The organism is Serratia sp. SM04, from assembly GCF_040280225.1.
In the GTDB taxonomy this organism is placed as follows: domain Bacteria; phylum Pseudomonadota; class Gammaproteobacteria; order Enterobacterales; family Enterobacteriaceae; genus Serratia; species Serratia sarumanii.
Genome location: NZ_JBEOQT010000022.1, coordinates 560539 through 675881, shown reverse-complemented (window position 1 = coordinate 675881; position 115343 = coordinate 560539). Strand labels below are relative to the sequence as shown.

At 60.3% G+C, this 115343-nt stretch carries 98 protein-coding genes and 2 pseudogenes (1 of these 100 running past the window's edge); 44 read left to right on the top strand and 56 right to left on the bottom strand.

Annotation, left to right across the window (positions count from 1 at the left end):
* Positions 1–1070: the 5' portion of a Glu/Leu/Phe/Val dehydrogenase gene (locus tag ABTW55_RS23885; protein WP_033653137.1), read on the bottom strand. It extends 205 nt beyond the left edge of the window; the window shows 1070 of its 1275 coding nt (coding positions 1–1070); its start codon is at positions 1068–1070; the stop codon falls past the left edge of the window.
* Positions 1071–1674: 604 nt separating this feature from the next.
* Here ABTW55_RS23885 and ABTW55_RS23880 point away from each other — a divergent pair.
* Positions 1675–2295 (top strand): transcriptional regulator, encoded by a 621-nt coding sequence (locus ABTW55_RS23880; protein WP_033648347.1) that lies wholly within the window; start codon positions 1675–1677, stop codon positions 2293–2295.
* A 48-nt stretch (positions 2296–2343) separates the two neighbouring features.
* Here the strand turns inward: ABTW55_RS23880 and ABTW55_RS23875 are convergent, their stop codons facing one another.
* Positions 2344–4533, bottom strand: coding sequence for a TonB-dependent siderophore receptor (locus ABTW55_RS23875; RefSeq protein ID WP_060418687.1), 2190 nt, complete (start codon positions 4531–4533; stop codon positions 2344–2346).
* Between the two features lie 200 nt (positions 4534–4733).
* On the opposite strand from ABTW55_RS23875, the gene fes reads away from it, so the two are divergent.
* The 4 genes from fes to entS are packed head-to-tail and all read left to right on the top strand — an operon-like array spanning position 4734 to position 16202.
* On the top strand, positions 4734–6041 hold the full coding sequence (gene fes, locus ABTW55_RS23870; RefSeq protein WP_230199934.1) for an enterochelin esterase: 1308 nt from the start codon (positions 4734–4736) through the stop codon (positions 6039–6041).
* 30 nt (positions 6042–6071) lie between these two features.
* Entirely contained in the window at positions 6072–6296 is a 225-nt protein-coding gene (locus tag ABTW55_RS23865) for an MbtH family protein (RefSeq protein WP_033648496.1), read from the top strand.
* A gap of 51 nt (positions 6297–6347) precedes the next feature.
* Positions 6348–14858, top strand: coding sequence for a non-ribosomal peptide synthetase (locus tag ABTW55_RS23860; protein ID WP_060421096.1), 8511 nt, complete (start codon positions 6348–6350; stop codon positions 14856–14858).
* Between the two features lie 60 nt (positions 14859–14918).
* Positions 14919–16202, top strand: coding sequence for an enterobactin transporter EntS (gene entS / locus ABTW55_RS23855; RefSeq protein ID WP_033648343.1), 1284 nt, complete (start codon positions 14919–14921; stop codon positions 16200–16202).
* Positions 16203–16206: 4 nt separating this feature from the next.
* Here entS and ABTW55_RS23850 read toward each other — a convergent pair whose 3' ends face one another.
* Positions 16207–16566 carry a helix-turn-helix domain-containing protein gene (locus ABTW55_RS23850; protein ID WP_025302868.1) on the bottom strand — a complete coding sequence of 120 codons (360 nt, stop codon included), beginning with the start codon at positions 16564–16566 and terminating at the stop codon, positions 16207–16209.
* A 104-nt stretch (positions 16567–16670) separates the two neighbouring features.
* On the opposite strand from ABTW55_RS23850, the gene ABTW55_RS23845 reads away from it, so the two are divergent.
* Positions 16671–17225, top strand: a complete 555-nt coding sequence (locus tag ABTW55_RS23845) for an NAD(P)H-dependent oxidoreductase (protein ID WP_060421093.1) — start codon at positions 16671–16673, stop codon at positions 17223–17225.
* A gap of 118 nt (positions 17226–17343) precedes the next feature.
* Here the strand turns inward: ABTW55_RS23845 and ABTW55_RS23840 are convergent, their stop codons facing one another.
* The 3 genes from ABTW55_RS23840 to ABTW55_RS23830 form a co-directional block, all read right to left on the bottom strand.
* Positions 17344–17505 (bottom strand): hypothetical protein, encoded by a 162-nt coding sequence (locus tag ABTW55_RS23840; protein WP_016927696.1) that lies wholly within the window; start codon positions 17503–17505, stop codon positions 17344–17346.
* 141 nt (positions 17506–17646) lie between these two features.
* Complete coding sequence (locus ABTW55_RS23835; RefSeq protein ID WP_326753491.1) at positions 17647–19665, bottom strand: TonB-dependent copper receptor; 2019 nt, start codon at positions 19663–19665, stop codon at positions 17647–17649.
* Between the two features lie 279 nt (positions 19666–19944).
* On the bottom strand, positions 19945–20331 hold the full coding sequence (locus ABTW55_RS23830; RefSeq protein WP_230199944.1) for a DUF2946 domain-containing protein: 387 nt from the start codon (positions 20329–20331) through the stop codon (positions 19945–19947).
* 337 nt (positions 20332–20668) lie between these two features.
* Between ABTW55_RS23830 and ABTW55_RS23825 the strand changes: the two genes are divergently transcribed.
* Complete coding sequence (locus ABTW55_RS23825; protein ID WP_200761760.1) at positions 20669–20902, top strand: hypothetical protein; 234 nt, start codon at positions 20669–20671, stop codon at positions 20900–20902.
* A 45-nt stretch (positions 20903–20947) separates the two neighbouring features.
* Here ABTW55_RS23825 and ABTW55_RS23820 read toward each other — a convergent pair whose 3' ends face one another.
* A complete protein-coding gene (locus ABTW55_RS23820) occupies positions 20948–22249 on the bottom strand; it encodes a sorbosone dehydrogenase family protein (RefSeq protein ID WP_060421084.1) in 1302 nt (433 codons plus the stop codon).
* 13 nt (positions 22250–22262) lie between these two features.
* A complete protein-coding gene (locus ABTW55_RS23815) occupies positions 22263–22688 on the bottom strand; it encodes a DUF2231 domain-containing protein (RefSeq protein WP_033648337.1) in 426 nt (141 codons plus the stop codon).
* 168 nt (positions 22689–22856) lie between these two features.
* Here ABTW55_RS23815 and ABTW55_RS23810 point away from each other — a divergent pair, with 168 nt between their 5' ends.
* Positions 22857–23315, top strand: a complete 459-nt coding sequence (locus ABTW55_RS23810; protein WP_033653150.1) for a YbaK/EbsC family protein — start codon at positions 22857–22859, stop codon at positions 23313–23315.
* Between the two features lie 85 nt (positions 23316–23400).
* On the opposite strand, the gene ABTW55_RS23805 is transcribed toward ABTW55_RS23810, so the two are convergent.
* Positions 23401–23778: a VOC family protein gene (locus ABTW55_RS23805; RefSeq protein ID WP_033648335.1), complete on the bottom strand. Its 378-nt coding sequence runs from the start codon at positions 23776–23778 to the stop codon at positions 23401–23403.
* Between the two features lie 263 nt (positions 23779–24041).
* Here ABTW55_RS23805 and ABTW55_RS23800 point away from each other — a divergent pair.
* Positions 24042–24499: pseudogene (locus ABTW55_RS23800) on the top strand (GrpB family protein).
* A 198-nt stretch (positions 24500–24697) separates the two neighbouring features.
* Here ABTW55_RS23800 and ABTW55_RS23795 read toward each other — a convergent pair.
* Complete coding sequence (locus ABTW55_RS23795; RefSeq protein WP_060421078.1) at positions 24698–25078, bottom strand: DUF4440 domain-containing protein; 381 nt, start codon at positions 25076–25078, stop codon at positions 24698–24700.
* Between the two features lie 175 nt (positions 25079–25253).
* Here ABTW55_RS23795 and ABTW55_RS23790 point away from each other — a divergent pair, with 175 nt between their 5' ends.
* Positions 25254–25916, top strand: coding sequence for a hypothetical protein (locus ABTW55_RS23790; RefSeq protein WP_060421076.1), 663 nt, complete (start codon positions 25254–25256; stop codon positions 25914–25916).
* 52 nt (positions 25917–25968) lie between these two features.
* Here ABTW55_RS23790 and ABTW55_RS23785 read toward each other — a convergent pair whose 3' ends face one another.
* Positions 25969–26991, bottom strand: coding sequence for a LacI family DNA-binding transcriptional regulator (locus ABTW55_RS23785; protein ID WP_060421074.1), 1023 nt, complete (start codon positions 26989–26991; stop codon positions 25969–25971).
* 317 nt (positions 26992–27308) lie between these two features.
* Here ABTW55_RS23785 and ABTW55_RS23780 point away from each other — a divergent pair, with 317 nt between their 5' ends.
* From ABTW55_RS23780 to ABTW55_RS23770, 3 genes are all read left to right on the top strand, one after another.
* Complete coding sequence (locus ABTW55_RS23780; RefSeq protein WP_049235084.1) at positions 27309–28232, top strand: substrate-binding domain-containing protein; 924 nt, start codon at positions 27309–27311, stop codon at positions 28230–28232.
* 67 nt (positions 28233–28299) lie between these two features.
* Complete coding sequence (locus ABTW55_RS23775; RefSeq protein WP_060420754.1) at positions 28300–29475, top strand: Gfo/Idh/MocA family protein; 1176 nt, start codon at positions 28300–28302, stop codon at positions 29473–29475.
* A 10-nt stretch (positions 29476–29485) separates the two neighbouring features.
* A complete protein-coding gene (locus ABTW55_RS23770) occupies positions 29486–30427 on the top strand; it encodes a sugar phosphate isomerase/epimerase (protein ID WP_060421073.1) in 942 nt (313 codons plus the stop codon).
* A gap of 90 nt (positions 30428–30517) precedes the next feature.
* Here the strand turns inward: ABTW55_RS23770 and cobA are convergent, their stop codons facing one another.
* The 14 genes from cobA to ABTW55_RS23700 form a co-directional block, all read right to left on the bottom strand.
* On the bottom strand, positions 30518–31447 hold the full coding sequence (cobA, locus tag ABTW55_RS23765; protein ID WP_080431138.1) for a uroporphyrinogen-III C-methyltransferase: 930 nt from the start codon (positions 31445–31447) through the stop codon (positions 30518–30520).
* A gap of 11 nt (positions 31448–31458) precedes the next feature.
* The gene (locus ABTW55_RS23760) at positions 31459–34125 is read right to left on the bottom strand and encodes a nitrate reductase (RefSeq protein ID WP_060421070.1); all 2667 of its coding nucleotides are present in this window, start codon (positions 34123–34125) and stop codon (positions 31459–31461) included.
* The gene (nirB, locus tag ABTW55_RS23755; RefSeq protein WP_072265008.1) at positions 34122–38321 is read right to left on the bottom strand and encodes a nitrite reductase large subunit NirB; all 4200 of its coding nucleotides are present in this window, start codon (positions 38319–38321) and stop codon (positions 34122–34124) included. Before nirB ends, ABTW55_RS23760 begins: the two co-directional genes overlap by 4 nt.
* A 21-nt stretch (positions 38322–38342) precedes the next feature.
* Positions 38343–39140: an ABC transporter ATP-binding protein gene (locus tag ABTW55_RS23750; protein WP_033653153.1), complete on the bottom strand. Its 798-nt coding sequence runs from the start codon at positions 39138–39140 to the stop codon at positions 38343–38345.
* A 9-nt stretch (positions 39141–39149) separates the two neighbouring features.
* Complete coding sequence (gene ntrB / locus ABTW55_RS23745) at positions 39150–40070, bottom strand: nitrate ABC transporter permease (RefSeq protein ID WP_060421068.1); 921 nt, start codon at positions 40068–40070, stop codon at positions 39150–39152.
* A 12-nt stretch (positions 40071–40082) separates the two neighbouring features.
* A complete protein-coding gene (locus ABTW55_RS23740) occupies positions 40083–41345 on the bottom strand; it encodes a CmpA/NrtA family ABC transporter substrate-binding protein (RefSeq protein WP_060421065.1) in 1263 nt (420 codons plus the stop codon).
* Between the two features lie 268 nt (positions 41346–41613).
* Positions 41614–42843 (bottom strand): nitrate regulatory protein, encoded by a 1230-nt coding sequence (locus ABTW55_RS23735; RefSeq protein WP_060421061.1) that lies wholly within the window; start codon positions 42841–42843, stop codon positions 41614–41616.
* 85 nt (positions 42844–42928) lie between these two features.
* On the bottom strand, positions 42929–44464 hold the full coding sequence (locus tag ABTW55_RS23730) for a phospholipase D family protein (protein WP_060421058.1): 1536 nt from the start codon (positions 44462–44464) through the stop codon (positions 42929–42931).
* A gap of 86 nt (positions 44465–44550) precedes the next feature.
* Positions 44551–45342 carry a helix-turn-helix domain-containing protein gene (locus ABTW55_RS23725; protein ID WP_060421055.1) on the bottom strand — a complete coding sequence of 264 codons (792 nt, stop codon included), beginning with the start codon at positions 45340–45342 and terminating at the stop codon, positions 44551–44553.
* A 350-nt stretch (positions 45343–45692) separates the two neighbouring features.
* Entirely contained in the window at positions 45693–46010 is a 318-nt protein-coding gene (locus ABTW55_RS23720; RefSeq protein ID WP_015377878.1) for a cupin domain-containing protein, read from the bottom strand.
* A gap of 342 nt (positions 46011–46352) precedes the next feature.
* Complete coding sequence (locus ABTW55_RS23715) at positions 46353–46760, bottom strand: DUF2000 domain-containing protein (RefSeq protein WP_060421053.1); 408 nt, start codon at positions 46758–46760, stop codon at positions 46353–46355.
* Between the two features lie 52 nt (positions 46761–46812).
* On the bottom strand, positions 46813–47661 hold the full coding sequence (locus tag ABTW55_RS23710; RefSeq protein WP_033648316.1) for an AraC family transcriptional regulator: 849 nt from the start codon (positions 47659–47661) through the stop codon (positions 46813–46815).
* A gap of 71 nt (positions 47662–47732) precedes the next feature.
* Positions 47733–49613 (bottom strand): diguanylate cyclase domain-containing protein, encoded by a 1881-nt coding sequence (locus ABTW55_RS23705; protein WP_049196972.1) that lies wholly within the window; start codon positions 49611–49613, stop codon positions 47733–47735.
* A 102-nt stretch (positions 49614–49715) separates the two neighbouring features.
* Complete coding sequence (locus tag ABTW55_RS23700) at positions 49716–50159, bottom strand: MerR family transcriptional regulator (RefSeq protein ID WP_060421049.1); 444 nt, start codon at positions 50157–50159, stop codon at positions 49716–49718.
* 71 nt (positions 50160–50230) lie between these two features.
* Here ABTW55_RS23700 and ABTW55_RS23695 point away from each other — a divergent pair, with 71 nt between their 5' ends.
* The 11 genes from ABTW55_RS23695 (at position 50231) to pqqF (ending at position 62731) form a co-directional block, all read left to right on the top strand.
* Positions 50231–51451 (top strand): NADH:flavin oxidoreductase/NADH oxidase family protein, encoded by a 1221-nt coding sequence (locus tag ABTW55_RS23695; RefSeq protein ID WP_047567488.1) that lies wholly within the window; start codon positions 50231–50233, stop codon positions 51449–51451.
* Between the two features lie 506 nt (positions 51452–51957).
* Entirely contained in the window at positions 51958–53340 is a 1383-nt protein-coding gene (locus ABTW55_RS23690) for a diaminobutyrate--2-oxoglutarate transaminase (RefSeq protein WP_072265007.1), read from the top strand.
* An 18-nt stretch (positions 53341–53358) separates the two neighbouring features.
* On the top strand, positions 53359–54828 hold the full coding sequence (locus tag ABTW55_RS23685) for an aspartate aminotransferase family protein (RefSeq protein WP_033638493.1): 1470 nt from the start codon (positions 53359–53361) through the stop codon (positions 54826–54828).
* A 140-nt stretch (positions 54829–54968) separates the two neighbouring features.
* A complete protein-coding gene (locus tag ABTW55_RS23680; protein WP_060421042.1) occupies positions 54969–55892 on the top strand; it encodes a LysR family transcriptional regulator in 924 nt (307 codons plus the stop codon).
* A 135-nt stretch (positions 55893–56027) separates the two neighbouring features.
* Complete coding sequence (locus tag ABTW55_RS23675) at positions 56028–57077, top strand: dipeptidase (RefSeq protein WP_033653175.1); 1050 nt, start codon at positions 56028–56030, stop codon at positions 57075–57077.
* Positions 57078–57194: 117 nt separating this feature from the next.
* On the top strand, positions 57195–57272 hold the full coding sequence (gene pqqA / locus ABTW55_RS23670) for a pyrroloquinoline quinone precursor peptide PqqA (protein WP_004937827.1): 78 nt from the start codon (positions 57195–57197) through the stop codon (positions 57270–57272).
* Positions 57273–57329: 57 nt separating this feature from the next.
* The gene (pqqB, locus tag ABTW55_RS23665; RefSeq protein WP_033653177.1) at positions 57330–58241 is read left to right on the top strand and encodes a pyrroloquinoline quinone biosynthesis protein PqqB; all 912 of its coding nucleotides are present in this window, start codon (positions 57330–57332) and stop codon (positions 58239–58241) included.
* Between the two features lie 9 nt (positions 58242–58250).
* Positions 58251–59006 carry a pyrroloquinoline-quinone synthase PqqC gene (gene pqqC / locus ABTW55_RS23660; RefSeq protein ID WP_060421039.1) on the top strand — a complete coding sequence of 252 codons (756 nt, stop codon included), beginning with the start codon at positions 58251–58253 and terminating at the stop codon, positions 59004–59006.
* On the top strand, positions 59006–59284 hold the full coding sequence (gene pqqD / locus ABTW55_RS23655) for a pyrroloquinoline quinone biosynthesis peptide chaperone PqqD (protein WP_033653178.1): 279 nt from the start codon (positions 59006–59008) through the stop codon (positions 59282–59284). The genes pqqC and pqqD overlap by 1 nt, the downstream gene beginning before the upstream one ends.
* Positions 59277–60413: a pyrroloquinoline quinone biosynthesis protein PqqE gene (pqqE, locus tag ABTW55_RS23650; protein WP_060421037.1), complete on the top strand. Its 1137-nt coding sequence runs from the start codon at positions 59277–59279 to the stop codon at positions 60411–60413. The genes pqqD and pqqE overlap by 8 nt, the downstream gene beginning before the upstream one ends.
* Before the next feature lie 2 nt (positions 60414–60415).
* On the top strand, positions 60416–62731 hold the full coding sequence (gene pqqF, locus ABTW55_RS23645) for a pyrroloquinoline quinone biosynthesis protein PqqF (RefSeq protein WP_060421035.1): 2316 nt from the start codon (positions 60416–60418) through the stop codon (positions 62729–62731).
* 448 nt (positions 62732–63179) lie between these two features.
* Here pqqF and ABTW55_RS23640 read toward each other — a convergent pair whose 3' ends face one another.
* From ABTW55_RS23640 to ABTW55_RS23615, 6 genes are all read right to left on the bottom strand, one after another.
* Positions 63180–64565, bottom strand: a complete 1386-nt coding sequence (locus ABTW55_RS23640) for a cytosine permease (RefSeq protein ID WP_047567500.1) — start codon at positions 64563–64565, stop codon at positions 63180–63182.
* Between the two features lie 162 nt (positions 64566–64727).
* Entirely contained in the window at positions 64728–66194 is a 1467-nt protein-coding gene (locus tag ABTW55_RS23635; RefSeq protein ID WP_033655043.1) for an aldehyde dehydrogenase, read from the bottom strand.
* Positions 66195–66205: 11 nt separating this feature from the next.
* Positions 66206–67243, bottom strand: coding sequence for an LLM class flavin-dependent oxidoreductase (locus ABTW55_RS23630; protein WP_033648300.1), 1038 nt, complete (start codon positions 67241–67243; stop codon positions 66206–66208).
* A gap of 19 nt (positions 67244–67262) precedes the next feature.
* Positions 67263–68192 carry a flavin reductase family protein gene (locus ABTW55_RS23625; RefSeq protein WP_060421033.1) on the bottom strand — a complete coding sequence of 310 codons (930 nt, stop codon included), beginning with the start codon at positions 68190–68192 and terminating at the stop codon, positions 67263–67265.
* Positions 68179–69006, bottom strand: coding sequence for an alpha/beta fold hydrolase (locus tag ABTW55_RS23620; RefSeq protein ID WP_060421030.1), 828 nt, complete (start codon positions 69004–69006; stop codon positions 68179–68181). Before ABTW55_RS23620 ends, ABTW55_RS23625 begins: the two co-directional genes overlap by 14 nt.
* Positions 68978–69580, bottom strand: coding sequence for an amino acid synthesis family protein (locus ABTW55_RS23615; protein WP_041035081.1), 603 nt, complete (start codon positions 69578–69580; stop codon positions 68978–68980). Before ABTW55_RS23615 ends, ABTW55_RS23620 begins: the two co-directional genes overlap by 29 nt.
* A 338-nt stretch (positions 69581–69918) precedes the next feature.
* Between ABTW55_RS23615 and ABTW55_RS23610 the strand changes: the two genes are divergently transcribed.
* Complete coding sequence (locus tag ABTW55_RS23610) at positions 69919–70713, top strand: GntR family transcriptional regulator (RefSeq protein ID WP_230199938.1); 795 nt, start codon at positions 69919–69921, stop codon at positions 70711–70713.
* A 1-nt stretch (position 70714) separates the two neighbouring features.
* Positions 70715–71011, top strand: coding sequence for a DUF1330 domain-containing protein (locus tag ABTW55_RS23605; RefSeq protein WP_033655039.1), 297 nt, complete (start codon positions 70715–70717; stop codon positions 71009–71011).
* 86 nt (positions 71012–71097) lie between these two features.
* On the opposite strand, the gene ABTW55_RS23600 is transcribed toward ABTW55_RS23605, so the two are convergent.
* Complete coding sequence (locus ABTW55_RS23600) at positions 71098–71412, bottom strand: AprI/Inh family metalloprotease inhibitor (RefSeq protein ID WP_060421027.1); 315 nt, start codon at positions 71410–71412, stop codon at positions 71098–71100.
* A gap of 98 nt (positions 71413–71510) precedes the next feature.
* A complete protein-coding gene (locus tag ABTW55_RS23595; RefSeq protein WP_033648293.1) occupies positions 71511–72950 on the bottom strand; it encodes a serralysin family metalloprotease in 1440 nt (479 codons plus the stop codon).
* 933 nt (positions 72951–73883) lie between these two features.
* On the opposite strand from ABTW55_RS23595, the gene ABTW55_RS23590 reads away from it, so the two are divergent.
* Positions 73884–75977, top strand: a complete 2094-nt coding sequence (locus tag ABTW55_RS23590; RefSeq protein WP_060421024.1) for a bifunctional diguanylate cyclase/phosphodiesterase — start codon at positions 73884–73886, stop codon at positions 75975–75977.
* Here the strand turns inward: ABTW55_RS23590 and ABTW55_RS23585 are convergent.
* Positions 75974–77170 (bottom strand): MFS transporter, encoded by a 1197-nt coding sequence (locus tag ABTW55_RS23585; protein WP_060421021.1) that lies wholly within the window; start codon positions 77168–77170, stop codon positions 75974–75976. The genes ABTW55_RS23590 and ABTW55_RS23585 overlap by 4 nt on opposite strands.
* 149 nt (positions 77171–77319) lie before the next feature.
* Between ABTW55_RS23585 and ABTW55_RS23580 the strand changes: the two genes are divergently transcribed.
* Positions 77320–78237, top strand: coding sequence for an ABC transporter substrate-binding protein (locus ABTW55_RS23580; protein ID WP_086556917.1), 918 nt, complete (start codon positions 77320–77322; stop codon positions 78235–78237).
* 53 nt (positions 78238–78290) lie between these two features.
* Here ABTW55_RS23580 and ABTW55_RS23575 read toward each other — a convergent pair whose 3' ends face one another.
* Positions 78291–80054: a sigma-54-dependent Fis family transcriptional regulator gene (locus tag ABTW55_RS23575; protein WP_060421019.1), complete on the bottom strand. Its 1764-nt coding sequence runs from the start codon at positions 80052–80054 to the stop codon at positions 78291–78293.
* A gap of 275 nt (positions 80055–80329) precedes the next feature.
* On the opposite strand from ABTW55_RS23575, the gene ABTW55_RS23570 reads away from it, so the two are divergent.
* On the top strand, positions 80330–81850 hold the full coding sequence (locus tag ABTW55_RS23570) for an aldehyde dehydrogenase family protein (protein WP_060421016.1): 1521 nt from the start codon (positions 80330–80332) through the stop codon (positions 81848–81850).
* 60 nt (positions 81851–81910) lie between these two features.
* Here ABTW55_RS23570 and adhP read toward each other — a convergent pair whose 3' ends face one another.
* The 3 genes from adhP to ABTW55_RS23555 all read right to left on the bottom strand — a co-directional run bounded on the left by adhP (position 81911) and on the right by ABTW55_RS23555 (position 85223).
* Complete coding sequence (gene adhP, locus ABTW55_RS23565; protein ID WP_033634519.1) at positions 81911–82927, bottom strand: alcohol dehydrogenase AdhP; 1017 nt, start codon at positions 82925–82927, stop codon at positions 81911–81913.
* Between the two features lie 203 nt (positions 82928–83130).
* A complete protein-coding gene (blh, locus tag ABTW55_RS23560; RefSeq protein ID WP_043147891.1) occupies positions 83131–84420 on the bottom strand; it encodes a bifunctional sulfur transferase/dioxygenase Blh in 1290 nt (429 codons plus the stop codon).
* A gap of 17 nt (positions 84421–84437) precedes the next feature.
* Complete coding sequence (locus tag ABTW55_RS23555) at positions 84438–85223, bottom strand: sulfite exporter TauE/SafE family protein (RefSeq protein WP_077791463.1); 786 nt, start codon at positions 85221–85223, stop codon at positions 84438–84440.
* Positions 85224–85414: 191 nt separating this feature from the next.
* On the opposite strand from ABTW55_RS23555, the gene ABTW55_RS23550 reads away from it, so the two are divergent.
* Entirely contained in the window at positions 85415–86653 is a 1239-nt protein-coding gene (locus ABTW55_RS23550) for an FAD/NAD(P)-binding oxidoreductase (RefSeq protein WP_060421014.1), read from the top strand.
* A 126-nt stretch (positions 86654–86779) separates the two neighbouring features.
* Positions 86780–87073, top strand: a complete 294-nt coding sequence (locus ABTW55_RS23545) for a SelT/SelW/SelH family protein (RefSeq protein WP_060421012.1) — start codon at positions 86780–86782, stop codon at positions 87071–87073.
* 22 nt (positions 87074–87095) lie between these two features.
* Here the strand turns inward: ABTW55_RS23545 and ABTW55_RS23540 are convergent, their stop codons facing one another.
* Positions 87096–87758, bottom strand: coding sequence for a CPBP family intramembrane glutamic endopeptidase (locus ABTW55_RS23540; protein ID WP_060421009.1), 663 nt, complete (start codon positions 87756–87758; stop codon positions 87096–87098).
* A 215-nt stretch (positions 87759–87973) separates the two neighbouring features.
* Here ABTW55_RS23540 and ABTW55_RS23535 point away from each other — a divergent pair, with 215 nt between their 5' ends.
* From ABTW55_RS23535 to ABTW55_RS23515, 5 genes are all read left to right on the top strand, one after another.
* The gene (locus tag ABTW55_RS23535) at positions 87974–88468 is read left to right on the top strand and encodes a TIGR00645 family protein (protein WP_033655048.1); all 495 of its coding nucleotides are present in this window, start codon (positions 87974–87976) and stop codon (positions 88466–88468) included.
* 188 nt (positions 88469–88656) lie between these two features.
* Positions 88657–89112, top strand: a complete 456-nt coding sequence (gene fabZ / locus ABTW55_RS23530) for a 3-hydroxyacyl-ACP dehydratase FabZ (protein WP_033648284.1) — start codon at positions 88657–88659, stop codon at positions 89110–89112.
* 30 nt (positions 89113–89142) lie between these two features.
* Positions 89143–89931 carry a spermidine synthase gene (locus ABTW55_RS23525; protein ID WP_060421006.1) on the top strand — a complete coding sequence of 263 codons (789 nt, stop codon included), beginning with the start codon at positions 89143–89145 and terminating at the stop codon, positions 89929–89931.
* 80 nt (positions 89932–90011) lie between these two features.
* Positions 90012–90206 carry a ribbon-helix-helix protein, CopG family gene (locus ABTW55_RS23520; protein ID WP_004928567.1) on the top strand — a complete coding sequence of 65 codons (195 nt, stop codon included), beginning with the start codon at positions 90012–90014 and terminating at the stop codon, positions 90204–90206.
* A gap of 144 nt (positions 90207–90350) precedes the next feature.
* On the top strand, positions 90351–90752 hold the full coding sequence (locus ABTW55_RS23515; protein ID WP_060421003.1) for a VOC family protein: 402 nt from the start codon (positions 90351–90353) through the stop codon (positions 90750–90752).
* A gap of 39 nt (positions 90753–90791) precedes the next feature.
* Here the strand turns inward: ABTW55_RS23515 and ABTW55_RS23510 are convergent, their stop codons facing one another.
* The 3 genes from ABTW55_RS23510 to ABTW55_RS23500 form a co-directional block, all read right to left on the bottom strand.
* Complete coding sequence (locus ABTW55_RS23510) at positions 90792–92174, bottom strand: MFS transporter (RefSeq protein ID WP_060421000.1); 1383 nt, start codon at positions 92172–92174, stop codon at positions 90792–90794.
* Between the two features lie 113 nt (positions 92175–92287).
* On the bottom strand, positions 92288–93355 hold the full coding sequence (locus ABTW55_RS23505; protein WP_060420997.1) for an oxidoreductase: 1068 nt from the start codon (positions 93353–93355) through the stop codon (positions 92288–92290).
* Positions 93356–93367: 12 nt separating this feature from the next.
* The gene (locus ABTW55_RS23500; RefSeq protein WP_033655028.1) at positions 93368–94117 is read right to left on the bottom strand and encodes a DeoR/GlpR family DNA-binding transcription regulator; all 750 of its coding nucleotides are present in this window, start codon (positions 94115–94117) and stop codon (positions 93368–93370) included.
* Between the two features lie 148 nt (positions 94118–94265).
* On the opposite strand from ABTW55_RS23500, the gene ABTW55_RS23495 reads away from it, so the two are divergent.
* Positions 94266–95141, top strand: a complete 876-nt coding sequence (locus tag ABTW55_RS23495) for an alpha/beta hydrolase (protein ID WP_060420652.1) — start codon at positions 94266–94268, stop codon at positions 95139–95141.
* Here ABTW55_RS23495 and ABTW55_RS23490 read toward each other — a convergent pair.
* Positions 95068–96285, bottom strand: coding sequence for an MFS transporter (locus tag ABTW55_RS23490; protein WP_060420994.1), 1218 nt, complete (start codon positions 96283–96285; stop codon positions 95068–95070). The genes ABTW55_RS23495 and ABTW55_RS23490 overlap by 74 nt on opposite strands.
* Positions 96285–97442 (bottom strand): serine hydrolase, encoded by a 1158-nt coding sequence (locus tag ABTW55_RS23485; RefSeq protein ID WP_033634507.1) that lies wholly within the window; start codon positions 97440–97442, stop codon positions 96285–96287. Before ABTW55_RS23485 ends, ABTW55_RS23490 begins: the two co-directional genes overlap by 1 nt.
* A gap of 121 nt (positions 97443–97563) precedes the next feature.
* On the opposite strand from ABTW55_RS23485, the gene ABTW55_RS23480 reads away from it, so the two are divergent.
* Positions 97564–98451, top strand: coding sequence for a LysR family transcriptional regulator (locus ABTW55_RS23480; RefSeq protein ID WP_060420991.1), 888 nt, complete (start codon positions 97564–97566; stop codon positions 98449–98451).
* A 79-nt stretch (positions 98452–98530) separates the two neighbouring features.
* Here the strand turns inward: ABTW55_RS23480 and ABTW55_RS23475 are convergent, their stop codons facing one another.
* The 3 genes from ABTW55_RS23475 to ABTW55_RS23465 form a co-directional block, all read right to left on the bottom strand.
* A complete protein-coding gene (locus tag ABTW55_RS23475) occupies positions 98531–98665 on the bottom strand; it encodes an AcrZ family multidrug efflux pump-associated protein (protein ID WP_033634505.1) in 135 nt (44 codons plus the stop codon).
* A 193-nt stretch (positions 98666–98858) separates the two neighbouring features.
* Positions 98859–99329 carry an Rrf2 family transcriptional regulator gene (locus ABTW55_RS23470; protein ID WP_033648278.1) on the bottom strand — a complete coding sequence of 157 codons (471 nt, stop codon included), beginning with the start codon at positions 99327–99329 and terminating at the stop codon, positions 98859–98861.
* Positions 99330–99459: 130 nt separating this feature from the next.
* The gene (locus tag ABTW55_RS23465; RefSeq protein WP_060422305.1) at positions 99460–99855 is read right to left on the bottom strand and encodes a DUF427 domain-containing protein; all 396 of its coding nucleotides are present in this window, start codon (positions 99853–99855) and stop codon (positions 99460–99462) included.
* A 227-nt stretch (positions 99856–100082) separates the two neighbouring features.
* Between ABTW55_RS23465 and osmB the strand changes: the two genes are divergently transcribed.
* Positions 100083–100295 carry an osmotically-inducible lipoprotein OsmB gene (osmB, locus tag ABTW55_RS23460; RefSeq protein WP_004940700.1) on the top strand — a complete coding sequence of 71 codons (213 nt, stop codon included), beginning with the start codon at positions 100083–100085 and terminating at the stop codon, positions 100293–100295.
* Positions 100296–100449: 154 nt separating this feature from the next.
* On the opposite strand, the gene ABTW55_RS23455 is transcribed toward osmB, so the two are convergent.
* Positions 100450–101994, bottom strand: a complete 1545-nt coding sequence (locus ABTW55_RS23455; protein ID WP_110620764.1) for a methyl-accepting chemotaxis protein — start codon at positions 101992–101994, stop codon at positions 100450–100452.
* A gap of 414 nt (positions 101995–102408) precedes the next feature.
* On the opposite strand from ABTW55_RS23455, the gene ABTW55_RS23450 reads away from it, so the two are divergent.
* Complete coding sequence (locus ABTW55_RS23450) at positions 102409–103647, top strand: hypothetical protein (protein WP_060420984.1); 1239 nt, start codon at positions 102409–102411, stop codon at positions 103645–103647.
* A gap of 118 nt (positions 103648–103765) precedes the next feature.
* On the opposite strand, the gene ABTW55_RS23445 is transcribed toward ABTW55_RS23450, so the two are convergent.
* Entirely contained in the window at positions 103766–105484 is a 1719-nt protein-coding gene (locus ABTW55_RS23445; RefSeq protein WP_350429309.1) for a penicillin-binding transpeptidase domain-containing protein, read from the bottom strand.
* A gap of 107 nt (positions 105485–105591) precedes the next feature.
* On the bottom strand, positions 105592–107517 hold the full coding sequence (gene mrdA, locus ABTW55_RS23440; RefSeq protein WP_060420981.1) for a penicillin-binding protein 2: 1926 nt from the start codon (positions 107515–107517) through the stop codon (positions 105592–105594).
* 294 nt (positions 107518–107811) lie between these two features.
* On the opposite strand from mrdA, the gene ABTW55_RS23435 reads away from it, so the two are divergent.
* Entirely contained in the window at positions 107812–108093 is a 282-nt protein-coding gene (locus ABTW55_RS23435) for a YjcB family protein (protein ID WP_033634498.1), read from the top strand.
* Between the two features lie 37 nt (positions 108094–108130).
* Here ABTW55_RS23435 and ABTW55_RS23430 read toward each other — a convergent pair whose 3' ends face one another.
* A complete protein-coding gene (locus tag ABTW55_RS23430; protein ID WP_033634497.1) occupies positions 108131–108580 on the bottom strand; it encodes a MarR family winged helix-turn-helix transcriptional regulator in 450 nt (149 codons plus the stop codon).
* 226 nt (positions 108581–108806) lie between these two features.
* Between ABTW55_RS23430 and ABTW55_RS23425 the strand changes: the two genes are divergently transcribed.
* Positions 108807–110006: a multidrug efflux MFS transporter gene (locus ABTW55_RS23425; RefSeq protein ID WP_039566203.1), complete on the top strand. Its 1200-nt coding sequence runs from the start codon at positions 108807–108809 to the stop codon at positions 110004–110006.
* Between the two features lie 171 nt (positions 110007–110177).
* Here the strand turns inward: ABTW55_RS23425 and ABTW55_RS23420 are convergent, their stop codons facing one another.
* The 4 genes and pseudogenes from ABTW55_RS23420 to ABTW55_RS23405 form a co-directional block, all read right to left on the bottom strand.
* A complete protein-coding gene (locus tag ABTW55_RS23420) occupies positions 110178–110669 on the bottom strand; it encodes an ester cyclase (RefSeq protein WP_033648272.1) in 492 nt (163 codons plus the stop codon).
* A 9-nt stretch (positions 110670–110678) separates the two neighbouring features.
* On the bottom strand, positions 110679–111017 hold the full coding sequence (locus ABTW55_RS23415; protein ID WP_060420978.1) for a MoaF N-terminal domain-containing protein: 339 nt from the start codon (positions 111015–111017) through the stop codon (positions 110679–110681).
* A gap of 424 nt (positions 111018–111441) precedes the next feature.
* On the bottom strand, positions 111442–111876 hold the full coding sequence (locus tag ABTW55_RS23410; protein WP_060420975.1) for a glyoxalase/bleomycin resistance/dioxygenase family protein: 435 nt from the start codon (positions 111874–111876) through the stop codon (positions 111442–111444).
* A gap of 17 nt (positions 111877–111893) precedes the next feature.
* Positions 111894–112763: pseudogene (locus ABTW55_RS23405) on the bottom strand (helix-turn-helix domain-containing protein).
* Positions 112764–112944: 181 nt separating this feature from the next.
* Here ABTW55_RS23405 and ABTW55_RS23400 point away from each other — a divergent pair.
* Positions 112945–113862, top strand: a complete 918-nt coding sequence (locus tag ABTW55_RS23400; protein ID WP_060420972.1) for a DMT family transporter — start codon at positions 112945–112947, stop codon at positions 113860–113862.
* A 54-nt stretch (positions 113863–113916) separates the two neighbouring features.
* A complete protein-coding gene (locus ABTW55_RS23395) occupies positions 113917–114813 on the top strand; it encodes a PhzF family phenazine biosynthesis protein (protein WP_060420969.1) in 897 nt (298 codons plus the stop codon).
* 66 nt (positions 114814–114879) lie between these two features.
* On the opposite strand, the gene ABTW55_RS23390 is transcribed toward ABTW55_RS23395, so the two are convergent.
* Entirely contained in the window at positions 114880–115260 is a 381-nt protein-coding gene (locus ABTW55_RS23390; RefSeq protein ID WP_033655011.1) for a hypothetical protein, read from the bottom strand.
* Positions 115261–115343: the final 83 nt, after the last annotated feature.

The window sequence follows — 115343 nt, the reverse complement described above, 5'->3', positions numbered from 1 at the left end:
TAACTGACCGTTACGCCGCCGGCGTTACAGATAACGTCCGGAACCACGGTGATGTTACGGGAGCGCAGAATGTCGTCCGCCTCTGGGAAGGTCGGGCCGTTAGCGCCTTCCAGCACCAGTTTGGCGCTGAGGATTTCGGCACGCTCACGGGTGATTTGGCCTTCCAGCGCCGCAGGGATCAGGATGTCCATGTCGACCGACCAGAACGCTTCGCTTTCGATCTCGCTGGCGCCAGGGAAGCCGGCGATCTGCTTGTGCTTGGCCTGGTATTCGGTCAGCGCGGCCAGGTCGATGCCGTCGGCGTTAAACAGGGTGGCGGAGTGGTCCTGGATGGTGACGACGCGCGCGCCGACGCCAACGAACAGGCGAGCCGCTTCGCTGCCCACGTTACCGAAGCCTTGCACCGCCACTTTGGCGCCTTCGATCTGCACGCCCAGACGCTTGGCCACTTCACTGCCGGTGACGAACACGCCGCGGCCGGTCGCTTTCTCACGGCCCAAGGAGCCGCCGAGGTGGATTGGCTTGCCGGTGACCACGCCGGTGATGGTGGTGCCGTGGTTCATGGAGTAGGTGTCCATCATCCAGGCCATCACTTTGGCGTTGGTGCCGACGTCCGGCGCAGGGATGTCTTTCTGTGGCCCGATGATGAAGCCGATTTCGCTGGTATAGCGGCGGGTCAGTCGCTCCAGTTCGCCTTCAGACAGTTTGAACGGGTCGACGCGGATGCCGCCCTTGGCGCCGCCGTACGGCAGGTTGACCGCGGCACACTTGATGGTCATCCAGGCGGACAGGGCCATCACTTCGTTCAGATCGACGTCAGGGTGGAAGCGGATACCGCCTTTGCCCGGCCCACGCGACAGGTTGTGCTGTACGCGGAAACCTTCGAAGTGACGGATGGTGCCATCGTCCATCTGCAGCGGGATATCGACAATCAAAGCGCGCTTAGGGTGACGCAGCGTATCAACCCAGCGTGACAGCTCGCCGAGGTAAGGGGCGACGCGATCGATTTGTTGCAGATATGTAGCCCAAGCGGTGGTGCTGCTGTCTGAAGCGTAGGATAGCTTTTCCATAACCAACCTTTATATATTAGAGGTATTTATTTCGTTTAACCGTGGATTAGCAAGCGCATAACACTTTGCGACGCTAAATTTACCACTAATTATGCCGGTTGTTAGCCCCCCGCTCATCGGGCCAGCGGGCGGTTTTTCGCCGCCTGCAGGGCGATAAATGAATAGTTAATTACTTTTTGTCGGCAGTGAGCGAGCACATGCATAATTTATGCATGTAAAGCGCATAAAAACCCTTTTTATCTATTTTTCAGAAGCTTGAATGTGATCAAAAAGTTTCATTTTATTTAACAGCCATGTTGACAATGGCGTTTCCCCTCGGCAGCGTTAAAATCCTGTTAAAACGCCGTCTGCCGCCGTGTTTTACCTGGCAAAGAGGAGCATGATTCGAGGCTGTTTTAATGTGTTGCGGCAGAAGAGTGGGCTGAAAAGCTTATTCACCAGAAACGGACGGGTTACCGATCCCCGGCAAGGACAATAAAGGCGCTTGCGGCGCAGCCGTCGGTGAAGGAGACGCCAACGCCATCCACTCGGCAAGCGGCGGCAACTGCGGTATGCTAAGCGGCTGAACCGCAAACCAAACCGGGCTATACGGAGACCCCCCAGCGTGCCGAACTCTTCTTCTCAACTCGAACTTTTGCGCTCGGTCGCCGACGGCATCGCGGCGCTGTTTTTCCCGAATGCGGAAGTGGTGATCCACGATCTGGCCACCAACAAGATTGCCTATCTGGCCAACAACCTGTCGAAGCGCAAACCGGGCGATGACGCCGGGCTGGAGGACTTCGAGCTTGATGGCGGCGCCGGCGTGACCGGCCCCTATGAGAAGCTGAACTGGGACGGCAAAAAGATGCGTTCGGTGAGCATCGCCGCGCGCGACGAGCAGGGCAAGCCCAGCTATCTGCTGTGCATCAACCTGAGCACCGCGATGTTCGAGGACGCCCGCAACGCGCTGGACATGTTCCTGTCGGTCACGCGGCTGCAGCCACAGCCGCAACAACTGTTCAAAGATGACTGGCAGGAGAAGATCAACACCTTCCTGCACGACTGGCTGCGGCGCGAAAACGCCGCGCTCGGCGCGCTGAGCCGCGAACAAAAACGGCGGCTGGTCAGCGATCTCTATCATCAGGGGGCGTTCAAGGCCAAAAGCGCCGCGGACTACATCGCCAACGTGCTGTCGATGGGGCGCGCCACGGTGTACAAGCACTTGCGAGAATTGAAGCAGGAGTAAAGGCGGCGGGAAAGGTGGAAAATGGGCGGCGCTGGCCGCCCATTTTGGTTACCAGCGGTAGTTGACCGAAGCGATGATGCTGCGGCCGCTGCCGTAGAAGCAGGCATACTCGCCGCTGCAGGATGAAACGTATTTCTTGTCCGTCAGGTTCTGTACGTTGAGCTGGAGAGCCGCACCGCGCAGCGCAGACGAGGCCTGGCCAAGGTCATATTTCACCATGGCGTCGTACAGCGTGTAGTGCGGCACATCGTACTGGCCGATGGCGTCGGCCGGCGCATCGCCGATGTAACGCACGCCGCTGCCGACGGTCAGGCCGTTCAGCGCGCCGCTCAGGAAGCTGTAGCTGCCCCAGGCGGAAGCCGCGTGACGCGGGATGCCCGCCGGGCTGTGGCCGATTTCGTCCGCCGAGTTGGAGTCTTTGGTCACCACGTCGGTGTAGGTATAGGCGGCGGTCAGCTTGATCTCCGGCGTCGGCTGGGCATGTACTTCCGCCTCAATCCCTTTGGATTTCACCTCACCGATCTGCTCGTAGGCGGAGGTGAGACGGTTGTAAGACGCCACATTACGCTGGGTAATGTCGAACCAGGAGAGGGTCAGCAGGGTGTTGCCGCCCGGGATCTGGTACTTCACGCCCACCTCGGTTTGTTTGCCGGTGGTCGGCTTGAGCGGATCGGCGCCCGGCGCGCTCGGATACAGGTTAGGATCGAACGAAGTGCTGTAGCTGACATACGGCGAAATGCCGTTGTCGAAGGCGTAAAGCAGGCCCGCACGGCCGGTGAACTGGGCATCGTTGTAGGTCTGCTCCTTACCGCCGCTGGTGCGATCGCGGGTGTTGACCTGCGACCAGTCCTGACGGCCGGACAGCAGCAGGTTCCAGTTATTCCACTCCAGCTGGTCCTGCAGATACACCCCGACCTGATTCAGCGTCTTCAAATCGCTGGAAGCCAGCGCCAGCGTGCTGCCATCGATGCTGGGGCGAACCGGGTTTGCCCAGTCGATCGGGTAGTCGTTGCCGCGATCGCGATACATCTTCGAATCGATATGGCTGTAGCGGTAATCCAACCCGCCCAGCACCGTGTGCTTCACCTCGCCGGTGTCGAACAGCCCCTTCAGCTGGTTATCCACGCCAAACTCGTTGGTCATCTGCGTTTCATGCTGCGCCATGCGGGTGACGGTGTGGTCGTTGACCTTCGAGTTTACGTTATAAACCAGATATTTATAGTCTTCATCGCGGTGGGTGAAGCGCAGGTTCTGGGTAAACGACAGCGCATCGCTGAAGTTATGCTCGAGGCTGTAGCCGATCGACGCCTGCTCGCGCCGCGATCTGTTGAAGCTGGGTTCGCTGATGTTGAAGTCATAGGGCACATAGCCCGCGCTGGTCGAGAACAGCGTGCCGGCGCGCGGCAGGAAGTTGCGCGACCCGGCTTTCGGATCGTTCTGGTAGCTGGTCAGCAACGTAAAGCTGGTGTCTTCGTTCGGCAGCCAGGTGAAGGCCGGCGCGATGGCCACCCGTTGCTGCTTGCTGTCTTTGACAAACTCATGCTCGGTTCTGGCGATACCGTTCAGGCGATAAAACAGGGTGTTGTCGTCGTTGAGTTTGCCGCCGAAATCGAACGCCGTTTCCGCCAGATGGCGGTTGCCGGTGCTGAATTTGACTTCGTGAATGCTCTGGGCGGTAGGGCGCTTGCTGGTCATCACCACCACGCCGCCGGGGCTGACCTGGCCGTACAGCACGCCGGCCGGGCCGTGCACCATCTCCACGCGCTCCAGCAGCCAGGGATCGATCTGCCCGGCGCCGCCGTTTTGGCTCGAGAGGCCAAAGTGCAGGCCGTCGAGCAGCTTGGGCGCATAGCGGAAGCCGCGGCTGATCACTTCGTCATTGCGGTTGGAGTTACCGCGGTAGGTGGTGATCACTCCGCTGGTGTAGTTCAGCGCGTCGGCGACCGACGCCGGTTCCTGGTCGTTCATTTGCTCGCGCGTGACCACCGAGATGGACTGCGGCGTTTTGCGCAGAGCGGCGGCGGTCTTGGTGCCGGCGGCGCTCTCTTTGGCGACGATCCCTTTGACCGGCGCGGTCACGCTGTTTTGCGCGTCGGCGGTCACCAAAATCGTCTCATCCGCCGCGGCGGACGCGTGTGGCGCGAAGGGCAGTAAGGCCAGCGCCGAGCCCAGCAACAACCGCTTGGCGGCCGTCGCTTCCGCATTCGAATTGTCTATCCCTTTGTTTTTAATCTTCATTCTCTCTCCTGCATACCTGCGTTGTGTGTCATGCAACCCTGATAAACCCCGAAATATCGGCGAGCGGTCTTTACCCGTCGATACGGAAACGCCGTGTGCGCACGACGGTAAAAATCCGACAAATAGTATTGAAAACGATAATGAGTATCAATACGATTGTCAGGTTTTGTAAAAATCACTCATGTTATGTAAGGGGCGCTATGGAGTTTTTGCCGGAAAAGAGGCCAGGCAACGGTCATGAGGGATTGGCGGCGCAGTGGCTGCGTGAAGAGGCGGCGGGGCAGCCCGAGTGGTGGCAGAAGGTGGCCTCTCACGGCACGCCCATCGTCGAGCCGCACGATGACCGCCACGTCAAAATGACCTGGCTATGGCGCGATCCTGCCGGCGATGAGCGGTGCTCGCCGATTCGCCGCGTTTATGCCGATATCAACGGCATAACCGATCACCACAGCACGTCCCCCAGCAGCCTGACCAGGCTGCCCGGCACCGACGTTTGGTACGGCGCGGCCGTTATCGATCGCCGCTGGCGCGGCAGCTACAGCCTGATCCCCGTCACAGACCGGGATCTTCCTCCCGTCTTCAGCGACGACGAAACGCTGCGCGATCGCCAGCAGCGCGCCTGGTGGATTTCGCTGTTTCCACTGGCGATCGCCGATCCGTTGAATCGCCTCTCGCTGGGGCCTTCGCATCGTCCGCGCCCGGTTTCCCTGGCCCAGGGGCCGGATGCCGACGACCAAAGCGCCTGGCAGGCCGCCGATCGGCCGCTGGACGAGGCGCGGCTACAGCGTTTTCAGTGGCACAGCGAACGGCTCGGCACACAGCGGCGCGTCTGGCTGTATGCCAGCGGCGACGCGGCGGTGAAAGCGAATCGCCCGCTGGTGTTATTGCTCGACGGCCAAAACTGGATCGAAAGGCACGCGCTGCTGCCGGTGATCGAGAACGAAACCGCAACAGGGCGGCTGCCGCCCGCATGCTGGCTACTGATCGATGCGATCGACGGCGAACACCGGGAAAACGAGCTGCCCTGCAACGCCGCCTTCTGGCAGGCAATCATCGATGAGCTGCTGCCGCAGGCGCAGAAGCGCGAAGCGTTCAGCGAGGAAGGGGCGCGCACCGTCGTCGCCGGCCAGAGCTACGGCGGGCTGGCGGCGTTATATGCCGGCCTGCATTGGCCGGCGCGCTTCGGCCACGTGCTGAGCCAGTCCGGCTCCTTCTGGTGGCCTACGGTGCAATTCGTTACCCAGTTCGAAAAACGCCACGAACTGGAGGAAGGCTGGCTGATACGCCAGGTTCGGCAACGCGATGCGGCGGCGCCAGCGCTCAACGTGATCCAACAGGCCGGCGATCGGGAGGCGGATATCGAATTCGTCAATCGCCAGATGCACGAGGCCCTGACGGCGGCGGGGCACCGCGCCGACTACCGCGTGTTTTCCGGCGGACATGACGCGCTCTGCTGGCGCGGCGGCCTGGTGGACGGCGTACGCCAGCTGCTTTCCGGGATGGAATAACCCACACATTTTGACAGACAGGTAATGAAAATGACTCAGGAACAACAAAACCCGTTCGATGACGAAAGCCTCCGTTTCTCCGTTTTGGTCAACGCACAGCAGCAATATTCGCTGTGGCCGCAGTTTGCCGACGCGCCGCAAGGGTGGCGCGTGCTGATGGGGCCGGCGTCGCGCGGCGAATGCATCGACTACATCGAAACGCACTGGCAGGACATGCGGCCGGCGGCCTTGAAAGCGGCGGATGCGGCGCGTTAAGCGCCAGACAGCCACATCGATACATTCCGTTTGAGGAAAAGGACAGACACCATGTCAGAAACGCTTTCTTTGCCGGATACTCAGGTCGAGTATCGGGATTATCCGCTGGTTGCGGCGCAACCGGGGATCTGGATCGCCGACCAAATCGCGCTGCGGCGCAACGGCTTCGCGGTGGCGCACTACACCGAACTGCACGGCGCTATCGACCGCTCGGCGCTGGAGCGCGCGATCCGTCAGGGGCTGGCCGAAGCGGATACGGTTCAGGCGCAGTTCTTTGAGGCGCAGGACGGCCAGCCGGTGCAGCGTTTGCCGCTGAACGCCGATCCTGCGCGCGTGCAGGCGCCGGAGTGGTTCGATTTCAGCGCGCGGCCGGACGCCGAACAGGCGGCGCTGGCGCTGATGAACGACGATCTGGCGCAGGATCTGCCGGCGGACGGCGAGCGGCCGCTCTATCGCCATGCGGTGATCCGCGTCAGCGCCGATCGCTGGTTCTGGTATCAGCGCTTTCATCATTTGACCCTGGACGGCTTCAGCTTCGAAGCCATCACCCGTCGGATCGCCGATATTTATCGCGCGCTGCGCCACGGGCTGGCGCCGGCGGCCTCGCCGTTTACCCCGTTCGGCAAGGTGGTGGAAGAGTTTCAGCAATGGCAAACCTCGCCCGCACGTGAGCGGGCGGCCGAATTCTGGCGCCAGCATCTGCGCGATTTGCCGTCGCCGCTGTCATTATCGACGGAGAGTCGGGAGGTTGAGGCGGGCGCCCGGCCGCTCAAACAGGCGCTGGTGCTGCCTGAATCGCTGTTTGACGAAGCGCTGCGCGATGGCGCGCTGCAGTCGCTGCAGCCGGCCGATATCGTCACGGCGGCGCTGGCGCTGTATCTGGCGCGCATGAGCGGCGAAACCCGCTTCTCAGTCGGTTTTCCTTTCATGCGCCGGATGGGATCGCAGGCGCTGGCGGCGGTCGGCCCGGTGGTCAACGTGCTGCCGCTGCTGCTGAACGTGACGCCGGAGATGTCGCTGGCGGATGTCTGCCTGGCCACTGTGGCACAGATCAAGCAGGCGCGCCGCCATCAACGCTATGAGGCGGAGCAGATCAAACGCGATCTCGGCCTGGTCGGCGGCCATCAGGAACTGTACGGGCCGGTGGTCAACGTCAAGGTCTACCACAGCGCCTTGTCGTTCGACGGTCAGGCGGCCACCACCCATACGCTGGCGATGGGGCCGGTCGACGACCTGGAGTTCGAGATCGGTTTTCGAAGCGGCGTATTGACGCTGTCTTTGGTCGCCAACCCGGCCAAATACTCGCCGCGCACCTTGCAGCACCACGCCGAGCGCATCGGCCATTGGCTGCAGCAGTTGGCGCGGCAGCCGCACCAGCCGAACGGTCAACTGGCGTTGATCGGCGAGGGGGAACTCAGACAACTCGCGGCCTGGGGGCGCGGCGCTGAGCTGACACCGCCGGCGGGCATGGTTTCGATCATGGATGCGTTCCAGCGCCAGGTTGAGCGTCAGCCCGAGGCGTTGGCGGTGTCCTGCGGCGACGTGCGCCTCAGCTACCGGCAGCTCTCCGAACGGGTGATGCAGCTGGGGCGAGTGCTGATCGAAAGCGGCATCGGCGCCGAAGACGTGGTCGCCATCGGCATTCCGCGCTCGGTGGACACGCTGGTCGCGCTGTTCGGCGTGCTGGCCAGCGGCGCGGCCTATATGCCGCTCGATCTGGACTATCCGCGTGAGCGCCTGGCGCTGATGTGCGACGACGCGCGGCCGGTGATGTTGCTGACCCACAGTGACACGCAGGCCAACATGCCGGATCTGCCGCAGGTATTGTGCCTGGACGACGCCCCGTGCCTGGCGCGCTGCGCGGCCGCCGCGGCCACGCCGATAACGGACGACGAACGGCGTGTGCCGCTGAACGAGGCGCATCTCGCCTACATGATTTACACCTCCGGTTCGACCGGCAAACCCAAGGGCGTGATGTCCACGCACCGCGGGCTGCTGAACCTGTTCCTGTCGCACCAGGCTTCTCTGTTCGGCCCGGCGATCGAAAAATTCGAGGCTCGCCACGCGCGCCGCTTGCGCGCCGGCCATACCGCCTCGTTCTCTTTCGACTCCTCCTGGGAACCGCTGTTCTGCATGATGATGGGCAGCGAACTGGTTATCTTCGATGAAGAGCTGCGCCGCGACCCCTGGGCGCTGCTGGAACAGACCCAGCAGACGCCGATCGATCTGCTGGACATCACGCCGTCGTTCTTCTCGCAACTGGTGGACTGCGGTCTGCTGAAAGGGCAGTTCCCGCTGCCGTCGTTCGTGATGATCGGCGGCGAGGCGGCGACGCCGACGCTGTGGAACCTGATGCAGCAGCATCCGGAGGTGGAGATCCACAACTATTACGGCCCGTCCGAATACACCGTCGATACCCTCGGCGCGCCGGTCACGGCCGCAGACCAGCCGGTGATCGGCCGTCCCCTCGCCAATACCTCAGTCTGGCTGCTCGACAGCCGCCTGCAGCCGGTGCCGATCGGCGCGGCGGGCGAGCTGTACATTTCCGGCAAGGGCATCGCGCGCGGTTACCTGCGGCGCCCGGATCTGACGGCGGCGCGCTTTGTCGCCAACCCGTTCGCCGAAGGCGAGGTGATGTACCGCAGCGGCGACCTGATGCGCTGGAGCGCGGAGGGCCAGCTGGTATTCATTGGCCGGACCGATCACCAAATCAAGGTGCGCGGCTTCCGCGTCGAGCTGGGTGAGGTGGAAAGCGCCTTGGCCGCCTTGCCGGACGTGGGGCGGGCGGTGGTGATCGCCGAACCGATCGGCGCCACCTATCGCCTGATTGGCTACTGCTCGGTGCAGGATGACGCGCGTCGCGCCTCGCCGGCGCTGCAAAGCGAGCTGCTGGGGCAGTTGGCGCAGCGTCTGCCGGATTATATGGTGCCGGCGATCCTGGTGGTAATGCCGGAGCTGCCGCTGAACGTCAACGGCAAGATTGACCGCCAGGCGCTGCCCAAACCGCAGGAAACGCTGGCGCAAAGCATTCGCGAACCGGCCACCGAGCAGGAGAGGCTGATTTGCCGCGCGATGGCCCAACTGTTGGGAATGGAGCGCGTCGGCGCAGACGACGATTTCTTCGCGCTCGGCGGCGACAGCATCTCGGCGATGGGGCTGGGCACCGCCCTGCGGCGCAAAGGCTATCTGCTGCGGCCGCGCGAGATCTTCGCGCTGCACACCCCCGCGCGCATGGCGCAGGCGATGCAGCCGCTGGCCGTTAGCTCTCAGACCGCACGCAGCGTGCGACAAGGCCCGATCGACGGGCTGCCGATCCTGCACTGGTTCGCCGAGACGGGCGATATGCATCGCCGCTTCGCGCACGGCGTTTTCCTGCGTGTGCCCGCCGAACTGCAACCGGAACAGCTGCGTTATGCGTTGGCACAGCTGCGTGCGGCGCACCCGGCGCTGAGCGCCAGGATCCGCGACGGCCAGTTGGTGGTCGAGGAAGCCGCTACCGCTGAGTTCATGCAGGTTCAGACCGTATCCGGCGAACTGGAGCTAGCGGCGGAACAGGCGTTTGATGCCGCACTCGAGCAGCTCGATCCGGCGGCCGGCGCCATGATGCAGGCGATCCTGTTGCAGCGTGACGGGCAGAGCCTGGGGCTGGTGCTGGCGATCCACCACCTGGTGGTTGACGGCGTTTCCTGGCGCATCCTGCTCGACGAGCTGCGGCAAGTGGCCGACAGCGCCATGCAGGGGCAGCCGATCACGCTGCCGCCGGAGGAAACCTCGCTCTATGAATGGTCCGCGCGTTTACGGGCCGACGTCGAACGCCGCGAAGCCGAGCTGCCGTTCTGGCGGCAGATGCTGGCGGACGGCGTGCCGCGTTTGGGGCGGCGCGCGCTGGAACCGCAGACCGATCGCATCGCCTCGGTGAGCGAACGGCGCACGCTGCTCGACAGCCGGCTGACCGCCGCGCTGCTCGGCACATTGCCGCAGAGCTATCGCGCCCAGGTTGAAGAGATCATGCTGTGCGCGCTGGCTCAGGCCTGCCGCCGCCGTTTCCAGGCCGCTTCGCTGCGTTTCTCTCTGGAGTCGCACGGCCGCGCCGAACTGGATGACGGCCTCGATCTGGCCCGCACCGTCGGTTGGCTGACGGCGGAGTACCCGCTGCGTATCGAACTGCATGACGCCGAGCATAATGAGGCGGTGCGCGCGGTGAAACGGGCGACGCGCGCGGTGGCCGATCGCGGCGTCGGCTATGGCCAGCTGCGTTATCTGCATCCGCAGCGTGACGATCTGGCGGCGCTGGCGCAGCGCAACGCCCCGGAGATTTTATTCAACTACCTTGGGCGTTTCAGCCAGGATGAGGCGCACTGGACGCCGCAGCGCAGCCAGACCCGCTTCCGCGACGCCTTCGCCGTGGCGCAGGATGCGCAGCAGGCGCCGTCTTACGGGCTGGAAGTGAATATCTTTGTCGAGGAGCGGCGCGACGGCGCCTGCCTGGCGATTAACTGGAGCTGGCTGGAGGGAATTTTCAGCGAGAGCGACATTGCGCAGCTGCACAGCGGCATCGAGCACGCCGTGCGTTCACTGTGCGAGTTTGCCGAACGGCATCCCGAACGCGCGGCGGCGACGTTGGTGGCGGCCGAAATCGCCCAGCCGGGCGTCGATGATGAAGCGGTGCGCGCCTGGGAACGGGAGTGCGGGCCGTTAGCCGCGGCGCTGCCGCTGTTGCCGCTGCAACACGGCCTGCTGTTCCATGCGCAGACAGCGCAGCAGGGCGGCAGCTACAACTCGCTGACGCGCCTGAGCCTCTGCGGCGAACTGGACGCGCATCAACTTCAGCAGGCGCTGAATGCGGTGATCCGCCGCCATCCGCAGCTGGCCGCCCGATTCAACCGCGAGGGCGAGCCGCTGCAGCTGATCCCGCAGGAAAGCCATTGGCCGCAGGACAGCCACGCGCTGCCGCCGCTGGCCGAAGAACAGGAGGCGCAGGCACTGCACCGGCTGGAGCAGCAGGAGCTGCAGCGCGATCTGTTCAACCAGCCGGGCGCGATGCTGCATGCATTGCTGGTCAAACACGGGGATAGCGAACGCTACACGCTGTTCCTTAACGCGCATCACCTGATCGTCGACGGCTGGTCGACGCCGGTGGTGCTCAACGATCTGATGCTGGCCCTGCGTGAAGGCGAGCAGGCGTTGCCGCCGCTGCGTTCGAACTATGCCGATATCGTGCGCCGCCTGACCGCGCGGGATGCCGAAGCTTCGCGCCGCCTCTGGCGCCAGACGCTGCAGGACGTGCGGCCGACGTTGCTGTTCGGTGAGGCGCAGGACGATCGCGTGCACGAGCTGGAAATGACGCTGCCGCCGGCCGAGGAAAGGCGCTTGCTGACCCTGTGTCGCGAACGCGGGTTGACGCTCAATACCGTGATGCAGGGCATTTGGGCATTGCAGTTGGCCAGCTGTTGCGGCCAGCAGGACGTGGTGTTCGGCTCGCCGGTTTCCGGCCGCTTTGGCCAGATAGAAGGGGTCGAGGAACACGTTGGCCTGTTCAGCAACACGCTGCCGGTGCGGGTGCGTCTGCAGCATGACCGCTCGTTGACGGAACAGCTGACTGAGCTGCAGCACCGGCAAATTGAACTGCTGGAGCACGACGATTTGGGGTTGGGGGAAATTCAGCACCTGGCCGGGGCGGGCACGCTGTTCGATACGCTGTTGGTGGTGGAGAACTACCCGGACAACGACGCTCTGCTGGGCGGCACAGGATCGCTGCGCTGCGACGCCATCCGTAACAAAGGTTATACCCACTATCCGTTGACGCTGCTGGTGCTGCCGGGCGAACGTCTGCGCCTGCTGATGGAATACCGCGCCTCGGTGCCGCAGCCTGAGCGCTTCGCCGCGCGGCTGATGGCGCTGCTGCAACAGTGGATCGCCCAGCCGGATCTGCCGCTGCCGCGCTGGCAGTTGCAAACCCCACAGGAAGAGGCGCTGATCGCGGCGGTCAACCGCACCGGTCAGGCGGTGGCGGACACCACCTTGCATCAGGCGATCGCCAATCAAGCGCGGCGCACGCCGGATCGCATCGCGCTGCAGGATGCCGGGCACAGCCTCAGCTACCGCGACATGCAGCGCCAGGCCGCGCTGTTGGCCGAGCGGCTGACGGCGGCCGGCATTCAGCCGGGGGATATCGTGGCGGTGGCGTTGCCGCGTTCCGTGCGCCTCAGCCTGGCGTTGACGGCGATTGTGCAGACCGGCGCCGCCTGGCTGCCGCTGGACACCGGCTACCCGGACGAACGTCTGGCCTACATGGTGGAGGACGCCAAGCCGCGGCTGATTATCACCGAGAGCGCGTTGGATGCCCGCTTTGCCGCGCTGGCGCCGACGCTGCTGTTCGATGCGCTGGACGACAGCGGGCGCGAACCGCCTGCGCGCCTGCCGGCGGGGAACGGCGATTATCCCGCCTACGTGCTGTATACCTCCGGCTCTACCGGGCGGCCGAAAGGCGTGGTGGTAAACCACCGGGCGATCGTCAACCGCCTGTTCTGGATGCAGCACGAGTATGCGCTCGATGCGCAGGACGTGGTATTGCAGAAAACACCGTGCAGCTTCGACGTTTCCGTCTGGGAATTCTTCTGGCCGCTGATGGTCGGCGCGCGCCTGGTGATGGCACCGCCGGAGGCGCATCGCGATCCGCAGGCGCTGACGACGTTGATCGACGACTATGGCGTGACCACGCTGCATTTCGTTCCGTCCATGTTGGCTATCTGGGTGGAGGCGCTGAACGAGCGGGCGCCACAGCGCGCCGCCGCCAGCCTGAAACGCGTGTTCTGCAGCGGTGAGGCGCTGTCGTGTGAACTGGCTTCCCGCTATCAGGCGTTGGTTACCGCGCCGCTGCACAACCTGTATGGCCCGACGGAGGCGGCGGTCGATGTCACCTACCAACCGGCGTCCGGCGCGGCATTGGCGGCGGTGAGCGGCGCCGGCGTGCCGATCGGCAAACCGGTCTGGAACACCCAGCTGAGCATTCTCGACGCCATGCTGCGGCCGGTGCCCGTCGGCTGCGCCGGCGATCTCTATCTGCGCGGCATTCAGCTGGCCGATGGCTATCTGCATCGGCCGGGGCTGACGGCGCAGCGGTTTGTCGCCGATCCTGCCGGCAACGGCGCGCGCATGTATCGCACCGGCGATATCGCCCGCTGGCTGGAAGACGGCAGCGTCGAGTATTTAGGGCGCAGCGACGATCAGCTGAAGATCCGCGGCCAGCGCATCGAGCTGGGGGAAATCGAGCAGGCGCTGCTGGCGCAGCCGGGGGTAGCGCAAGCGGCGGTGCACGCCATCGAGCTGGGCGAGGGCGCGACGGGGCTTGGCGGCGCCGATATGCGCCAGCTGGTCGCCTGGCTGATCGCCCAACCGGGCGTGACGCTGGATACCGCCGTGCTGCATCAGGCGCTGGAGCAGCGTTTGCCGGCGCACATGATGCCGGTCAGCTATGTCATGACCGACAGCTTCCCGCTCAGCGCCAGCGGCAAGCTGGATCGCAAGGCGTTGCCACGGCCGCAGCTGAGCCACCAAAGTGGCCGCATGCCGCAGAGCGACAGCGAACGCCTGCTGGCGGCGCTGTTCGGGGAACTGTTGGGGCGCGAGACGGTGTATGCCGACGACGACTTCTTCGCGCTGGGCGGCCATTCGCTGCTGGCGATGCGTCTGACGGCGGAGCTGCGTCGCCGCGTGCCTCGGCCATTGAGCGTCGGGCAGATCATGTTCGCCCGCAGCCTGGAGAAGATGGCGCACCTGCTCGATGACGCGCAGGCGGCCAACTCGGCCGAGAGCCGCGGCGTCGGCGAATGCCTGCAGCTGCGGGCCGGCCAAGGCCCGGCGCTGTTCTGCCTGCATCCGGCTTCCGGTTTCGCCTGGCAGTACTCGGGGCTGAGCCGTTATCTGCCGGGCAGCTACCCCATCATCGGCCTGCAGTCGCCAAGACCGGACGGCGCCATCGCCACCTGTGAGGATATCGAGCAGATGGTCGATCGTCATCTCGCCAATCTGCGCCGCCTGCAGCCGCAGGGGCCTTACTACCTGCTGGGCTATTCGCTCGGCGGCACGCTGGCGCACTCGATGGCCGCGCGCCTGCAGCAGCAGGGCGAAGAGGTGGCGTTCCTCGGCATGCTGGATACCTATCCGCCGGAAGGCCAGGATTGGACCGGCCCCAGCGAGGAGGACGCGCAGAAAGAGGTGGCGCAGGAGCAGGCCGAGTTTATGGCGGAAGATCATGGCGATCCGGCGCTGATGGCGGAGAAGGCGGCAATGTTCGACAGCATCGTCGCCAACTACCGCGACGCGGTGCGCATTCTGTCCCAGGCGCGCAGCCGGCGTTTCCACGGCACGGCGACGCTGTTTGTCGCCGACCAGACGCTGCCGCCGGAGATGGATATCGACGCCGTGTGGGCACCGTATCTGGATGGGCTGATCTGCCATCACCAGCGCTGCGAACACGCGGACATTCTGTCGCCGGCTTCGCTGGAGACGCTCGGGCCGCTGTTGCATTCGTTGCTGACGCGGCAATACGGGTTGGTATAACGCAACCGGGCCGGGGGGCGTGCGTCCCGGCCCGTACTAAAACATGATATGCAGGACACTATGGCCAGACCTTCTTTTTTTCTTGATTTCAGTTTGCTGAGAAGCAATGCGCATTTCCGCGCGATTTTCTGCGCCCGCATGCTGTCGGTGTTTTCCCTCGGCATGTTGGCGGTGGGGGTGCCGATTCAGATCCAGGCGATGACCGGCTCCACGTTGCAGGTGGGCGTGGCGGTGGCGCTGGACGGGGTGGGCATGTTTATCGGCCTGATGCTGGGCGGCGTGCTCGCCGATCGCTACGATCGCCGCAAGTTGATCCTGTTCGCGCGCGGCACCTGCGGGCTGGGCTTTGTCGCCCTGAGTCTGAACGCCTTCGCCCCGGCGCCTTCGCTGTGGGCACTCTACCTGCTGGCGGCCTGGGACGGCTTCTTCGGGGCGCTGGGCATGACGGCGCTGATGGCGGTGATCCCGCTGCTGGTCGGGCGCGAAAACCTGGCGGCGGCGGGGGCCTTGAGCATGGTGACGGTGCGCATCGGCGCGATCCTGGCGCCGGCGCTGGGCGGGATTATCATCGTGTTCGGCGGCGTGGGGCTGGCGTTCGCCGTGGCCGCCGCCGGGACGCTGGGCACCCTTGTCCCACTGGTGCGCCTGCCGACGCTGTTGCCGCAGCAGCAGGAGCCGGAACACCCGCTGCGCGCGCTCGCCAGCGGCTTCCAGTTTGTCTGGCGCAATAAGGTGGTGGGGTCGGTGGTGCTGCTGGGAATGCTGATGAGCATCGTCGGCGCCGTCCGGGTGCTGTTCCCGGCGCTGGCGCAGGACGCTTACCACGTCGGCGCGTCCTCAATTGGCCTGATGTATTCCGCGGTGCCGCTCGGCGCGATGCTGGGCGCGCTGACCAGCGGCTGGGTGGGGCGTTTCTCTCGGCCCGGCGTGCTGATCCTGGTTGCCGCCATCGTCGCGTTTACCGCTATCGCTTCGCTGGGGCTGTTCAGCCACCTGGCGCCGGCGCTGTTGGCGCTGGTGTGCTACGGCTACGCCAACGCCATCGCTTCGCTCCTGCAGTTCATGCTGATCCAGAGCAATACGCCGGATCATCTGCTGGGGCGGGTGAACAGCCTCGGCACCGCGCAGGACGTAACCGGCGATTCGATCGGCGCGCTGGGGCTCGGCGTACTGGGCAGGGTGTTTACCCCGCTAATGAGCGTGCTGTCGTTTGGCGCATTCGCCGCTGTGCTCGGCGTGCTGGTGGCCTTCAGCGTGCGCACGCTGCGCCAGTGCCGGCCGGCGGACGCGTTGGTCGAGCACGATGAGCCCGCGCCGGCAACCTCGGCGGCAGCGGACAACTAACCCCTCACGGCACCGGCTGTTCCGGCCGGTGCTGTTCCCCCCAGTTGCACATCATGTCGATCACCGGGATCAGCGAACGCCCGCGTTCGGACAGGCTGTACTCCACCTTGGGCGGGATCTGCGGATACTCCTTTCTCACCACCAACCGATCTTTTTCCAGCTCTTTCAGCGTCGAACTCAGCGTTTTGTAGGAAATGGTGCCGATGCAGCGCTGCAGCTCGTTGAACCGCAATACCGGCTTATACAACGCCAGCCAGTAGAGAATAATCATTTTATATTTGCCGTTAATCACCGACAGCGTATAGCCATAGCCGGTGTCTTCGAGGCTGATGCCCGTTGGGCTGCAGTGGGATTCGGCGGTCATTGAGTGCTTTCTCCAGGGTAAGTATGTGTCGTGAGTGTGCGTATTTTACATTGTTCCAGCATAACCTATGATGCGCCGGTAGACACTTGACTGGAGAAATCGATATGAAAACCCTGGTGGTGGTGACCCATCCCGATATGGCGAACTCGGTGGTCAATAAACGCTGGCTGGAGGAGCTGCGGCGCTATCCGGAGCGGTATACCGTGCACGAACTGCATCAGGCCTACCCGGACTGGCAGATCGACGTCGTCCACGAGCAGCGGCTGATCGAAGCCCATGACAACATCGTGCTGCAGTTCCCGATTTTCTGGTTCAGCAGCCCGCCGCTGCTGAAAAAATGGCTGGACGACGTGCTGACCTACGGCTGGGCCTACGGTTCGCGCAGCGGCTACAAGATGCAAAACAAGAAGCTGGCGTTGGCGGTCACGGCGGGGGTGCGCGCAGAGGATTATGCGCGCGACGGGCGCTATCGCTACTCGCTGGAGGAAATCTTCCGGCCGTTTGAAGTCACCGCCGGTTACGTGCGGGCCGACTATGCCTCGTTCTTCGCCTTTTACGGTAGGGAGGCCGCTTCGGACGGCACGGTGGAACCGCTGCAATCCCACGAATTGGATCGCAGCGCGCAAGGCTATCAGGCATTTCTCGCCGCCCTGAATTAACGGCACGCCCCGGATGCGCCAGGGCGTGCGCGTCCGGCTACTTGCCGGCGGTGATTGTCAGCATCTATCGTGCGTGCTGTGTGAACGAGCGTGCCGGACAAAAAGACAGTGAGGGGAATTACATGAACAGGAAGCGGTCGGCCAGCGGAACCCCACGTTCGAGACGCGGTGGCAACGCGTCGTCGCGATCGTCAGGCTGAGCAGCCTGCGGCGCGGCATCTTCGGCTTTTTCGATCATCAGCTCGCCGAGCAGGGCCAGAAAACGAGTGATCTTTTGCATATTCCCTCCGGGGCAATGATTAACCTGAAGATGATAGTAATCGCCGCCTAACCGAATGGGAAAAACTTAAAACTCATATCCTAAGAACCGGATCGCATATCGCCTGACCGGGCGACGGTGGCCCATCGCCCGGTGAACCGCTTAGAAGGTGATGTTAACCTTGGCCCACAGGGTGCGGCCCGGTTCATTCACCGCGCTGTTGGCCGAGTACCCGAAGGCGCTGTTGCCCGCCAGGTTGAGGTGCTCGCTGTAGGTCTTGTTCAGGATGTTATCCAGACCGGCGCTCAGCTTGACGTTTTTATTCACCTTGTAGGCGGCGTTGGCGGAAAGCACGCCGAAGCCGGCGCTTTCGGCAAAGTCTTTGCCCACCACGTTGCCTTCGTTGATCGCCACGCGGTGTTGGCTGCTGACCAGACGCCACAGGCCGGTGCCGCTCCAGTCGCCGTACTCATAGGTGAGCCCCAGGCGCGCCTCCAGCGGCGGGATCTGCGGCAGCGGGCGGCCGTCGCTGGTGTTTTTGCCCCAGGAGTAGGCCAGGCTGGCGTCGGTTTTCCAGTGCTCGCTCAGCTGATAACCCATGCCCATTTCGCCGCCCATGATGTTGGCGTTGACGTTATCGGCCTGGCTGAGGCGCGCGTTGTGCGGATCGTATTTGAACAGGATGAAATCATCGACGCGGCCTACATAAGCGGAGACCCAGCCGTTGAAGCGTTTGCCGTTGTACTGCGCGCCGATGTCGAGCTGCGTGGTTTTCTCGCTCTTGACGCTGGAGAACGGATCCTTGCTGCCGTACGGGCCAAGCTTCGGCGAGAACAGCTCCCAGTAATCCGGGAAGCGCTCGGTATAACCGACGCCGGCATACAGCATCAGCGGCAGGTCGGCCAGCGTATGCTCCAGGCGCATAAAGCCGCTCGGCAGGGTGTCCGAACGTTTCCCAGCGCTGGCGCTGCGGAAATTCTCCACCAGGGTGCGGTCGAGGCGCGCGCCGCCGATCAGTTTATCCTGTTCGCTGGTGGACCAGGTCAGTTCACTGAAGGCGCCGTAGCTGTTGAACTGGGCGTCTTTTTCCCAGCTGCCGCGGTTCATGCTGCGGTGGGTGTTGGTTTGGGTGTCCAGGCCGCTTTCAAGCTTCACGTCCTGCCAATGCCAGGTCCCCATCACGCGGCCGCCGACGGTGCGGCGATCGAGCTGCATCGTCATGCCGGAGGACATCATGTGCCCGCCGTGGCCGCCCATCCCCATGCTCATGCCGCCATGCCCCCCGTGCCCAGCCATGCCACCGCTGCCCGGCGATCGCAGGGTGACGTTATCCATTACGTGGTTGGCGTAGTTGTAGTAGACCTGCGCTTCCAGCTTATCCAGCACGTCGCCGATGTTGGATTTCTCCACCCGCATGCCCAGGCTTTCGCGTTTGAACTGCGAACCGTCCATGCTGCGGCCGGCATAGCGCGCTTCGCCGTTGCCGCGGCCCATAGTTACTTCCAGCAGCGTGTCGGCGTCCGGCGTCCAGCCGAGCGCCAGATCGCCGTTCCACTTGTCCCAGCGCGATGGCACGCGCGTATTCGTGCCGTCCTGATAGTCGTTGGAACGGGATTTGTTGGCCATCACCCGCAGGTAGCCTTGTTCGGCGCCGAGGCTGGCGTCGATGTTCTCGTCCCAGCGGCCGTTGGAGCCGGTCAGCACGCTGGCGTTGCCCTTGATACCCGGCTTGTCGAAGCGCGGGCGCTCACGCTCGAAACGCACCGTGCCCGCCGACGATCCCGGCCCCCACAGCACCGTCTGCGGCCCCTTGGTAATGGTCAACAGATCGAAGCTTTCCGGCGAGATGTAAGAGGTCGGTGCATCCATCCGCGCTGGGCAGGCGCCCAGCATTTCCGAACCGTCGGTGAGGATCTTCAACCGAGAGCCGAACATGCCGCGGAACACCGGGTCGCCGTTGGTGCCGCCGTTGCGGATCTGCGAAAAGCCGGGAATGGTTTTCAGGTAATCCGAACCGTCGCTGGCCGGCACCGGCTGGCGTGGGGTTTTCGGCGAGGTGACGATGGTCAGCGGGGAGTAGAGCGGCGCGGTGACGGTGATCACGTCGCCATCATTAACCTGTGCGCCGGCAGGGTGTTGATGCGCCTGCGCCGCGTGGCCGGCCAGCAGAAACAGCGGCATGGCGGTGGTAATGGCGCGGTTGACGGCGTTCTTTTTATAAGTCGGTTTAAACATCATCTTTCCTTAAGCTAACTTTTTCCGTGCTTGGCCGAGGGATTATTCAGGCGTGGGGGCGGCCTGGCGAAAATCACCATCGGAAAATACGGGGGTTAATTCCATCAACCTGGAAATAACCGGATTAATAATGTCGTCTCGATGATTAACCGTTGGGCGAATTAATTCCGCCGGGTTGAAACGATCAACGGCAATACAGAGAACGGCAATGGGCTTATTGTTAAATCAGAGGAAAGAGATGGGGGGCGCGCGCGGCTGTAATTCGGTGTGAACAACGTGGGCAAACAGAGGGACGAGATAGTGGATCGGCGGCGGGCGCGAAGCCAGCGACTGGGACCAGAACAGCGGGCCGTGGCTCACGTCCAGCAGCGGCGCGTGCAGCAACAGCACGCAATAGCCGCAGGCGCTGTCGTCCATCATCATCGCCATGTTGTGGTGGCCGCCGCCGTGCTGCATCAGCGGCTGTGAGGCTTTCTCAGACTCAGGTGGCGGCGAGTGCATCCCGTGATGCATCGGCATATCCATGCCGCAATCCGCCATGACGGTCGCTCCAGCACTTCCGGCGCGCACATGCTCCAGGGATCGCGAGACCACCGGCGCAATGAACAACATCAGAATGGCAAACACCCCTAACCAGGCGGCGGCCCGATTTCGCGATGCAGAGCGCTGAATTAACGACACAATCAACCTAAAAAAAGGGTTAACACAGGGTAGGGAATTGTACTGGTTTATGTCGAAATGTTAAAACCTTTTATTTCTGGCCAACGATCTGTTGATGAAAATGAGATCAAAACAGTGATTCAAATTTAAGCGAAATTATATGCAGAGCGGCCAAGGGATACGCAGCCAGTTATAAATTCCAAAGATATGTCGAAAATGGAACCCGCAAAAATATACTCAATAACAAGGGCGTGCTAGGCTTTTATTTTTCGCTTGATAAGGGGAAGCAATGATGGATTTGACCACTCAGGACGCACTGGACTGGCTTAATGACGGTATTGAAACGCTCAAAACCGGTGAGATCAACCGTTACAGTGCAGAGGGCTACGCGCGGGGGTATGAGCTCGGTTTTCTGTACGGAACCTTGCGCACCTTACTGGCCACGCAAAAAATTACCCGTGAAGAGTACGATAAGTTACACAGTACACTGAGCCATACCCGCCACGCTTGCATGCGAGAATGACAAGCTGGCTTTCACGCGGCGTTGCCTGCCGACAACGCCTTGAGCTTATTTCGATTTAACGCGCCAAACGGTGTTGCCGACGTCATCAGCAATCAGCAGGGCGCCGGTCTTGTCGACCGCCAATCCTACCGGTGCGCCATAGAGTTCCTTCTCGTCGTCGGAGACAAAGCCGGTGACCACCGCTTTGAGTTTGCCGACCGGCTTGCCTTGCTCAAACGCCACGTAGCTGACCCGGTAGCCGTTCAGCGGCGAGCGATCCCAGCTGCCGTGTTCGCTGACGAAGGCGCCGCCGCGATACTCGGCCGGCAGAGCGTTCGCCGTGTAGAACAGCAGCCCCAGCGGCGCGACGTGAGAGCTGAGGGCGTAGTCCGGCTTGATGGCTTTCGCCACCAGATCCGGCCGCGCCGGCTGCACCCGCCGATCGACGTGCTGGCCGAAATAGCTGTAAGGCCAGCCGTAGAAGCCGCCGTCCTGCACCGAGGTCAGGTAGTCCGGCACCAGATCGGCGCCGATCTCGTCACGCTCGTTGACGATGGCCCATAGCTTGCCGCTGTGCGGTTCCCACTGCAGCCCGGTCGGGTTGCGCAGGCCGCTGGCGAAGATGCGGCTGGCACCGGAGGCGGTGTCCACTTCCAGCACGGCGGCGCGGCGGTACTCTACGGCCAGGCCGTTTTCGGTGATGTTGCTGTTTGAACCGACGCCGACATACAGCTTTTTACCGTCCGGGCTGGCCAGCAGGGCCTTGGTCCAATGATGGTTGATGGTGTCCGGCAGATCGGCCAGCTCTTTACCCGCATCGCTGATGCGCGTTTCGCCCGGCTGATAGGCGTACTGCATGATGTTGCCGGTGTTGGCCACATACAGGGTGTTGCCAATCAGCTGCACGCCGAACGGCGAATCGAGCCCTTCGAGGAAGACATGCTTTTCCCAGCTGCCATCGGCGGTTGGGCGCAGCAGGGTAATCCGGTTGCCCCCTTTGCCGCCTTTACCGGACTGGCCCTTCACCAAACCGGCGATCAGCTGCTTGGGCGTGCTCACCGCTTCCGTGCCCGGCCCGTTGGCTTCCACCACCAAAACATCGCCGTTGGGCAGGGTAAGCAGCTGGCGCGGGTGCAGCAAACCGTCCGCCACCTTATCGATTTTCAAGCCTTCGGCCACTTTCGGCATCTGATTTTGCTGCCAGCCGACGCCCTTTGGCACCTGCATCGGCGGCATCAGGAAGTCTTGCGCCGCCGGCAACGTCGGATCCGGCCCCATTTGTTGTTCCGGTGAAATGACGGCGCTGTTATCGCAGCCGGCCAGCGCCAACACGGCCGAAAGCGCAATCGCGATGGATGATAGCTTCATGAAAACCTCCTTATTATTTTGCGCGGGCGCCCACGGCCAGCAGAATGTTGGCGAGGCTCAGCAGCGCGACCACGATCGCAGACAGCACCAGACCTTGCGGCACCACGGCATACGCATCCCGGCTATGCACGAAAGCGTTGATGATGGCGAGAACGATGGCCAGCAAGTTCAGCCAGAAATGGAGCTTGACCGATGGCCCCTGCAGCCGGCCGCTGCCGAACCACACCTGCACCAGGTTAATCAGACGGGGAATAATGGCAAAAATCAGGCCGATGGCGATCAGCCAGCTGGCACCGTTGACCCACTGAATATTCGCCGTGCAGGCATAGATAATGTCGAAAATCAGCGCAGCGGTGAAAAATCCGTAGGGTATCGGATTGAGCCATTCATAGACGGCCACCGCGACCGCTGAAGGCCTTGCTGTCGTTTGCGTGGTCATGCAGGTATCTCCATGAAAAATGATAGGTAAAAAAGGGCGTTGGCCCCTTAAAGCTTTGTTCAGATTCACCGATTTGAACAATTTTGATTCTCATTTTTAGCATGCGATGTTAAAACCGAAACCCTCACTGCGGCATTATCAATGGCTTACAACATCGGGAGGAAGGGCATGAGTATAGAGCGCGTTCAGCGATTTCTGGCCGAGCACGCGCCGGAAACGGCGGTGACGGTGCTGGCAAAGAATACCGCTACGGTGGCGCTGGCGGCGGAAGCCTTTGGCGTGGAGAGCGGGCAGATCGCCAAGACGCTGTCGTTTCGCGTGAACGACGGCGTAGTGCTGTTGGTGATGGCGGGAACCGCCAGAATCGATAACAAGAAGTACAAACAATTCTTCGGCGTAAAGGCGCGCATGCTGCCGGCGGAGGAGGTGGAGGCGCTGACCGGCTATCCACCGGGCGGCGTTTGCCCCTTTGCCGCACCGGCAGCGGTAAGAATTTACTGCGATCGCAGCCTGTGCCGCTACGGTGAAGTGCTTCCGGCAGGCGGCAGCGATAACTCAGGCGTGAGAATTGCGCCACAACGCCTGGCCAGCATCACCGGAGCAGAGTGGATTGACGTGACGGGGTAACGTTAAGTGACCACGTCACAATTGCATTATGTTAAATGACGTGCATCATCTCGTGATTAATATGCTGTTTTAGCTGGAAAAATTACTAGCTCATCGGGTTATGGCATACCGCTTCGATATTGTGGCCATCCGGGCCGATCACAAATGCCGCATAGTAGTGGGCATGGTAATTGGGCCGTAAACCGGGTGCGCCATTGTCTTTGCCGCCGGCATTTAGCGCGGCGTGGTAGAACGCATCGACCTGTTCACGGCTGCTTGCGGCAAATGCCAGGTGCAGATGCGCCGGTTTTTCATCGGTTTGAAACAGGCACAATGACACGTTACCCCGATCGTGACAAAGTTCGACGCCATAGCCGGGTTCGCCTTCGGCAACGATCTTTACGCCCAGCGGCGCGAGTGCATTGAGGAAAAACGCTTTACTAAGGGCAAAGTCGCTGACGCCAAATTTCACATGGTCAAACATGGGGAGGCTCCTGGAATGTGTCCCCATTCAGTATAGCCAACGCCGTGGTGGGCGCCGAAAACGATGAAAACGGACGCCAATGCGCATTTAGCGTACAAATAGTACCTGTTGAAATGACGCGTTTTGGAGAAATCTGCAGTATCGTAGCAGCCACGTTTTGCCAGATTTTACGTAGCGAGATCAAAAAAGCAGGGGATTTTTACTCCTTATCGGCGGAGATGCGCCATTGAAATCATGTCCGGTCATCATTATTGGAGCGGAAAATGACAGAGCGCATCATCACGGCCGAGCCTTATGATCCGCGTTATAAAGATGCAGCGCTGAAACTACGCGAGATATTGGCTGGCGTATTAACGGCAATTCATCATATCGGCAGTACAGCAGTGCCAAACCAACGATTGATATCTTGCTGAAGATTGAAAGGCTGGCGGCGTTGGATGGTGTGAATGACAAGATGCATGACATGAGACCTACGCCGCGTGGCGAGAACGGCATTACCGGCAGGCGTTACTACAAGGGAAACGTCAATCATATGTATCACGCGCAGGCATTTACTGCAGGAAGTGAACAGGCGATCAGACAGTTGGCGTTCAGACATTCTCTGCGCAAGCATCATGGTGTTGCTGAGCAACACAAACACCAGACAGCAGAAGACCGCCGGGCTTATGGCCGGTTGAAAAACGAATTAGTTCAGCGGCATGAGCAGCCGGCGCTGGCATGATTGGCCGCAGGAGAAAGCCATAAATCAGGCCTGGACGGCAGAATCCACATATCATTACCTAGGTGCGCATAATGTATATTATGTTAAATTTAGTTGCTGGATACGCACCGGGCCATCCCTGAGCATCTTCTCTCCTCACCTGCAGCTTTATCCCTCTGACATCTGTCTTCTGCCTGGCTTGTTGTCATTCTATCTGGCTCAATTATCAGTCGGCGTGCCTTGATGAAACCGCATCTGCCAACCCGCCTTGGCTGTCAGAAGCCAAATCGACGAACGCTCTGTGCAACGCACGGCGTGGCCCTGCGCGTCACGCTGAAAACTTTTATACGTCAGTAATACGGCGCTATCACTGATTTGCGCCAGCTTAAAACCTTCGGCGAAAATCTGCGGATAATCCGTTTCCATCTCCAGCGCCGTAACGGTCTGGCGTTTGTCATAACGTAGGCCTGAGCGGCCAATCTCTTCAAAGTCTTCATGCAGCAATGCCGCGACACGCTTCGGATCGCAGCGCGTTGTTGGCTGGTGCAGTTCAACCTCAAGCGCCTGGATGTGGCTAAGCCACTCTGCAAAATGGGTCAAAATGCCCTCCTTTTTGATCGCGCTACGTGAAATCTGGAGGCAAGAAACTCACACAGTGTTCAGATTTAAGCTGATGTGATTCCTGCCGTAACGGTTGAAAATCAAACCTGATATTGCTTATTTTAAACCATTACTATAAATTAAACGCAATATCAATTTTTTGGCGAATGGAATCATGCCCGATCGGTCATTACTCTTTTTTTATAGTTTAGCCTTTGCTGCAGTAATTTATTTTATTGTTAAATTCAGGAAGGACATCACAAAAAAAGATGGGTTGATACATATAGCTTCATATCTAGTTATCGCCATTGCAATAATACTCTTACTCAATTCAGATCTTTCTGTTACTGGCATCCTGATTGCCATGTTTTCTTTTCTTGCAGCAGGTTTTATTTTTTTATGCGTTGCCATTTTCCTCAAAGATGTATACTCAACGAAAAAGTATACATTAACTGCCATAAAGCGAATAAAAACGGAAAATTCAATTGATTTCAAAGGAATGCCAGAATTCAAAAGCGGCATTTTTTGCTATAAAAAAACATGGTATGCTATCTATTCACCCTCTTTGAATTTACTTGAAATAGGCGTTAATGCGTTTGATAGCCAACCTGAGTTTGGCAAAAAATTCACCGTGCGAACGTTGTCTAAACGCGCTATTACATTCGTTCCGGAAGTAATTCCTGATGAAATCAATGATGACACTGAACTATTCGGCCAACTGGTAATATTTTGTGAAATATCTGAAAAAAATCAGATTATGGTGGAAAATTATATTGAAGCCATAAAAAATGGCTCTGCTACACCCTGGCTTATCTCTGTGCCAGATAAAACGCCATAATTTTAGCATGGCGGACATGGCGGACATGGCGGAAATGTTATCCGCCATGCACTCAATCAGCGATCTGAATTTCGTCTTGCTTCACATGCGACCGCCGAACCCGCAATTCCCCGTGCCGCCAGGCGCCGTCTGCCGTGGCGCGATTGTCGATCAGGCGATTCAAGGCCTCTTCGACCAGCCGGTCGATGCGTTGGCTGTAGCTGGTCAGCGCCCAGTTGGGTGAACCGGCCTCGTCGATATCGTCGAAACCTACCACGGCCATTGCAGACGACGGCGCCGTTTGTCTGAGCGCTTCGAGCGCCCCCAGCGCCAACACGTCGTTCTCGCAGAACAGCGCCTCAACCCGCTCGCTTTCCGGCGTTGCCTGCAGGTATTCGCTCATCAGCTGGAAACCGCGTTGGCGATCGTAGTGGCCGGCGGTGAGCACTCGATCCAACTGAAAGCCGGCGGCCATCAGTTTGTCGCGGTAGCCTTCCATGCGCAGCAAATGGCTGCTTTGCGTGTCCGGCCCCTTCATGTAACCAAAGCGCCGATGCCCTTGCTCTATCAGCAGCGCGGCGATCTCTTCGCCGGCGCGGTAGCCGTCGATATTGACCACATCAATGTGTTCGCTTTCCGTATTGCGGCATACCTGCACCAGCGGTATCTGATGCAGATCTTGCGCGATCGCTGCCCACTCCTTGGTTAACACCGTCGCCAGGAACAAAATGCCGTCGACCTGCAGCTGATCGGCCATCGCCATCACCGCCCGGTAGTTTTCCCCGGCGGTGATGTTCAGCAACAGCGCCATATAACCGCGGGTTTGCAGCTGTTTGGTCACCATATCGAGCATCATCATTGAATGCGGGTTCTTCATCTCGTCGATGGCCACGCCAATGATGTGCGTGCGTTTTTGCGACAGGCTGCGCGCCAGCAGATTTGGCCGATAGCCCAGCTCGGCCGCCGCCGCCAGCACGCTTTCACGCGCGCTGGCCGAGATCGAGGCGCCGGGCGTAAAGGCACGCGATACCGTCCATTTAGAGACGCCGGCCTTTTCGGCGACGTCGCTGGCGGTGGCTTTGTGGTGTTTCATCATGGTTGCGTCGATCCCTGCTTTGGTGAAGTCAAACTATACCCCGCTCGCTCAGATCCCCTAAGCGCCCGCCGGCATTTCTGCTGCAATTATGTCCCGTTTTTGCACCCGATTGCAAATCGTTATGCAACCGGGTGCAAAACGTAAACAATTTGTGATCGTCAGCGCTGTTTTCACCTTTCCCCTGTTGACCAAATTTTATTCATGGCCGACATTCACGGTGGCATTCAGAGACGCATCGCCGTTTTGCCTCCTGATTTGCACCCGGTTGCAAATACACTGTTTTTACACAACGCCTCTCTTCTCAACAGGAGACCGTAATGAAAAAAACCAGACTGTTGTTGATGTTAGCCTGCTCGCTGTTTGTGGTGACCGCCCAGGCCAAGACCTACCAGGTCGGCGTGGCGCTGGCCAACTTCGATCTCAACTTCGTCTCTATCCTGCGCAGCCAAATGGCGCGGGAACTGGCTGCGCAGCAACTGCAAGGCCAGTTCGTCGATGCCAAAGGCGATGTCGCCCTGCAGGTGCAGCAGGTGGACGATCTGATTAATCAGGGCGTGGACGCCATTATCCTCAACCCGGTTGATACGCAAGGCGTCCAGCCGATGATAGCGGCCGCCAAACGCGCCGCGATCCCCCTGATCTTCGTCAACCGCAAACCCGAAGTGCCGCTGAGCGGCGCGACGGCCTACGTCGGCTCCGATTCGGCGCTCAGCGGCCGCCTGCAGATGGAGGCTCTGGCGAAAAAAATGAATTACCGCGGCAACGTGGCGATCCTGATGGGCGCCCTCTCCAACGAAGAAACCCGCGAACGCACCCGCGCGGTTGAAGCGGTGATCGCCAAACACAAGGACCTGAAAGTGGTAGAGAAACAGACCGCAAAATGGCAGCGCAATGAAGCGGTCGATGTGGTTTCCGGCTGGTTGCTGAACGGCGTAGCGATCGATGCGATCGCCGCCAACAACGATGAGATGGCTATCGGTGCGATCATGGCGCTGAAGCAGGCCAAAAAGAGCGGTGTGCTGGTTGCCGGTATCGACGGCACGCCCGACGGCCTGCAATTTATCAAAAACGGCGACCTGGCGGTGACCATTTTCCAGGATGCCAAAGCCCAGGCGATCGGCGCGGTGCAAGTGACTCGCGCCCTGTTGGATCACGCCAAAACCGAGCCTTACAACTGGGTGCCTTACGCCACCGTGACGCGAGAAAACTACCCGGAATTTGCGCAGATGAATCAGAAATAAACCGTTGCCACTCTCTTTTTCAACCTCTTTTGCACCCGAGTGCAAAGCCACAATATCAGGAGTCAGCATGTTAAATGGTGAAAGAAGCATCCCTCGCCCGCTGCGTTGGGCGATGATCGGCGGCGGCCGCCTCAGCCAGGTGGGCTACAAGCACCGTTCCGGCGCACTGCGCGACAACACCGCCTATCGGTTGGTTGCCGGCGCCTTTGATATCGACGCGGCGCGCGGACGCGAGTTTGGCGTTAATCTCGGCGTGCCCGCCGAACGCTGCTATGACAGCTATCAACAGCTGCTGGAGCAAGAAGCCAACCGCGGAGATGGCGTTGAGGTGGTGACCATCGCCACCCCTAACGGCACCCACTATGAAATTACGCGCGCCGCGCTGAATGCCGGCCTGCATGTCATCTGCGAAAAGCCGCTGTTCTTCACCACGGCGGAGGCGAGAGAAATCAAGGCGTTGGCGGCGGAGAAAGGCCTGATCGTCGGCGTAACCTACGGCTTCTCCGGCCATCCGCTGCTGATGCAGATGCGCGCCATGATCGCGAACGGCGACATCGGCGAAATACGCATGGTCGAATTGCAATACACCCACGGCTTCAATGCCAACGAAAGCGCAGACAAGTTCGAGGCGCAAAAGTGGCGCGTCGATCCGAAAATCGCCGGCCCCTCTTTTGTGCTGGGCGACATCTCCACCCACACCTTCTACATCTCGCAGCTGGTGATGCCCGATATGAAGATTGCCTCCCTGCTGTGCGATCGCCAGAGTTTTATTCCTTCCCGCGCCCCGCTGGAAGACAACGCCATGGTGCTGATGCACTACGAAAACGGCGCCGTCGGCCGCATGTGGGCCTCCGCCGTCAACGCCGGCGCGATGGACAGCCAAAGCATCCGCGTGGTCGGCTCGCTCGCCAGCCTGCAGTGGAGCGACGCTGCGCCCGGCGAATTGCGCTATGAGATCCAGGGGCGGCCCAACCAGATCCTGCACCACGGCATGCCCTATCTTGACGACAGCGCCCTAGCCGAAGAGCGGCTCGGTGCGCTGCACACCGAAGGCCTGGCCGAATCCTGGGCCAATATCTACCTCAAGTTCGCCATCGCCATCAGCGCCAGCCAGCGCGGCGATCGGCAGACGCTGGCCACGCTGATCTACCCAGATATCGACGCCGGGCTGGAAGGCGTACGCTGGATTGAAAACTGCGTTCGTTCCGCCGACAACGGCGCCACCTGGGTTAATTACCAATAAGGAAAGCCTCATGAGACTCTCATTCTGTACCGATAGCCTGGGCCATTTACCCTTCGAGCAGATGCTGGACCGGCTGCTGGAGCTGGGGGTGCGCGGCGTGGAAATGACCACCGGCGGCTGGTCTCCGGCGCCCCATCTGGATGCCGACGATCTACTGGCCAACCCCGCCAAACGCCGGCAGCTGCTGCAGGCGCTGGCCAGCCGCGGCATGGAGATCGCCGCGCTCAACGTCTCCGGCAATCCGCTCGATCCCGGCGAGCTGGGGCAACGCCATCAGCGCCAAACCGACAATACGCTGGAGCTGGCCGGGCTGCTGGGAGTGAAAAAGATCGTCATGATGAGCGGCCTGCCGCCGGCCAGCCCGCATGACACCATCCCCAACTGGATCACCTATACCGTCAGCTGGCCGCCCACGGTGAAAAACTGCCTGGACTATCAATGGAATGAAGTGGCGATCCCCTATTGGCAGGCGCTGGTCGCCCGAGCCAAAGCGTGCGGCGTCGAGCGCTTTGCGCTGGAAAACTTCAGCGCCATGCTGGTGTGGAACCCGGAAACGCTGTTCCGGCTGCGCGAGGCCGTTGGCCCGATGGTGGGCCTGAACCTCGATCCCAGTCACTTGCTCTGGATGGGGGCAGATCCCATCGCGGTGGCCCGCGCCCTTGGCCCCGCCATTCACCATGTGCATGGCAAAGACGTGCGCCTTGAGCGCGGCGTCGTCGAGGTTAACGGGCTGCTGGAGACCAAACCGATAGATGACGTGGCCGGCCGCGCCTGGAACTATGTCGCCGTCGGCTGCGGGCGGGATCTGCAGTGGTGGAAGGAGTTCTTCTCGGTGGTGCGCATGATGGGCTACAACGACTGGGTGTCGCTGGAAATGGAAGACCTGACCATGTCGGTTGATGCCGGCATCGTTTCTTCCGTTCAGGCGCTGCAGCAATCGATTAGCCAATAACACCCTGCGCGGCGGCCATGACCGCTGCGCCTCTTTCTCACCACAAACACGGGATTAACCATCCCCGTGTCCTTGGTTCGATTAGATGTTTTAGCTATTGTGACCGTCTCTTGCGTGCCAGATATGGTCATAGGATGATTCCAGAATAACGCTTATGCTGTCCATTTTCGCCGGCCACTTCAGACTGGCTGGTAAAGCCGGTTCAGAACGGCCCATCTGCGGAAAAATCTTCTCAGGCAGTTCGGCAATCGGCCGGTACATTCCCACCACCTCACCAATAATTACCAGGGCTGGTGATTCGACCTGCTCCTCCGCAACGATCTTTCCTAATGCATCCAGAGTGCCCACCAGCACGCGCTGCTGAGGCTGAGTGCCGCGTTCAATCACCGCCACGGGCGTTGAGCCGGGTAAGCCATGGGCAATCAAGCGCTGGCTGATAACAGGGCTGTTGGCAATCCCCATATAGAAGACCAGCGTCTGGCGCACGGCGGCCAGTACGGACCAGTCAACGTCCGGTTCCCCTTCCGGGCCATGTCCGGTGACAAACCTGACGGACTGTGCCAGGTTTCGGTGCGTCAGCGGGATCCCGCTGGCTGCGGCACAGCCCATTGCCGCCGTGATACCGGGCACAACATTGCACACAATCCCCTTCTGCTGGCAGCAGGCCATTTCTTCCCCACCCCGGCCAAAGATGAACGGGTCGCCGCCCTTCAGGCGCACTACACGGTGCCCCGCCAGCGCCAGATCAACCAGCAACATATTGATTTCATGCTGTTCAAGGCGATGATTGCGCGGGGATTTGCCGACATCGATCCGCAGTGCAGTGTCCGGCGTCAGCGCCAGCACCGCATCGGACACCAGCCGGTCAAAGACCACGACATCGGCCTGCAGGATAACGCGCAGCGCTTTCAGGGTCAGCAGTTCAGTATCACCCGGCCCTGCGCCCACCAGCCAGACGTCACCCCGGCGCACCGGGCTGCGTTGGTCTGCCAGGGCCATAATCTGCGCTATCGGCAACATGTTGCTAGTTTTCATGGGCGTTCTTCCATCGTCAGGGCGGCCAGCTGGCCGGCAATAAACGTTTTCAGCTCCGGCACGCAGGAGCCGCAGTTAGTGCCACATTTCAGCTTTGAGCCGAGCTGTTGCACGCTGTGGCATCCCTGCCGCACGGCGTCGACAATCTGCGCTTCGCCAACAGAAAAACAGCTGCAAATCATTTTGCCGGTGGCGGCCTTATGGCTGCCGGCCTGGCCCGCCAGTAACGCCAGCCGCTGCGGTGCCGTGTCCGGCGGGGTGATAAAGGCAGACAGTATCGCTTGCCTGTCCGGCAGCAGTGGGCTTCGGCGCGCGTAAAATGCCAGCTGCAGTTCGCCCTGCGCCCACACCAGCAGGTTGAAGCCCTCATCCCCCATCCGGGCGCTCTGGCAGGTTTTCCCCTCCAGCGGATAATGTTCATTCAGCCACGCCATCCACTCCTCCTGGAGCGAAGAATCCGCTAACGTAAAATGCGTGACGCCCGGTTGGGTGATGCGGCTCCAGTAGGCGGTGGCAGGCGCGGCGATCCCCTCTCCCCGAATAAACAGCTCTGCATACCAAGCCGCTTTCCATTTCGTCAGATTGACCGGCATATGCTTACTTTCCGGTTGCCCGGAAAGAGGATCGGTAACGGGAGCTATCAGCGCATCGACCCGGGCCTGCCGGCTAAAATGGCTGTTCCAATGGATCGGCACGAAAATACTGCCGCGAGGCTGAAGATGATCGGGTTGCGCGCGTAACAGCAGCCAGCCATGGGATGAGGTTACACGCAGCAACTCACCCGCCTGAATGCCCGGCGCATCATCTGGATGAAACTGACAGTACGGCTCGCTGATATGCTGCATCAGGCGAGCAGACTTGCCGGTTCGCGTCATGGTGTGCCACTGGTCGCGCACCCTTCCGGTGTTCATGATCAGCGGATAAGCCGCAGTGGGCTGGCTGGCGGGCAGCGCCGGGGTGACGGCGATCAACCGCGCTTTACCGTCAGGGTGAAAAAAGGTTTTATCTGTAAATAGTCGCGGCGTACCCTGCGGCCGTGCGGCATTAACCGGCCACTGGATCGGCTGCAGGGTATCCCATTCTTCATTGGACAACTGCGCCAGCCCGCTGATGTCAAACGCCCGAGTGCCTGCATTTTCAAAGCCGGACAAGGCCGCATGTTCGCGGAAAATATCTGCCGGATGCTGCCAGGCAAAGGCCTCCGCAAACCCCAGCCGCTGCGCAACCTGGCTGAGGATCCACCAGTCAGGTTTGGCCTCCCCAGGTGCAGCCAGAAACGCGCGTTGCCGGGAGATACAGCGTTCCGAATTGGTCACCGTGCCATTTTTCTCCCCCCAGCCCAGGGCGGGCAGCAGGATATGCGCGGCGCGGGTGGTGTCCGTGTCACGCAGAATGTCGGACACAATAACCAGAGGACAGCGCGCCAGACCGGCCCGCACGCGATCGGCATCCGGAAGTGACACCAGCGGATTGGTGCCCATGATCCAGACGGCTTTTATCTCTCCCTTCTCGATAGCGCGGAAGAGATCGATGGCATTGAGTCCAGGGCTCTGCGCGACGTTATCGCTGTGCCAGAAACGCCCGACCCGTGTAATCTCTTCGGCGGTAAATCCCATATGGCAGGCCAGCTGGTTTGCCAGCCCGCCGACTTCACGTCCGCCCATCGCATTCGGCTGGCCCGTTATCGAAAATGGCCCGCTGCCAGCGTGTCCAATCTGGCCGGTTGCCAGATGCAGGTTAATTATCGCGTTGCATTTGTCGACGCCCGAACTGGACTGGTTGATCCCCATCGAATACAGCGTGACCAGCCGCTGGCTCCGGGCTATCCGTTGATAAAACGCCTGTAATTGCGAGGAGGCGATCCCGCAATAGTCCGCCGTCTTCTCCAGGCTCCACGCTTTTGCTGTCTGTAAGGTTTCTTCTGCCCCGTTCGTGTGGTGCTGCAGAAAAGCGGTATCCAGTTTTCCGCGCGCTGCCATCTCGTTCAGTGCGCCGCAGAACAGCGCCGCATCGCTGCTCGGACGCAGTGCCAGATGCAGATCGGCAATATCACAGGTGGCGGTCTTACGCGGATCAACGACGATAATCTGCATCTCCGGCCTCTCCGCTTTGGCTTTCGCCAGCCGCTGATACACCACCGGATGCGCCCAGGCGGTGTTCGAACCTACCAGAATAACGCAGTCTGCCTGCTCCAGATCATCATAATTGCAGGGGACGGCATCGGCGCCGAACGCCCGCTTGTAACCCACCACGGCGGAGGCCATGCACAACCTGGAGTTGGTATCCATGTTGCCCGCCCCGATAAACCCTTTCATCAGCTTGTTGGCGACGTAGTAATCCTCCGTTAGCAGCTGGCCCGAGCCATAAAACGCGACCGACTGCGGTCCATGCTCGTCAATCGTCGCCTGTAGCCCTTGTGCGACAGCGTCTAACGCCTGCGGCCAGCTCACGGGTTGATGATGGATTTCAGGCTGGAGCAGACGCCCCTGTAAGCCCAGCGTTTCACCCAGCGCGCTGCCCTTCACGCACAGCCTTCCGCGATTCGCCGGATGTGCCGGGTCGCCGCTGGCGGCGAAGCCATCAGCCTGTGGCTGCATACTGACGCCGCACCCCACGCCGCAATAGGCGCAGGTGGTTTTCACGACCGGAGACGCTGTTTTCATAGGTTGACCGTTTCAATGATTTTGGCGGACGCAACGCCCTGCATTTGTGCCTGAACCCAGACGCGGCCATCTTCCACTTTCACCGCCCAGCTTCGCAGCGCATGCGGCGAATTGTCCAGGCTGCGGCCGTCCCGTAAGCTGAAGCGCTGTTTATAGAGCGGGGAAATCACCACCGGTTCGCCTTTGACATCCCCCACGAGCCCGCGCGCCAGCACATTGGCGTCGCTGTCTGGTTCATGATTGCTCAGCGCAAAAACCTGCTGTGGATGACCGGGCAGATAGAACAGCGCAATCTGCTGGCTCGCCAAGCGCGCCGCCATTCCCGCATTCGCCGGGATGGCGCTCAGGCTGCACACTTCCACCCAGCCCGGTGCGGGCTCCTGCGTATTTTCTGCGGCAGGCACGGCGAGCATGCTGCGCTCCTCATGCGTTGCAGGCCGCAGTTGTTGACGTTCGCTCACCATCACGACCCCTTCGTCAGGGACCTCGCTGTTTACAAACGGTCTGAACAGCGCCAGGCGATCCGGCGAGGCCAGAGTGGTCTGCCATTCACACTGGTACGTCGCCACCACCGCAGACATTTCACGATCCAGTTCATCCGCAATTTGCAGGCTGTCGTCCAGAATCACCTGGCGCAGGTAGTCGATGCCCCCTTCGAGGTTATCCATCCAGGTGCTGGTGCGCTGCAGCCGGTCAGCGGTGCGGATGTAGAACATCAGTAAGCGGTCAACGGTACGAATGAGCTGCTCTGTGCTCATGTCCTGCGCCAGCAAATCAGCATGGCGGGGCTTCATTCCCCCGTTGCCGCAGACATACAGGTTCCAGCCCTTATCCGTGGCAATTACCCCCACATCTTTACTTTGGGCTTCGGCACACTCGCGGGTACAACCCGAGACGGCCATTTTGATTTTGTGAGGCGAACGCAGCCCTTTGTAGCGGTGCTCTAATTGCAGCGCGAGCGAGGTGGAGTCCTGTACGCCGTAGCGACACCAGCTCGACCCGACGCAGGATTTCACCGTACGCAGAGATTTGCCGTAGGCATGACCGGTTTCAAAACCGGCATCAACCAGCTGCTGCCAGATCTCCGGCAGTTGCTCCAGGCGCGCGCCGAACAGGTCGATTCGCTGCCCTCCGGTAATTTTGGTGTAGAGCTTGTAACGCCTGGCGACTTCGCCGATGGCGATAAGCCCTTCGGGGGTTATCTCTCCCGCCGGAACGCGCGGCACGACGGAATAGGTCCCGTCCTTCTGGATATTGGCGAAATAACGATCGTTGGTGTCCTGCAGTGGCAAATGCTGCGGTTTCAACAGGTAGTCGTTCCAGCATGATGCCAGTATCGATCCGACCAGCGGCTTGCAGATTTCACACCCGCTGCCGTGGCCGTGCTTTTCAATCAGTTCCCCGAACGTGCGGATATTGCCTACCCGAACCAGGTGATAAATCTCCTGGCGCGAATACGCGAAATGCTCACAGATGTCTTTTTTCACCTCGACGCCCATGTCGGACAGCGCATATTCCATCACCTGCTTGGTGAGTGCGGCGCAGCCCCCACAGCCCGTCGCCGCTTTGGTGCAGGCTTTTATCGCCGCCATATCGTGGCAGCCGTTCTTCACGGCGTTACGGACATCGCCTTTACTGACGTTGTGGCAGGAACAAATTTGCGCGCTATCGGGCAGGGCTGCGATGCCCAGCACAGGTTTGTCTGCGCCCGACCCGACAGGCAAAATGAGGGATTCAGGTTTGGCTGGCAGCGGCATATCGTTGAGCATCATTTGCAGCAACGTGCTGTATTCCGCGCTGTCACCCACCAGCACCGCCCCCAACAGCCGTTTGCGATCCTGCGATACCACGATTTTCTTATACACTTCCGCCGGACCGTCTACCCAGCTGTAGTTCTGGCTACCTGGGGTACGCCCATGCGCGTCACCAATCGATGCCACCTCAACACCAAGAAGCTTAAGTTTGGTGCTCATGTCCGCGCCCTTAAAGACGGCGTCGCCGCCCGTCAGGGTATCCGCCAGCGCGCGGGCCATCTGATAACCCGGCGCCACCAGGCCGAAGATCTGCCCGTTCCACAGCGCACATTCGCCGATCGCATAAATAGCCGGGTCGGACGTCTGGCAGCGATCGTCAATCACAATGCCGCCGCGCGGCCCCACTTCAAGCCCGCACGCTCTCGCAAGCTGATCGCGTGGGCGGATCCCTGCGGAAAATAGCACCAGATCGGTTTCCAGATAGCTGCCATCGGCAAACACCATCCGGTAATGGCTCTCCTCGCCCGCAGTAATGGCCTGGGTTTCTTTCCCGGTATGCACCTTCACGTCCAGCGCTTCAATTTTACGGCGCAGCATCGCGGCACCGCCGTCGTCGAGCTGAACCCCCATCAGCCGCGGGGCAAACTCCACCACGTGCGTATCCAGCCCGAGCTGTTTCAGCGCGTTGGCCGCCTCCAGCCCCAGTAATCCCCCGCCGACAACCACGCCCGTTTTGCCGTTTGCCGCGCAGGCCTGAATGGCCGCAAGATCGTCAAGCGTGCGGTAAACCAGACAGCCCGGCGCATCATTGCCAGGGATCGGCGGCACAAACGGATAGGATCCTGTTGCCAGCACCAGTACATCGTAAGCCGTCTGCCGCCCCTGGTGATCGACCACAAAACGGTGTTTTGTATCAACGAGCCCGATGCTGTGCCCCAGACGCAGTTCAATCCCGGTCGATTCGAAAAATCCCTTTTCAACCATTGAGAGGGATTCCGCCGTGCGGCCAGAGAAGTATTCGGACAAATGCACACGGTCGTAGGCGGGCGAGGCCTCTTCGGCAAACACAATCACCTGGTATTGCAGATGCAGCTCACGCGCAACCAACTGCTCTAAAAAATGATGGCCCACCATGCCGTGTCCGGCCATAACCAATACGGGTTTCGACATTGAATGACTCCTCGCCACCTCGACGGGTAACGGTTCTGATTTAACAGGCTGTAAGCCAGAGGCATCCGGCTCATTACCGGGACTGAAGACGCTGAAGGGCAACGGTTGACCAGCGGGCGTGCCGATCCGCTGGAGGTATTGCGGGCCATCGCTGATATCGCCCCACAGCAACACCCCTTGCAGTTGGTTGTCGCAGAGCACCAGCCTTCGATAATGCCCGTCAAACGGGTCAAAGGTGGTATGGGTCTGAGCGCCATCGCGGCTGTGTAATTCACCGGCGCAGAACAAATTCAGGCCTGTGACCTTGAGGCGCAGCGGGACATTCTGCACCTCGAATGAAGTGGCTTTGTCGCCCCCCGCCAGCCGCGAGGCCAGCGTTTCAGCCTGCTGCCAGCACGGGGCCACCAGGCCAAAAGTGAGTTCGCCCCACTGGCAACATTCTCCAATTGCCGAGATGTGCGGGTCAGCGGTTTGCAGCTGCGGGTTCACCAGAATACCGCGATCGCACGGCAAGCCGGACCGTTGTGCCAGCGCGATGTTCGGCCGCACGCCCACAGAGAGCACGACCCGCTCCGCCGCTATTCCGCGCCCATCATTAAGATTCACCCTGCTGACGTTGCCAGCGGCATCAGCGCTGAATGACACCGTTTCAGCCTGCAAAATGACGTTGATGCCGCGTAATGAGAGCCCCTCGTGCAACAGTTTTCCGGCGTGTTCATCCAGCTGCTGATCCATCAGATGTGTGCCGCGATGTAGCAGGCTCACCCGCATTCCACGCCGCGCCAGGGCCGCCGCCGCCTCCACGCCCAGCACGCCGCCGCCGATCACCGCAACCGGTTGGCCTGCGTAGGTTCCCTGCAGAATATTTTCGACATCCTGCTGAGTGCGGAACCCGTAGATACCCGGCAATTCGACCCCAGGCAGGGGGGGCAGAAATGGCCGTGAGCCAGTGGCCAGAACCAAATGATCGTATGAATAGATCTGCCCGGCGGCCGTGACGGTGCAAGCGTGACGGTCGATTGCCGTCGCCGCCGTGCCTGCGATCAATGTGATGTTGTGATGCTCATACCACTGCGCGTCATGCGTGACTATCTGGCCAAAATCTTTCTCACCGGAAAGCACCGGCGTCAGCTGGATACGGTTGTACGCACTGTGCTTTTCATCGCCAATGATCATGATACGGTAACGATCTGGTGCGAGCTCACAGAGATGTTCCACCAGCCGCACGCCTGCCATACCATTGCCGATAACGATTAGAGTCGGTTTAGCCATTGCACAACTCCCCTCATGGAATCAGGCCACTGCCCGGTGTTTTGCATAGAGAAAATGCAGCACCTGCTGGCGATACTGGTGGAACAGAGGATCGTTCGACAAAGCCAGTCGACTGCGGGGGCGTGACAGCTCAACCTGTAACACTTCACCGACTTTCGCCGCCGGACCATTAGTCATCATCATCACGCGGTCAGACAGCAGCACCGCTTCATCAACGTCGTGGGTGATCAGCAAAATGGTGGTTTTCAGACGCGCCTGAATGTCCATAACGGCGTCCTGAAGATGCGCCCGCGTCAGCGCATCCAGCGCCCCGAAAGGTTCATCCATCAGCAAAACTTTCGGTTTCATCGCCAAGGCACGGGCGATACCGACACGCTGCTTCATGCCGCCTGAAATGGCGCCCGGGCGCTTATCGGCCGCATGCTCCATGTGCACCAGTTCGAGATTGTGCAAAATCCAGTCGTGCATTTCGCTTTTGTTCATCTGGTCTTTAAAGACCTGCCGCACCGCCAGTTCGACATTCTCAAAAGCGGTTAACCATGGCAGCAGCGAATGGTTCTGGAAGACGACCCCGCGCTCTGGTCCCGGCCCGGTAATCTCTTTGTTGTCGCACAGCAGCACGCCTTCCGTCGGGCGACTCAGCCCGGCAATCAAATTCAGCAGGGTCGACTTTCCGCAACCTGAGTGGCCAATCAGGCTGACCGTTTCGCCTTCTGCGATATCAAAGCTGACGTTATCGAGCGCCAGAAAAGTGGTTTTCGCTGAAGGAAAACGTTGAGTGACGCTCTGGACGCTGATAATCGATTTTTCTTTTTTCATCGCGGGCTCCTAGTGATTGTCGTAACTTAAGCGACGGGCAACGGCCATCAGCCCCTGCTCCAGTAACATCCCCACGGCACCAATCAGCAGAATGGCGACGATAATGTTTTCCACGTTGAGGTTGTTCCATTCGTTCCAGATCCAAAAACCGATGCCCACGCCGCCGGTCAGCATTTCAGCCGCAACAATCACCAGCCAGGCGATACCGATGGACAACCGCACCCCGGTCAGAATGTACGGCAGCACGGCAGGAAACAGGATCTTGCGCATTACGGTGAATTCGCTGAGTTTCAGCACCCGCGCAACGTTGAGATAGTCCTGCGGAATGCGCATCACCCCTTCTGCGGTATTGAGGATCATCGGCCAGATAGAACAGATGAAAATGGTCCAGGACGAGGCGGGCTCCGCGCGCTGGAACAACAGCAATCCAATCGGCAACCACGCCAGCGGGCTGACCGGGCGCAGCAGCGAGATAATGGCGTTGAACATGCTGGCGATGAAGCTGAAGCGGCCAATCAGGAACCCGGCCGGGATGCCGACCAGCGCGGCAAGCCCGAAACCAATCGCAACTCGCTGTAGCGAGGCCAGGACATTCCAGCCAATGCCCATGTCGTTTGGCCCGTTGATATAGAACGGATCGGCAAAAATCACCTTCGCCGCCTCCCAGGTCTGAGCGGGCGTCGGGAAGCCTTTACTGCTACTGGCGGCGATTTGCCACAGGAGCAGCAGCACGAAGGCCCCGAGAATGGCGGGGATCATTTTCTGCATGAAGCGGCGAACGCTCGCGCGAAGCCGGACAATAAAGGTATCCGTTCTGGCTACCGGGGCGGCTCTCTCGATCGTGATCACTTCTGCGCTGGCGGGCGATTCAACGCTGACCGCGGCAGGCTCCGTCAACGTGACGACATTGGTTTTCAAATTTCCGGACATCAGTGGCCTCACTTAGCGTTTCATTGCAAAACTGTTGGCGTAGTCAGCAGGGTTGCTGCCGTCCCAGACTCTGCCGTCAATCAACGTGCTGCTTCGCATGTCGCTGGATGGCAAATTGATCCCGCCAACCGCGGCGGCAGCTTGTTTGTAGACGTCAATGCGGTTAATTTTTTGGGCGATACCGAGGTAGTCAGGATCGCTTTCCAGCAATCCCCAGCGCTTCTGCTGAGTCAGGAACCACATGCCATCGGAGAGATACGGATAATTGACCGCGCCATCGTTGAAGAAGCGCATGCGGTGGGCATCTTTCCACGTTTTCCCCAGCCCATTTTCGTAGTCGCCGAGCATCCGCCCCTGAATCGTCTTGAGTGGCGTGTTGATGTACGCCCGCGCCGCAACGACCTGAGCGGTTTCACTACGATTGGCATCAGAGGTATCTATCCAGCGGGAGGCATCCAGCACCGCGGCGGTCAGCGCGCGAGCCGCATTCGGGTTTTCAGTCACCCAGGCAGAGGTTGTGCCGAGCACTTTTTCCGGATGATCCGGCCAGATTTCCTGTGAGGTGACAGCAGTGAAACCAATGCCGTCCTGAATCGCGCGCTGGTTCCAGGGTTCCCCCACGCAAAAACCGCTCATATTGCCGATTTTCATGTTCATGACCATTTGCGGCGGAGGCACCACGACATTGCGCACGTCGTTAAAGGGATGGATACCGGCGTTTGCCAGCCAGTAGTAAAGCCACATCGCGTGCGTGCCGGTCGGGAACGTCTGCGCAAAGGTATAGGTCCCCTTCGCGCTGGCCTGGACCACTTTTTGTAGCGATGCAGCATCCGTCACGCCCGCCTGCTTTAACTGCTCAGAGAGCGTAATGGCCTGCCCGTTCTGGTTGAGGGACATCAGCATCGCCATCTCATGCTGCGGGCCGGACACGCCAAGCTGCAGGCCATAGAGCATCCCATACAGAACATGCGCTGCATCCAGCTCGCCAGACACCAGTTTGTCGCGTACTGACGCCCAGCTCGACTCCTTGCTCGGGATGATTTTAATGCCGTACTTCTCATCAAATTTCTTTACCGCCGCCATCACCACTGAGGAGCAGTCGGTCAGGGGAATGAACCCGACGCGAATCTCTTTCTTCTCTGGCGTGTCGGAACCGGCAGCCCAGACCCGGTTCATGAATCCTGACATCAACATGCTGCCGCCGAGCACCGCACTCCCCGCAAGAAAGCAGCGGCGGGAGAGTTGTCCCGGAGTCTTTTTGTCGTCTTGTGTCATCAGGGCTTTCCGTTAGGTTGAAAAATGGAAAAAAAAAAGCGTCCAGTTAGCGCTCAGTTCCCTGAACGCTAACGGACGCCTTTATCCGTAATGCTGACTAAACCGCCATTGGTTTAGTGCTGTTGCTATTAAAAAGAATGCAGCTTGTGTGCCAACCTGCGGTATCAAAAAAAATCAGAGGGTTAGCCTTATTCTGTCGCTTTGACGCCCTTTCTGGTGCACCGGAACTGCACATCCTGCACAGCGTAATTGCACACAGAAGGTGCAGTTATTGGCCCGGTTTGTGCCCGTTTTTGCCTAACAGCGCAGACACGGCAAGCATCGCGTCAGCAATTTCCGAAAGTTTCTTATTCTGATTCATTGCCATCTCAAGCAGTGCCTTATGCGCCTGGGGTTCCGTTAAGCCCTGATGCTGCATCAGCAGGCCCTTTGCCCGCTCAACCAGCTTACGCTCGGTCAGCGTGACGCGAAGTTGAGAAAGTTCGGCATCGAGCGCCTGCAGCTGGCGGGACTGCTGTTCAACAAGCTCAAGAACCGAACGACTAAGCTGCGGCGAGAGTAGCGCGGCGTAATGGCTTTCAGACTGTGGGATTTGGTCAATATTCTGCTGCTGAAGCGCAAGGGCGGCCTGTGCTTCACGGATACGCTGGCGGCAGGAGGCCATCAGCGCAGCTTGCAGCTCATCCTCCACCACTTTCATTCCATCGATTCGCGCCGTCGCAACGTCAAACCAGCGTAATGCGGTATCCGTCGTCTCACCGCCAGGCCTGACGCGCGTGCAGGCAATTCGCCTGAAACGTTCAAATTCACTGCTGTCCTGGTTCATCTGCTGCCGCCACATTGCCAGACAGCGGGGAGCCGCGAATTCCATGAAGGTCTGAAAGCAGCGCTCCTGGCTCTCGATTAAGCCTGTGAATTGCTGTTGCGCGATGACATCAAAATGCCCTGCCGCAAAACCGGCGGCGGCCGTGGCCCGCTCCTGTGCGGCCAGCTCTTTTCCCTGCATAAAACTGAACATCGCCAGCAATGCCCGTGAAATTGACGGATCGCCGGAGATATCCGCCGTTTCGAAGACCAGTGACAAATGCGAGCGAATCACCTCGTTGTAGGCATTCATGGCATCAGGCTGACTGATAGACAGTCCAAGAACCTGCTGACGCAGTTGCGGTAACGTACTGAGGCTATGCAACACCGAGGCAATGCGGCTGAGTAATCGCGGTGCATTCGCCAGGTTGGGGCCGGTAAGATCCTGAGACGCAAGCCACTGACTGACGACCTCCTCTGCCTTCCGGACCTCCAGTGCCCGCTCACTCAGTTGCTTTCCCCAGGTGTTCCCATGAGAACATAAGAAGATGTTCGAGGTGCCTCGTTCCCGTTGCAGTGCGTGGATCATCAGGCTGACCGCACCAACCAGTTCACCCAGCTGCAACAGCTGCTGCAAACCCGCGATTTCGCTTTTTTTCGACGCCTGTACAAAGCTCAGAGCAGAAAGGGCCATGGAGTAACCTGCTGATAAGAGGAGACTCCTGGATAAAGCAAGAAACGTGCCTGAGACAGGGGCGCTTTTCCCTCCCGCCGCGCCGTTACAGCATCCATTCGATCGGCAGCCAGCCGGCCACGATGAGAATGATGCGTTTTACCCAGCCGGCGCCGGGCTCTTGCTGATGGATCTCGGTGTGGCCGTCTTCGAAGGCTTCGTTCCAGACCATTTTGCCCGCGGGCGTCAGCGCCGGGCGGTAGGCGGCGTATTCGAGCGGGCCATCAAACAGCTGGCGGGTGTCGGCCGCCAGCGTCGGGCTGTCGATCAAGAAGCCCATTTCGCAGTTCAGGTGCGCCGATCGCGGATCGAAATTGAACGAGCCGATAAATACCCGTTTATCGTCGATGGCGAAGGTTTTCGCGTGCAGCGCCGCGCCGGACAGTCCCAGCGGTTTGAGTTCCTGCCGCCCCGTCGGCTGGCCGGCGCGCAGCTTCAGCTCAAACAGCTCGACGCCCGCCTGCAGCAGTTCACGCCGGTATTTGGCGTAGCCGGCATGCACCACCAGCACGTCGGTGGTGTTCATCGCGTTGGTCAGCACGCGAATGGATTTTCCCTGTTTGGCGAGCGATTCAAAAAAACTCGCCCCTTCCCGGCCCGGCACGAAATAGGCGGAGACCAGATCCAGTTGCCGGCCGACGCCGCCGATAATCTTGCTCAGCTGCGTCACCATCAAACGATCGCGCGAAGCCTTGCCCAGCCCTTTCGCCGGATCGTCGGCCACCAGCTCTACCTGGGTGAATTCCGGCTGGACGACGCCATCGCGAAAGCGCACCGCGCTGGTTTCCAGCTGCACCGCCAGTTTGCGGGCCCGTTCGCTGCTTTCGGTCGCGGTGGCCTGCGCCAGGAAGGCGGAAAGGTCGCCTGTGCCCCGGATAATCTGCTCAACGCCAAACACCGACGCGCTGTTCCAGTAGCGATCGAAGACCTCGGCGGTCTCCGCCACCACGTTGCCGACGCTCAGCACGTCGAGATCGAGGAAATAGTTTTCGTCGCCGACCTGGAAATACTCGTCGCCGATATTGCGGCCGCCGATGATCGCCACGGCGCCGTCGACGATATAAGACTTGTTATGCATGCGCCGGTTCATGCGCATAAAGTCAAAGGCGTAGCCGGCCAGCTTCGGCGTGCGCACGGTTGACGGGTTAAACAGGCGGATCTCGACGTTTTCCTGGGCGTTCAGCGCCGCCAGGGTCTCGTCCATGGCGACGCCGTTATCGTCCAGCAACAGCCGCACGCGCACGCCGCGTTGAGCCGCGTCATACAGGGTTTTCAGCAGGATCTGCCCGGAGGTGTCGTTATGCCATATGTAGTACTGGGCGTCGATCGACCTTTCCGCCATCCGCGCCAGCGCCAGGCGGCTGGCGAAGGCATCGTGCCCGCTGGCCAGCGGCACCACGCCGCTCAGGCCCGGATGCGCCGCCATCAGTTCGGCGGCGCGCGCCGGCAGCTGGGCGGCAGGATCCGCCGGCAATGCCGCCTGCGGCAGACGCTGGGAGATATTCGGCAAACGAAAGATGACTCTGGCCGCAATAATGGCGATCGTCACGGCGAGAATCAGATACACGACAATTTTTATCACGGGAAGCGGCCTCGGAGGTTGACTGCTTTGCTTTATACGTCATTAGGTTGCTTCAATCTATAGGAGAAGCGCGCTATGCCATAAGGCTATAGCGTAAAGCGCGAAGGCGAAACGCCAAACAGTTTTTTGAACGCCACCGAATAGGCGCTGTGGCTCTCGTAACCGCTTTCGAAGGCGGCGTGGATGATCGAGTGGCCGGCCAACAGCAGCGGAATGGACGACAGCAGCCGCAGACGCTGTTTCCACTGGCCGAAGGTGATGCCGGTTTGTTGGCTGAAATGGCGTTGAAAGGTCTTTGCGCTGATCGACAGTGAATCGGCCCAGGCTTCAATGCCGCGATCGTCGGCCGGCGTGATGACCAACCGCCGGCAAATCTCGGCCATTCTCGCCTCTGCCGGCCAAGGCAGGTGCAGCGCCAGCTGCGGCTGCAGGCTCAACTCCTCAAGGAACAACGCTCTGAGCAGCGCATTGCGTTGGGTCTCCGCCCCTTCGGGCGCCAGCGTCGCCAACTGAGCGATCAGTTCTCGCAACAGCGGTGAGACTTGCAAGACGCCGTCGCGCAGCGGCAAACGCGCGGCGGTGATTTCATCGACCAAAATCCCGTAAACGCAGATGTTGCTCTGCATGACGATCTGATGCTCTACCCCCGGCCGCAACCAAACTGCGGTGGTGGGCGGCACGATCCAGCGCCCGCTGCTCGCCTCGACCGCCATAACGCCCTGCTGCGAATAGAGCAAATGGCAGCGTTTATGCGAGTGGTAAGGAATGACAAAGCCCGCCGGATAGTGTTTCACCAGCCCCGTCACCTCAAACGAGGAGTTTTCGTGGCTGCTGAGGTCGATGCGTTTCGTTTCGGCGTTGTCGACTTCGAATCCCATGGCCTTTGTCCCTTTTGATAACGCGAATGTCTTTTATTTGATAGAGGAGCCGCATGATCCTCCATATAGTGACGCTGTCGCAAGCCACACCAGGGGCCTTATGCGAAGAAACTCACTATTTACACCAAAATTTCATCGTTCTGCGTAAAACGCAGGCGTTGCGCATGCGCTGCGCAATGGCGGCTCGTTGCGGGGGCGACGTGGCCGAAAGTGATGGATAGGGAAAGCGCGGTGGCATAATCAGGAGGTATACGCATCAATCAGCAGGCAGCTCAGCCCGGGGGGGCGGCTTAATGCTGAAGGGATAGGGAGAGCGCCTAGGCTCTCCTCCATCCAGAGTTGTTATTTCATCAACGGGCCAGCTCGGCGCCGTCCAGCTCGGAAATCGCCAGACAAATCACTTCCGTAATGGCCTGTACCGTATAGGCGGTATTGGCAGGAATGATTAACATCTCATGGGGTTGCAACGTCTGATCGTCAACCTTCAGTTCACCGCTCAGCACCATCAGTTTCACCCAGCCCGGATGAAAACGCGCCGGTTGCCGGCTGCCCGCATCCAGCTTCAGCAACGCCGTATGGCCAGGCGTTTCCCGTTTCAAAATATGAAAGTGTACCCCATCGTAAGGCATGTTTTCGTAATGCAGTGACGCCAGTGTTCTCTTATGCATGGTAAGTGTCCTCGTGACCTGTGAGTAGCTGCTCCGCCTTCGGTCGCCGTAAAAACGATTGGCGGCTGTCCCTACCGAAAGCACAGGCTCGCAGCCTCTTGGCGAACGGATTAACTGTCGTACTTGCAGCGGCCCGACCGACCGCCGTTTCATGCCTAACCTGCCTCAGGCATGCTACTAAATATATAAGAGCCTCGCCGACGGCGCAAAAAACCGCGGTTCTTATCATTTAATGATGCCCGAACCTCATTTCAAGTGTTGCCGCCAAAGCCCCCATACCGCCATTCAGACGGCATGGGACTGGCCCCCTGCTTTCGCCGCCGGGCGGCGCACTTTCCAGCCCTAGCCGTGGAGCGCCAGGCCTTTTATCGCCTTATCCACCGCTTTCTTCGGCCCGCGCAGCCCCAGGCCGACCAAATCCAGATTGCCCGCGTCTTCAGCGCGAAAAACCTGGCGGTTGGCTTCATCGTGCCCGGTCGCGAACATGGCGTGCACATAGGGGATCAGCGTTAATTCCCGCTCCAATCCTTTGCGATGCACATTTTGCAGGCCCGGCAGATCCGCGGCGAAAATCAGCATCGGCTGCCCGGAAATGGCGCCGTAGCGTCTGCCCTGCGCATCCACGTAACGCTCGCCGATGATTTCCGGGGCCGCGGCGGCGATACCCGTCGCCAGAAAGGCCACTACGTTCAGCCGCTGCCAGGTTGGCAGATCGTCACGCACGATAAACGCTATCTTGGTATCAAACATATTTCGCTCTACTCCGTTGTGCTGTTAAACGCGCATCATCGGAGATGGCAAGTCAACGGTATAGAACGTTTGTGCACTGGCGTTGATAGGCCGCCGGAGATAATCGGTAGGCGCGCTGGAACCAGCGGCCCAAATGGCTCTGGTCGGCAAAGCCCACCTGCATGGCGACCTGCGCCGGTTCTTCCCCCTGCGCCAACAGCAAGCGTGCAGCCCGCAGCCTCAACCGAACCAAATAAGCGTGCGGCGACTGGCCGAAAGCCCGGGTGAACTGGCGAGTCAAGCGGAAACGATCCAGGCCGCACTGAAGAGCAAGTTCATCCAGGCTGGGGTTATCCGCCATGTGTTCGTGCAAGTAGTCCCGCAAGCGATTCATCTCAATTAAAGCGTCATCGCTTTGGGAAGTTGGCCGAACGCGAATATGCCGTGCCAAAAGCGTCAGCAGTTGATCCAGGCTTTGATCGCGCGCCAGCCGGCCTTCCCCCTGATGCAACGCAAAAAACGCCTGGTGGATCGCGGTCGCCAGCATCGGATCGTCGGTCAACGTGCTGTGGAAGGCGCCTTCCAGCACCGAAGCGTCCCCCAATCCGCGGCGGCTCATCGCGTCGGAGACCCAGCGCTGCGGCAGATAAAGCATCGCATAGGTAAACCCCTCGGCCTGCGGCGCATGGCCATCGTGCACCGCGCCCGGCTCGATCAGCATGGCGCGCCCCGGCCGGCTGGTATGCAGCGAGCGGTGGCAATGGAAACGCTGCAAGCCCTGCTGCGTGACGCCCACCAGCATTTCATCATGATCGTGAGGATCGTAGGCATGCCCCTGAAAGTGAGCGTTGACGCTCTCAATACCGGTTTCGTCATCGCGTCGCAATTCGAGCCAGTCTTTATGTTGATGATTTGACGCCATGCAATCAGTCCGGAGTTCTGCTCACAGGAAAAGAAAAAACAGCTTACCCTGACACCGCCGCGGTTGCACGCTCACAGCTCGCAGATGGCGTAAGTGCCCTTTCCGGCCGATTTCGCCTGATACATCGCGCCGTCGGCGCGGGTCAGCAGCATCTCCTCCGTCACATCGCCGCGTGGGGAAATGGCCGCGCCGATGCTGGCGGAAAGCCGTACCTTCTGCGGCCCGATCTGCGTAATTGTGGCCAGTTGCGCCAACACGTTTTCGCAAAACTCGCTGACCTCGCGCCGCGGATCCGTCAACGGCCACAGGATCACCGTGAACTCGTCACCGGCCAGACGCGAGACGCTGTGGCGCTCGCCGGCGCAGGCGCTGAGCAACGTGGCGAAGGTTTTCAGGATCGCGTCGCCGAAATCATGGCCATAGCTGTCGTTAAGGGTTTTGAAGCCGTCGAGATCGATAAACAGCAGCGCCATCTGCCGCTGATGGCAACAGGCCTGCAGCGTGCCCGACAACCGGCACAGAAACGCGCGGCGGTTGGTCAATCCGGTCAGCATGTCGTGGGTCGCGTCATATTCCAGCCGCTGCTGCAGCCGCTTCAGTTCGGTGATGTCCATGGCGAGAATGTAAAAGCCCTGCGCTTCGCACGGCACCAGCGTGGTGTGGATCATCAGCAGCCCCTGCCGGGTCTGCAGCTCATTCTCAAAACTCACCATTTCGCCCGCGAGTGCCCGTTCGATCATCGGCTTTGCTATCCGATAAACGCTTTCCCCCATGAAATCGCGCACCGTCATCCCCCTGAGGCTGGACTCCTCCAGACCGAACCAGGTTTTGTAGGCGCTGTTGGCGAACAGGTAGCGTTCATTGCCGTCGATCTGGCTGATTAAGGCCGGCATGTTGTCGGTAATGGCGCGCAGACGCTCCTTCTCCGCACTGAGCTGATATTCGGCGAGCACGCGGGTTTCAATCTCTTCGTTGAGTTTTTTGACCACCACGTTCAGCTCCCGCGTGCGGGTTTCGACGCGTTCCTCCAGCTCATGCTGCAACGCGAACAGATCGGCCTCGGCCGCCTTGCGCTCGCTGATATCGACGATAACCGAGATGAAATGGTCCGGTTTGCCGTTCGGCAAGCGATTGAGCGCCACCGTCAGCTGCACCCAAACGATCGAGCCGTCGGCGCGGAAATAGCGTTTTTCCATCGAGTAGGTGCTGATTTCATTTTTCAACAGCTGCTGCAGCTTTTCCAGGTCGGTATTGAGATCGAGCGGATAGGTAATGTCCTGGAAGGTGCGATCCATCAGTTCGCGTTCGGAATAGTGCAGCATTTCGCAGATGCGCGGGTTCACCCGCAGCCAATACCCCTGCAGCGAAACCAGCGCCATCCCTACCGCCGCCTGGGCGAAGGTCTGTTCGAACAGGGCCTCCGTGCGCTGCAGGTCGGACTTCAGGTTTTCGGTATAGACGTGGCGCTCAATACTTTGCAGATACTCCTCCACCACGGCGGCGAAATCATGCAGATCGGCCAGTTGTTCCGGGGAAAACGGCTGCGGGTGGCTGTCGATAATGCACAGGGTGCCGAGCGGCAGCCCGTCGAGCGACAGCAGTGGCTGCCCGACGTAGAAACCGATCCTCGGCCCGCCGATCACCAGCGGATTATCGAAAAAGCGCGGGTCGTTGGCGGTATCGGGCACCACCAGCGCTTCGCGTTGCAAGATCGCATGGCCGCAAAACGAGATATTGCGCGGCGTTTCCCGGGCATCCAGACCGTAGCGCGATAAAAACCATTGGCGATCCCGGTCGATCAGCGACACCAGCGCAATGGTCACGCCGAAGTATTTCGCCGCCAGCCGCGTGATGCGATCCAGTTTTTCCACCGAGTTTGAATCCAGCACGTTCAGCGAATTCAATACCGACAGGCGTTCGGCTTCGTTTTCGGGGAAGCAGGGTTCGAGCATGTTGTCTCCCATTGTGTCACCCACGGTTCCGGCGCAGCCAGCCGGCGTGAGTCCGTTCGCCCTATCCGTCGGTAGCGACAAATATCCTTGTCCATCATAGACTCACTCAGTATCAATCCGATTGCGCATTCTCGCCAGCTTTGCCGGCCGGGCCGGCGATGCGTCGGCCTGTTTTTCGCCCTTGGTTTGGCACAGCCCGGCGACACCGGACGCCAATAAGGTCAGCCGGGTCGTCAGCAAGGTTTCTCGTTGCTCATTCAGCGTGGCCATCATCAGCTCGATCTCCGCCAGCCGTTCATCGACGCCGCGTATCAACCCATCCTCATAAGCGCTGCCCTGCAGCGCCAGCACGCGTTGGATCGCCTGCAGCGAAAAACCCAGATTCTGGCCGATTTGGATCAGGTGCAAACGCTCCAGCGCGCTGTCGCCGTACACCCGATAGCCGTTGACGCCGCGCACCGGTTTCGGCAACAACCCCAACTGCTCGTAGTAGCGTATCGCCGAGGCGGCCATGCCGGCGCGCTGCGCCAATTCTCCGATCTTCATGCCCTATTGACCTTAAAGTTAACTTTAAACCTAGTATAGCGCCATTCCCCGTACGACAGGAGCGCAAACCGATGTTTACCCCACTGACACTGCCCAACGGCAGCCGTTTATCCAACCGTCTGGCCAAGGCGGCGATGGAAGAAAATCTGGCCGCCCCGGGCCAATTGCCCGGCCCGGCGCTATGGCGCTTATACCGCTACTGGGCCGAAGGCGGCGCCGGCTTGATCATCACTGGCAACGTGATGATCGACGGCCGCGCCATGACCGGCCCCGGCGGCGTGGTGCTGGAACAGGACACGCCGCTCGCCCCGTTCGAAACCTGGGCCAAGGCCGCGCGCCAGGGCGGCGCGCAGGTGTGGATGCAGCTTAACCACCCGGGCCGGCAGGTGATGGCGAACATGGGCGGTAACGCGTGGGCGCCCTCCGCCATCCCGCTGGCGATGGGCAAGCACAGCAAGCTGTTCGCCCAGCCGCGGGCGATGGATGAAGCGCAGATCGCCGAGGTGATCGCGCGCTTCGCCGCCAGCGCGCACGCCGCCGAACAGGCCGGTTTTACCGGCGTGGAGATCCACGCGGCGCACGGCTATCTGATTTCCCAGTTTCTCTCGCCGCTGACCAACCAGCGCAACGATCGCTGGGGCGGCGAGTTGGCGAACCGCGCCCGGTTGCTGCTGGAGGTAGTGCGTGCGGTGCGCGAGCGCGTCTCGCCGGAATTTTGCGTGGCGGTCAAACTGAACTCCGCCGATTTCCAGCGCGGCGGTTTTTCATCGGACGATGCCCGCCAAGTGGTGCTGATGTTGAACGAGTTGCCGGTCGATCTGATCGAACTGTCCGGCGGCAGCTACGAAAGCCCGGCGATGCAAGGCGACACGGCGGACGGCCGCACTCTGGCGCGCGAAGCCTATTTTCTGACCTTCGCCCGCGATCTTGCCGCCGTCGCGCGCATGCCGGTGATGACCACCGGCGGCATCGCCCGCCCGTCGGTGGCGCAGCGGGTGCTGGACAGCGGCGTCGCGGTCGTCGGCATCGCTACCGCCATGGCGGAAGTGCCCGATCTGCCGCGGCGCTGGCAAACCGGCGCGGCCCCCCATGCGCTGCCTGCCCCGGTCACCTGGCGCAGCAAGGTGATGGCGTCGCTCGCCCGCATGGCGTTGGTCAAGCGCCGGATGCGCGCGTTGAGTGACGATCGGCCGCGCAATGTGCGCTACTCACCGCTGTTCACGCTGGTCGTCGATCAGTGGCGTACCCGCCGTATCCTGCAGCGTTACCACGCCTGGTTACAGCAACGTTAATGACCGCGGCGCCGGCAAACACGCCGGCGGCCGCACAAAAATCCCGCTTTTTTGATCGCGCTACGTAAAATCTGCAAGAAATCACCGCTCTGGATACTGCGCTTTTAACGCTCGGCTGCTTATATTCATCACAAATTTTGTGTATATAACCGCTTTAGGACTTAAGGTGGTGAATAGATGAAAATAAGCCGCTATTTTCTATTTATGTTATTAATCGGAAATTCACCTTAATAATAAATGCATTAAAGAAGCAGCCAAAGGAAAGCAGAAAAGCATTTTTACGCAATGTTAAAGAAATGTTGTTTTTTGCCGGCAAAACCAACGGTCAACAAATCAACAACATATTGATGAGCCTAAGAAAAAACTAAACAATTCAAAACAAAATCGGCTATTGAGTCCCAGGCGAAAAAGCCATATATTGGTCGCGCTTTTCACAAGGCAGTTATTTTTCTAATTCATTAATTCAATCGTTGCGTCTTGAGACCTTCGGTTGTAGGAGAGATATGATGACGGATAAAGTCCGTATTGATACTTTAGTTGCAAACTCATTAAACGGAAACAATGAAACCTATTTGGCGCGCCAAGCCGAATTTGAGTCGAATGTTAGGAGTTATCCGCGCAAATTGCCGTTGGCAATTGCGAAAGCCCAGGGCGTTTGGATCACTGATGTTGAGAATAATCAATATCTTGATTGCCTGGCCGGGGCGGGAACGTTGGCTCTTGGACATAATCACCCCGACGTCCTGCAAAGCATCCAAAATGTCATTACCAGCGGCTTGCCGTTACATACTCTCGATCTCACGACCCCGTTAAAAGATCGTTTCTCCGATTACCTGCTCTCTCTGTTGCCGGGCGAAGGCAAAGAATATTGCCTGCAGTTCTGCGGCCCGTCCGGCGCCGATGCGGTGGAAGCCGCGCTGAAGCTGGCGAAAAAGCACACCGGCCGTTCCGGCGTGATCAGCTTCTCCGGCGGCTATCACGGCATGACCCACGGCGCGCTGTCGGTCACCGGCAACCTGTCGCCGAAGGCGGCGATCAACGGCATGATGCCGGAAGTGCAGTTCATGCCTTACCCGCATGAATACCGCTGCCCGCTGGGCATCGGCGGCGAAGCCGGCGTCAAGGCGCTGACCTACTACTTCGACAACCTGATCAACGACGTGGAAAGCGGCGTGCGCAAACCGGCGGCGGTGATCCTGGAAGCCGTTCAGGGCGAAGGCGGCGTTAACCCGGCGCCGGCCGAGTGGCTGCAGCGCATCCGCAAAGTGACGCAGGAGCATGGCATTCTGCTGATCATCGACGAAGTTCAGGCCGGTTTCGCCCGTACGGGCAAGCTGTTCGCCTTCGAACACGCGGGCATCGAGCCGGACATCATCGTGATGTCGAAAGCGGTCGGCGGCGGCTTGCCGCTCGCGGTGCTGGGCATCAAGAAAGAGTTCGACGCCTGGGAACCGGGTCACCACACCGGCACCTTCCGCGGCAACCAGCTGGCGATGGCCACCGGCCTGACCACCCTGCAATACCTGAAAGAGCACAAGGTCGCCGACAAAGTGGCCGCGCAGGGCGAATGGCTGAAAGGCAAACTGGCCGAGCTGCAGAAACGGTATCCGGTGATCGGGCACGTCCGCGGCCTGGGCCTGATGATCGGCATCGAGGTCGTCAAGCCGAACGAAGCGCAGGATCACATGGGCTGCTACCCGGCCGATGGCGAGCTGTCCGCGTTGCTGCAGAAAAAGTGCTTCGAATCCGGTTTGATCCTGGAGCGCGGCGGGCGCAATGGCTGCGTGCTGCGTCTGTTGCCTTCCCTGCTGATCACCAACGATGAGCTGGGTATTTTCCTCGATAAATTTGAGCAGGCGCTGTTGGCCGCCGGCGTCAAGCCAGTCTGATTGGAGCGAATGACCGCGATGTCCAAGTTAAACCCGATTCTGGCTTCCTCGGCGCACAGCGCCGAGGCTTACCGCCAGGCGATCGCGCAGAGCAGTGAAGCCGTCGTGCAGTGGCTGCAACAGCCCGAGATGTATCAGGGCAAAAGCGTGGCCGAACTGCGCGAGCGCATCAAGCTCGACTTCACCCCGCAAGGCCTGGGCAACCAGGCGGCGATCGATCGCGCCATCGAGTACTTTTTGAAAGACAGCCTGTCGGTGCACCACCCGCAGTGCGTGGCGCACCTGCACTGCCCGAGCCTGGTGATAAGCCAGGCCGCCGAAGTGCTGATCAACGCCACCAACCAGAGCATGGATTCCTGGGATCAGAGCCCGTCGGCCACGCTGATCGAAATGAAGCTGATCGAATGGCTGCGCGCCCAGGTTGGTTACCAGCCCGGCGACGCCGGGGTGTTCACCAGCGGCGGCACCCAGAGCAACCTGATGGGGCTGATGCTGGCGCGCGATGCATTCTTCGCGCGTCAGGGCCACTCCGTGCAGCAGGACGGCCTGGTGGGCGATCTGCGCAAGCTGAAGGTGTTCTGTTCTGAAAATGCCCACTTCTCGGTGCAGAAGAACATGGCGCTGATGGGCCTCGGCTATCAATCCGTCACCCTGGTGAAAACCGACCGCTTCGCCCGCATGGACGTGAACGATCTGGCGGAAAAACTGGCGCAGGCCAAGGCCAACGGCGAGCAGGTGATGGCGATTGTCGCCACCGCCGGCACCACCGACGCCGGTGCCATTGACCCGCTGCGCGACATCGCGCGGCTGGCGGCGCAGCAGCAGATTTGGGTACACGTGGATGCGGCCTGGGGCGGCGCGCTGCTGCTTTCCGAGCAGTACCGCGACTACCTGGACGGCCTGGAACTGGTGGACTCCATTACCCTGGACTTCCACAAGCAGTTCTTCCAGACCATCAGCTGCGGCGCCTTCCTGCTGAAAGACGAGCGTCACTATGAGCTGATGCGCTATCAGGCGGCCTACCTGAACTCCGAGTTCGACGAAGCGCAAGGCGTGCCGAACCTGGTGTCCAAGTCGCTGCAGACCACCCGCCGCTTCGATGCGTTGAAGCTGTGGATGGGGCTGGAGGCGCTGGGGCAGAAGCAATACGCCGAGATCATCGATCATGGCGTGACGCTGGCGCAACAGGTAGCGCGTTACATCGCCGATCAGGAATCGCTGGAACTGGTGATGCAGCCGCAGCTGGCCAGCGTGCTGTTCCGCTACCGTCCGGCGCAGCTGGCGGCGAACGGCGACGCGGCCGTCGCCTTGTTCAACCAGCGCATCGGCGACGCCCTGCTGGAATCGGGCCGCGCCAACGTCGGCGTGACCGAGTTCGATGGCGTAACCTGCCTGAAGATGACGCTGCTGAACCCGATCGTGACGCTGGAAGACATCAAGCTGTTGCTGGCGCTGGTCGAGAAAACCGCGCAGCAGCTGCCGGCGTAACGTCGCGCAGTCTGCCACTCAAGCCGATAACTTGCGTTATCGGCTTTTTTATTGCTCATCAGATCGCAGGAGGCGCAGCGTTTACGCTGATATACTGCATCAAACGCCTTCTCTCTTGCCAGCCCACAGGATATGCACGCATGACCGACCCTGATTTCAACCTGTTGATCGCGCTCGATGCCCTGCTGACGGCGGGCAGCGTCGTCGGCGCCGCACGGCGTCTCGGTTTAAGCGCTTCGGCGATGAGCCGCACCCTCAGCCGATTGCGCGCGGCCACCGGCGATCCCCTGCTGGTGCGCGCCGGCCGTCATATGGTGCTGACGCCCTATGCCGTAACGCTGCGCGAGCGGACGCGAAATACGGCATTCGAAGCCCGTGTGTTGCTGCGCCCGGCGCAGGGAGCATTAGATCCCGCCGAGCTGGATCGTACCTTCACGCTGCGTGCCAACGACGGCTTCGTCGAAGCCTTCGGCCCGGCGCTGATCGCCGCCGCTGCCGAACAGGCGCCGCGGGTGCGGCTGCGCTTTGCGCCCAAGCCGGAGAAAAGCGACCGCCCGCTGCGTGAAGGGCTGGTCGATCTGGAGATAGGCGTGCTGGGTGACATGGGCCCGGAAATCCGCCTGCAGGCGCTGTTCCGCGATCGCTTCGTCGGCGTGATGAGAACCTCGCACCCGCTTGCGCAGCAGCCGGAGATCGGCGCCGCCGACTACGCCGCCTGCGGCCACGTGGTGGCCTCGCGCAGCGGGCGCATTCTCGGGCCGGTAGACGCCGCGCTGGCGGAGCTGGGGCTGACGCGCCAGATTGCCGCCGTGGTGCCGAGTTTTCCGGCCGCGCTGGCGGTGGCGCAGGCCTCGAACCTGCTGGCGCTGTTGCCCGCCTCCTTCCTGCACGCTCAACCGGCCGACGGCCCGCTGCGCGTCTTTGAGCTGCCGGTGAAAACGCCGCCTATCACCGTGTCGCAAATGTGGCACCCGCGCCTGGACGCCGAGGCGGATCACCGCTGGCTGCGGCAATTGGTGCTGTCGGTCTGTCGCCAGCGCGTGCAGGAACCGTTTCGCGAATAGTGACAATGTCACTAGATTTGCATTACTGACGTCGAGTGATCCAGCCAACGGCAAAGCCCCCATACCCTGAGGGTTGTTCCCCCTCGCGCGATGGGAGAACATAGCGTTCACGATGCCTGACTCAGTGAAACGCTCATGACGCTTCCCCCTCTCTGGCCGGTATTCGACGGCCATAACGACCTGCTGCTCAACCTGTGGCTGCAGCACGACGACGATCCGGCCGCCGCCTTCTATTCCCGCGTCACGCCGGGCCACCTCGATTTCTCCCGCATGCGGCGCGGCGGATTTTTCGGCGGACTGTTCGCGGTATTTATTCCCCCGGTCAGCTATATCGCCCAGATGCGCAACCAAACGCAGGACGAGGCACAGGCCGCCTTCGATCCGCTGGCGATCGCCGAACGGCAGATCGCCATCCTGCAGCAGTTGGAGCAGGCTTCTCAGGGGCGGCTGCGCATCTGCCGCACCGCCACCGAGATAGAACAGTGCCGCCTCAACCGGCAAATTGCCGCGGTGCTGCATATCGAAGGTGCCGGCATGATCGACGCGGAGCTGACGCAGCTGGAGGCCTTCTACCGGCTGGGCGTGCGCAGCATCGGGCCATTCTGGAATCTGCCGAACGCCTTCGGCACCGGCGTCAGCGGGCCGTTCCCGGGCTCACCCGATACCGGCCCCGGCCTGACGCCGGCCGGCGAGGCGCTGATCCGCGCCTGCAACCGCCGCCGCATCATGATCGACGTCTCGCACATGAACGAGAAAACCTTCTGGCAAACCGCCGCGCTGAGCAACGCGCCGCTGGTCGCCACCCACTCCAACGCCCACGCCCTCTGCCCCCAGCCGCGCAACCTGACCGACGCACAGCTGGGCGCCATCGCCCAGAGCGGCGGGATGGTCGGCGTCAATTTCGGCACCGCCTTCCTGCGTGCGGACGGTAAACGTGACAGTGCAACAACCGGCTTAACAGAAATTGTTAAACACGTTGAGTATTTGATCGCTAAACTTGGTGAAGATCGCGTGGGATTTGGCTCTGATTTTGACGGGGTCAACGTACCGCAACCGCTGGAGGACGCCGCTGGCCTGCCGCGCCTGACGCAAGCGCTGGCGCAGGCCGGGTTCGATAACCGGTTGCTGGAGAAGCTGACCTGGCGCAACTGGCTGAACGCGCTCACCGCCGCCTGGGGTGAATAACCCGGTTACGCTTTAAAGGTTGCGATCTCCGTCACATTTCGCCAACATTGGGCCGGCCGAATGCGAACGTTTCTCATTGGGTTCGACTTATTACGATGCATGCAAAGGAGCACCGCTATGACTACCTGGACTAAACCTGAGTTTGTTGATCTGCGTCTGGGGCTGGAAGTGACGCTGTACATTTCCAACCGTTAATCGCCCGTCTGCCCGCCTTTCGCGCGGGCATTTCTTTCCTTCTTTTCTGGTTTAGACATGCAGATAAAAGTTCTCGGCTCGGCGGCGGGCGGCGGCTTTCCCCAGTGGAATTGCAACTGCGACAACTGTCGGGGCGTTCGCGACCACAGCATCAGCGCCACGCGCCGCACGCAGTCCTCCATCGCCGTCAGCGACGACGGTAAAAACTGGGTGCTGTGCAACGTTTCCCCGGACATTTGCCATCAGCTGCTGGCCTCGCCCGAATTGAATAATCCCGAGGTGCTGCGCGGCACCGGCATCGGCGCGATCGTGTTGACCGACAGCCAGATCGATCACAGCGCGGGCTTGCTCAATTTGCGCGAGGGCTGCCCGCATCACGTCTGGTGCACCCCTGAAGTGCATGACGATCTCAGCACCGGTTTCCCGGTATTTCCCATGCTCTCACACTGGAACGGCGGCCTGATTCACCACCCGGTGACGCCCGGCGAGCCGTTCCGCACGATGGTCTGCCCGAACGTGCGCTTTACCGCCATTCCGCTGCTCAGCAACGCGCCGCCCTATTCGCCGTTCCGCGATCGCCCGATGCCGGGCCACAACGTGGCGCTGTTTATCGAAGATACCGCGCGCGGGGTGGCGCTGCTGTACGCGCCGGGCCTGGGTGAGCCGGACGAGGCGCTGCTGCCGTGGCTGCGCCGCGCGGACTGCCTGCTGATCGACGGCACGCTGTGGCGCGACAACGAGCTGGCCAACGCCGGCGTGGGCCGCAATACCGGCAAGGACATGGGGCATCTGGCGCTGGCGGAAGAACACGGGCTGGCGGCCCTGCTCGCCACCTTGCCCGCCAGGCGTAAGATCCTGATCCACATAAACAATACCAACCCTATCCTCAATGAAGACTCGGTAGAGCGGCAAAGCCTGACCGCCGCCGGCATTGAAGTGAGCTGGGACGGCATGAATATCGAACTGTAGGGAACCGCCATGACGCAACCACCGCCCCTGACTCCGCCGGCATTTGAAGCGGCGCTGCGCGCCAAAGGCGCTTATTACCATATTCACCACCCGTACCACATCGCGATGCACATCGGCGAAGCGACCCGCGAACAGATCCAGGGCTGGGTGGCCAACCGGTTCTACTACCAGACCAGCATTCCGATCAAAGACGCGGCGATCATGGCCAACTGCCCACAGCCGGAAACCCGCCGCAAATGGGTGCAGCGCATCCTGGATCACGATGGCTACGGCGGCAGCGAAGGCGGCATCGAAGCCTGGCTGCGCCTGGGCGAAGCCGTCGGGCTGCAGCGCGACGCCCTGCTCTCTGAAGAATTGGTGCTGCCGGGCGTGCGCTTCGCGGTGGACGCCTACGTCAATTTCGCGCGCCGCGCCTGCTGGCAGGAAGCGGCCTGCAGCTCGCTGACCGAACTGTTCGCGCCGCAAATCCACCAATCGCGCCTCGACAGCTGGCCGCAGCACTACCCGTGGATCGACGCCGCCGGCTACGACTATTTCCGCAGCCGCCTCGGCCAGGCCAACCGCGATGTGGAACACGGCCTGGCGCTGGCGCTGGACTATTGCGACACCGTAGAAAAACAGCAGCGCATGCTGGAGATCCTGCAGTTCAAGCTGGACATTCTGTGGAGCATGCTGGATGCCATGAGCATGGCCTATACCCTGAACCGCCCGCCTTACCACAGCGTGACCGCCGCGCGGGTATGGCACAACCAGAGGCTGGTGTAATGACGCTGAACCCTGAACACACCCCCGTCTTCCGCCGCGGCTATCGCCTGCAATGGGAGCAAGTGCAAAACAGCCACGTGATCCTCTACCCGGAAGGCATGGCCAAGCTGAACGACAGCGCCGCCGCCATCTTGCAACTGGTCGACGGCCACACCACGCTGAACGGCATCATCGCCCTGTTGAGCGCCCGCTTCCCCGGCGCCGAAGGGCTGGCGGAAGACGTGCTGGAGTTTTTCCAGCGCGCCTACGAACAAAAATGGGTGACCTTCCGTGACTGAAGCGCGCGCGCCGGCGGTGAACCCGCCGCTCTGGCTGCTGGCGGAGCTGACCTACCGCTGCCCGCTGCAGTGTCCGTATTGCTCCAACCCGCTCGATTTCGCCGCGCAGGAAAAAGAGCTGACCACCGCGCAGTGGATCGAGGTGTTTCGCCAGGCGCGGGCGATGGGCAGCGTGCAGCTCGGTTTTTCCGGCGGCGAGCCGCTGGTGCGTAAAGACCTGCCCGAGCTGATCGCCGCCGCGCGCGAGCTCGGCTTTTACACCAACCTGATCACCTCCGGCATCGGCCTGACCGAGAAGAAGCTGCAGACCTTCGCCGACGCCGGGCTGGATCATATCCAGATCAGTTTTCAGGCCAGCGATGAAACGCTGAACGCCGCGCTGGCGGGCTCCGCCAAGGCGTTTCAGCAGAAGCTGGCCATGGCCAGGGCGGTCAAGGCGCTCGGCTATCCGATGGTGCTCAACTTCGTGCTGCATCGCCATAATATCGGCCAGATCGACCGCATTATCGAACTGGCTATCCAGCTGGACGCCGACGACGTCGAGCTGGCGACCTGCCAGTTCTACGGCTGGGCGCACCTCAACCGCGAGGGCCTGCTGCCGACCCGCGAGCAGATCGCCGACGCGGAAGCGGTGGTGAAACGCTACCGCGAACGCATGGCCAACGACGGCAAGCTGGCCAACCTGCTGTTCGTCACGCCGGACTACTACGAGGAGCGCCCCAAAGGCTGCATGGGCGGCTGGGGCGCCATCTTCATGAGCGTGACGCCGGAAGGCATGGCGTTACCCTGTCACAGCGCCCGTCAGTTACCGATCGCCTTCCCGTCGGTGCTGGAGCACGATCTGCAGCATATCTGGTACCACTCGTTCGGCTTTAACCGCTATCGCGGCTATGACTGGATGCCGGAGCCGTGCCGTTCCTGCTCGGAGAAAGAGCAAGACTACGGCGGCTGCCGCTGCCAGGCGTTCATGCTGACCGGCAACGCCGACAACGCCGACCCGGTGTGCGGCAAATCGCCCCACCACGGCACCATTCTGGCGGCGCGGGAAGCGGCGAATCGCTCGCAGATCGGTATCGATCAGCTGCGTTTTCGCAATCAGGCCAACTCCCGTCTGATCTTCAAGGGTTGACGATGACACCCGCCGCCGCCTCGTGGCAGCTCGACAACGGTTTGGCCGTCAAGGCGATAAGCGATCCTGCCGCCGCGGGCGCCGCCGCGCTGGTGCGCATTGAAGCGGGCAGTTTTCAGGCGCCCGTCGCCTGGCCGGGCCTGGCGCATCTGCTGGAGCATATGTTGTTTCGCGGCAGCGCGAACTACGGCGTGCAAGATGGTCTGATGGCCTGGGTCGCCTCGGTGGGAGGCCGGCTGAACGCCACCACCCAGGCCACGCAAACCGCCTTCTTCTTCGAAGTAAGCGCAGACCATTTGGCGCCGGGGCTGGCGCGGCTGAGCGATATGCTCGCCGCCCCGCAGCTGGCGGCCGAGGCGATCGCTCAGGAGATTGAGGTCATCGACGCTGAATATCGCCTGCTGCGCGCCGATGTGGAAACCCGCTGCGAAGCCGCGCAGCGACAGATGTTCAGCGGCCTCGACGCAATGCATCGCTTTCATATCGGCAGCCGCGCCGCCTTCGGCAGCGATATTTCCGCGTTGCAGCTGGCGCTGCGGCAGTTTCATCAGCGCTATTTTCGCGCGCCAAACCTGACGCTGTGGCTGCAAGGCCCGCAATCGCTGGCGCAGCTGCATGCGCTGGCCCAGCGCTACGGCAGCCGGCTGCCGGCGGGCAACGGCTCACCGCACGAGAGCTCACCGCCGCTGACCGCTGCGGAAGATTACACCCTGACGCTGCCCGGCACGCCGCAGCTGAGACTGGTGTTTGCCCTGCCGCGCTCCCATCCGCGCGGCTGGCTACGGCGGCTGGAGCGCCTGCTGCTGGACGAAGCCCCCGGCGGGCTGCTGGCCCGGCTGCGCGCTCAGGCGTGGTGCGATGCCGTTCGGCTCGATTATTCGCGCTGCAGCGAGAACAACGCGCTGCTGAGTTTTATCTTTACCGTCAATCACGGTTCAGCCGCTGAGGCTGCCTGCATCGAAAGCGCCCTGCTGGCGTGGCTGCAGGCGCTGCAGGTGCTGACACCGGCCCAGCTTGCGCATTACGAGCGGCTGGCAAATCGCGATTTCCACCGTTTGGCGCCGCTCGACCAACTGCGTGCCAGAGCGTTTGGGCTGCCGCCGGCGGAGCCGAACGACGATTGGCCACGGCATATTGCGGCGTTGATTAGCGCGCCGCGCCGTCGCCTGGCCGTGCGGCCCGAAGGCGGCGGTGAAACCCGTGAAATTCAAGGGCTGCCGCTGGCGCTTGGCCCCTTCGCCGGCGCCGCGCTGACGGCTACGGCTGAACCCTTCCGCTTTTTCTCCTCCTCGGCGGCGCTGCCGCCCCCGACATTGCCTGCCGGCCTGGCGCCGCTGCGGCATCTGCGCCCCGACGAAGCGCAGCCGGTGCTGCTGCTGCGGCCGACGCCGTCCAGCCCCTTCAGTGATGCACAGGCCTACGGCTTACAGGCGGCGCTGCGCGCCGGGGCGGCAGAGCTGGCGCATAGGGAAGGACATTTAAGCTTCGAACGCCACCAGGGCGCGTGGCTGCTGCAGCTGGCGGGCAGCCACGCGCTGCTTTGCCACGGGATGAGCGAGGTGAACCGGGCGCTGGCGGCGTTGCCGTCGGCCATTCTCAACGAGGCGGCGAGAAACCTGCGCCATACGCAGTTGCAAGAGCAAAACGACATCGCCATTCGTCGCCTGCTGGCCCAATTGCCCGCGGCGCTCAGCGCGCCGACAGCAACAACGGTGCAGTGGCATGCCACCTTAGTCGGCGGCGATGGCGAGTTAAAACGGCAGCTGTCGCACCTGCTGTACGACTTCCCCTATCCCGTGGCCGCCGAGCCGCCGCTGCCGATATATCAGCATCATCGCCCCGTCACGTTGACGGAAAGCGGCGCCGAACACGCCTTGCTGCAGTTTTACCCGCTGCCGAACGGCGAAGCCGAAGGCCGTTGGGCGCTGCGCGTGCTGGCCCAGCTTTACGCGCCGCGCTATTTTCAGCGGTTGCGCGTGGATCGCAACGTGGGCTACGTGGTGCAATGCGCCTTCCACCGCTGCGCCGATGCCGAAGGCCTGCTGTTCGCGCTGCAATCCCCAACGTTCAACGTTGAACAGCTGCGGCAGTTAACCGACGAATTCTTACTGCAAATGCGTCATGAGCTGGCGCACGTGGGCGCAAACGAGCTGGCGCAAACGCAACAGGCGCTGCGGCAAAGCGCGCAGCGCCTCAGCGCCGAGCCATTGCAACGCGCACGCGAAATCGCCCTGGAAAATCACGCAATCATTGCCGCCGAGCCCATGACATTGACGCAACTGGCCTATTGGCAGCAGCGGCTATTCGCCGCAGGCTGATGTTGCGTCGGAGCCAACCCGACGCAATATAAACGTAGCGAAACAACTGATAACCGGGGGGAGATATATCTCAATAATCGTGTTCCCTCCTGTAAGAATTACATCGGGAAATCATTTGAATAACAGCATGTTGATTAATCGCCTGACCGACTTCTTCCTTTTCCTTTTATGGCAGGCATATATTCTTCGCTTTTTCATTCTTTTAAACTCATAAGCTAGCGATATATAAAACACCATGAGCAGCAACATTAATATAACAATCATAAGTTAGCCCAAATCCATTTAGCCATTTCATATGATTATTATCTAATTTAATAAATTAAAAAATTAGAAACATCCTGTTCTAAAAATTACTTTATCATATCACTCAAACCGGTCTTTTATGCTGGCCGGGATGCAGGAGAATTATAATTGCACCGCCCAGTTAGCCCGTCGCGAACAACACAAATTATAATTGCACCGCCCAGTTAGCCCGTCGCGAACAACACAATGGGTAGGCGATGCCGGTCAGCACCATGCTGATCACCCAGGAAATGTCTGCGCCCGGGATCAGATTGGCGTAAGGGCCGGAGAAGAATGCGTTCTCGACGAAAGGCACCTGCACCGCAATACCGCCGAAATAAACGCCGAGCGCGCGGGTGTTGAGCAGGCCGTAGCGCCCGCCGTCGGCGCTGAAAATGGCCGAAATGTCATAGCGTTGGCGGTTAAGCAGGTAAAAATCAATCAGGTTGATCATGCACCAGGGGATCAGCACCGAAATCAAGGCAAAAATCAGGTTCAGGAACAGATGAACGAAGTTGGCCGAGGCAACCAGCGCCACCCACACAGCCCCCAGCAAAATCAGCGCCGAGAACAGCGTGCGTATACGCGCATTCGGCATCCACTGCGGTAAGAAGGTTTGTACCGCAGTGATGAGTGAAAGCACCGCGCCGTACAAATTCATCGAGTTATGGCAGATGATGTTGATCAGAAACAGCACCATCAGCACCGGCCCCAGCCCTCCCGTCGCCTGGCGCACCGCCTCCATGGCATCGTCGCTGCCGGCGACCAGATTGACCGCCACCACGCCGAACACGAAGGCCAAAATGGTGCCGCTGCAGGCGCCCAGGTAGGTATACAGGAAGGGTTTGGCAATGCCGACTTCCGCCGGCAGGTAACGCGAATAGTCTGACGTGTAGGGCGAGAAGCTGATTTGCCAGACGGCGCCGATGCAGAACGTGGCGAACCAACCGGCAATGCTGAACGATCCCCGCTGCCAAAAATCCGCCGGCAGCGGTTGAGAAAACATCAATACCAATCCGAGAATCAGCGCGCTGCCCATCACCCAGGCGCCGATTTTGTTGATCTTGTGGATGAAACGGTATCCCACCACCCCGATCAACGTTGCCAACACCGCGCCAATCACCGTCGCCACGCCCATGTTCAATGACGGGATGACGTTATGGATGACCTTGCCGGAAAGCGTGATGTTGGAAATAAAGAACCCCAGATAGATCACCGTGGCGAACACGATCACCAACAGCGAGCCGTAGCGGCCAAACTGCGCCCGGCTCTGCACCATTTGCGGTATTCCGACCTGTGGCCCCTGGGCAGAGGTCAGCGCCAGAAAAATACCGCCGAACAGGTGGCCGGCGATAATCGCGCTCAGCGCCGAGAGAATATCGAGATGAAACGTTTGTGTGGAGATGGCCCCGGTCACCACCGCCAGCGGCGCAATATTGGTGCAAAACCACAGGGTAAACAGGCTGCGGGCATGGCCATGACGCTCCCCGGCGGGAACAAAATCGATCGACTTGTCTTCAATAAACGCGGTCTGCTCTGGCTGAGAGTTCATATATCCCCCGGTTAACGTGGATTATTATTTTTTACAGCGTGTTAGGGTGCGAATAGGTCGAAAAAAGCGTGCGTCTGCCCCGGCGACATTGCGGTCGCCTGTATCAATGCGATGAAAACGGGGCTGCCGGCGCGACCTGAGATCGCGCCTGATTGCGCTGACTCAGCGCATGACAAAGGGATCGTCTATCGGATCGTCGCTGGTGCGCAGCCACACCGTCTTGCTGGTGGTGTATTCCAGCGCGGCGTCAATCCCGCCCTCGCGGCCAAACCCCGACTGGCCGTAGCCGCCAAACGGCGCCAGTGGCGATACCGCTCGATAGGTATTCAGCCACACCACCCCCACCCGCAGGCGACGGGTCACCCGATGCGCGCGCGTCAGGTTCTGCGTGAAAATGCCGGCCGCCAGGCCATAGGCAGAATCATTGGCAAGCTGAATAGCCTCCGCTTCGTCCCTGAAGGTCAACACCGACAGCACCGGGCCGAACAGCTCTTGCTTCACGCACTCGGCGTCGGGTTGTGCGCTGCAATCGACAATCGTCGGCGGGTAGTAAAAGCCCGGTGAGTCGATCGCCGCGTGGCCAATCACCAGTTTTGCCCCCTGCTCCAGCGAACGGCTGACGATGGCGGCGATCCGCTCTTGCTGCTGCCTGGTGCAAAGCGGCCCGAACTGGGTGTCCGGGCGATCCGGCGGCCCGATGCGGATGCTGCGCACCTTCTCCGTCAGCCGGGCCAAAAACGCGTCCTTGATGCTTTCCGCCACCAGCAGGCGCGAGCCGGCTACGCAGCTCTGGCCCGACGCGGCGAAAATGGCCGCCACCTGCGCATTCGCCGCGCTGGTCAGATCCGCATCATCGAAAACGATAAACGGCGATTTTCCGCCCAGCTCCAGCGAGGTGCTGGCGAGGTTTTCCGCACTGCCGCGAACGATGTGCTTCGCGGTTTCCGCGCCGCCGGTAAAGGCGATGTGGTCTACCTGCGGATGCGCCGTCAGCACCGCACCGCATTCGGCGGCAAAACCGGTGATCACATTGCATACGCCGCGTGGAAAACCGGCCTCGTCTATCAGTCTGGCGAACGCCAGCAGCGGCGCCGGCGCGGTTTCCGCCGCTTTGACCACCAGCGTGCAGCCGGCGGCGATCGCCGGGCCGATTTTCACCGCCGCAAGAAACAGCTGGCTGTTCCAGGGCACGATCGCCGCCACCACCCCAATCGGTTCGCGACGTACCCAGGTTTCCATGTCGGCTTTGTCGATCGCCAGCACGCTGCCTTCCATCTTGTCGGCCAGGCCGGCGTAGTACCGGTAGTATTCCGCCACATAAGCGATCTGCGCCTGGGTTTCCCGGATGATCTTGCCGGTATCCAACGTTTCCAGCCGCGCCAGCTCGGGGGCGTGCTGCTCCAGCAAGTCGGCCAGCCGCAACAACAGCTTGCCGCGCGCGCCGGCGGTCATATCGCGCCACTCGGCCCCCTGGAAAGCCCGGTGCGCCGCCGCAACGGCGCGATCCACATCCTGCGCGCGGGCTTCCGCCACCTGCGCCCAGGGTTCGCCGCTCGCCGGGTTGATCGAGTCGAAGGTGGCCGAACCGGCGTCAAACCGGCCATCGATGTAGAGTTTGAACGATTCCATCAGCGCCTCCGTCAGTGAAATTCCGGCATCACGCAGCGAATGAACCGCTCCAGAGAGGCCTTTTTACGCGCAAAGCTCATGCCGCTGTCGATCCACAACGCAAACTCGTCATACCCCAGCGCCTCATATTTTTTCAGCCGCGTAATGACCTCATTGGCGGTGCCGATAGCCAGGTTGGTGCGCATCATCTCGGCGGAGTAATAGGTATTGGCGGCGATCTCTTCGTCGCTCAGCGGCTGAATCAGCCCTTGCCGCACCGGCCGCTGGTTCTTGAACCAGGCGCCGAAGTAGTGGTAGAAACGGTTGAGCTCTTCCGCCGCCAGGCGGGCGTCCGCCTCATCTTCCGCTACGTAGCCATGCTGCAACAGCATGATCTTCAGCGGCTGCTCGGCGGCGAAGCGTGCACGCGCCTCGTTGAAACAGGTCACCAGCCGCACGATCTCCTCTTCCCCTTGATGCAGCGGCGTAACCTGAACGTTGCAGCCGTTTTGCACCGCAAATTCGTGGCTGTTGGGATCGCGCGCCGCCACCCAAATCGGCGGATGCGGCTGCTGTTTCGGCAGCGGCGACGAGGTGGTCGCCGGGAACGACCAGTATTCCCCCTGATGGGCATAGTCGCCCTGCCACAGTTTTTTCACCGCCGGGATCAACTCGCGCATGCGCTGCCCGGCATCCCAGGCGGTCAAACCGGGCATCAGCCGTTCGTATTCATAGGAATAGGCGCCGCGCGCGATGCCTAGCTCCAGCCTGCCGCCGGTGATGATGTCGGTCATCGCCGCCTCGCCCGCCAGACGGATCGGGTGATTGAACGGCGCAATGATGGTGCCGGTGCCGAGCCGCACCCGCGAGGTGCGCCGGGCAATGTCCGCCAGATTGATGAACGGATTCGGCGCAATGGTGAAATTCATGCCGTGGTGCTCGCCGGTCCAGATGGCGTGCATGCCGCCGCGATCGGCGATTTCACACAGCTCGATCATCTCCTGGTAGAGCTTTTCCTGCGGTTCGTCGGGTAACGTTCGTTCCATATGCACGAATAAAGACAGTTTCATCACACTCTCCCGTTCAGCCTCAACCGGCGAATTGCTTGATGGCACCGCTGTGCTCATCGCCATAGTAGATACCGTAATTGCCCACGGCGTTTTCTTTGACGAACCGGCCCAGCATCGATCGCAGCGCCGGATCCTTGATCGGCAGCCGCGCCAGCGTCGGCATGTCGAACCATTCCGCCGCGCCCAGCTGCGGCGTCAGGCTGCCGGCGTCGGTCGGCAGCGCGCACAGAAAAACGATGTGTTGCTGGTGCTTTTGGCGGTCGTCATAGACGGAATAGACGAAGCCCGGATGGGCATTAATGCCCAGCTGTTGCAGCAGCTCCCCCAACGTTTCGCTGACGCTGCGTTTCTCCACCGCGCTGGACGGCAGTTGATAGCCGCCGTCATTTTGCCGCACCATCACGGCGTGCCCTTCAAACTCGATCAACGCGCTTACCACCACCTGCGGCCCGCCAATCAGCGACTGCGCGTTTTGATAAGGCGTGAAATAAGCGCCGCGGTAATACCCCAGACCGGCGGTGGCGTTGGACTCGAACCCTTCGACCTTGCCGATCAGAATGGCATGGTCGCCGGCGTCCACCACCTGATGCAGCGAGCAGTCGAACCAGGCCGAACTGTTATCGATCAGCGGCACCCGTGACGCGCTCCAGCGCCAATCGATCTGCGCAAAGCGGTCTTCGTTCTTTTGCGCAAAAATGGTTGAAGCCTCTTTTTGCTGTTCCGCCAGAATATTGATGGCGAAATGGCTGCACTGGGTAAAATGCGCCAGATTCGCCGAACGTTTATCGATGCTCACCAACAGCAGCGCCGGATCCAGCGACACCGACGAAAACGAATTGGCGGTGAAGCCAATCGGCTTCCCCTGCTTGTCTACCGAGGTCACAATGGTGACGCCGGTCATAAAGGCACCGAAAGCGTCGCGCAACTGCCTGCGTTTATCCGCGTCCATTTGCCGCTCCTAAAGTCAAAGGTTGCTCTGAGGTCAGAAAATCGAGCATCAGCGCGTTGACGCGTTGCGCATCGGTCAGACTGACCATGTGTTTGGCGTTCTCAATGATTACCGCGCGCCCGTTCGGTGCGGCCTGCGCCATTTGCCGCGCCATCTCCGGGCTGGAGTTGGCGTCGTGCTCGCCGGTCAGCACCAACACCGGGCAGCGGATAAGGTGCCAACGCTGGGCATACACCCGATCGCCGGTAGCAAACGCCTGATAGGCGCGGGCGTAGCCCGATATGTCCACCTGTTGCAACCAGCCGCCCACCTGCCGGCGCAGACGCTGTTCGGCGGGATCGGCGCCAAACCACCGGCTCAGCGGCGAGTCGAGCTGCGTCTGGCCGCTGGCCAACGCGCTGGCGCGTTGCGCGACCGCGGCGCTGGCCTTTGCTGAGCGCTGAAACACGCCGCTCATCACCACCGCGCGATTGACCCGCTCCGGATAATCGATCGCCAGACCGGCGGTGATCAACGCCCCCATCGAGTGCCCCGCCACCGCAGCGCTCGGCGCGCCCAGGGTATTTAAGAAGGCCGCTATCCAGCGCACGTAATCCTCCAGCGTCGCGGCGTGGGCGAAGCCTTCGCTTTCTCCGTGGCCCGGCATATCGACGGCGATGACCCGAAAGTGCGCGCTGAGCGCATCGAGCTGGGGATACCAGGCCTCCGCGTTCATGCCTACGCCGTGGATCAATACCAGCGGCTCGCCACGCCCGGCCTCCAAATACCCCACCCGCAAAGCGGGTTCAGACAGCTGCCGGATTGTTCTGATCATGGCCCAGCTCTTTCAGATCCAGATAACGGTTGCCGATGCGGTGGTGCGGCCGCCCCCCCAGCGCCGCGCCCAGTGCGATGACGATTTCATCGTCGAAGGGCGCGTCGTTGATGTTGAACTGAAATGTCAGGTAGTGCTCGCGGCTGCCTTCGTCGTTTTTCCCCATCATCGGGATCAGGATCGGCGCGTTGGCCGGCCCGCGGGTATTGTTGAACGCCAGATAGCTCTTGCCGTTGACCGCCGAACGGTAGTGGTTGCCGAAATGCAGCGTGTGGATCAGCGCCGAGGCATGTTCCAACTCGCCGCCCAGCCCCACCACCGCGCTTTTGCCGAAGGCTTCCACCCGCTCGCCGGAGCCGGCTTCTTTGAGGATCAAACCGGTCAGCAACTCGCCCAGCACCGGCGCCATTTCTCGAATCTTTGGCGCCAGATCCTCGACAAAGCCTTGCCCGGCCCAGGGGTTTTTAATCACCGCCGCCGCCGCGATCATCACCAGCGGTTTACTCGCCGATTTGCCGCCGTCGGCGTAGAGGGTTTCTGTGGAAACCAGGGTCTTGCGGATGTCTTGATGCATAAGGGACCTCGAAAAGTAAATCAAATGTTAATCAGATGTCGCGAGTCGAGGGTATAGCATCGGGCAGATTGGTATGTCAAAATTTGGTATACCATAATACGGTATTCTTATTTTCACTTGAGGCGGTAGAGCACATTTGAAAATAACAGCGGTTAATCAATGCATTAGTAAATTTTCGTGGACTTTGGCAGGGAATGAAACGCCGGCCACAACCGCGTCCGCTCAGCACCCTGTGCCCGTGCCGCAGCCGTTGAGCCAGCGGCTATCGGCACCGAAAAGCGGTTTTTTTAGGCTATCTTTCGATTTTGTGAGCTGCGGCAACATTCACCGTTTTGGCGATGCGGCGCGAAATCGGCCGCCGTTGCTTTGCAGGTTGGAAAGATGTTAATAGTACCGGGCAAACGGAAATACGCGTCGTTATCCGGATTAATGATGATCCACATAAAATAGAGACAATTATGGTTCAGGCGTCATTGAAAATTGAGAATGCACCGGTCACCTTGCGCGAATTGGCATTGGCGAAAATTAGGCAGGCGATTATCTCAGGGTATTTTCAGGCCGGCGATCGTTTGGTGGAACGCAGCCTGTGCGAGGAGCTGGGCGTCAGCCGCAGTGTGGTGCGCGAGGTGATCCGTTATCTCGAAGCGGAGGGGCTCATTGAAACGCTCGGCAAGAAAGGGCCGATTGTCGCTATTCTGACCTGGGAAATTGCCGAGCAGATTTATACTATTCGCCTGCTGCTTGAACAGGATGCCGCTCACGACTGCGCCCTGAAAGCCGGGCCGGAAGATAAAAAGAAACTGCATGAAAAATTAATTGCGATTAATCAGGCGTCGGCCGGGCAGGACGATATTCAGCGCGTTGAAGCCTCGCAGGCCTTTTATGAAACCATTTTCCAGGTGGCCCATCACGCCATTGCCTGGGAAATCGTTCAACGCCTGAATAGCCGCATCAGCCGCCTGCGCGCCCTGACCCTGAAAACCCCGGAGCGCCAGCTGGCCGGTTTCGAGCGCATGACGCGCATTTATCACGCCATCGAACAAAACAATCCGACGCAGGCCAGGCAAGAAGTCATCGATCACCTGACCGAGGCCGCCGCGCTGGCCAAGCGCATTCTGCAACAGGAGTCCTGAGATGCCCGCTTACTGGATTGCCCATGTTACCGTGAAAGATCCGCAGCAATATCAGCATTACATGGATTTGGCGCCCCAGGCGTTTCGCCAGTTCAACGCCCGTTTTCTCGCCCGCGGCGAACAGGCGCAAACGCTGGAAGGCCCATCGTTTGTGAAACATGTGCTGATCGAATTCGACGACTACGCCACCGCGTTGGCCTGCTACCATTCGCCGGCCTATCAGTTGGCGAAACAACAGCGGTGCCACGTGGCGGAAGCCATGATTACCATCGTCGACGGCTTGCCGCCCGCCCATTAAAAAGCCCCCGCCGTTACGGCGGAGGCTGGGTGATGTGAGGCGTGATAACCGCGTTCAGAAGCGCCGGGTCAGGCCGGCGTTTTCCGCTAGTTATTTCTCTTCAGGATCTTCCCAGTTTCAGCCCAGATCTGGCTGCGATAATGATCGTCTTCCTGAGAGAAGAAAAGTACGGTCAGCCCATCCTTGTCCAACAGCGCAATGCCATCGGGAGCAGGACGCCACGCCACAGGCTCTTGCAGCAAGACGTCGGGCGTGCAATCAGATAAAAATTTCAGGCTATAGCCGCCGGCCGATTCCACACTCTCCGCGTTGAGCTGCACAACACAAGACTTTGATTTATCACTGACCGTCCACTGCCCGGATAGCGTTTCGGCGGAAGGTAACACCAGACTGCTTGCCATAGAGGCTCCTGAAAACAAGAAAATTATTCCGACAAGAATAAATTTGCACATAGCTGGCCCATGCGAAACAGTGGGCATCATCGCCCACCGTTGCCGTTTTACACGATAAAGTCAACAGCGACGTCGGCCTGCCCGACGATGTGCACCAGGAAGTCTGGATTTGCACCGCCATGGATATTGAAGGCCAATTCACTCAGATTGCTCTGGGTATCATAGGATACCAGCGCCTCACCGGCCTGCCCGCTGAAATGATCGACAAACTGAATGAAATCACTGCCTTTAGCGCCCTGGTTGAAGAAGGACAGATCGATCTTATCCTTGCCTGACTCAAAGTCCCAAATGGTATCAGGAGCCCGAACAGGCGAGTCATTCACATCAGAGAAGACAAAAATGTCGTTGCCTTGCCCTCCCCATAATTGATCCTGGCCCGCTCCACCGTAAATGACATCGTTGCCGGCGCCGCCTTTGAGCGTATTGTCTGCGTGATTCCCAACAATGACGTCATTACCTGAGCCCCCTATCGCGTTTTCGATAGTGACGCCAGCGGCGATGGAAACATTCCCTTTTAATCCCCCGACGTCGGAGAAAGCGCCTTCGTTCAAGTTGATACGTTGATTTTGGCTATACCCCGAGAAATCAAGGGTATCATTACCGCCTGCATCCCAAACAGACATCACCAGTTTGTCGTGGCTGTCGTTGAGCGTATAGAAGTCTCGGCCTGTATTTGAATTAAACCCGTAAACGGTGTCGCCGGTTCGGGTGGTCATATTGGCGCCGTAAAGATGCTGAATAGCCGCGATATCATCAACCAGCGGCGCAGCGGCATAGTAATGGCCATGATCCGCATTGGTAATGGATTCATTCCAGTAACTCATTACGCTAAACTGCCGGGTATCTTCGGCGTAAACTGCCTTGGTATAATTTGGGCTGCCTTGCCCCGCATTATAAGTGCCCGGGTGATCTAACCCGAGAGTATGGCCAACTTCATGGGTAATGGTTAAGCGGCCGTAATTACCTAGCTCAGGATGCAAATTTTCGGAGTGATTCTTAATGTTGTACCAACTTTGCCCATCAGAATTGAACCCCCTGTAATCATTGCCATTATATGAGAACGGTTTCAAAGCATACGCTTGTCCTGTCCCCTCATAATTGCCAAAGGTAATATTGGAGGGTTGGCCTGCGGCAACTTCGACAAATTTGATGTTGGCAACATCGGCCCAGGATTGCAAAGACAGCTTCGCCTGTTCTTGTTGCTGCTGCGTGAACGCGCTCAGCCCCGTATCACGTTCCGGGGAGCGGTGGCCCAGGTTCAGTTCGTTATAATCCCAATCCGGGAAGGAATAGGTCACCGTCGCCTCTTTTCCCGTGACGTGCACGCCATTCCAGGTTTTATCGCCGCGCGCGATCTGCAACCCCGCCTGATTTATGTCATAAGACGGTTTGTTATTTATCGTCAGACCATTTCCGCGCTCATGGTAGTGAATAAGATCGTTAACGCTGTCCCAACCCGTTTCGTTTCCATTCATGGTATTACCCATAACTTTCTCCACAAAGTAGCTAGTATTGCTATGACATCCGAAATGTCCCTTGGGGATAATCAAGATCCTGAGAATAGCGATCACCCGATACGCCCCACTCTTTTTGCCTATCCCTTTACAATTGACTTTTAACTACCCGATGCCTCCTTACCCATGATTGAGAACTGATGCAACTGCGTGAGATCGCGATATGTCCGTGCAAAATGCACGGAAATAATAGGCGCATTGATCCGGCAAGGGTGTGATTCCAGAGTTTGCGCGTTGAGGCTAAGTTGAGATGCCGCTCAAAGGAGCGGATGACAACGGCCGTTCGATACCTTGTCTCGTTGCCAGAGACCACAGCAGACGTGGTCTCGTGTTGTGACCGTTGCCTGTTATCCGAACCGTTACCCGAAGAAAATTACGTGAATGCATTTGCGCCACCATCCAGTTTTGCTAATGATTATCATTCGCGAGGCTATCTCACACGTAAGCAAAGTGTCAACAGATGAAACAAAACATTTCTTGATTTGCATCATGATTTTTTCGCTAAGCCCCAGTGAACGGGCGACGACGGGCGTTGCAGAGTGCATAAAATGGCGTTTATCACCGTCTGGACTGCGGTTTTTGTCAGTATTACCGCATAGAGCAGGCAGAATACCGTTCGGAAGTACATCATGGCGACTGAACATTTGGCCACAGAGAAACATCAGGAATGATTAATTTTCACGACAATAACGCGGCGTGGTCCGATTACTTATTTTTCGCTGCAATATAAGGGATGCTTATAAATAACAGGAGTATTCCTAATGCGCTCACGCGGGATGTATTCCATGCTGGCGGGCCGATTTTTAGCCGCGCCCGCTGGCTATTCCCATTTTAATTGGCAAGACTATATTGAAAGAAGCTCTGCCCTAGAGCGAGAATATGGGTAATTTTCCGAGGAAATACCGCATGACCCTGTTGCCCAAGCAGAGCAATAACAAAAATCCGATTGATCTCTATGGCGAAATCGTAGACGACTTGCCCGGCCTGATTTGCTTCGGCAACCGCCTTGGCGGTTACTTCAATAAACAGTGGCGCGACTATACCGGCGCCATCGCCGGTGAACACGGCGCCGCCGACTGGCTCGATGCCCTGCACCCCGACGATCGCGAGCGGCTGGCCGCGCAATGGCGCCAGGCGATCGTGGCCCTTTCCTCGTTCGCCGGCGAAGCCCGCCTGCGCGATCGCAGCGGCGCCTACCGTTGGTTTATGCTGGCGTTCAACGCCCGGCAGGATGGCATGGCGCTGGAGCTCAGCTGGTACCTCACGGCGACCGACATCCATCCGCAAATGCTGCAGCGCCAGCAAAACGTTCAGGCGCTCTCTATCCAGCAAGACATGCTGGACGCCAGCGTCGACTGCATCAAAGTGATCAATCAAGACGGCACGCTGCGCCACATGAACCGCTCCGGCAGCCTGGCCCTTGGCCTTGATCCGGCGCAAAAAGAGTTTGGCATGCCCTGGCTGGGGCTGCTGTCGCCCGAGATCCGGCGCCGCGGCAGTAAGGCGCTGCGCAGCGTCAGAGCCGGAAAGAATGCGCGCTTCACCGGATTGAGCGTGACGCCGCAGGGTAAAAAACAGCACTGGGACAACATTCTCACGCCGGTCAGCGACGAACACGGCGCCGTGGCCGAGATCTTGTGCGTCTCGCGCGACGTGACTTCACAGCGCGTGATGGAACAACGTCTGTTGCTCGCCAGCGAATATGATGAATTGACCGGCCTGCCCAACCGGCGCCTCTTCAAGAAAAAGCTGAAGCAAGAGATGAAGCGCGCCCTGCACGGCAACAAGTCCCTCGGGCTGATGCTGTTGGATCTTGACCACTTCAAGCTGGTGAACGACACGCTGGGCCACGCGGCGGGCGACCATCTGCTGCGGATCTTGGGTAAAAGGCTCAGCGCCTGCATGAATGCGCACTCGTTCGTCTCCCGCCTCGGCGGCGACGAGTTTGCCGTGGTGATTAGCGACGTCGAAAACGAGCAGGATATTTTCCGCATCGCCAACAAGTTTCTGCTGCAGCTGGAGACGCCGATCACCCACGGCGGCAAGACGCTGCATTGCGGCATGAGCCTTGGCGGCGCCATCTATCCCAAAGACGCGCGCGACGCTTCGGAACTGATGAAATGCGCCGATACCGCGCTGTATGAGCTGAAAGACGGCGGCCGCGGCGGTGTCTATATGTTCGACCGCAAAATGATGGACAAAGCGCGCGCCCGCGCCAGCCAGCTCAACTACGCACGCCAGATCGTGCGCGACAACTGCATCCGTCCCAGCTACCAGCCGAAGGTCTGCCTGACCGACGGCAGCATCGTCGGCTTTGAAGCGCTGCTGCGCTGGCACTGCCCGATCAACGGCGTGCAGCTGCCGGCAACGGTAAGCGAGGCGTTCAACGACTACGAGCTGGCGACCAAGATCAGCGAGGCCATGCAGCTGAAGGTCTTCGCCGATATCGCCCGCTGGCGCGCGGCCGGCGTGGCGGTGCGGCCCATCTCGCTGAACGTGTCGCCGATCGAGTTTTTACGCGACAACTACGCCGAAACCTTCCTGCAGCGCCTGCTGAAGTTCCACATTCCCCACCCTCTGATCGAACTGGAAGTGACCGAACACGCGTTCAACAAGCACGGCTCGAAGTACGTGCTGCGCGCGCTGCAAATGCTCAAGGAGATGGGCATCCGCATCGCGCTGGACGATTTCGGCACCGGCCACTCCTCCTTCAGCCATATCATGGATTACCCGCTGGACTGCATTAAGCTGGACTGCGACTTCGTTCAACGGATGAATACCGAACCGGCGATCCTGGCGATCGTGGAAAGCATTGGCATCCTCGGCCAAAAACTGTCGATCGATATCATCGCCGAGGGTGTGGAAACCGAGCAGCAGCGGCAAACGCTGTGCGAAGCCGGTTTCCATATCGGCCAGGGTTATTTGTTCAGCCGGGCTGTGGAATCCCAGCGGGTGCCCGAGCTGCTGCAGGCGATGCCGCAACTTGTCGACGGCCGTTAAGCGCCCCGCCGTTCGCCGAGCGGCGCCAGCTGCATGCCGACCAGCGTCACCACGCAGATGAGCGCCCCGGCGTAGAAGGTGGAGGCGGAACCGAACAGCTCCCACAGGGTTCCGGCCCCGAGACTCGCCAGCAGCAGCGCCACGCCACTGATCAGATTGAACATGCCGAACGCGGTGCCGCGCAGGTGCGCCGGCGCGGTATGCGCCACCATCGCCGCCAACAGTCCCTGCGTCATGCCCATGTGCACGCCCCACAGCGCCACGCCAAACAGCACCCCACCCCAATGATCGCTCAGCGCCAACACCACATCGGCGGCGATCAGCACCAGCAGCCCGGCTTTCAGCAATCCTTCATGGCTCATGCGATCGGACAGTTTACCGAACGGATAGGCCGAGCAGGCGTAGACCAGATTCATGGCGACCATCACCAGCGGGATCAACGCCAGCGGCGTGCCGCCCTGCTGCGCCTTCAGCACCAGGAACGCTTCGCTGAAGCGCGCCAGCGTGAAGACGGCACCGATGCCCACCACCCACCAATAGCCGCGCCCCAGCAGCCGCAGATTGGCGCGGGTGATCGGGTTGGTGCGCTTGTGGGTTATCGCGGCGGCCGGCTCTTTCAGGCCGAAAAACAGCAGCGCAATCGCCAGCGCCGCCGGGATCGCCGCCACCCAAAAGATGGCGCGAAAATCGTTGTGCCACAGCAGCATCAGGCCGACGGCCAGCAGCGGCCCTAAAAAGGCACCGACGGTATCCAGCGACTGGCGCAGCCCGAAGGCCGCACCGCGAATCTCCGGCGGCGTCACGTCGGCCACCAGAGCATCACGCGGCGCCCCGCGGATGCCTTTGCCCACGCGATCCAGCAGGCGCGCGCTCATCACCATGCCGGACGACGACGCGATGGCGAAAAACGGTTTGCTGATGGCGCCCAGCCCGTAGCCCAGCAGTGCCAACCCTTTGCGCTTGCCGAGGTAATCGCTCAGCACGCCGGAGAACACCTTGACGATCAATGCCGTCGCCTCCGCCAGCCCTTCGATCAGCCCGATGACGATCACGCTGGCGCCGAGCGTCGTCGCCATAAACAGCGGCAGCAGGCTGTGGATCATTTCCGAGGAGACGTCCATCAACAGACTCACCCCACCCAATACCCACACGCCGCGCGGTATGCGGCCCAACGTAGCGAAACGCGACAGCATGGTTCATCCTCGAGAGATTCAGCGCCACCGGCGGCGCTTCATGACATTTCCAAGATTGGATAGTTGATTTTGTTCGTTCACAGATCTGCCGCCTTTAGAGATAGTGCAACGACCTTGTGACACCCATAATAATGAAGGTAATTAACATAATGATATATAGCAAAAAGATGATTGTGATGGCGGCGCTGCTGAGCTTTTCCGCCGCGGCCGCGCCAGGGGTGGATCTCGTCGCCAACGAAACGCCGATCCACACGGTGAAGAGCGCCGAAGCCGTGGCCAAAATCCCCGCCGGCTTCCGGTTCGTGGAGCCCGGCACGCTGACGGTGGCCATTTCCCTGCTGGGCAGCGGCCCGCCATTCGGCCTGTACGCCCGCGACAATAAAACGGTGATCGGCAGCGAGGCGGACATCGCGCGCCTGGTGGCCGACGGCTTGGGATTGAAACTCAAGCTGGTGCCCACCTCGTGGGAAGACTGGCCGCTGGGGGTGGCCTCCGGCAAATATGACGCCGCGGTTTACAACATCACCGTAACCAACGAACGCAAGACCAAATTCGATTTCGCCACCTATCGCCAGGATACGCTGGGGTTCTACGTCAAATCCGACAGTAAAATCACCCAGATCAACACCGCGCCGGATATCGCCGGCAAGAAGATCATCGTCGATTCCGGCACCAATCAGGAAGCGGTGCTGCTGGCCTGGGACAAGGAGAACCGCGCCAAGGGACTGGCACCGCTGCAGCCGGTGTACGTCACCGACAAGGCCGCCTCCACGCTGGCCATTCAGTCCGGCCGCGCCGACGCCACCTTCGGCCCCAACGTCTCCGGCGCTTATCAGGCGCGGCTGACCGGCAAAACCCGGCTGGTAGGCATCGTGCCCGGCGGCTGGCCGAAGACCGCCAACATCGCCGTCACGCTGAAGAAAGGCAATGGCCTGGTGGATGCGGTGCAGGCATCGCTCAACAGCGCCATCGCCAACGGTAGCTATCTGCAGGTGCTGGATCGCTGGGCGGAGAGCGACGAGAAGATCGCCCATTCGGAGATTAACCCGCCGGGGCTGGGGGATTGAGAGAGCAACAGGCTCCGCGCAGCGGGGCCTTATCGCCGCTCAATCGAGAAGTGTCATTCCGCCGCCGCTTTCTGCCTTCCCAGCTTGCGGTACAGCGTGCTACGCGAAACGCCGAGCGCCTTGGCCGCCCGACTGAGGTTGCCGCCCGCCCTGTCGATCGCCGCCTGCAGCGCCTCCAGGCCGGTATCGGCGCTCTCCTGGCGCGGCGCCAGCACCGCGATGGACTGCGGCAGATCGTCCAGAGTGAGCACCGCATGATCGTCCGCCAGCGCCAGCAGCACCTTGAGCGTACTCAACAGCTGCCGCACGTTGCCGGGCCACGGGTAGCGCGCCAGCATCGCCAGCGCTTCCGGCAGCAGGCGAATGTCGCGCCGCTCACCGCCCAACTCTCGCCACAGCTGCATAATAAAGGCCTCCAGCTGCGCCCGCTCTCGGAGCGGCGGAATGCGCAGGCTGTATTCCTGTATGCGGTACAGCAAATCCTCGCGAAACGCCCCCGCCTCAACCTGCCGATGCAGATCGTGGTGCGTGGCGCAGACCAGCGCAAAATCGACCGCAAAGGCGCTGCGGCTGCCGAGCGGCGTGACCGTTTTTTCCTGTAACACCCGCAGCAGCCGCGTCTGCAGGCCCGCCGGCATGTCGCCGATTTCATCGAGGAACAGCACGCCGCCGTCCGCCTCGCGGATCTTGCCGATATAGCCTTTCGGGTTGGCGCCGGTAAACGCCCCCGGCGCATAGCCGAACAGCTCGGATTCGATCAGCGGCTCGGGCAGCGCCGCACAGTTGATCGCCACGAAGTTGCCGTTGCGCCAGCGGCTCTCTTGAAACAGGCGTCGGCTGAAGTGCTCTTTACCGCAGCCGGTTTCGCCGGTCACGCACAGCGAAAGGCCGGCGTTGAGGATCCGCAGCGCTTTCTGATGCTGCTCGTCATGCCGTTCCGCCGGCGGCGTGGAACGCAGGGCGCTAACGCGGCGCTGCGGCGCCTCGAGCAGAGAATAATAGTGCCGTTGATTGCCGGCCAGCGTCTGACGCGGCGCGCCGGAGGGCTGTCGCAACAGATCGGGGAACAGCTGGGCGAACTCGACGGAGCCGAATGCGGCCGGCGAGAGCTGAAACTCCATCATCGCCAGCCGATTGGCGGCGACCAGCACTTCGTCGTGAAACACCAGCAGCAGCTCCTGCGCGCTGCCCAGACGACCGGCATCGGCGTGCAGGCGCAGCGTCCAGTGACGATCGGCGATCGCGCTTCTGACCCAGCGGTGTTCAATATGCCGCACCGCCTGCATGATCAGGCGCTGCGCATCGCGATACGGCCGCTGCGCGGGGGCGGAGAGATCCAGTATGCCGGCAATGCGGCCATCCGGCCGATAGATCGGCGCGGCGGTGCAGTTCAACCCGGCGTTTTGGTTGAGGAAATGCTGGCCGCCGCGCACTTCGCAGAACGCGCCCAGCGCCAGCGCGGTGCCGATGGCGTTGGTGCCCCGCTCCGCTTCTCCCCACTGGTTGCCCGGCGCCAGCGCAAAGCGCGACGCCTTGTGCAAAAAGTCGGTATTGCCGCGGGTTTCCAGCACCAGCCCGTCGGCGTCGGCGATCACCACAATGGCGGGCTGGCGCGTAATTTGCGCGCCCAGCTGCTCGATCAGCGGCTGTACCCGCTGCGGCACCCAGTCGTTGCGGCTACGCAGCTCTTCGAGCAGTCCGGCTTTGATAAACGGGATATGGCGATCGGCGCGCGTCAGGCCGTAGCCCCGGCTGCGCTGCCAGGATTCCGCCAGCGGACTGGCGCCCTCGGTGGGCAAGCGGTCGTCAGGCAACATGCGTTTCTCCCCCGTTCGCGAGTGTTGCAAATATGTATCACAGATGTGTATCAAGCGTTGCGACACGGGACACAAAAAAACACCGACGGCGGCGGAATCGCCCGATTTGCTAAGTCATATCATTTTTTAACACGCTAATAAATAAGCCATTTTTATCATCACCCTCGCCTTTCGTTAATCTGGCACGCGCCGTGCTTCTCTGTGCTGCGGCGGCATGCCGCATTCACAGGCGCAGCCCAATAGCGCTGATTTTCATCTGCAGAGAGGTGCTTAACATGAAATATGTCCACCCCGGTTTGCCTGGCTCGCTGGTTTCGTTCCGCAAGCGCTATGGCAACTACATTGGCGGCAAATTCGTCGAACCGGTATCCGGCAACTACTTCACCAACACCTCGCCGGTGACCGGCCAGCCGATCGCCGAATTCCCGCGTTCCGACGCTAAGGACATCGAGCTGGCGCTCGACGCGGCGCACGCGGCGGCGGACGCCTGGGGCAAAACCAGCGTGCAGGCGCGTTCCAACGTGCTATTGGCGATCGCCGATCGCATCGAATCGCGGCTGGAGATGCTGGCGCTGACCGAAACCTGGGACAACGGCAAACCGATCCGCGAAACCCTGAATGCCGATCTGCCGCTGGCGGTCGACCATTTCCGTTACTTCGCCGGCTGCCTGCGCGCGCAGGAAGGCTCCGCGGCGGAGATCGACCAGAACACCGTGGCCTACCATATCTATGAACCGCTGGGCGTGGTCGGCCAGATCATCCCGTGGAATTTCCCGCTGCTGATGGCCGCCTGGAAACTGGCGCCGGCGCTGGCGGGCGGTAACTGCGTGGTGCTGAAACCGGCGGAACAGACCCCGCTCGGCATCAGCGTGCTGATGGAAGAGATCGGCGATCTGCTGCCGCCGGGCGTGCTCAACGTGGTGCAAGGCTTCGGCGCCGAGGCCGGCGAAGCGCTGGCTCGCAGCAAACGCATCGAGAAGATCGCGTTCACCGGCTCCACGCCGATCGGCCGCCACATCCTCGCCTGCGCGGCGGAAAACATCATCCCCAGCACCGTCGAGCTGGGCGGTAAATCGCCCAACATCTATTTCGCCGACATCATGCAGGCGGAGCCGGAGTTCATCGACAAGGCGGTTGAGGGGCTGGTGCTCGGTTTCTTCAACCAGGGGGAGGTCTGCACCTGCCCTTCACGCGCGCTGATTGAAGAATCTATCTATCCGCAGTTTATGGAGAAAGTGCTGGCGCGCATCGCCACCATCCGCCAGGGCGATCCCTTCGACACCGACACCATGCTCGGCGCGCAGGCGTCGCAAGAACAGTACGATAAGATCCTGTCCTACATCGACATCGCCAAGAATGAGGGCGGCAACATCCTCGCCGGCGGCAAACGCACGCAGCATGGGGATGAATTGCAAAACGGTTTCTACCTGCAGCCGACGTTGATTACCGGCAACAACAGCATGCGCTTCTTCCGCGAGGAGATCTTCGGGCCGGTGATCGGCGTCACCACCTTTAAAGACGAAGCCGAAGCGCTGGCGCTGGCCAACGACACCGAGTTCGGGCTGGGCGCCGGGCTGTGGACCCGTGACATCAACCGCGCCTATCGCATGGGCCGCGCGATCAAGGCCGGGCGCGTGTGGACCAACTGTTACCACCTGTATCCGGCGCACGCCGCGTTCGGCGGCTACAAGAACTCCGGCATCGGGCGCGAGACCCACAAGGCGGCGCTGTCGCACTATCAACAGGTGAAAAACCTGCTGGTCAGCTACGACGCCAAACCGCTGGGCCTGTTCTGAGCCGGGCGTAACAACCAGAAGGCCACCCGCAGGTGGCCTTCCTTTTTAGTTTAGCAACGGTTACTTCGCCATGCCGAGATCGATTACCATGCGACCGCGAATGGTGCCCGCCTTCATCTCGTCGAAGATGGCGTTGATATCGCCCAGCGGCCGCTTGGTCACTTTCGGCGTCACTTTGCCTTCGGCGGCGAACTGGAACGCCTCTTTCAGATCTTCGCGCGTGCCCACCAGCGAACCCACCACCTGAATGCCGTCCAGCACCAGGCGCGGAATGCTCAGATCCATGCTCTCCGGCGGCAGCCCCACCGCCACCACTTTACCGCCGGCGCGCACCGCATTGACCGCCGAGTTGAAGGCCGCTTTCGCCACCGCCGTCACCACCGCCGCGTGAGCGCCGCCGGTTTGCTGCTGAATGATCTCCTCGGCGTTTTGCGTTTTGGAATTGATGGCCAGATCGGCGCCGATCTGTTTGGCGAACTCCAACTGGCCGTCGTTGACGTCGATGGCGATCACCTTGGCGTTAAACACGTTCTTGGCGTACTGCAGCGCCAGGTTGCCCAGCCCGCCCAGGCCATAGATGGCGATCCACTGCCCCGGCTTGATATCGGAAATTTTCACCGCCTTGTAGGTGGTGACGCCGGCGCAGGTGATGCTGCTGGCGGCGAAAGAATCGAGCCCGTCCGGCACTTTCACCGCGTAGTCCGCCACCACGATGCACTCTTCCGCCATGCCGCCGTCAACGCTGTAGCCGGCGTTTTTCACCGAACGGCACAGGGTTTCGTTTCCGCTGACGCAGTATTCGCAATGGCCGCAACCCTGGTAAAACCAGGCGACGCTGGCGCGGTCACCCACTTTTAGCGAGGTGACGCCCTCACCGACGGCGGAGACCACGCCGATGCCCTCATGCCCCAACGTAATGCCCGGCACCTCTCCGAAATCGCCGTTTTTCACGTGCAAATCGGTGTGGCACACCCCGCAACACTCCATTTTCAACGCCGCTTCGCCGTGCTTCAGCGGGCGCAGCACTTTATCCTGAATGTCTACGGTATGGTTTTTCGTCACTACGGCAGCTTTCATGGTGTTTTCCTTAGCAGAGTGGGAAGTACAGTTGTTAATGTAGTGACTGTATTCGGTGAGGGCAAGCGCCGCATGATTTGTGTAAAAACAAATAATTAAATATGAACCAGCATGATTATTTCATAAAAAACAATTAACAGACGGCGCGATCTCATTCGCATTGACCGCAGCGGCGACGAACGATCTCGCACCTCTGGCTTGATTCACCGCTTAAATCGATTCACGGGAATTTTCAGGTAGCGTTGCCCATCGTCTTCGCAGTCAGGCAACACGCCACCGCGAATATTGACCTGCAGCGCCATCAGCATGAGTTCCGGGTGCGGCAGCGTGGCGTCCCGCTGCTTTCTTTGCGCAATAAAGCGGGATTTATCCATGTTGACCACCCAGGGATTGTTCTCGCGCTGCTCTCTCACGGTGCTTTCCCAGCGGGCCTCACGCCCCGCCGGGCGGTAATCATGGCCGGTAAACAGGCGGGTATCCGCCGGCAGGCTCAAGATCCGCTGCAATGACTCCCACAAGGCTTCCGCATTGCCGCCAGGAAAATCGGCCCTTGCGGTACCGCTGTCCGGCATGAAGAACGTATCGTGGATAAACGCCGCATCCGCAATGTAATAAGTGACGGACGCCAGCGTGTGCCCGGGAGACAGCAGGACTTCAGCGCGCAGGTTGCCGATAAAAAAGACGTCGCCGTCCGCGAACAGCGCATCCCAGACGGTATTGGCCGCAGGCAGGTCTTTTAAATTATAGATCTCTTCCCACAGCCCCTGAACGGCGGTAATTTTTTCACCGATGCCGGTGAAGGCGCCGGTTTTCTGCGCCAGCCAGGTGGCGGCCGAAAAATGATCGGCGTGCGGGTGCGTATCCAGCACCCAGGCCACTCCCCACCCCCGTTGATGGATAAAATTCAGGATATCGTTGGCCTGTTGATGTGAGACCGTGCCCGATCGGCGGTCAAAATCCAGCACCGGGTCGATAATCGCACAGCGGCGCGCCTCGGGATCGGCAACCACATACTGCAGGCTGCCGCTTTCCGGCTCATAAAACGCGTGAACTTCCGCCGTGGCCCGCACGGACCGATGCTTGCCGTACCAGCTGAGCGCCTTATCGGCGTCCGCGCCGTATTCGTCGCATTGGCGGCGAAACTGCGCTTCATCTATCTGACCTTCGCGCAACGCATACAGCAGGGAAAGGCAGGCAGAGCGAGCCCCGCTTCTGCAGTGCGCCAGGGTTTTCTTGCCTTGCCGCAACAGAAACTGGAAGGTGTAAACGGTCTCCCAGGTCAGCGTATCGAACGTATAAGGGAGATAGACGTAGCGCATCCCCCCTTGTTCAGCCAACGCTTTCTCTTGCTGATGGTCAAGATACTCCCCCGGCTCCTCGTCCGGCCGATTGTTGACGATAAGGCGGTAGCCCTGATGAGACAGCGCCTTGAAATCACTCGCTTCGGGCGCGCCCGAAAAGGAGAGCTGAGGGTGGTAAGTGCGGATGCGCATGTTTTTTTCCTTCCGTTTCATAGGCTTTTAAATAACATATACAGGGCCAGCGCCAGGAGCATGAGGGCATAGAGCACGTTGATAATGCCCTCGCGTTTTTTCAGGCGCTCGGCGAGTGCCACCCCCACCACGCCCCCCAGAACGCCGCCGACGATGAGCCAGCACGTAATGGCGAGCGACACCTTTCCGGACATGGCGTAGCTGGCGCTGGTCGACAGCCCCATGGCCGCCACGACCACCAGTGAGGTTGCCACCGCCTCAACCATCGAGAAGCGAAAAAACCAGACCAGCGCCGGCACAACCAAAAATCCGCCGCCAATGCCCAGAAAGCCCGCCAGCCCGCCCAGCGCGAGAACGCTGGGCCATACGATGGCGGGATGAACGGCAGAATGGGAGGACGGCAAGGGGTTGCCGGCAAGGGGATTTCTTTTCAGCGTCAATCCGGCGACCACCAGCATCAACAGGGAGAAAGGCAGGGTTATGTAGTGTCCGTCCGTGATTTTTCCCATCTGAGAGCCGGCCAGAGCCCCCATGACGGCGAGCAGCGAAACGACAAGCCCGGTCTGCCACCTGACGTTGCCTTTGGAGGCGTGCGCGGCCAGGTTGATCAGCGCGTTAATGGCCACAGACATGGCGCTGGTCCCTATAATCAAATGCGTATCCGGCACTTTCACCATATACAGCAATAATGGCACGCAGACGATTGAGCCGCCGCCGCCGGTCAGGGCCAGGAGAAATCCCACAATTCCCCCGGTGACCACTAACAGCATCACGATATAAAAACTGAAATGGAAAAAATCCACTGCGTTAATCCCTTAATGATGCTCATTCCATTTATTAACGATCAGTTCACCGGCAATGTCAAATAACTTATTTCGATTTGTTATTACATATAGCTAAATGGAATATGTGATTTTTTATATAACCACAAGTTCTATGAATTCGCTTTTAATCTGGGCGACAACCCCCTACTTTCTTATGAAAGGAGGCCTGCATGAAACCAGAAAAAATAAACCCCCAGAAAAGCGTCGTTATTATTGGCGGCGGCTCATCCGGAATAGGTATCGCGGCAAGCATAAGGAAGCGAGTTAAAGACATCGATATAACGATAGTGGAGCCTAACGATTGTCATTATTATCAACCGGCATGGACTCTGGTGGGTGGCGGGCTCTTTGATATCACGAAAACACGGCGCTCCATGCATGCCGTTCTGCCCTCAGGCACCGCATGGATACAGGATAGCGTGGTCAGGGTTGAGCCCAGTCAAAAATACATCGAGACCCGCCAGGGGCGGAAAATAAACTATGACTTTCTTATTGTTGCATGCGGACTGATTTTACGCTGGGATAAAATAGAGGGCCTTGAAGAAACCCTGGGATTAAACGGCGTCACCTCTAATTATCGCTTTGATCTTGCCGAATATACCTGGCAACTGGTCCGCGAAATGAAAGGCGGCCAGGCGATATTTTCTCAGCCACCGCTCCCCATCAAGTGCGCCGGCGCACCGCAAAAAGCCTTGTATCTGTCATGCGATTACTGGCGTCGCCAAGGCATCCTGAATAATATTAACGTCAATTTCTGCCTTGCGGGCGCGGCGGTTTTCGGCATTCCGCAATTTGTTCCCCCGCTGACCGAGTATTTGGAAAAATACCGAGCACAGGTCAATTTCAATCATCATTTGATCCGCGTTGATGGCGAGAAGCGGCAAGCGACATTTGCCGTAGAGACAAATGAAGAAGGAAAACGCGAGTTAACTCTGCCCTTCGATATGCTCCACGTGGTGCCGCCCCAATCGGCCCCGGCGTTTATTTCGCAAAGCGGCCTCGCTGATGGTGCCGGCTGGTGCGATGTGGATAAATCGACGCTGCAGCATAAGCATTGGCCGGATATTTTTGCGGTAGGCGACTGTTGCTCGACGCCAAATGCCAAAACCCTGGCGGCAGCCCGCAAGCAGGTGGTGGTGGTGGCTGAAAACGTCGCGGCGCTGATTCAGGGCGCGCCTCTCACTGCCCATTATGATGGTTATGGTTCCTGTCCATTGACGGTTGAGAAAGGTAAAGTTGTGCTGGCGGAGTTTGGCTATGACGGTAAATTGCTGCCCACGTTTCCGCTGCTCGACGCCACCCAGCCCAGCCGTCTGGCCTGGTGGCTGAAAGCCTGGTTTTTACCCCGATTTTATTGGGCGGGCATGCTGCGTGGGGTTGAATGGTTTGCCGGCAGCAAGCGGCCGTGACGCGCGCTCGGCCCCCCTCTCGTTCCTGCCGCTGCAGACGCTTGACTATTTGGCGAGACGAGGCCACCATCGTTTGCAGGTTCCTCAGGCTGATTGCAAGCCGTTACCACTACCGGTCGATCATCGATGAAAAATGCCCCCGCCGTTACGATCCACTACTGTTCACAATGCAACTGGCTGCTGCGCGCCGGCTGGATGGCGCAAGAGCTGCTGAACACCTTCGGCGACGATCTCGCCTCCGTCACCCTGATGCCGGGCACCGGCGGGATCTATCAAATCAGCGTCGATGGCGTAATGATTTGGGATCGCAAGATTGACGGCGGTTTCCCCGATGCGGCGCAGTTAAAGCAACGGCTGCGCGATCACAGCTTCCCCGATCGCTCTCTCGGCCACAGCGACGGTAAAAAAGCCCGGCACTGAAAATCGGGCGGTAAGCACGGCTTCAGCTTAACGCATAGCTGGCCGCCATCACGACGCCGTTCATGGTCATATGCAGCCCGATGGGCAAATAGATCCCTTTGGATTTGACTCGTGCGGCCGTCAACACCAGCGAGATGAGCACCAGAGCTGCCAATGTGCGCCAATCGGTGTACTGGGTATGCAAAACGGCAAAGATGACAGACACCGTTAACGCGGCCCAAAGCACCTTGTCGTTAAACCAATACATCAGTGCGTTAAACAGACAGCCGCGAAATACGATCTCTTCATAGACGGGGACGACGAAAATCAACAAAGCGGCATTGAGCGCCAAAATCTCGCCGGGCAATGCCACCTGCTCCATCACCCAGGTTTCCGTTTTCTCCACGCCCATCAAACGCGGGAAAATAAACTGAATCACCAACAGCGCGAACAGCAGCAGTGCAAAATCGCTGCGTTTAACCTCGCCTTTGCCCAATCCTTCTCTGCGGCGGAAAAAGAGCAGGTATAACGAAAAGATAGCGACGAATTCCATTCCATACAGCAGCGGCAGCAATAGCCCTTGTCGCATCAAGGCGGCTCTGTTCTCAAGGAACAGCGGAATAAACGTAATCAGGAACATCAGCAAAAACATGGAAAAGCAGCCGTTGACGGCTCGCGTTCTCGCGATAAACGCATTGTCGACCATCTAACCATCCTTAGTTTTGAGCAGCGATTGACGGAACAGTAGCAAGGCAAGAGACCGCGGCAGTTTATCCCCATGCGATATCATTGTCATGAACCCGTTCGAAGCGAACGTCCATTCGCAAATTTCTCCAAGCCATTGGCACGCGGTTGATTTCGCCCGGGTCTCCTGAGTTATACTGAGCGCTCTTTTAGCCACGTAATTAATAAATTTTTATGATTGAACGCTTGCTCGAAAACGCGATGTACGCCTCCCGCTGGTTGCTCGCGCCGGTTTATTTCGGCCTTTCACTGGCTCTGATCGCCCTGTCGATCAAATTTTTTCAGGAAATCCTGCACGTCCTGCCCAACATCTTTTCTGTCGCCGAAGCCGATCTGATCCTGACCCTGCTGTCGCTGGTCGACATGGCGCTGGTGGGCGGGCTGTTGGTGATGGTGATGTTCTCCGGGTATGAAAACTTCGTCTCGCAGTTGGATATCACCGAAGGGAAAGAAAAGCTGAGCTGGCTGGGCAAAATGGATGCCACCTCGCTGAAAAACAAAGTTGCTGCGTCTATCGTTGCCATCTCCTCCATTCACCTGCTGCGGGTGTTTATGGACGCCAAGAACGTGCCGGACAACAAGCTGATGTGGTATGTGATCATCCACCTTACCTTTGTGCTGTCCGCCTTCGTGATGGGCTACCTGGATAAAGTGACCCGCTCCAAGCACTAAACGCGCTGCCACACCCGATCGCCAGGATCGGGTGCCTCCCTCTCGCTCCTCTCTTCGCCTGTTTCTGCGCCGTCGTTTTTTTCATCTGGCACATCTGATGATAATTTTATTATAATGTTATTACACTCATCATGGACTGAACGCCGGCCCTCTCACCGGTTTCGCCGCAGACAGGATCACGCTATCTCATGCCATTGACTGGTCACCCCCTGCAATTCAACGATATTCAGGCGATTTTGCCTCATCGTTATCCCTGCCTGCTGGTCGATCGCGTGCTGCCCGCCGGCACCTGCATTGCCGAAGGGCGGCTGAGCGCCATCAAGAACATCACCGCCAATGAGCCGACGTTCTGGAACGGCCACGCGCACTTCGCCGGATTTCCCGGCGTGCTGTTGGTGGAAGCGCTGGCGCAAAGCACCGGTCTGCTGGCCCACTACTATCTCGGGGCGCTCAATGAGGGGGAGCATTACTATTTCGCCGCCATTCAGCGCGCGCGGTTTTATCGCGCCGCCCGCCCCGGGGACCAGGTGCTGATGGAGGTCGCTTTTGTTCGTCGGCGCGGGGCGATCGCCCGCTTTACCGGCCGCGCCAGCATCGATGGCCGGCGCATTTGCACCGCCGATTTCATGTGCGCCCGTAAATAGGCCGCTTGCCAAAGGAGCCCTGCGAATACCATGTCTCTGGTTGACAGCTTACTTAAAACCCTCGATTTCTCTCCGCGCGGCCAGGTGATCGCTCGCGAAGCCGACGCCTGGGGCGAAATCATCGTTTCCGATCACAAGGACTACCGCACGCTGCGGTTTGACGGCATCTGCGAACAGAGCAAGATGAGCCTCAGCAACCCCGCGCAGCCGATCCACAACTACATCAAAGCGATGCTGATGGCGGTGGCCTGGCAACCGCCGAGCTCGGCGTTGATTTTGGGGTTGGGCGGCGGCAGTCTGCTGCGCGCGTTGCACGCGCTCGATCCGGCCATGCGTCTGGACGTGGTTGAGCTGCGCGCCGCGGTGATCGCCGTCGCGCGCCGCTATTTTACGCTGCCGGCCACCGGCACCATCAGCCTGCGCACCGCCGACGCCATGGACTTTGTGCGCCCGCCCGTCGAGACGCGTTACGATCTGATCTTCTCCGATCTCTATTCGGCGTTCGCCATGGATCCGCAGCAAGGCACCCAGACCTTCCTGGAAAACTGCGCCGCGCGGCTGAACGACGGGGGCTGGCTGGTGCTCAATTACCACGATCTGCCTGACGAAAACAGCCTGCTGTACCACAGCCTGCAGCGAATATTCGGCACCGTACTGTTTTGCGTCGCCCCCAGCGGCAACGTGATCATTTACGCCACGCCGGCCCAGGTGACGCTGCCGCTGAGCGCGCTGCGCAGCCTGGCCGCCAGCAGCGGCGAGCTGTTCAACTGCGAACTCGGCTACCTGTCACGCAAAATAGAGCGGTTGCATTTCCGCTAAAGACGGGCGGCGGCGCGGTCTGGCTGGCCGCTTCGCCCACATGGTATTATCATTCAGTTATCATTCTCTGGAGGATCCTGATGGAAAAGAAAACGGCGCGGCTAACGGTGCTGATTGACCCGGACAAGAAGAAAGCCCTGGAGGAACTGTGCCTGCAACAGGACGTCACCCCTTCCCAGGTGGTGCGCCAGCTGATCCGCGATTATCTGCACAAGCATCAGGTGGACTATCCCAGCCAACCGACTCACGCCAATCCTCGCGTCGAAAGCAATTGAGCGGCGGCCTGCCCCGCACACCGTGAAGCGCGCTTTGCCCCTGCGCGCGTCTCTAATCCGAATCCTCCGTTGCGGTCTGTCCATTCGGCAATATCGCTGCTACTGTTTTATGCGTTCATACTCTCTCTTCGGAAAGGAAGCGCCATGTTCAGCCATATTACCGTCGGCGTCAGCGATCTGGACGCCGCCGCCGCCTTCTACGACGCCATCCTGTTGCCGCTGGGATTACAGCGGCGGGAAGTGACGCCGGACAGCGGCCCCGCCGCCCGCTGCTGGGTGATGCCGGGCCAAACGCTGCCGCGTTTCTATGCTTACCAACCCTTCGACGGGCAACCCGCCAGCGCCGGCAACGGCAGCATGCTGGCGTTTCTCGCCGCCGATGAGCTGGAGGTCAAACGCGCTTACGCCGCCGGCCTGCTGGCGGGCGGCAGCGGTGAAGGCGAGCCCGGCGAACGCGCGCATTACGGCAAGGGCTATTTCGGCGCTTACCTGCGCGACCCCGACGGCAACAAGGTCCATGTGGTGTACCGGGGCGATCTCGCCTGATGAAATGTTCGGTTCATATCGCCACCGGCGTAGACGGATTCATCGCCGACGCGGGCGGCGGCCGCCGAAGGCGATGAGCAGCGCCGCCAACGCCAACAGCGCCGCCACGCCGTAGGTCACCTGCATGCCGTAAGCCGCGGCGGCGGCGGCGCCCGCCACCCGCTGCGAAGCCAGATAAAACAGCGCCCCCAGCGCCGAAGCGCCGGTGATCGCCCCAAGATTGCGCGCCAGGTTCACCATGCCGGCGACCAGCCCGCGCCGTTCGGGAAACAGATCCTTCATCAGCATGGTGTTGTTGGCCACCTGAAACAGCGCATAGCCGGCGGTCAGCAGCGCGATGGGGCCAACATAGCCGAGCACGCCCCAGCGGTTAAGCAGCGACAGCAACGCGGCCCCGGCGGCCACCGCCGCCAGCCCAAACTGGCCAATGCGCTGCGATCCGAAACGATCCACCAGATAACCGGCCGGAATGCCGGTCAGGATCGCCACCGCCGGCCCCGCCGACATCACCAGCCCGACCTGCGCGGCGCTTAGCCTCAGCGCGCGCGACAGGTAGAACGGCCCGACCACCAGCGTGGCGGTCATGACCGTCATCACCAGCGCGCTGGCCGCCAGCCCCGCCGTCAGGGCCGGATGGCGGAACATCGCCGGCGCCAACAGCGGCGATGCGGCGCGGCGTTCCACGCCGATGAACAGCGCCCCCGCCAACAGCGCCCCCAGCATCAACGCCAGGTTGAGCGCACCGAAGTTGCCGCGCCCAAGGGTCATCGCCAGCGAATAGCAGAGCAATGCGCCGCCCAGCAGCAGCGTACCGGCGCGATCGAACGGTTCCTGGCGCGCTGCCGCGCGCGGCCCATTCGGCAGGTATCGCCAGGCAAGCCACAGCGCCAGCAGCCCCAGCGGCAGATTGATAAGAAACATCGCCCGCCAGCCGAAACCGGCGATCAGCGCGCCGCCCAACGACGGCCCCAGCGCGGTGCCCACCGCCGACAGGGTGCCGAGCAGCCCCATCGCGCGGCCGATTTTATCCGTGCCCAGCGCCTCGCCCGCCAGCGCCATGGCGATCGACATCATGGCCGCGCCCCCCAGCCCCTGCGCCATGCGCGCCGCCAGCAGCAGCCAAAGCTGCGGGGCCAGCGCACAAGCGAGCGAAGCGGCGGTAAACAGCGCGATGCCCGCCAGCAGCAGGCGGCGGCGATTAAGGCTGTCGCCGAGGCGGCCGATGCCGATGATGCAGGTGGTGACGGCCAGTAAATAACAGAGCAATACCCACTGCACCGCCTGGAACGAAGCATGGAACGCGGCGGCGAGCGCCGGTAGCCCGACGTTGGCGATGCTGATGCCGAGCGATGACAGCAGCATGCTCAGAGACAGTGCGGCCAATATGCCGCGGACGCCCTGCGGCGAAGGATGGGATAACATGATAAACACTCCTGACATAGACTGAGGATTAGCCTATGTCAGGGGTTGGAATGGCGGAAGACGCACGGCATGCACTGTATCCATGCGTCTGACGCCTTATCTGACGCGAGCCGTTACCAGGCGGCGATCTCCGCCTCGGTGAGCGGCAGGGTTTGGGTGACGCCGGTTTCCGCCGCCAGGGTGGCCGCCTCCAGCACCGCCATCACCGCCAGCGCCTGCGCAGCGGTAACCGGATTGCTGCCGGCGCCGCGCAGGGCGTCGCGTACCTGGAAGTAATACTGGCGCTGATCGCCATCCGGCGTCGGCAGCGTGCGCACCGGCTCCGTGCCGATAAACAGGCTCATCGCGTCGTCGTCTTTGCCCCATTCCGCCGAGCCCGGCGTCACGCCGGCCAGCAGTTGGCTCTCCTGCCCGTCGGCGCGCGTTTTGACCACGCTGCCTTTCTCGCCGTGCACGGTAAAGCGCGACACGCCGCCCGCCACCAGCATGCTGCCATGCAGGATCACGCGGTGCGTCGGGTAGTTGAGCACCACGTGGGCCCAGTCGTTAATCTGCGCGTTGGGGCGCAGCGTAGCGATGTTGGCCTGCACGCTGTGCGGCAAACCGAACAGCTGCAGCGCCTGATCGACCATGTGCGGCCCCAGATCGAACCACAGCCCGCTGCCCGGCAGGTTCTGTTCGCGCCAGCGCACCCGCACTTCGGGGCGGTAACGATCGATGTGCGACTCAAAGTGCGTCACCTTGCCGATCAGCCCCTGTTCGATCACCTGCTTCACCCCCAGGTAGTCGCTGTCCCAGCGGCGGTTCTGGAACACCGACAGCAGGCGATCGTGTTTTTCCGCCGCCGCAATCAGCGTGCGCGCCTGCGCCAAGTCCAGCGTAAAGGGCTTATCCACCACCACGTGCTTGCCCGCCTCCAGCGCGGCCAGCGCCAGCGGCGCATGGGTGTCATTCGGCGACGCGATCACCACCAAATCCACCTCCGGCCGGCGGATGGCCTCCAGCGGATCGGCGATCACCTGCGCGTGCGGCAGATCGGCATGCACCTTGGCGGCATCGCGCGAAGCCACCACGCTCAGTTCCAGCCCCGGCACCGCGTTAATCAGCGGCGCGTGAAACGCCTTGCCGACAAAGCCGTAGCCAATCAGCGCCACCTGCAACGGTCGAGCGGTATCGTTCATCAGTGTTCTCCTCTAGCGGTCGTCGGCGACGACACAAAGTTCAATCAGTGACTGTTCGTCCAGGTTGTCCCACGGGCGATCGGTAAACAGCCGTTGGATCTGCGCCAGATCCGCAACGTGATGCGGTTCGCAGCGATCCAGCTTCATATGGTCGGCCACCAGCCAGCGCTCGCCGCTGTTGGCCAGCATGGCGCGTTTGACCTCTGCATCGGCCTCGTCGCCGGCGCTCAGCCCCAGCTGCGCATGCACCGCACAGGCGCCCAGCAAGGCGATATCCGCGCGGTAGCGTTCCAGCAACGCCAGGGTGGCGCTGCCGGCGAACAGCCGCTGGCGCGCATCCCACTGGCCGCCGAGCAGAATCAGGTTGATCTCCGGCCTGTCGCTCAGGCACTGCGCGATATCCAGCGAAGCGGTGATCACCGTGGCCGGCCCGCGCAGCGCCTGCGCCACCGCCAGCAGCGTGCTGCCCGCATCCAGCATCAGGGTGCTGCCGGGCGGGATCTGCGCGGCCACCGCGCGGCCGAGCCGCTGCTTGACCTGCGGCAACAGCGCCGCGCGCGCCTGGCGCGGCATGCCGGACGGTTCGAGCGCGATCGCCCCGCCGTGATGTTTCTGCGCCAACCCTTGCCGCTCGAGATCGGCCAGATCGCGGCGCACGGTATCGACCGAAACGCCGATGGCGCCGGCCAATTCCGCCACCGCCGCCTGCCCGCGTTCGCTGAGCAAATCCAATAAATGGCGCTGTCGTGCCGCTTTGTGCATGGGTTTATTCCGCAGTAAAAAGCATAAAACAGCAATATACAGCAGAAAACAGCATCAGAGAAGCCGCAATGATGCGCACCGAAGATCAAACATCTTTTCGCCTGCGGGACGACGATGAGGGCATAACGCATAACAATCAGGAGAGGTGATGAGCATCGATCTGACGTTTACAGACCTGAGCGTGCGCGCCGTGCAATACAACGCCCGCGCTTCGGTGGAAGATTTTGACGCCTGCATGGCGGAATACGCCGCGCTGGCCCAGCGTGCCAGGGCGCAGACACCGGGCATTTACGATCTGCGCTACGGCATGAGCGCCGCCGAGCGCCTTGATCTGTTCCCGGCCAGCGCACAGCCCGCCCCGCTGCTGATCTTTATTCATGGCGGCTACTGGCATTCACAGCGTAAAGAGGAAGCCTGCTCGATGGCCGCCGCGTTTGCCCGCCGCGGCGTGGCGGTCGCCACGCTGGAATATACGCTGGCGCCGGAAGCGACGCTGGCGGAGATCGTGCACGAGGTGCGCAGCGCCGTCGCCTGGCTCTATCATCACGGGGCGCCCTTCGGCATCGATCCGGCGCGCATTTTCGTCAGCGGCAGTTCGGCCGGCGGCCACCTGTGCGGCATGCTGATCGCCGACGGCTGGCAGCAACGCTATCGCCTGCCGCCCGACGCGATCAAAGGCGCGCTGGCGCTGAGCGGCCTCTACGATCTGCGGCCGCTGTGCGATATCTATATCAACGACTGGCTGCACCTGACGCCCGAACAGGCGCAAGCCCTCAGCCCGCTGTTTTTGCTGCCGGCGAAAGAACATGCGCCGCAGATCCTGCTCGACGTCGGCCAGCGGGAAACCCAAGGCTTCAAAAACCAGACGCAGGCCTATTATGACGCCTGCCTGGCGCGCGGCCTCGACGTCCAGCTGCTGGCCGATCGCCACTGCAATCACTTTACGCTGGTCAACGAGCTGGCCGATGCGGAAAGCGCGATGTTTCGGCAGGTGATGGCGATGATTGACGCAACGCAACCGTAGCCTGCCGTTGCAGCCACAGCCTGGCGGCGATCGCGATCGCCGCCAGTGCGGCAAACATGGCCCCGCACAGCAGGCTGCCCTGTAGCCCCCAGGCAGCGATAAACCAGCCGCCCACCAGCGAACCCACCGCCACGCCCAAGTTGATAAAGGCGATATACAGCCCGGTGGCGAACGCCGGCGCCTGCGGCGCTTCAGAGGTCAGCCAGATCTGCGTCACGATCAAACCGCTGGTGTGCGCCGCCCCCCAGTACAGACAAAGCGCCGTCATTGAACCGATATTCGCGCTGCCGTAGCAATACAGCAGCGCATAGGCCGCCATCAAGGCTATCGGGTGCAGCAACACCGTCACCGCACGATGACGGCTCAACCACTTGCCGGCCAACAGGTTGCCCGCGACACCGCCCACACCGAACGCCACCAGAAGCAAGCCGATGGCGCCGCCGCTGAGGCCGATTTCACGGCTGAGGTACTCGGCCGCGTAAGCGTAGACGGCAAACATGGCGGCAAAGATCAGCACGCAGGTGGTGATATTCAGCCACAGCGTGCCGCTGCGCAGGATGGCCAACTGCTTGCCATAGCTGAGGCGCTGCACGGCCGCATCAGGCAAGCGCCACAGCAATCCCAGCGCCGCCAGCAGATTGACCAGCGCGCAAAATCGGAACGACGCCTCGTAACTGAACTGCCCGGCGATCCATTGCGTCAACGGTATCCCCAACACCATGCCCATGCTGGTGCCGATAAACGCATAAGCGGTTGCTTTGGTGGCCAGATGCGGCGGATAAAGCGCCGCGGCCGCCACCATCGCCAGTGAAAAGTAGATCGGATGAAACAACGCCGGCAAAATGCGCAGCAGCATGAGCATGGCAAAGCTGTCCGCCTGAGCGGCCAGCGCGCTGGCTGCCGCAAACACGGCCAACGCGATCAACAGCATGCGTTTGCGATTAAACCGCGACGCCAGCAGCACCAACAGCGGCCCGAACAGCGCAATGGTCAGGGCGAAGACCCCGACCAGCCAGCCGGCCTGCGCCGTGGAGATGCCATAGCGCGCGATGATCTGCGGCAAGATACCCACTACGCCAAACTCGATGCAGTAAACGCCGAACAGCCCCACCGCGATGAAGAAAATCGGTGGCAACAGGCCCATCACATCGCTCCCGTCGCGGCATAAACCGCCTGACAAATCTCGCCGACAAAGGCGCCGGACATCCCCTCCAGCGCCGTGTTGGTAAACGCCACCACGCTGAGCTGCCGGGCAGGATCGACAAACCACGAGTGGCCATAGGTGCCGCCCATCCGCCAGCTGCCAACGGACTCCGGCGTTTGCGCGGCGACGGGATCTTTCAGTACGGTGATGCCCAGGCCAAACCCGCGCCCAGGCCAAAACGGCATCGGCAGATCGCCGATTTGGTTGGTGGTCAGCGCCGCCACCCAATCAGCCGGCAGCACCTGCCCGCCCCCCTGGCGCAACGTTTCCAGCAGGCGCAGGAAATCCTCCGCCGAACCGACCATGCCGGCGCCGCCGGAGGCGTACGCCTGCGGATCCAGCGCACGCGCCGGCGACAGATGAAAACCGGCGCTGCCGTCGATGAACGGTAAACGATCCGGCTGGCGCAGGCGGCGTGGCTCGCCGGGATGGTCGGCGTATGCGGCCGCCAAACGCGCGGCGTCCACCGCCAGGAAATCGGTATCCGTCATCGCCAGCGGCCCGGTCACCCATTTTTTGACCGCCTGCGCCAGCGGCAGGCCGCTCGCCTGTTCAATAACCGCGCCCAACACATCGGTGGCGATGGAATAACGCCACGCCGCGCCGGGCGGAGCCAGCAACGGCGCGGAAGCGATACGCCGCACATTTTCCTGCAGGCTTACCGCCGCCTCATCCATGCCGTCGGAGACCGCCGACTGGGCGTAGAATCCCCCTTCCGGCTGGAAAAAACGGTAGCTTAATCCGGCGGTGTGGGTCATCAAATGCCATAGCGTCATCAACGGTTGGGTGCCGTCCGCCAGCCGCGGGCGAAAATTCGGCAGCCAACGCGTGATCGGATCGTCTAACCGCATGCCGCCTTGCGCCATCAGCGCCAACGCCGCCGTCGACACGATCGGTTTGGACACCGAAGCCAGCCGAAACAGCGTATTGCACGCCATCGGCTTGCCCGCTTCGCGATCCGCCATGCCCGCCGCGCGTCGATAAACGATCTCACCGCCCTGCGCCACCAAAACGACCGCGCCAACCAAGCGTTTTTCGCGCAAAGCTTTCTCTAGCGCGCCGTCGATCGCGTTGGTGGAGGATCCGTATTCACTCATCTTTATTGCTCCAGGTAGTCAGCCCATGCTGTCGCCACCGAGCATAGAGCGTGGTGATTAACGGAAAAACAGGCTAGATTTCCTTTCATAGCGGACATTCACGTCCGCAATGGGGTAAGCAATGGATAATCTGTCTGGGGTAAGCGTCTTTGTGCAGGCCGCGGAGACGCTGAGTTTCGTTGAGGCCGGGCGCGTGCTCGGCATTTCCGCTTCCGCGGTGGGGAAAAGCATCGCCCGCCTGGAAAACCGGCTGGGCGCGCGCCTGTTTCACCGCAGCACGCGCAGCATGACGCTGACCGCCGAAGGCCGGCTGTTTCTGCACCGCTGTCAGCGCATTCTCGGGGAATTGGCGGCGGCGGAACGGGAAATCAGCGATACGCACAGCGCGCCGCGCGGCAAGCTGCGTGTCAGTTTGCCGCTGGTGGGCGGCCTGTTGAATCCGGTGCTGGCGGAATTTGTTCGGCGTTACCCGGAAATTGAGCTGGAAACCGATTTTTCCGACCGTCGGGTCGATGTCATCGAAGAAGGCTTTGATGCCGTGGTTCGCGTCGGCGAGACCGAAGACTCACGGCTGATGAGCCGCCAGCTGGGCACGTTTCATCTGCAGCTGGTGGCCTCGCCGGATTATTTGCGCCAGATGGGGATCCCGCGTCAACCGGCGGAACTGCAAGGCCATGCCTGCCTGCTGTACAAATTTCCCTCTACCGGCAGAGTGGAGCCCTGGCCGATCGCCGGATGGGAAAAGCTGCTCGCCGAGGGGATCAACACCCGGCTGGTCTGCAATACCGTCGATACCCTGATTTACCTGGCGGAAAGCGGCCAGGGCATCGCCTGTTTGCCGGATTTTGCCGTGAAGCGCGCACGGGAACAGGGGCGATTGCAACCGATCTTGTCTGAGCATTGCCACCACACCGGCAGCTTTAAAGTCCTCTGGCCTTCCAGCAAACACCTGACGCCAAAACTCAGGGTGTTTATCGATACGCTGAGCGCCCGGCTTTTTCGGGACTAGAGACGGTATACGCGATGGAGTAATGATGGGAAGGAAAATGCGGGGGCCGGAGGACGAGAGCCGCCCCCTGGCGTGCCGATCAGCCTTTTTTGCGGCCGATAGCGGAAAAGACGTTGAACACTTCACCCAGGCCGTAAATCGCGCCGAGCAAAACGGCCACCATTACCGGCACCAGGACCACCACGGTGGCCAAGCTTTCAATCATTTCTAACATCGTTCTCTCCTGGTTTATAAGCACAGCGAATCTGTGCCGGAAGAAAAGGTTTCCGGCCAATAGGTTGAGTATCGTGGGGAGGCAGTCTAAAACGTGAGCTACATCACACTTGATGCGAGCTAATGTAACTTACACAATTACATTAACGCAATGCAAAAAATGCTCTGCGCGAAGAAGGAATTGGCGCGGGTTTTTATTGCGTATCCGCTTGATATTGCGGCGAACAAGGGACAAAAGGATAGCCTGCGCGCCGCTCGACCTGCCCGGCCATTTCGGCGATGCTGGTTTGCGCCAGGCTGGCTTCCAGCGCGAGACCGACGCGCGCAAACTCTTGCTCCAGCACCGGGGTAATGGCGTGGCCGATATAGCACGCATCGTTAGGCCGGGTACGGTGCAGCATGAAATACGGTTGATCTTCCACCGCGCGATACACGTCCAGCAACGAGATCGCTTCCGCCGGCCGCGCCAGCAGCGCCCCGCCGCCTTGCCCCATCTGTGAATAGGTCAGCCCCGCCTCCGCCAGCGCGCCGAGGATGCGCCGCACCACCGTCGGGTTGGTGTTGACGCTGCGCGCGATATCTTCGGAACGCACCGTCTGGCCACGGCACAGCGTGATATTGGTCAGAATATGGATGGCAACGGCAAATCGCGTAGAGGTAGACACCTTGGCACCTGCTCAGAGTTTCGTTTATGTCGGACTAAAACATAAGGAAAACGTATCAATTTCCGGTAATACACATAATGAGTAGGGATAAGAAGAATGTCAACCTGCCCACGCCCGGATGCGGCGGGGCTCAGGCTTCGGCACGGATTTCCGCCACTTTGTCGGGATAAAATGCCAGATGATCCTTGATCGCCACCACGGCGTTGTAGGGCATTTCATAGCTCCAGGCCACATTGGCCTCCTGCTCGCCGTTAAGCGCAAAGGAGAAATAACTGCAGTCGCCCTTATAAGGGCAGTAGCTGACGTGCTCGTTTTTCTGCAACAGCGCCATATTCACGTCCTCACGCGGAAAGTAAAACACCGGCGGATAGGTGGCTTCCTGCAGAATGAGCGCATGGCGGCTGTCGGCCAGGGTCTGACCGCCGGCACGCACCACGACCCGCGTCGGGTGGCGGGTCAAGGTGATCGGGTGATCAGGGCCGGGGATTTTCACCGGTTTGCCGGATGCGGAAACGAGATCGGACATGGCGGCCTCCAGAGTGTGCGCCCCGCCGCGAGGCGTCTTCCCAGTATAGACCAGCGGTTTTGCCGGCGGCCGCGCATTCGGCGAGCAATTGCTTTTCAGCGCCGCAAAATTAAGAATTTTTACCTGTTCGATTTTCTTACGGAGGAATACATTCATCTCAACTTCTACCGGCAGGTTAATCGGATTATTTTTAATCCATTAATCAGCCAATTTACCAGGAACTCATTATGAATATTAAACGTGCCGCAGGTGTGTTGGTGGTGGTCATGGCAACGCTTTCCGTTACCGCATGCGGGCATATGTCCAATCGCGATCGCAACACGGCGATCGGCGCGGGCGTGGGCGCCGTCGGCGGCGCGGTGCTGACCGACGGCAGTACGCTGGGCACCCTTGGCGGCGCAGCGCTGGGCGGCATTATCGGCCACCAGACCAGCCGTTAATCATCCGGTTAAAATAATCTCTGCAGGCCGGCGCTTTTTTAACCCATAAGCGCCGGCCTGTTCTTTTATTTAACCGCTGAACTTTCTCAGGACACGAAAATAATAAATAACGTTAAGCGCAGCTTTATTATTCATTAATCTGCGGCGGGGTTATTTATTGCGTCGGCAGCCTGAAACGCGCCATCGCTTTTTCTAACCGTTCCGATTCGCCCTGCAACCGCTGCGAAGCCTCGGTCACCGCGTTCACCACCGTGCCGGTTTGCCGCGCCACCTGATTCAGCGCCGCGATGCGCGCCGTCACGTCCTGAATGCTCTCCCCCTGATTGAGCGACGCCAGGGAAATGTCCCCCATCAGCGCACTGCATTTGTTCACCAGATCGATAATCTGACGCAGGTTGCCCGTCAGTAGATCCACCGCCTGCGAGCCTTGATCGATTTGCTGCAGCGAACGGTTGATCAACTGCTGAATATCGCGCGTCGAATGGCTGCTCTTTTGCGCCAACAGGCCCACCTCTTTGGCCACGATGGCAAAGCCGCGGCCGTGCCCCCCGGCGTGCGCGGCCTCGATCGCCGCATTCAACGCCAGAATATTGGTCTGGAACGCCACGCTGTCGATCAGCGCGACGATGCCGCGCATTTCGGCCGATTGGTTGACGATCCCTTGCATCGAAACATTGACGGTTTGCATCATCCGCTCACCGGCGCCGGCGCACTGCCGGGCCTGTTCGGTTCGTTGGCTGACCTGCTGCGCATATTGGCCGTTTTCTTCCACCCACGCCGCCAGTTGCCGCACGTGCTCGGTCGCCAACTGCAATTCGCCGTCCTGCTTCGCCGACTGCGCCGTCAACTGTCGATTGCCGTCCGCCAGCCGCCCGACGCCGTTCAGGATCCCGCCCGCCGCATCGCGCACCTCGCTCACCAGGCGTTGCAGGCCACCCTGCATATGGCCAATGCTGGTCTGCAGCTGACGCATCTCGCGGTTGAACGCGCGCCCAGGCGGCAGCGGCCGCGAAAGGTCGCCGGCGGCCAGTACGTTGAGGTGCGCGATCGCCTGCCGCAGCGGTGCGATCACCCAGCGAGAGACGCCGAACCAAACGCCCACGGCGATCAGCGCCAGCGCGGCCAACGCGCCGAGCGCAAAGGTTTTGGCCTGCTCCAGCGCCGCCAACTGCCGCACGTTGACGTCATCGCCACGCCGTTCATTCAGCGCCTGGTAAGCGAGATACTTCTCGTTGAAATCCGCCTGAAACGCCTGGATCGGCACGGCGAAAAACGCATCGATGCTGTTGCCCTGCAATCCTTGCGCCTGCTCTTTCAGGCCGTCATAGAACAGGCGATAGCTGTCTTGCAGGGCACCCGGCGCTTCCGGCGCATCCGCGCTCAAGCGCTCGAACCGGGCAAAGGCCTGCTCTGAAGCCTGCAGCGCCGCCAACGACTCATCCAGCAGGCTGTGCCAACTGCCGTCGGAGCCGGTGGCTTTGTCCTGCAGGTAATAGATGCCCGCACGGTTCAGACTGTCGCTGGCCGTCAGCAGAGACAGCCTGGCACGATCCATCGTCGCCTGTTGGCGATGCAGCGCGTCGCCCGCCACCAGGTTAACCTTGGCGTCGCGCAGAATATTGGAAATAAATACGGTGGAAAACAATTGCAGCAGAGAAAATAGCGCGATAACGCAAATTACACCGCTTAATAAGCCCATGCTCTGGCCGAAGCCAAACGCGCGCGGCAGCGCTGCCGCAGATTTTACCCTGCGGCCCAGTGTCAGTTTTATGTTCATGATTTTTAGTCAGTAATACCAGGATGACGCGAGTCTAACGGGCATTGATGACACTATTATTTCAGCCTGCTCTGTGTCGCCCACGCCGACCAAGACAACCCAATAATCGGTATTGCTCGTCAACTCTCATTTTTATTTCTTGACTTGTTTAATACCGGATTTATAGTTTTCCCATTAAACAAGAAACAAAGTTTCATATATTAACTGACGCTGAATTTAATATATGAAACGCACAATAAAATCGTCTCAAATATAAAACCAATGAGCGTAAATGCCCTGTTCACAGGTGAAACTCGCTCGCCTTAATAAACAGTCTACTTTCATCAGGGGCCAGGCATGCGCACGATCACGCTTTGTTTTTTTCTTGTTTCACCAGTGAGTTATGCGGCCACCGCCGCATTGCCCAACGACGCTGCCGCCACCGCGGCACCGGTAAAAAAAAGCCGTCCGGCATTGCCGCATATTCATTGGCAAAGCGAGGATAATAAAAAGAATATTGATATCGGCGGCGCGCTGCGTGCCAATTATCGCTATGAAGACTGGCACAGCAGCAATTATCGGAATCCGCCGCATTTACGCTTTGACGCCTTTCGCATCGATGCCGCCGGCCAGATAAACGACGCGTTTTTCGATAGCGGATTCTGGTTTCAGGATCGGCGCAAATACGCCATCGACCGCGCCTATGTCGGTTACCACCTGTCTGAACGTTCCGCCGTGCAGCTTGGCGCGCCGTTCAAACCGTTCGGCCTGATGCCCTACCCGCAGTTCGGCTGGTCGTACGGCATTCCGTTTTACCTCGGCTTTGGCGTCAACACCGGGCTGGGCGCCAAATACCAATATCAGCATGACGATTGGGCCTTCGACGCCGCCTACTACCCGCGCATGATGCCGACCGGCGTGCGTTACGCCCCCGACGTCGCCAGCTACGACGATCTGAAAAACACCAACTATGCGTCACAGCACCTGCAGCGCAACGAAAAACGCGATCAGGTAAACCTGCGGCTGACGCGCGCTTTCCATCAGGGCGGCTGGGACAATGAGCTTGGCGGTTCGCTGGCGGCCTCGCGGCTCTATAACCAGGCGACCGGCGATAACGGCAGCTTCTGGGCGGCGGGCCTGCATACGCTGGTGAATTACAATCCCTGGCATCTGTCCGGCCAGGTGATCCGCTACGGTTACGACGCCAAAGGCCCGGCCGGGGCCAACAATTCGGTGATCCTGATGGGGGGCAACGGCCTGACGCCGGCCTATCTGATCCCGTCGCAGGCCACCACCGCCGCCATCAACCTGGCGCGCGACGTCGACGTGCCCTGGGGGCCGGTGAAAAAGCTGCGGTTCTACAACGACTACAGCGTGCTCTGGAAGGACAGGCACGGCGGCTCAGATTCCAAAATGAACACGCTGGGGGTTCAGGTGTTCGCCATGCCGGTGATGCTGTGGGTGGATCTGACCTGGGCGCAGAACGCCAACCCGTGGGGCGGCGTGGAAAACGCCACCGGCTGGACCGGCACCCAATCCTCCGGCAGCAATAAATGGTATTTTCGCACCAACGTGAACATCGGTTACTACTTCTGAACGCGGCGGGATCTACATTGAAGCATCGCCGCCAGCGGGGCATGGTCGACGCGCTGTTCGCCCGCGACGCCGGGCTGGTGAACGCCGATCTGCGGGCGCTGAAGCGCCTGCTGGTCGGTTACCCCTTGACCGACGACACCACGTTAAGCGGCTGGGCGTCCGGCAGAATATTCATGTGCTCCAGCACCTGGGCCATGATCTTGCCGAACACCGGCCCGGCCACCGAACCGCCGAAGTGCTTGCCGGCTTTCGGGTTGTTGACCATCACCACCAGCGCCACCTGCGGATCGCTGGCCGGCGCCACGCCGGCGGTGTAGTTGATGTAGCCGCCGTCGTATTTGCCGCTCGGGCCCATTTTCTCGGCGGTACCGGTTTTGATCGCCAGCCGGTAGCCCGGCACCGCGGCGCTCACCCCGCTGCCGCCCGGCAAGGCGTCGCTCTCCATCATATGCACCACGGAGCGTACCGTATCCGCCGGCAAAATGCGTTGCCCCATCACCGGCGGCGTCACCTTGGTGATCGACAGCGGCCGATAAATGCCGAAGGAACCGATCGCGGCGTACTCGCGCGCCATCTGCAGCGGCGTCACGCGCAGCCCATAGCCGAAGGAGAAGGTAGCGCGTTCGATATCGGCCCAGCGTTCACGATGCTGCGGCAGATAGCCGCTGCTCTCGTTGCCGATGCCGAGCTCGGTCGGCCGCCCCAGGCCAAAGCTGCGGTAGACCGCCGGCAGCACCGTGGCCGGCAGCGCCAGCGCAATGTGCGATACCGCGATGTCGCTCGATTTTTGCAGCACGCCGGTGATGGTCAACTTCGACCAGTGGCCGACGTCTTTAATCAGGTGACCGTTCACCCGATACGGCGTGGTGTCCAGCACCGTATCCGGCCGGATCAGCTTATGTTCCAGCCCCACCATCACCACCACCGGTTTCACCGTCGAGCCTGGTTCGAAGCTGTCGCTGCTGCACACGTTGCGAATGTCTTTCGCCGGGGTGCCGGCATAGTTGTTGGGGTTGAACGACGGGTAACTGGCCATGCCGAGGATCTCGCCGGTGTCGATCTTGACCAGCACCGCACAGCCGGAGTCGGCCTGGTTGGCCACCACGCCGTCGCGGATCTGCGCATAGAGCACGTACTGGATAAATTTGTCGATGCTGAGCGTCACGTTCGGCAGCGGCACCGGATCCACACTTTTAAGCACGCCGATCACCGCGCCGCTGCCGTCCTTCTGATAGACCCGCAGGCCATTTTTGCCCTGCAACAGCGGGTTGAAGCCCAGCTCGATGCCCTCCAGCCCCTGGTTGTCCTGGCCGACGATGCCGATCAGCCCGGCGGCGTCCTGGCCCATCGGATAAAAGCGGCTGAAATCCTGCTCGGTGCTGACGCCGGTCAGGTGCAGTTTGCTGATGTAGGCAGCGTTGTCGTCCTCCACCTTGCGCGCCAGATAGACGAAACGTTTATGCGCGTTGCTCTGGATCAGATGCTGCACGTCCGCCAGCGGGATCTTCAGCACGTTGGCCATGCTCTGCCAGCGCTCGTTGCCGGTGTCGGTCTGGGAATCGAGAATATGCTTCGGATCCAGCACGATGTCTTTGGACGACACGCTGACCGCCAGCGCCTCATCGTTGCGATCGGTGATCATGGCGCGGTTGGTCGGCACCACCTGGGTGCGGATCGAACGCTGGTCGGCCTGATCCGCCAGCTGCTGGTGCTCCAGCAGCTGCAGGTAACCGACCCTGAACGCCAACAGAAAAAAACAGACCAGCATGCCGGCGCAAATCCAGCCGAAACGAACTGTGGAATAGGTTTTACCGCTTTTTTTGGTCGATGGCGCCACTGTTGTGTTAACCCTGCGTTTTTATTCGGTTTATGGTGTTATTTCAGTCTACCTTGCCGGAAATGGTCAGGAGATTGCAGTTTGTAAGAAAGTAAAAACAAACCGCCTCACCGTTGCACATCGGCACTGTCGTTTAACTGCGGTTTACTTTGCCTCGCATCGCCGGGCTGCGGCGCGTTGGCCGGATCAAAAATATGGTCGAGGATGGCGCGGGCGGTCGGCCCCGCCACCACGCCGTTACCGCCGCCGTTTTCCAGGATCAGCGCCATCGCCACCCGTGGTTTTTTGTAAGGCGCGAACAGCGTATAGAAGATGTGATCGCGCAGCCGCACCGGGATCATTTTGGCGTTGTAGGTCTGGTTTTGCTTCAGGCTGAACACCTGCGAAGTGCCGGATTTGGCGGCGATCTGATACGGCGCGGTGTGGAACAGCTTGTACCCGGTGCCGTTCGGCAGATTGGCCATGCCGTACATGCCATTGCGCACGATGCCCCAGTAAGGCGAATGGGGATCGCCGATCTGCGCCGTTTTCGCCGGCGGCGGGTAGCGCGTCACCCGGTTGCCCTGCTGCAGCGAATACAGCAGGTGCGGCGTTTTCACCTGGCCGTTGTTGATCAGCGTGGTCAGCGCTTTCACCATCTGGATCGGCGTCGCCACCCAATACCCCTGGCCGATGCCCACCGAAACCGTATCCCCCTGATACCACCCTTTTTTGTGCACCTTCAGCTTCCAGTCGCGGCTCGGCAGCACGCCGCGGTACTCTTCGTTCAGATCGATGCCGGTGGACTGGCCGTAGCCGAACTGGCTCAGCCAGTGGTGGATACGATCGATGCCCATCTCATACGCCACCTGATAAAAGAAGGTGTCGGCGGATTCCTCGATCGCTTTGGTGACGTTGAGCATGCCGTGGCCGGTTTTCAGCCAGTCGCGGTAGCGGCGCTCGGTACCGGGCAGCGTCCAGGTCGGGGCGCCGAAAAAGGTGGTGGTGGGCGTTATCACGCCGGCGAACAGCGCCGAAACGGCCATGTAGGGCTTCACCGTCGACGCCGGCGGGTATAAGCCCTGGGTGACGCGGTTGATCAGCGGCAAATCCGGGTTGGTCAGCAGCGCCTTATAGGCCTGATAGCCGATGCCTTTGACGAAAGGATTGGGATCGTAGCTGGGGCTGGAAACCATCGCCAGGATGCCGCCGTCGCGCGGATCTTCCACCACCACCGCGGCGCGCTGCCCCTTCAGCACCGATTCAATGTACTGCTGCAGCGGCAGATCCAGCGTCAGGTAGATGTTCTTGCCGGCCTTCGGCGGCTGCTCTTTCAGCAGGCGGATCACGCGACCGTGATTATCCACCTCCACCTCCTGATAGCCGGTGGTGCCGTGCAGTTCGGCCTCGTAATAGGCCTCGATGCCCTGTTTGCCGATGTTGCGGTCGGCGGCATAGTTCTCGCTCAGCCCGGCCTTGTCCAGGCGTTTGAGATCGCTGTCGTTGATCTTCGACACATAGCCCAGCACGTGCGCCAACTGGGCGCCGTAAGGATATTCACGCTGTTGATAGGTATCGATCGTCACTCCGTCGAAACGGTATTGATTGACGGCAAAGCGCGCCACCTCGGTGTCGCTCAGCCCGGCTTTGAGCGTCACCGGTTTGTAGCGGCTGTTGTGGTGCATGTCGTCGCGAAACGCGCTGATGTCCTCCGGCGTCAGGTCGACGATCGGCGTCAGCGCCTGCAGCAACGCCGCCATGTCGCTGATTTTGCTGGACGTGATTTCGATACGATACAGTGTCACGTTTCGCACCAAAGGCGTGCCGTTGCGATCGAAGATCAGCCCCCGGCTGGGGGCGATCGGCAGCATTTTGATGTCGTTCTGGTTGGAGCGCGTCTGGTAAAAGCCGTGCTGGCGGATTTGCAGCCGGTAGAGGTTGACGATCAGCGCGCCGAAACAGACCACCACCAGCGCCAGCGCCACGCCTGCCCGGCGGATAAACAGCCTCTCTTCCGCAGAGTGGTCGCGAATTGTTTCTTTTAACAGGGCCATGCGGTGCCGATACCTTTTGCGTCACATTTCCCCACAAAATCAGGGAACTGAAAAGCCGGCAAGCATAGCGTTATCGGGCGCACCGCCCCATGAAAAGGTTGCTAATGAAATGGCATAACTGTTTCAGCATATTGGAATGTTACCGGCGGCGTTTTTTTCACCGCGCTTCCCATTGAGCCGCCGTTCGCCCCAATGCTACAATGTGATCTGAATCACACTATTACCGATATTCCCCCGCATTTCCCTGTCGGCGCCCTGCCGGATGCGGATTTTTGTTACATAGGATCGAGTTCGATGAGTACCATTGCCACCGGTTTAGTCATGATGCGCTGGGAGTTGCTAAGCGCCGTGATGATGTTCTTCGCCAGCCAGTTAAACGTCGTTTGCCGTAAAACCAGCCGTAACGGCATGGCGTTCATGTTCAGCAGCCTGGGCCTGTTTACCGCCTGCTGGTTCGTGATGGGCCTGATGGGCATCCACCTCACCCTGGAAGCTTTCACCCAATTCTGGTCATCGGCCTGGGATCGCTATGTGGACGTGGTCAGCACCATGCCGGTCGATTGGCCGATGCCGTAACCTCGCCGCGGGGGCGGCGCACCGGCCGCCCCGCCGATTATTCCGTTTCCGCTGACGGCGCCGCCGCCAGCCGCGCCATCAAGGCCCCCGCCTCAATCAACAGCGCCTGCTCCCGCTCCGTTAAACAGTTTTCCATCGCCGCCAGCAACCACGCCTCGCGCCGGGTACGGCTCTCCTGCAGCAGGCCCAGCCCGGCGGGCGTCAGGCGCACCCGCACCCGGCGTTTGTCTTCGGCATCCGGCGTGCGCACCAGCAGCCCATCGGCCTCCAGCTCACGCAACGCGGCCGCCAGATTTGAGGAACGCATGCGCTCCGATTCCGCCAGCAGCGACGGCGTCGCCTCGCCGCCGTGGCGATCGATAGCCCCCAACAGCATCAGCTGGGCCCAGGATTTTTCGTCGCTGCGCGATTCGCGCCGCATACGGCGCACCAGCGACATTAACTGCGTGCGCAGCAGCGTCACGTCTTCAGGGTGATCTTTTTTCATTGGCATCAATCTAGCGTTCAGTTTATCTCTGCTTTCACACCGCCGGATCGCGCGGCTCTGGCTTAATCCAGTTACCTATGATAATATAGCTATTAATATATAGCAAAAAGACACTGCGTCGGCAGGGTTACGTTTGCTCACGCATTGCCTCTCGCCGATTAATTTGCAGTGTTATTATTATTTTGCTCAATAAATCCCTCCTTATTCAACGTGGTACGGTAAGCCGATGGAAGCGTGGAAAGTCAATCTGATCTCGGTCTGGCTCGGGTGTTTCTTCACCGGGCTGGCGATGAGCCAAATCCTCCCTTTTCTGCCGCTGTACGTCGAACAGCTCGGCGTCAGCGATCACCAATCCCTCAGCCTGTGGTCCGGGCTGGTGTTCAGCGGCACCTTTTTGGTCTCGGCGGTGGTGTCGCCGCTGTGGGGCAGCCTGGCCGACCGCAAAGGCCGCAAGCTGATGCTGCTGCGCGCCTCGCTGGGCATGGCGATCGTCATCGCGCTGCAGGGGCTGGCCACCAACGTCTGGCAGCTGTTCGCGCTGCGCGCCCTGATGGGGCTGACGTCTGGCTATATTCCCAACGCCATGGCGCTGGTCGCCTCGCAGGTGCCGCGCGATAAAAGCGGCTGGGCGCTGGGCACGCTTTCTACCGGGCAGATCTCCGGCGTGATCGCCGGGCCGCTGCTGGGTGGGCTGATGGCCGACCATCTGGGGCTGCGGGTAGTGTTTTTCGTCACCGCCGGGCTGATGTTCGTCAGCTTCCTGGTGACGCTGTTCCTGATTAAAGAGCGGCGCATCACGGTGAAGAAAGCGGATCAGCTGAGCGGCAAGGCGGTGTTCCGTTCGCTGCCCTATCCGACGCTGATCCTCACCCTGTTCGTTTGCACCCTGATGATCCAGCTGGCCAACTCGTCCATCAGCCCGATCCTGACGTTGTTCATTCGCGAGCTGTCCGGCGACGTCAGCAATATCGCCTTTGTCAGCGGCATGATCGCCGCCGTACCCGGCATTGCAGCGCTGATCTCGGCGCCGCGCCTCGGGCGGCTCGGCGATCGCATCGGCACCGCGCGCATCCTGATCGCCGCGCTGCTGTTCACCACCGGCCTGTTCGCCGTGATGGCCTGGGTAAATACGCCGCTGCAGCTGGGCATTCTGCGTTTCCTGCTCGGCTTCGCCGACGGCGCGCTGATGCCGGCGGTGCAGGCGCTGCTGCTGAAGTATTCCTCCGATCAGGTGACCGGGCGCATCTTCGGCTATAACCAATCCTTTATGTACCTGGGCAACGTGGTTGGCCCGCTGCTGGGGTCGGGCATTTCGGCGATGATGGGGTTCCGCTGGGTGTTCGCCGTGACGGCGGTGTTGGTGCTTTGCAATGCGCTGCAGCTGCGCCATCAGTTCAAAAAAGTGGAGAGCCAACGCGCGGGATAACGGGGAATGCGGGGAAACGCCTCAAGCAGTGGTGGGACAATGACGCCCATCAACCGTGCCACCACTGCCAAAGGCGGCCGTAGCCTACTCGACGCGGCGATCGTTTGGTATTTATGTAAGTAAATAAAGTGTTGCGGGCGTGTTGAGGGCCGCCGCAGCGGCCCTTGCGGATCAGAACATGGTGTTGTCGTTGGCCGATTTTTCCGGCACATCCTGATTGACGTCCCAATGCTCGGTGATTTTCCCCTGATCGTTCACCCGGTAAATATCCACGCTGGCGGTGCCGCGATCCTGCGGGTTATTTTGGTATTTGACGTGAACATAGACCAAATCGCCGTTGACCGCGCTGCGGTATATTTTGGCGCTGTACTGCGGATTGTCTTTAAAGGTCTGGCTGAAGAAATCCAGGAACGGCTTGATGCCGTCGCCGACGAACGGGTTATGCTGCTTGTAGTTTTCCACAATCAGCTTCTGCGCCACGCCGATGTCGTGGCGATTGAAAAAGCCCGCGTACAGATCTTCCACCACCTTCAGCTTCTGCTGAGCATGATGATAACCGCCTTTGCCGGCCGATTTGTCAGACGCCGCCTGATCCGTTGACAGCGCCGGGTAACTCGCCAGCAAGCCGCCGACGATCGCACAGGTGATCAATGCCTTTTTCATAACTGCTCCTTATTTTCCTGAGTGACCTACGATTTTCAGCTGCCCTTTCAGATGGGTGAAGCTGCCGTCCTTGGCGGCGATGTTGGTGTACACCTCGCCGCGCTCAAAGTCCTCGATATGCGTCACGTTGTCGCCGGACTGCGGCTCGTGCCAATAGACCATATAGACCTTTGGCCGGATCTCCACCGCGGTGTACTGCACGGTGTCGGTAATGCCCTGCGACGCCTCGCCGATACCGGTGAAGGTCATGGTCTTGTCATCGGTAAAATCCAGCTTGAAGGCGAAATCGCCGAAGGTCACCTGCACCACTTTACCGACCGCAATGAACTGCCCGTGTTTATCCGTCATCGTTGCCGCCTTACTGTTTGTCAGGGAGGGTTGCGCCGCCGTAGCGGCGGGTAATGCGAGGGGGAAAGTCAGGGCTATCGCCAGCGCGATGCCCGTTCTCTTCACTGTTTTCATCGTTCCTTCTCCTTTCCGTGGTTGAAAACGAGAATCATTATCATCACTTGGCAGTGGGCAGAAATATAAGAATAATCTCTATTCCTATCAGGCACCTGGCGGCGAAAAAAGACGGCGAAAAATCGCCGCGGAATGGCATGGCAATAGCGCGTTCTGGCCATTGGTTTTTACGCAATGAACGGAATTTCTGCTTTCAGGAAGGGAGACTGCTCGGAGATTTGATGGGTCTATAGCGCAGATCGCTTTAAGCTAATGCGTATTTGTTCTTAAGCCGCCCACCCCCGAAAGGTGGCGGCGAACGGCGTAGCGTTTAACGCAGCCAGGGCGTATGGGTGACGCCGACCAGCAACCCTTCCGGGCTGAGCAAACGGGTAACGCTCTGCCCCCACGGCTCTTCGCGGTTGGCGACCAACAGCCGATGACCGCGATCGACCAGCCCCTGGGTGGCGGCCGCCATGTCGGCCACGTCGAACTCGATCCACGCCTGCGGCAGCGCGAGATCCGCCGGCCAGCGATCGTCGCCAAAGCAGGACTGCGCCGCCTGCGCCAGCGGCCACAGGGCGAAATGCTTCACGCCGTCCAGCGCGCCTTGCTCCGACAGCAGATAGGTTTCGTTGCCCAGCATCGGCTTGAGCGGCAGCCCCAGCGCCTCGACATAAAACGCCTTGCTCTCGTCGCTCTCACGCGTGATGGGCCCGAATCCGGCGACAAACAACACGCCCAGCCCGGCAAACTGTTGATCCATGCTGCACTCCCTTTCGGTTAGCGCCCCTGCCGCACCTGCAGCGGAGCAAATCCATAGGCCGCCTTGAAGCGGTTGCTGAAGTGGCTGGCGGAACTGAAGCCGCACGCCAGCGCGATCTCGGTGATCGGCTGTTGGCTGTGCCGCAGCAGCCGTTCCGCCCGCTGCAGCCGGGCGCGCATCACAAACTAGTGCGGCGCCAGCCCGGTGGCGTGCTTGAACATGCGGGCGAAATGGTATTCGCTCAACCCGGCCTGCGCCGCCAGATCCGCCAACAGCAAAGGCCGATCGAGGTGGTTTTCGATATATTCCCGCACCCGCCTGGCCACCGCAGGCGCCAGGCCGCCGCGCGCCTGCGGCAGCTTCCACTGCAGCTGGCTGTAACGCTGGATCAGATGCGACATCAGCAGGTTCGACGCGCTGCTGAGCGCCAGCAGATTGGCGCTGTCCCGCCAGTCGCAGTTGAGCAAAAACTGGCGATACAGCAGCGTGATCTGCGGATCTTCGCCGAAGCTGCGCGGCTCTACGTTGATCGCCGCCGGGCTGCGATCCCAGGTCTGCTCCGCCAGCTGCCGCAGATGCCCGTCGGTGCAATACAGGTGCACGAACGACAGATCGCTGCGCACGTCCCAGGTGGAGGCGTATTGGCGCGGCATGATGCAGAACCGATCCGGCCCGCCGCCGTTGCGCCAGCCGCCCGGCACCTGCTGGTAGCACTCATAGCCGTCGGCGACGTACAGGCTCAGGGTATGGTGGTCGGCGCTTTCCTGCGTGACGCGATCGTTGCAGTTGGACCAGGCGGCCAGCTCCACGCCGGTGCCCAGCAGCACGCTGCCGTGCAGCCGCGCCTTGTGCTCACGCAGTGTTTCAAACGCCTGATAGTTGGACATCGCCGGCCCCGTTGTTCGACATGCCGACAGTGTAAAGAGTGGCGCCGCCGCATACCAGCCGCCGCCCCGCGCTTTTGGCAAAAAAAGCGCAAGAATATGCAACTGGCCGCAAAGCTCTGCAAGCGCCGCCGCGCGCCAAAGCGGATACTGCACCATCGGTTTTTTCGGAGTAACAAATAGAATGAATGCGCTGTTGTACCTCGCCGTAGTGCTGATTTGGGGCACCACCTGGATTGCGATCACCCTGCAACAGGAAGGCCCGGTGGCCATTCCCGTCTCGATCGCTTACCGCTTCGCCATTTCCGCCGCGGTGATGTTCGCCGTGCTGTTGCTAACGCGCCACCTGCGCCGCCTCGCCCCGCGCGATCATCTGTTCTGCGTACTGCAGGGCTGCTGCGTGTTCGGCTTCAACTTCTTCTGCTTCTATCACGCGGCCGCCTACATCAGCAGCGGGCTGGAATCAGTGATCTTCTCGATGGCGGTGCTGTTCAACGCCCTCAACAGCCTGCTGTTTTTCCGCCAGCGCCCCAGCCCCAACCTGCTGCCGGCGGCGCTGCTGGGTTTGACCGGCATCGTGGCGCTGTTTTGGCAAGATCTGGCCGCCACCCGCATGGCGCCGGAGCTGCTCAAAGGCATCGGCCTGAGCGCGCTCGGCACCTACGGCTTCTCGCTGGGCAACATGATCAGCACGCGCCATCAGCGCCGCGGACTGGATATCTTTTCCACCAACACCTACGCCATGACCTACGGCGCGCTGCTGATGGCGCTGATCGCCCTGGCGCAGGGCGCATCGTTCCAGATGGAACACAGCAGCCGCTATATCGGCTCCCTGCTGTACCTGGCGATTTTCGGGTCGGTGATCGCCTTCGCCGCCTACTTCAGCCTGCTCGGCCGCATCGGCGCCGGCGCGGCGGCTTACAGCACCCTGCTGTTCCCGCTGGTAGCGCTGACCATCTCAACGATCTACGAAGGCTATCAGTGGCACTTCAACGCTGTGCTGGGCCTGTGCCTGATCCTGCTGGGCAACCTGGTGATGTTCGCCAAGCCGGGGCTGAAATGGCGACGGCCAGGTATCGCGAAACAAAACTCAACCCTTTGAAGCCATTGGCGAATATCGTTATCATCAGGTTTTGTTGATAATGGATGATGGCAAATGCTCAGAAGTGATGATGTGACACCCCGCGCCTACAAACAGGTGGACGTGTTTACCCGTACGCCGCTGCAGGGCAACCCCGTGGCGGTGGTGCTGGAGGCCGAGGGGCTGAGCAGCGCGCAAATGCTGGCATTGGCCCGTTGGACCAACCTTTCGGAAACCACCTTTGTGCTTAAACCGACGCACCCGGCGGCGGATTATAAGGTGCGCATTTTCACCACCGAAAAAGAGCTACCCTTCGCCGGCCACCCGACGCTGGGCACCGCCCACGCCCTGCTGGAAGCCGGTTTGACGCCTAAACGGCCTGGGATGGTGATGCAGGAATGCGGCGTCGGCCTGGTGGCGGTCGATATCCAGCCGGAAGGCACGCTGGCGTTCGCCGCGCCCGAAGTTGAGTTCCGCCCAATGGCCGCTGAGGAAACAGAACGGCTGATGGCCGCTTTACGGCCCGCGCGGATTGAAGGAGGCTCCCTGCCGGTGATTGCCGAGATGGGCATTCGCTGGCTGATGGTGCGCCTGCCGGACGCACCATCCTGCCTGGCGGTGACGCCGGATCAGGCCACGATTAAACAGTTGCAAACGGCGTGTGATGTGGATGGCGTGGTGATCTATGGCGCCTGCTCCGCAACCGAACCGGCCAATTACGAAATGCGCGCGTTTATGGTGGAATGCGGCGCCTTGATTGAAGATCCGGTGACCGGCAGCGCCAACGCCTGCCTGGCGCGCTTATTGAAGGCCAGCCGCTTTCCCGACGGCGGCCAGACCGCACAGGGCTACCAGGTGCGCCAGGGCACCCAACTGAAGCGAGATGGCCGCGTGAGCGTGCGCTTTATTGACGGCGAGCCCTGGATCGGCGGGCAGTGCTGCACCCTGATTAACGGCACATTGGGTATTTAGTTTGGAGATGTAGGATAAGGAAGGCGTTGGACATTTGGAGGGGTGTTTACCCTATCGGATCGCGATTCATGAATTGCTAAAAACAAAGCTTTCCTCTGCTAAGTTATGTTCTTTCCTATGTTGCACATCCCAGTCAAAGTAGCCATAAGGCTGTTTGGATTCTACGCCTTTCAGCCAATACTGTTCACCATAAGCTATCAGCATTGCCCAATGATATTCAATTTCATGGCTCCTGAGACAGACAGCCGTATAACTGTTGATAGGCTTGCACACTAAGCTCGATGATAAAACCAATAACTCCGCGTCACTTTCAGACTTTTGCGCATATTTAACAATGACCGCTTTAAGCATTTCCACCCAAGTATAAAAATTGAAAACTACAGTTTCATTCGAGCCATTCTCATCTCGAAAAAGGATACCATCAACCAGACTAGATTTGTTAATCATTGGTAATCTCCATCCTTAATATTAGTTTTAAAGCAATCAATGTCAATTAGATAAATACTACTCATTTAACTCCTGATGATCCC

Excerpts from the sequence above, each read along its gene's own strand:
- ABTW55_RS23875 (WP_060418687.1), bottom strand. The coding sequence starts at position 4,533 with ATGAAGATTAAAAACAAAGGGATAGACAATTCGAATGCGGAAGCGACG.
- fes (WP_230199934.1), top strand. The coding sequence starts at position 4,734 with ATGGAGTTTTTGCCGGAAAAGAGGCCAGGCAACGGTCATGAGGGATTG.
- ABTW55_RS23865 (WP_033648496.1), top strand. The coding sequence starts at position 6,072 with ATGACTCAGGAACAACAAAACCCGTTCGATGACGAAAGCCTCCGTTTC.
- ABTW55_RS23860 (WP_060421096.1), top strand. The coding sequence starts at position 6,348 with ATGTCAGAAACGCTTTCTTTGCCGGATACTCAGGTCGAGTATCGGGAT.
- entS (WP_033648343.1), top strand. The coding sequence starts at position 14,919 with ATGGCCAGACCTTCTTTTTTTCTTGATTTCAGTTTGCTGAGAAGCAAT.
- ABTW55_RS23850 (WP_025302868.1), bottom strand. The coding sequence starts at position 16,566 with ATGACCGCCGAATCCCACTGCAGCCCAACGGGCATCAGCCTCGAAGAC.
- ABTW55_RS23845 (WP_060421093.1), top strand. The coding sequence starts at position 16,671 with ATGAAAACCCTGGTGGTGGTGACCCATCCCGATATGGCGAACTCGGTG.
- ABTW55_RS23840 (WP_016927696.1), bottom strand. The coding sequence starts at position 17,505 with ATGCAAAAGATCACTCGTTTTCTGGCCCTGCTCGGCGAGCTGATGATC.
- ABTW55_RS23835 (WP_326753491.1), bottom strand. The coding sequence starts at position 19,665 with ATGCCGCTGTTTCTGCTGGCCGGCCACGCGGCGCAGGCGCATCAACAC.
- ABTW55_RS23830 (WP_230199944.1), bottom strand. The coding sequence starts at position 20,331 with ATGTTGTTCATTGCGCCGGTGGTCTCGCGATCCCTGGAGCATGTGCGC.
- ABTW55_RS23825 (WP_200761760.1), top strand. The coding sequence starts at position 20,669 with ATGATGGATTTGACCACTCAGGACGCACTGGACTGGCTTAATGACGGT.
- ABTW55_RS23820 (WP_060421084.1), bottom strand. The coding sequence starts at position 22,249 with ATGAAGCTATCATCCATCGCGATTGCGCTTTCGGCCGTGTTGGCGCTG.
- ABTW55_RS23815 (WP_033648337.1), bottom strand. The coding sequence starts at position 22,688 with ATGACCACGCAAACGACAGCAAGGCCTTCAGCGGTCGCGGTGGCCGTC.
- ABTW55_RS23810 (WP_033653150.1), top strand. The coding sequence starts at position 22,857 with ATGAGTATAGAGCGCGTTCAGCGATTTCTGGCCGAGCACGCGCCGGAA.
- ABTW55_RS23805 (WP_033648335.1), bottom strand. The coding sequence starts at position 23,778 with ATGTTTGACCATGTGAAATTTGGCGTCAGCGACTTTGCCCTTAGTAAA.
- ABTW55_RS23790 (WP_060421076.1), top strand. The coding sequence starts at position 25,254 with ATGCCCGATCGGTCATTACTCTTTTTTTATAGTTTAGCCTTTGCTGCA.
- ABTW55_RS23785 (WP_060421074.1), bottom strand. The coding sequence starts at position 26,991 with ATGATGAAACACCACAAAGCCACCGCCAGCGACGTCGCCGAAAAGGCC.
- ABTW55_RS23780 (WP_049235084.1), top strand. The coding sequence starts at position 27,309 with ATGAAAAAAACCAGACTGTTGTTGATGTTAGCCTGCTCGCTGTTTGTG.
- ABTW55_RS23775 (WP_060420754.1), top strand. The coding sequence starts at position 28,300 with ATGTTAAATGGTGAAAGAAGCATCCCTCGCCCGCTGCGTTGGGCGATG.
- ABTW55_RS23770 (WP_060421073.1), top strand. The coding sequence starts at position 29,486 with ATGAGACTCTCATTCTGTACCGATAGCCTGGGCCATTTACCCTTCGAG.
- cobA (WP_080431138.1), bottom strand. The coding sequence starts at position 31,447 with ATGTTGCCGATAGCGCAGATTATGGCCCTGGCAGACCAACGCAGCCCG.
- ABTW55_RS23760 (WP_060421070.1), bottom strand. The coding sequence starts at position 34,125 with ATGAAAACAGCGTCTCCGGTCGTGAAAACCACCTGCGCCTATTGCGGC.
- nirB (WP_072265008.1), bottom strand. The coding sequence starts at position 38,321 with ATGGCTAAACCGACTCTAATCGTTATCGGCAATGGTATGGCAGGCGTG.
- ABTW55_RS23750 (WP_033653153.1), bottom strand. The coding sequence starts at position 39,140 with ATGAAAAAAGAAAAATCGATTATCAGCGTCCAGAGCGTCACTCAACGT.
- ntrB (WP_060421068.1), bottom strand. The coding sequence starts at position 40,070 with ATGTCCGGAAATTTGAAAACCAATGTCGTCACGTTGACGGAGCCTGCC.
- ABTW55_RS23740 (WP_060421065.1), bottom strand. The coding sequence starts at position 41,345 with ATGACACAAGACGACAAAAAGACTCCGGGACAACTCTCCCGCCGCTGC.
- ABTW55_RS23735 (WP_060421061.1), bottom strand. The coding sequence starts at position 42,843 with ATGGCCCTTTCTGCTCTGAGCTTTGTACAGGCGTCGAAAAAAAGCGAA.
- ABTW55_RS23725 (WP_060421055.1), bottom strand. The coding sequence starts at position 45,342 with ATGGGATTCGAAGTCGACAACGCCGAAACGAAACGCATCGACCTCAGC.
- ABTW55_RS23720 (WP_015377878.1), bottom strand. The coding sequence starts at position 46,010 with ATGCATAAGAGAACACTGGCGTCACTGCATTACGAAAACATGCCTTAC.
- ABTW55_RS23715 (WP_060421053.1), bottom strand. The coding sequence starts at position 46,760 with ATGTTTGATACCAAGATAGCGTTTATCGTGCGTGACGATCTGCCAACC.
- ABTW55_RS23710 (WP_033648316.1), bottom strand. The coding sequence starts at position 47,661 with ATGGCGTCAAATCATCAACATAAAGACTGGCTCGAATTGCGACGCGAT.
- ABTW55_RS23705 (WP_049196972.1), bottom strand. The coding sequence starts at position 49,613 with ATGCTCGAACCCTGCTTCCCCGAAAACGAAGCCGAACGCCTGTCGGTA.
- ABTW55_RS23700 (WP_060421049.1), bottom strand. The coding sequence starts at position 50,159 with ATGAAGATCGGAGAATTGGCGCAGCGCGCCGGCATGGCCGCCTCGGCG.
- ABTW55_RS23695 (WP_047567488.1), top strand. The coding sequence starts at position 50,231 with ATGTTTACCCCACTGACACTGCCCAACGGCAGCCGTTTATCCAACCGT.
- ABTW55_RS23690 (WP_072265007.1), top strand. The coding sequence starts at position 51,958 with ATGACGGATAAAGTCCGTATTGATACTTTAGTTGCAAACTCATTAAAC.
- ABTW55_RS23685 (WP_033638493.1), top strand. The coding sequence starts at position 53,359 with ATGTCCAAGTTAAACCCGATTCTGGCTTCCTCGGCGCACAGCGCCGAG.
- ABTW55_RS23680 (WP_060421042.1), top strand. The coding sequence starts at position 54,969 with ATGACCGACCCTGATTTCAACCTGTTGATCGCGCTCGATGCCCTGCTG.
- ABTW55_RS23675 (WP_033653175.1), top strand. The coding sequence starts at position 56,028 with ATGACGCTTCCCCCTCTCTGGCCGGTATTCGACGGCCATAACGACCTG.
- pqqA (WP_004937827.1), top strand. The coding sequence starts at position 57,195 with ATGACTACCTGGACTAAACCTGAGTTTGTTGATCTGCGTCTGGGGCTG.
- pqqB (WP_033653177.1), top strand. The coding sequence starts at position 57,330 with ATGCAGATAAAAGTTCTCGGCTCGGCGGCGGGCGGCGGCTTTCCCCAG.
- pqqC (WP_060421039.1), top strand. The coding sequence starts at position 58,251 with ATGACGCAACCACCGCCCCTGACTCCGCCGGCATTTGAAGCGGCGCTG.
- pqqD (WP_033653178.1), top strand. The coding sequence starts at position 59,006 with ATGACGCTGAACCCTGAACACACCCCCGTCTTCCGCCGCGGCTATCGC.
- pqqF (WP_060421035.1), top strand. The coding sequence starts at position 60,416 with ATGACACCCGCCGCCGCCTCGTGGCAGCTCGACAACGGTTTGGCCGTC.
- ABTW55_RS23640 (WP_047567500.1), bottom strand. The coding sequence starts at position 64,565 with ATGAACTCTCAGCCAGAGCAGACCGCGTTTATTGAAGACAAGTCGATC.
- ABTW55_RS23635 (WP_033655043.1), bottom strand. The coding sequence starts at position 66,194 with ATGGAATCGTTCAAACTCTACATCGATGGCCGGTTTGACGCCGGTTCG.
- ABTW55_RS23630 (WP_033648300.1), bottom strand. The coding sequence starts at position 67,243 with ATGAAACTGTCTTTATTCGTGCATATGGAACGAACGTTACCCGACGAA.
- ABTW55_RS23625 (WP_060421033.1), bottom strand. The coding sequence starts at position 68,192 with ATGGACGCGGATAAACGCAGGCAGTTGCGCGACGCTTTCGGTGCCTTT.
- ABTW55_RS23620 (WP_060421030.1), bottom strand. The coding sequence starts at position 69,006 with ATGATCAGAACAATCCGGCAGCTGTCTGAACCCGCTTTGCGGGTGGGG.
- ABTW55_RS23615 (WP_041035081.1), bottom strand. The coding sequence starts at position 69,580 with ATGCATCAAGACATCCGCAAGACCCTGGTTTCCACAGAAACCCTCTAC.
- ABTW55_RS23610 (WP_230199938.1), top strand. The coding sequence starts at position 69,919 with ATGCGGCGCGAAATCGGCCGCCGTTGCTTTGCAGGTTGGAAAGATGTT.
- ABTW55_RS23605 (WP_033655039.1), top strand. The coding sequence starts at position 70,715 with ATGCCCGCTTACTGGATTGCCCATGTTACCGTGAAAGATCCGCAGCAA.
- ABTW55_RS23600 (WP_060421027.1), bottom strand. The coding sequence starts at position 71,412 with ATGGCAAGCAGTCTGGTGTTACCTTCCGCCGAAACGCTATCCGGGCAG.
- ABTW55_RS23595 (WP_033648293.1), bottom strand. The coding sequence starts at position 72,950 with ATGGGTAATACCATGAATGGAAACGAAACGGGTTGGGACAGCGTTAAC.
- ABTW55_RS23590 (WP_060421024.1), top strand. The coding sequence starts at position 73,884 with ATGACCCTGTTGCCCAAGCAGAGCAATAACAAAAATCCGATTGATCTC.
- ABTW55_RS23585 (WP_060421021.1), bottom strand. The coding sequence starts at position 77,170 with ATGCTGTCGCGTTTCGCTACGTTGGGCCGCATACCGCGCGGCGTGTGG.
- ABTW55_RS23580 (WP_086556917.1), top strand. The coding sequence starts at position 77,320 with ATGATATATAGCAAAAAGATGATTGTGATGGCGGCGCTGCTGAGCTTT.
- ABTW55_RS23575 (WP_060421019.1), bottom strand. The coding sequence starts at position 80,054 with ATGTTGCCTGACGACCGCTTGCCCACCGAGGGCGCCAGTCCGCTGGCG.
- ABTW55_RS23570 (WP_060421016.1), top strand. The coding sequence starts at position 80,330 with ATGAAATATGTCCACCCCGGTTTGCCTGGCTCGCTGGTTTCGTTCCGC.
- adhP (WP_033634519.1), bottom strand. The coding sequence starts at position 82,927 with ATGAAAGCTGCCGTAGTGACGAAAAACCATACCGTAGACATTCAGGAT.
- blh (WP_043147891.1), bottom strand. The coding sequence starts at position 84,420 with ATGCGCATCCGCACTTACCACCCTCAGCTCTCCTTTTCGGGCGCGCCC.
- ABTW55_RS23550 (WP_060421014.1), top strand. The coding sequence starts at position 85,415 with ATGAAACCAGAAAAAATAAACCCCCAGAAAAGCGTCGTTATTATTGGC.
- ABTW55_RS23545 (WP_060421012.1), top strand. The coding sequence starts at position 86,780 with ATGAAAAATGCCCCCGCCGTTACGATCCACTACTGTTCACAATGCAAC.
- ABTW55_RS23540 (WP_060421009.1), bottom strand. The coding sequence starts at position 87,758 with ATGGTCGACAATGCGTTTATCGCGAGAACGCGAGCCGTCAACGGCTGC.
- fabZ (WP_033648284.1), top strand. The coding sequence starts at position 88,657 with ATGCCATTGACTGGTCACCCCCTGCAATTCAACGATATTCAGGCGATT.
- ABTW55_RS23525 (WP_060421006.1), top strand. The coding sequence starts at position 89,143 with ATGTCTCTGGTTGACAGCTTACTTAAAACCCTCGATTTCTCTCCGCGC.
- ABTW55_RS23520 (WP_004928567.1), top strand. The coding sequence starts at position 90,012 with ATGGAAAAGAAAACGGCGCGGCTAACGGTGCTGATTGACCCGGACAAG.
- ABTW55_RS23515 (WP_060421003.1), top strand. The coding sequence starts at position 90,351 with ATGTTCAGCCATATTACCGTCGGCGTCAGCGATCTGGACGCCGCCGCC.
- ABTW55_RS23510 (WP_060421000.1), bottom strand. The coding sequence starts at position 92,174 with ATGTTATCCCATCCTTCGCCGCAGGGCGTCCGCGGCATATTGGCCGCA.
- ABTW55_RS23505 (WP_060420997.1), bottom strand. The coding sequence starts at position 93,355 with ATGAACGATACCGCTCGACCGTTGCAGGTGGCGCTGATTGGCTACGGC.
- ABTW55_RS23500 (WP_033655028.1), bottom strand. The coding sequence starts at position 94,117 with ATGCACAAAGCGGCACGACAGCGCCATTTATTGGATTTGCTCAGCGAA.
- ABTW55_RS23495 (WP_060420652.1), top strand. The coding sequence starts at position 94,266 with ATGAGCATCGATCTGACGTTTACAGACCTGAGCGTGCGCGCCGTGCAA.
- ABTW55_RS23490 (WP_060420994.1), bottom strand. The coding sequence starts at position 96,285 with ATGGGCCTGTTGCCACCGATTTTCTTCATCGCGGTGGGGCTGTTCGGC.
- ABTW55_RS23485 (WP_033634507.1), bottom strand. The coding sequence starts at position 97,442 with ATGAGTGAATACGGATCCTCCACCAACGCGATCGACGGCGCGCTAGAG.
- ABTW55_RS23480 (WP_060420991.1), top strand. The coding sequence starts at position 97,564 with ATGGATAATCTGTCTGGGGTAAGCGTCTTTGTGCAGGCCGCGGAGACG.
- ABTW55_RS23475 (WP_033634505.1), bottom strand. The coding sequence starts at position 98,665 with ATGTTAGAAATGATTGAAAGCTTGGCCACCGTGGTGGTCCTGGTGCCG.
- ABTW55_RS23465 (WP_060422305.1), bottom strand. The coding sequence starts at position 99,855 with ATGTCCGATCTCGTTTCCGCATCCGGCAAACCGGTGAAAATCCCCGGC.
- osmB (WP_004940700.1), top strand. The coding sequence starts at position 100,083 with ATGAATATTAAACGTGCCGCAGGTGTGTTGGTGGTGGTCATGGCAACG.
- ABTW55_RS23455 (WP_110620764.1), bottom strand. The coding sequence starts at position 101,994 with ATGGGCTTATTAAGCGGTGTAATTTGCGTTATCGCGCTATTTTCTCTG.
- ABTW55_RS23450 (WP_060420984.1), top strand. The coding sequence starts at position 102,409 with ATGCGCACGATCACGCTTTGTTTTTTTCTTGTTTCACCAGTGAGTTAT.
- mrdA (WP_060420981.1), bottom strand. The coding sequence starts at position 107,517 with ATGGCCCTGTTAAAAGAAACAATTCGCGACCACTCTGCGGAAGAGAGG.
- ABTW55_RS23435 (WP_033634498.1), top strand. The coding sequence starts at position 107,812 with ATGAGTACCATTGCCACCGGTTTAGTCATGATGCGCTGGGAGTTGCTA.
- ABTW55_RS23430 (WP_033634497.1), bottom strand. The coding sequence starts at position 108,580 with ATGAAAAAAGATCACCCTGAAGACGTGACGCTGCTGCGCACGCAGTTA.
- ABTW55_RS23425 (WP_039566203.1), top strand. The coding sequence starts at position 108,807 with ATGGAAGCGTGGAAAGTCAATCTGATCTCGGTCTGGCTCGGGTGTTTC.
- ABTW55_RS23420 (WP_033648272.1), bottom strand. The coding sequence starts at position 110,669 with ATGAAAAAGGCATTGATCACCTGTGCGATCGTCGGCGGCTTGCTGGCG.
- ABTW55_RS23415 (WP_060420978.1), bottom strand. The coding sequence starts at position 111,017 with ATGACGGATAAACACGGGCAGTTCATTGCGGTCGGTAAAGTGGTGCAG.
- ABTW55_RS23410 (WP_060420975.1), bottom strand. The coding sequence starts at position 111,876 with ATGGATCAACAGTTTGCCGGGCTGGGCGTGTTGTTTGTCGCCGGATTC.
- ABTW55_RS23400 (WP_060420972.1), top strand. The coding sequence starts at position 112,945 with ATGAATGCGCTGTTGTACCTCGCCGTAGTGCTGATTTGGGGCACCACC.
- ABTW55_RS23395 (WP_060420969.1), top strand. The coding sequence starts at position 113,917 with ATGCTCAGAAGTGATGATGTGACACCCCGCGCCTACAAACAGGTGGAC.
- ABTW55_RS23390 (WP_033655011.1), bottom strand. The coding sequence starts at position 115,260 with ATGATTAACAAATCTAGTCTGGTTGATGGTATCCTTTTTCGAGATGAG.